This is a genomic window from Haladaptatus litoreus (genome assembly GCF_900156425.1).
Classification (GTDB): domain Archaea; phylum Halobacteriota; class Halobacteria; order Halobacteriales; family Haladaptataceae; genus Haladaptatus; species Haladaptatus litoreus.
In genome coordinates this window covers 1,560,145-1,672,153 of sequence record NZ_FTNO01000001.1, presented here as the reverse complement: position 1 = coordinate 1,672,153, position 112,009 = coordinate 1,560,145, and the positions used below count along the sequence as shown (strand labels likewise).

The window sequence follows — 112,009 nt, the reverse complement described above, 5'->3', positions numbered from 1 at the left end:
TTCCACGGTCCCGACGGTCGTGTCGAGTCCCGTCGTCGCCATCGTGTCCGCCATCGCGTCCGCGATTTTGTCGTCCACGGGAGCGTCCACGATTCGGTGACTGCTGACGGTTGGTTCGGAATCCAGTTCGATTTCGAGGAGAACGTGGCCGTTTACGCCGGGCCGGGTGACGACCGTTCCCTCGATTTGTTCGACTCGCTCGGAGTGGACGTGTCCGCCGAGGATGACGTCGATGTCGAGGTGCTTTGCGAGTTCGCGGTCACCCTGTCCGAGGTGCGAGAGGGCGACGATGTAGTCGGCACCCGAATCGCGGAGCGCCGAAACAGCTTTTCGGGCGATTGGAAGCGGGTCGAGAAAGTCGAGGTCGTTCACGTTCGGATTCAGTGCTGGTGTTTTCGGCGTCGTCAGGCCGAAAAAACCAATCCGTTTCGCGCCGAGTTCACGAATCTCGTGTGAGGCGGTTCCGGCATCGACCGCGAATCGGTCACCGTTTTCGCGGATGTTCGCCGTGAGCCACGTCTGCGGAGAGTTTCGAACCAGTTCGCGGGCACGGTCGGCGCCGTAGTCGAAATCGTGATTTCCGAAGGTGTCGAAATCCGGGGAGACTGCGTCGAAGAAATCGAGTGCCTGCCCACCCTCGGTCACGAGCGAGAGGACGCCCGGTGCAGTGTTGTCACCCGTCCCGACGACGAGAGTTTTGTCATCGCGTAGAGAGTTGATACAGCCCGCGAGTCTGCCGATATGGTCGGGGTCGTCGTAGGCGTTTTCGACGTCAGAGTAGTGAAGCAGACGGAGCGCCATCGACGGGGAATCTCAGCCAGGGGACATGACTCCTTCGATGGACACTCATAAATCGGTGGGCCGATAACCCGTTGTCGATGGACGAAACGACGACAGCGAACGGTGAAACGGTCTACATCAGTCGGTCGGAGGGAACTCGCGGGTCGAACGGGCCGTTTTTCGTCGTCTATCGCACGCCCGAGGGTGAGCGACGATACGGCTACTTCTGTGGCAACTGCGAGACGCTTGATAACGCGATGGATTCCATGGGTCGAATCGAATGCAACCAGTGCGGAAACCTCCGGAAGGCGACGGAGTGGGACGCGGCTCACGAATAGGTTGGGCAGTCTTTTTAGGCACGCTCGAATCCGAGTGCGGGTATGAGTTCGACCGACAGGGAAATTGTCGCCGAGTTGAGAGACAGAATGCAGACACTGCTGTTGCCGGATGCGGTGCGACTCATCGAGATGAATCAGGCTGAGGTTGACGATACGTCGGGCGTCGAACGCGACGCATTGGAAACCTATCTCGACGAAGCCGGGTACGGGATGGATGCGTTTCCGTCGGCGTTCGACGAGTCGTTAACTGAGTCCGATTCGTGGCAAAGTGGCCGGACGGTGTACGAACTGGCCGAGGGACGAGTCAGTGCCTTTCCGCCGCGGTGGCACGAAGAACTTCGTGACACGACAGACTTACATGAATATCTCCGCGTTATCTGTGCAGATATGCCGGACAGTGACGGAGATGGAACCAACGAAGACAGCGAAATCACGGAAAACGGCGTGGCCGAGCAGTTGCTCTTAGACGCCGTCGTCGCAATCGGCGGGATGGAGCGCGACGATGCTCGGATACAACTCAAAGAACTCCGGGACGAGGGCAAGATAGAGGAATATCCGTCCCAGCACGCGAACCCGTGGGTACAGCTTTCCTAACGGTTTGTGACATATTTCTGCCCACGTCTCTCGCCAGCGATTCGTTTGTTCCCGAACGGGATTCGTTTCGAATTTTCCAAATGTCAATCTATCTGCGTCCAAATCCGCAAGAACATTTATTATGCGGTGTGTGTTACATCCAATTGGATGGCCCCTGTTAGCACACCACCCATGAAGGAGGCCAGGTCGATTTTCAACAACCTCGGTTACGAGGTCGTTGATGATGGTGACGAATTCCGGGCCAAACGGAAGTGGCGAGAAGTACGGGTTACGGCATGCGCGGACTCCACGACAGCGCCGAAACGCGGGGAACTCCGCTGTTTCGTCGCGTGGGAGGAGAACGCAGCACGGCTTAGCCAGCAGTTGCGCGAATCGAACCCCGAGTACGAATGGGCAGTTATCGCAGTTCGGGAAGGCGGCGACTACGAGGTCGCGAGAGTACCGCCGAGTAAGATAGCAGTGTAACCGTCGCGCCTCGCGCGAGCGATGTGATTTTTCTCCAATTTTTCGCCCGACGAACCGTCGTCGGACACCGAACGATGACTCCCTGTACAGCCACGACACCGGGGGAATTACACCACTTCGAACGGAATGAGTGGGTATGGACGACCACACGCGCGACCCGACCGCAGACCCGCCACCTGCCCACCTGACTCCGGCAGGGTGGCTCCCCGAAAAGAATCTCTGGGAGCACGGAACCCTTCGCCGGGCGGTGATTCACGGCGTTCGTCTGTTCAACTCCGGGGAGTTCCACGAGAGCCACGACTGTTTCGAGGACGAGTGGTACAACTACGGAAACGGGAGCACGGAGAGCGCGTTCTTACACGGAATGGTGCAGGTCGCGGCAGGCGCGTACAAACACTTCGATTTCGAGGACGACGACGGCATGCGCTCGCTCTTTCGAACCGCACTCCAGTACCTCCACGGCGTGCCACGGGATTTCTACGGCGTGGACGTGACCGACGTTCGGACGAAGATGACGAACGCACTGTCCGACCCGACGGTACTTCACGGGTGGAAAATCCCTCTCGACGGGGAGTTTCCGACGGCGAACGAGGAAGATTTCATCTACGCGGAATCGCTGGAATAGTAGGGAACATACGAACCCTGCCGGAAATTATTGACTGCTGTAGATGGAGACCCACCCACTGCTTGCAACTTCGACGCGATACTCTCCGTACTGAAACTCGGCGGTGCCGATGCTGTCTCGTTTCTCGCCCCTGGCTTTCGGGCCGAAGAAGGCGTCTTCGAGGGCGGCGATATCGACACAATCGTACAGGACCGGTTGGGTTATTTCGGTCGGTGAAACGTCTTCGTGGTCGGCAATCGCGGCGATGATTGTTGTCGTGAGGTCGTGGTCACCGTCACGGTCGTAGTTCGCCTGCGTGACCAAGTTCCACGTGGTGTTTTCGCCGAGTTCGGAGTCACCATCATCAGTCGTTTTGGTCATCCATCTCACTCCGTGCATGATGTTCCTGATTGGTGTCGAGACTTGCGCCCGCCCCCGCCAGTGCGGCCACCACTTGTTCTGCGTTCGTGCCGGGCGAAATCGTTTCGGTCTTGTCGTCGTATTCGATGACCTCGTGGTCGACCAATTTCGGAATGTGTGCGTGATGGAGTGAGGCATACGTCAGTTCGACTTCCCGTTCCGGAACCTCGGATTTCGGAACCTCCAGTTCCCACGCCCGTACTTTCGTCGCAAGTTCGGTGAGCGTCCATGCCTCGTCCGCACCCATCGCATACAGCAGGTACCGGCGTCGAGATTCGGCAATCGACTCGAAAACGTACTCTAACTCCAATACTGCTTCCGGTATCGACTCTCAGGAGTCGATACCGACTCCAATCCCAAATTCGGTTTCGTCTTTGTCGCTCCCATTCATAGTAGCCGATTAACACTCATTCATGATTAGCATTTGGGCGTCGCATAGTCGCACCCTCATTTAAATGAACCTACAGTCTGGCCATAATAATGATATAGTCGAAAACCCCCGGACAGCACCGTGAAAGAAGTTTATTTACAGACCATTATAAAAAAATACTATACGTTTCGGATATTATCTATTTGTTCGGCCAATAACCATTATCCAGTTAGTCAGTTTACACTGAAGTGGACACGGCCTGTGTCCAAGGTGTTTCAATGACGTTTGGAAGACGAAGCGTCGTACTCATGACGGTGTTCCTGCTAACAGCAGGGGTTGGCGTTGCATTCGCAACGACAGGCAGTCATGTCCAAGACACAGATGGCGCAGTATCGGGCGTTTCTGATGATGTGGAAGACACCGACGCTCACGGGGACGACGGTGGCGAGATGACGGCGGATGAGGTTGTCCAGGAGGCGACCGAATCCTACGAGAATATCAACTCGTTCAAAGCGACACTAACGACACAGACCTCGGCGGGCGAAGTCTCGACCGAGACGAAAGCAACGCTCTGGTACGCGAAAGACGGCAAGTACCGTATCGAGTACCAAGAGTCGGAATACTTGGACGAAACCACGATGGTTTGGGACGGTTCGGAGTACACGGTTTACAACGAATCTTCCAACACCGTCTACAAGATGGATTCGTCGGACGACCGAGACACGGGCATGGATATGAACTTCCTCGAATCCCTCGGCACGGGACTTGAGGAGGCCAACCTGACCTACGAGGGCACGGCGACCGTGGACGGCCACGAGACTCACGTCCTCGAAGTTCACGGTGAAACCGAGGACAACACGACCTCGATGATTTACCTCGACGCGGACAACTATCTTCCGCGAAAATCCGTAAGTGAAACCTCCTACGACGGCGAAACCATGAGTTCGTCCACCACCTTCTCGAACATCGGCATCAACTGCGTTTCGGACGACAAGTTCACGTTCGAAGCACCCGAGGACGCGGAAGTCGTTGACCTGACCGAGAACGAATCGGACAGCGACGACAACAGCTCCGACGACTCCGACAACTGGGAGGACGGCGAATCCGAACAGTCTGACGAGTGGGACGACTGTGAAGAGGAGATGAACGACGATGACGCGAAAGAGGGCGACGACGATAGCGACCGGAGTGACGGCGACTCCGACAGCGGCGGTGACGACAGCAGTAGCGACGACAGCGGGAGCAGCGGCGACGACAGCAACAGCGACTGGAGCGACGGCGATTCCGACAGCGACGGCGCATAAACGTCACACTCCATCCGCGTTCGACCGCTGAATCTGTCAGCCGAACGTGTCACACTTTTTTGCCGGGCGCACGAGTGTAAAGCGCTTTCAGGCTCCGACACCTGCCTCCGTTAAATGCGAATCGAGCAGTTAGGTGACGGAACGCCGGAAGTCGCCGTCGTCGCCGGAATTCACGGCGACGAACCATGCGGCCCGCGCGCTGTCGAGCGATTGTTGCGAGAAAATCCGAACGTAGAGCGACCGGTAAAGCTCGTTATCGTGAACGAACGCGCGCTCGAACGTGGCGTTCGGTACATCAACGAGGATTTGAACCGGGTGTTCCCGGGCGACCCAGACGCGGCGAACTACGAACGACGATTGGCCCACGAACTGCTGGGCGAACTCAACGACTGTACCGTTCTCTCGCTTCACTCTACACAGTCCTACGCGCGCCCGTTCGCGCTCGTGGACAAAGTAAACGCTGTCGCGCGCTCCATCTGTCCGTATCTCCCCGTCTCGGAACTGGTCGAAACCGACCGCTTCACCAAGGGGAAACTCATCTCGCACCCGCACACGCTGGAAGTCGAGTGTGGGCTACAGGGAACGGACGAGGCCGCCGAAAACGCCTACGACCTAATTCGTGGGTTCCTCGCCGGAACCGGCACGCTTCCGCTTCCCGAGGCGGAAAATCCCGTGGAGGCAGGCAAACGCGACGAAGTTAGGGTCTACCGAATGGACCAACCCGTGCTCAAAAACGGCGGGTCGGAGTTCGAGGTGTTGGTCGATAATTTCGCACCAGTTGAGGAAGGCGAGGAGTTCGCCACAACGGACGGAAAGGAGTTAGTCGCAGAAGAGTCGTTCATCCCGGTGTTGATGTCGGCGTACGGCTACGAGGGCATCTTCGGGTACACCGCGGAACACGTCGGCGTTCTCGGAAACTGATTACTTCTCTTTGTTTGCGAACTCGACCAACGTCAGGTCGCGGTCTAACATACAGTAGTCATGTGGCGGGTCGCCGACGATGTTGGCGATTTGGTACTCTTCGTCGAAGTCGGCCCCAGCGGGTTCACAGAACTCGTGGCTTGGGCATTCGACGTGGGGACACGGCCCTTCGAGTTTCGACTTGCTTCCGGCGTAGGCGTTCCTCGCAGAGACGTTCGCCGTGACCGTCGTGGGTTCGACTTCGACGGCTGTGACGCCGTCGTCGTGGACGCCGCAAGGAAGCGTCTGTGCGCCCGAGCGGACATCCGTCACCTCGTATTTGATTCCCTCCGTGAGGTTGAGACACTGGTTTCTGTATGGACAGCCTTCGCAGGCGCTCGCCTCTCCCTCGTAGACGAACTCCTGACCGGGTTCGGCGAGTCGGGTTCCGATGAGCGTGATGGTGGACATGGGTGAGCGTAGGAAGGGGTGTCGGTTAAGCCCCTCGCCCGGCAGTCCGTCTACTCGTCCTGCCGACTCGTCTACTCCCGACGAGTCGACTCGGCTACTCACTCCCAGTCAACTCGTCTAGCTTGTCGAGATACTCTTCACGAGGGAGCTGATAGGCGTCCCGGTAGTCGATTTCGCCGCGGTCGAACTCGTCCGCGAGTTCGACCGCCGCCTCAAGCGCCTCGTGACGAGTTGGAAATCGGGGTGTCTTCGGGAGGGAAACGTCCGGTTCGAGATAGAACGTGAAGTACCACGAGTCGGTCGCCCTGCGTTCCTGTGCGGGGCGGTTCGGCGTTCCTTGGGTGACGTAAATCGTGGGGAGACAGGACGGCGGGAACTGTTTCGTGTCGAATACGTCCGGACGATAGGCGAGAATGCACCGACCGTTGGGTTCATTATTCCAGACGACCCACGACTCCGGAAGGGTTTCGAGCGACATATTCGGCAGTTAGTGGTGGACGTGGGTAAGGCTTCTCAGTCCGATAAAAATAGGACATTATATAAAGGGAGTTTAAATGCTATATTTGTGAAACAGCCGATTCCGACTTTGTAGGGCCTCTATCGTGCATAATTGGTTATTTCGATTCGTTAATCCAAATCAAAAGAATCTTGTCTATGGGCAACAGTTATATATCTCCTCGTCCTATCTATTAAACAGTATCGGGTGGTAGTTGCCCACACGATGCATGGTCTAGAATCACACACCTCTCACGACGAGATGAGATGGCGACGCCGACTGGTTCATAGAGGTGGTGGATGGCACGCACATGATTACCCGACAGAGGCAGGAGTCTCTCTGGGCACGCTCGTCGTTGCCCGGTTCGCCCCCTGTAAGTGCCATCTGGGTGTTCCGACCGACACTACTTTGTGAGTGTATGCCGACTACGTATTTCCCGCCGGTATCGGGCCGCCCGGTCGGTTTCTCTCACTTCCCCGGTCCATCTCATAGCCCCAAACAATGCGTGATACAATGAAAGGTGACATGGAAACGCTGGACGACCTCAGTCGAAGCTACCAGGAATCGATGCCGGAAGACCTCCGTGAAACGAAATCGTTCGACTGGTACCTAAAAGAGGTGTACGAGCATCCGAAAGTCGCTCGAAACGCCCACCAGCGAGTCGCCGATATGTTCGATTACTACGGCACGGAGTACGACGAAGACTCCGGCGTCGTGGAGTACCGACTCGCGTCCGAAGACCCCCTACACGACGGGGAGAACACGTTCTACGGACGCGAGATTCACCGCGCGATGCACGAGTTCGTCAACAAGGTGAAAAGCGGTGCCCGCGGACTCGGCCCGGAAAAACGCATCAAACTGCTGCTCGGGCCGGTCGGGTCGGGTAAATCCGACTTCGACCGACAGGTTCGCAAATATTTCGAAGATTACACTCTGCGAGACGAAGGGAGACTGTACACCTTCCGGTGGACGAACCTCTGCGACGTCATCGTTGACCAAGACCCGGCGGACGACGTGGTTCGTTCCCCGATGAACCAAGACCCACTCGTCTTGGTTCCGTACGAACAGCGCCAGACCGTCATCGACGACATCAACGAGGAGCTGGACGCGCCGTACTCCATCAAAAACGAACAGGCGCTAGACCCCGCGAGCGAGTTCTACATGGACGAACTGCTCGCGTACTACGACGACGACATCAAGCAGGTGCTCGAAAACCACATCGAAATCATCCGCCTCGTCGCCGACGAGAACAAGCGCCAAGCAGTCGAGACGTTCGAGCCGAAAGACAAGAAAAATCAGGACGAAACCGAACTCACGGGCGACGTCAACTACTCGAAAATCGCCATCTACGGTGAGTCCGACCCACGGGCGTTCGACTACTCCGGCGCGTTCTGTAACGCGAACCGGGGAATCTTCAGCGGCGAGGAACTGCTGAAACTCCAACGAGAGTTCCTCTACGACTTCCTGCACGCGACGCAGGAACAGACCATCAAGCCGAAAAACAACCCGCGAATCGACATCGACCAGGTCATCGTCGGCCGGACGAACATGCCCGAATACCGGGACAAGAAGGGCGACGAGAAGATGGAGGCGTTCAACGACCGAACGAAACGCATCGACTTCCCGTACGTCCTCGAATACGAATCCGAGGCCGACATCTACCGGAAGATGCTCCGGAACGCCGACGTGCCGGACGTGCACATCGAACCGCACACCCTCGAAATGGCGGGCCTCTTCGGCGTGCTGACGCGCATCGAAGAACCCGACACCGAGATGGTTGACCTGCTCCAGAAGGCGAAAGCCTACAACGGCGAAACCGAGGACGGAGACGACATCGACGTGAAGAAACTCCGCGAGGAGGCAGAAGAGAAAGCCGACATCGGCGAGGGCATGGAGGGCGTCTCGGCCCGGTTCATCGGCGACGAAATCGCCGAGGCCATCATGAACTCCACCCACCGAAGCCGCGGCTTCTTGAGTCCGCTGTCGGTGTTCAACCACTTCGAGGAGAACCTCGAAAATCACGGCTCGATTCCCGAGGAGAACTTCGAGACGTACTACCGCTACCTCGAAAGCGTTCGCGGTGAGTACCGCGAACGCGCCATCGAAGACGTGCGCCACGCGCTGGCCTACGACATCGACGAAATCCAGCGACAGGGCGAGAAGTACATGGACCACGTCATGGCCTACATCGACAACGCCACCGTCGAGGACGAACTGACGGGCCGCGAGCAGGAACCCGACGAGAGTTTCCTCCGCGCCGTCGAGGAGAAGTTGGAGGTTCCCCGCGACCGCAAGGACGACTTCCGACAGGAAGTGTCCAACTGGGTGTCGCGGCGCGCCCGCGAAGGCTCGCCGTTCAACCCGCAGGACAACGAGCGCCTGCGCCGCGCGTTGGAGCGCAAACTGTGGGAGGACAAGAAACACAACATCAACTTCTCGGCGTTGGTGTCGGCCAACGAAATGGACAACGACGAACAGAACGCGTGGGTCGATGCGCTGATCGAACAGGGCTACTCGCGCGAAGGTGCGAAGGAGGTGCTCGAATTTGCCGGGGCGGAAGTCGCCCGCGCGGAAATGGAGGAGTAACACAGTGTCCGAAGGAAGCGACTACATCACGGATGCCGACCACGAACTCCGCGAAACCTACGAGGAGCCGATGAGCCTCGCTGAGTACGTGGACTCGGCGTTCGAGAACCCGACCATCGCCTCGCACGCGAGCAAGTACCTCTTGGAGGCCATCGAGTCGATGGGCACTCGCACGGTCATCGAAGAGGGCGACGAAAAAGAACGCTACAAGTTCTTCGACGACCCGCACAACGACGGCGAACACGCCATCCTCGGCAACACGGAGGTGTTGAACGCCTTCGTTGACGACCTGCGCTCGATTGCCGCGCGACGCGGTAAAGAGGAGAAGATTATCTGGTTCGCCGGGCCGACCGCGACCGGAAAATCCGAACTCAAACGCTGTCTGGTCAACGGCCTGCGCGAGTACTCGAAAACGCCGGATGGCCGTCGGTACACCATCGAGTGGAACATCGCCACCGCGACGGAGTCGCCGGGACTCAGCTACGGCGACGACGTGACGGCGACGAGCGAGGAGAACTGGTACGCGAGTCCCGTCCAGTCGCATCCACTCCTCGTCTTTCCGCCAGCGGTGCGCGAGGAACTGCTCTCCCAACTGAACGCTAACTTGGACGACCACATCGACGTGCTGGTGGAGGGGAAACTCGACCCGTTCAGTCGGGAGGCGTACAACTACCTCGAAGAGCAGTACCGACGCAACGGCGAGGAAGAACTGTTTTCGGCCATCACCGACCCGGCACATCTCCGGGTGAAAAACTACGTCGTGGACATCGGCGAGGGAATCGGCGTCCTCCACTCGGAGGACAGCGGCAGGCCGAAACAGCGACTCGTCGGCAGTTGGATGCAGGGCATGTTACAGGAACTCGACTCCCGCGGGCGCAAGAACCCACAGGCGTTCAGCTACGACGGCGTCCTCTCGCAGGGTAACGGCCTGCTGACCATCGTGGAGGATGCGGCCCAGCACGCCGATTTGCTCCAAAAACTGCTCAACGTCCCTGATGAAAAGTCGGTGAAGCTGGACAAAGGGATTCAGATGGACATTGACACGCAGTTGGTCATCATCTCGAATCCCGACCTCGAAGCGCAGTTGAACCAGCACGCGGACGCGGGCGGGGCCGACCCCCTTCGTGCACTGAAGCGCCGACTCGACCGGCGCGAGTTCGGGTATCTGACCAACCTCAGTTTGGAGGCCGAACTCATCCGGCGGGAACTCACGAACGAGACGCCCGTTTGGGAGGCGGACGTGTACGACGAACTCGAAGCGTGGATTCGCGAGCCGATTTCGGTTCGCGTTCGTGACGGCGACGGCGTCGGCGAGCGAGAACTGTCTCCACACGCAATCGAGGCCGCCGCGCTCTACAGCGTCGTGTCGCGCCTCGACGGGAGCGACGTGCCTGCCGGACTCGACCTCGTGGACAAAGCCGTGCTGTTCGACCGAGGCTACCTGTTGGACGGCGACGAGCGAATCGACAAGGACGATTTCGATTTCGACGACGACGCGGCGGACGGGTCGGGCGGAATCCCGGTGACGTACACGCGGGACATTATCGCCGGACTGCTTCACGAAGTCCGCGACCGCCACCACCCCGACTACCCCGTCGAACAGGTTATCATGCCGCGGGACATTCTGAACGCGATGGCCGAAGGAATCGGGGACGCACCCGTGTTCTCCACGGCGGAGCGAACCGAGTACGAAAACCGACTCGTGCCGGTGAAAAACTACATCTTCCAGCAACAGGAGAGCGACGTGCTGGACGCCATCATGCGCGACCGTCGGGTTGACGAGGGGACGGTCGCCGAGTACATCGAACACGTCTACGCGTGGGCGACGGGCGAGGATGTCGAAAACGACCGCGGCGAGCGCATCGAACCCGACGCGCTGAAGATGAAGGTGTTCGAGACGGAACACCTCGGTCGGTTCGGGCCGGACGCATACGAAGTCAACCACGAACCCGGTCCCGCGGTGGCTGAGTTCCGCCGGAACAAGGTCATCACCGCGCTGAATCGCCACGCGTGGGAGAGCCGAAACGAGGACTTCGAGGTGAGCGACATCGACCCGAAGGAGGTGCCGATAATCAAGACGGTGCTCGCGAGCAACGACTGGGAGGACGTGCGGCGAGTGTACGAGGATTTCAACCCGAGCCAGTGGGAAAATCCACCGACGAACACCGAGACGGCCGAGGTGAAATCAGAGACGATAGAAAACCTACAGGAGTTGTTCGGCTACTCCGCGGCCTCCGCAGAACTGACCAGCCAACACGTCATGAATCAGGTGAGCTATAAATGGGACTGAGAGACGACCTCGAACGCTACCGTGAAGTCGGCGAGGAGCGCAGAGAAGACCTCGCTGAGTTCATCCAATACGGCGACCTCGGACAGAGTCTCCCCGACGAGATTCACATTCCCATCAAAATCGTGGATTTGCCGGAGTTCCGCTACGACCAGCGCGACAGAGGTGGCGTCGGACAGGGCAACCCAGACGTGGGCGATCCGGTCGGTCAGCCACAGCCACAACCCGGTGACGACGGCGAAGAGGGCGACCCTGGCGACGAATCGGGTGACCACGACTACTACGAGATGGACCCAGAGGAGTTCGCCCAAGAGTTGGACGACGAACTCGGACTGGAACTCGAACCGAAAGGAAAAGAGGTCATCGAGGAAACCGAGGGCGATTTCACCGACGTGACGAAAACCGGCCCCGACAGCACGCTCGACTTCGAGCGGATGTTCAAAGAAGGGCTAAAGCGCAAACTAGCGATGGACTTCGACCCGAACTACGTCCGCGAGGCGATGGGCGTCGAAGGCTGGGGGCCTGACGAGGTGTTCCAGTGGGCACGTAAAAAGAGCCTCACCGTGTCGAAACGCTGGGTCGAGGAGAACTACGACGCGCTTTCCGCGGACGAACGAACCAAGTGGGAGAGCATCGAGGAGATGGAAAGTCGGGTGACGCCGATGAGTACGGCCCAGAAGATTCGGGAAGAAGGGATTCGCCACGTCCCGTTCCGACGCGAGGACGAACGCTATCGCTACCCCGAAATTATCGAAGAGCGAGAGAAGAACGTCGTCGTCGTCAACATCCGCGACGTGTCCGGGTCGATGCGGGAAAAGAAGCGCGAACTGGTCGAGCGCACCTTCACGCCGCTCGACTGGTATCTGACGGGCAAGTACGACAACGCGGAGTTCGTCTACATCGCCCACGATGCGGAGGCGTGGCGAGTCGAGCAAAGCGAGTTCTTCGGCATTCGTTCCGGCGGCGGGACGAAAATCTCGTCCGCTTACGAACTCGCCGCCGCGATTCTCGAAGAGGAGTTCCCGTGGGCCGACTGGAACCGCTACGTGTTCGCGGCGGGCGACAGCGAGAACAGTCGGAACGACACCGAGGAGAACGTCGTCCCGATGATGGAGAAAATTCCAGCGAACCTCCACGCCTACGTGGAGACGCAACCGGAAGGCAAGGCCATCAACGCGACCCACGCAGAGGAAGTGGAGCGTCACTTCGCCGAGGCGGACAACGTCGCGGTCAGTTACGTCAACGGGCCTGAGGACGTGACGAAGGCGATTTACGAAATCCTGAGCACGGAGGCAGAATGAACGAACGAATCGAAACCAAGCGCGAGGCAGAACGGGTGCGAGAACCGGTCGTGGAAGCGCGAAAACTCGCGAAAAAACTCGGTCTCGACCCGTATCCCGTCAAGTATTGGATAATCGACTACGACGAGATGAACGAACTCATCGCCTACGACGGGTTCCAAGAGCGGTATCCACACTGGCGATGGGGGATGAAGTACGACCGCCAGCAGAAACAGACCCAGTACGCGGGCGGGAAAGCGTTCGAAATCGTCATCAACGACGACCCGGCCCACGCCTTCTTACAGCAATCGAACAGCCTCGCCGACCAGAAGGCGGTCATCACGCACGTCGAGGCGCACTCGGATTTCTTCGCCAACAACCGCTGGTACCGGATGTTCGCAGACGAACTCGATGCGGCGGCCCTCCTTTCCCGCCACGCGGACCGCGTTCGCTCCATCATGGCCGACTCGGAAATCGACCGGGAGGCGGTCGAAAAGTGGATAGACAACGTTCTCTGCCTACAGGATAACATCGACCAGCATCAGGCGTTCAAAAACCAACACCGGGTTCGGGACGACGAAGATGACCACGACACGGACGAAATTTCCGACCAACTCGCGGATATGAACCTAAGCGACGAGGTGCGCGACGAGGTGTTCGACGACGAATGGCTGGAAGCACAGCGCGAGAAACAGGCCGGAAAACTCGAAGAACCCGAGAAGGACTTACTCGCGTTCTTCCGCGACCACGGTCGGGCCTACGACCCGGAGGAGGGCAAAGCCGTCGAGATGGAAGACTGGCAGAAAGAAGTCCTCGAAATGCTCAGAACCGAGTCGTACTACTTTGCGGCGCAGAAGACGACGAAAGTGATGAACGAGGGGTGGGCCGCCTACTGGGAATCCATGATGATGGGCGAGGAGTCCTTCGCCGGGACGGACGAATTCATTGAGTACGCAGACCACCAAGCGCGTGTTCTCGGGTCGCCGGGACTGAACCCATACAAACTCGGCAAGCAGTTGTGGGAGTACATCGAGAACACCGAAAATCGCCGGGAAGTCGTGCGAAAACTCATGCGCGTGAAAGGAATCACGTGGCGGAACTTCCACGACGTGGTCGATTTCGACGAGGTGAACGAACTCATCGAACCGCATCCGGCACTCGAATCGGTGACCTCGGAGACGCTCTCCGACCTCGAATCCTTACCGTCCGAGAAAGTCGATTCGGAGGGCTTGGAACGAGCGAAGGCGGGAGAAATCGACGTTGACCGCCATCCGTGGAAGGTGCTCTCCTACGAAGGCCTCGCGGAGCGTCATTTCTCGCTCAACAAACTCCAAAATCGCGGGTTCTTAGAATCCATCGGCCAGCAGACCTTGGAGCAGTACGCTCGCTATCTGATGGACGACGAACGCTACGAAACCGTCGCGGAGGCGATGGCGGACGTGGACTTCGCCGTCGGGTGGAACCGGATGTACGAGGTTCGGGCGAGCCACAACGACGTGACGTTCTTAGACGGCTTCCTGACGAAGGAGTTCGTCACCGACAACAACTACTTCACCTACGAGTTCAGCCAGACGACCGGCGACTACCGCGTGACCAGTTCGGAGTACGAGGACGTAAAGAAGAAATTGATGCTCCAGTTCACCAACTTCGGCAAGCCCACTATCGCGGTGTACGATGGCAACTACGACAACCGCAACGAACTGCTGTTGGGCCACCACTACAATGGCGTCATGCTCGACATCGGACAGGCCACGCGAACCTTGGAGCGCATCTACGACCTGTGGGGTCGCCCGGTGAACCTGAAAACCATCGTGAAAGAAATCGACGAACGGGACGCGGAAATCGCTCGACGGCGCGACCGCGAACCGGAACCGGAGGAGAAAGGAAAGCTCCTGCGCTACGACGGCAATGAGTTCGAGATGCACGACCTCCCGTGGAGCGAAGTGGAAGACATCACGGCCACGGAAGTCGATTACGACACGAAACCGGACGAGTGGCTCGCCTGAGAGTCGTTATTCCGATTCGTACAGGCGAATCTCACCGCCGTCCACGACCACTTCGTACTCTCCGTAGTTGAACGTCGCGTAGACGGAGGTTTCTTCGCGCTCGGCGAGTCGCTGAAGGGCGTCGATGTCCACGACATCGTAGAGGACGGGGCGAAGTTCCGTCGGATGCACATCCGAGACGGTTCCGAGTGCCCGTGCTAGCATTACGACGACCGAATCCCGGTCGGTGCCATACACCGTCCAGTAGGCTTCGTCCGATTTGTCCTTCAAGCGGGTTCTCCCCGACAATCCGTCGCCGTCCGAGATGGTCGGTTCCGTCTCGGAATTCGATTCTCCTTGCCCTGCGATTCGGCAGTACCGCTCCAGTTCGTCGGTACCGATTTTCGATGCGACTGTTCCGCTGTCGAGTTCGACCACACCTGTTTCGGCCAGTTTCGGGAGGTGGACGTGTCGAAGCGTGATGTGAACTCGCTCCCGTGTTTCCTCGTTCGGCGTGGCCTCGGATTCCCATCTCGCGATTTGGTCGGCGATGGCGGACACGTCCGCAGTGTCCCCGATTTCGGCGAGGTATCGGCAGACGAAACGCCGACGAGGTGAATCGAGAAGCACCGAAAGCGCCGCTGGTGAGATTTCTGGGCCGGTTTCCGGTGGGCCGTCGATGACCGTGTCGAACAGTGGGCGGAGCATGGCAACCGTCTCCGCGTCGTGCGCTTCGGGGTGCATGTGAAAATGCGCGGTTACGTCGATTCTGCGAAGCGACTCGGTCAACGAGCGAACGAACCGAAAGGCGGTCGTTCGGTTGACGTGGCGGAGCATCGCCGTAATCGAATCGAAACAGAGCACCGACTGCCCATCCGTCGCCGACCACTGGTCGAGATAGAGATACATCGCGGTTTGAAGCCGTCCGAGACAGTCGGGGCGGGCGAGCGAGACGACGTTCTGGTCGTTCTCCGTCTGACTCGCCGAACTCTGCGTTCCGACGGCGATGATGCCGAACGACGCCGGGTCGTCGCCGAATCGCTCGCGCCAGCGTTCGAGTAGTTCTTCGGGCGACCGTTTGTAAGAGACGAACAGGGCGTTCGTTTCGCTCGGGTCGGCTGTGGACAGTCGAGAAACGCATTCCTCGTCAGTTCGGTTTCCGATTGCGGGGCTAAAAACGAGAACGTTCCCGGGAGATGGGGTTGAATCGGCGGCAGTCTTCATAGCATTTGAATCTATATTTTGTTTCGTTTACACTGACGAGTAGCTATCGTCAGACAACACCAAATAGAAGCGTTCCAGAATAATAAAGATATTCACTAGGCGAACTGAACTGTCGAACTCCGCACTTTTCCTTTCGGGCGTCTTTGTCCAATTTTCAACGTTTTTAGCTCTATGAATTAATGTCATAACAGTGATATTTTCGGCAGGTCTCGGCTGATAGAACGACCCTACTTTGTAGATTTAATGAGTATTTCACCGTCACGTTCGACGAACATAACTCTATCCCCCTCTTCGAGTTCGACGTCCTGTTCTTCGAACACTTCTCGCACGTCTTTGATGAGGCTAATTCGCCATCGTCGGGCGATTTTCGTCGTCCCCAAGATTTCTTCGTCAGTCATGGGAAAGGCTTCGAAAGTGACGGTGTTATGGATTTGTAGCTATATTGGCGATGGTGACGATAGTAGCGCATATTTGGCTGTTCCCCTCGTTATTTCGTTCATTTCGGTCGTGGGTCTGTGATTGGTGGCTCGAATCATCGAACACGACGATATTCTCGTTCAGTCTGTCGCTCGGAGAAGCATCCACAACTATCCGTGGAACCAGTGTTGACCTGTTGCCTCTGTCGCGGGCGACCGTGATGCGGTCGCCCGCGAGGGCTTTGCCCGATTGGGTGTCGAGTTCGAAATGGCTCACGTTCGCCTCCGCGTACTGTCCTTTTTTGTCCGTCTGCTCCGCCGCGACAGTACCGGAGAAAACCACACTCGCAACTGTGACTGCCAAGAGCAGTTTTGCACCCCGGTTCATCGCTATCCGAAGCGCAACGAGGAGTGGCTTTAATCGCGGGTATCGTTCGTGCGGTTCAAACGTGGGTAATCGTCGTCACTCGGATGAAATCGAAGGAGGAAAGGAAAGCCGTCGCTGATTGGTATTGAAATCGTAGAAATGCTCGGTAGGGGATTCGAACCCCTGTCCTCGGCTCGAAAGGCCAAGATGATTGGCCGGACTACACCAACCGAGCGTGTTGCGCTTCCTGCGCACTCATTGCTTTCTGCCGTACTAGTTTAAGCCTTGCGTTATCGACCGACAGCGGCAGTGTTTCACGGGGTAGTCGATGTCACCCCGGAGGCCGATTTCGATTCTCGTCGCGTTCGCTTACTTCCCTTCGAACTCGGGGTCGCGCTTGCTCATGAAGGCCGTAATGCCCTCCATCAGGTCGTCCGTGCTCATGAGGTGGCCGAAGGCTTGGGCTTCGATTTCGAGGCCTGCGTCGGTGCTCTCCCAGCCCTTGAGCATGGCGCGTTTCGTGTACTCCTGTGCGATTGGCGGGCCGCCAGCGAGTTTGCTGGCGAGTTCGAAGGCTTTGTCTTCGAACTCGTCGTTCGAGACGACTTCGTTCACGAAACCGTAGTCCGCCATCGTCTCGGGGTCGAAGCGGTCTGCGGTGAAGATAATCTCCTTCGCGCGACCCTCGCCGACGATGTGCTGGAGGCGCTGGGTGCCGCCCCAACCGGGGAGCAGTCCGAGGTCGTGTTCGGGTTGACCGAGTTCCGAGCGCTCGCTGGCGATTCGGAGGTCGGCACAGGTTGCGAGTTCCATTCCGCCGCCGAGACAGTAGCCGTCGATTCCGGCGACCACGGGCATCGGGCAGGATTCGAGTTTGCCGAACGTCTCTTGACCCTTGCGCGAGAGGTCGATGGCCTGAATCGGGTCTGCTCCGCCCGCGGCCATGCTCTGTACGTCGGCCCCGGCGGAGAAGGCTTTGTCACCCTCGCCCGTGAGGAGGATTGCGCGAACCTCGTCGTCCTCGACGACTTGGTCGATTGCCACCGAAAGCTCATCGAGCAGTTGCGCGCTGATGGTGTTCATCCGATGTGGCCGGTCGATGACGATGTTGGCCACCATGTCGCCGGGTTTTTCGATGCGAACGGTTTCGAACTCGACGCTGTCCTCGTCGCTCTGGTCGTAGAATCCAACGTCAGCACGCTCTGCGAGGTAGTCCGCCGGTTCGTAGCGTTCCGCACCAGTCTCCGAGTAGAGGTCTTCTAAGGTTTCGAGGAGCACGTCCAGTCCTGCGTCATCGGCCATTCGTGCTGGGCCTTCCGGGAAGCCTGCGCCGAGCATGACTGCTTCGTCGATTTCGTCCGCGGGCGCGACCTCGTTGCCGACGAGTTTCGCCACTTCGTTGGCCATCACGGCTTGGAGTCGGTGGACGACCGCCTCGCTTCCGGCGTCGGTCGGCACGTCCACGCCGCCGTTTTCGTAGTCGTAGAAGCCTTCGCCGGTTTTCTTGCCGAGGTTACCCTCTTCGACCTTTTCGGCGAGAAGTGGGCACGGTTCGTAGGCGTCACCGAGCACATCGTGCATGTATTCTAAGACGTGGTAGCCCACGTCGATGCCGACTTGGTCTGCGAGTTCGAAACTTCCCATCGGCAGGCCGATGTCGAACTTCGTCGCGCTGTCCACTTCTTCGACGGTCGCATCGCCGGATTCGACCATCCACGCCGCCTCGTTCATCAGGGGGACGAGGACGCGGTTGACGATGAAACCGGGACTGTCCTTGCGCACGCGAACGGGCGTCTTGCCCATCTCCTCGGCTAACTCCTCGGTCACGTCGAGGACGCTGTCGTCCGTGTGCGCGCCCGTGATGACTTCGACCAACTGCATTCGAACAGGTGGGTTGAAAAAGTGCATTCCACAGAACTGCTCGGGGCGGTTTGTCACCTCGGAGAGTTCCGTAATCGAGAGGCTGGAGGTGTTCGTGGCGAAGATGGTGTGGTCTGGCGCGTGCTTTTCCATCTCGGAGTACACGTCCTTTTTGATGTCCATCTTTTCGGGGACTGCTTCGATGACGAAGTCCGCATCCGAGACAGCCTCGCCGAAATCAACGAGTGGGGTGACGCGCTCCAGCGCGGCGTCGGCTTCCGCCTCGCTGAGTTGGTCTTTTTCGGCGAGTTTGCCGAGGCTCCATTCGATTTGGTCGTAGCCGTTCTGGACGAACTCCTCTTTGATGTCGCGCAGGTTCACGTCATACCCCGCGAGCGCGGCGACTTCCGCGATTCCGTGGCCCATGTTTCCGGCACCGAGAACCGCGATAGTGTTGATTTCTTCTAACTCCATGCAAATACCCTCTACATGAGGGTGTTTTAACGTTTCTCTCTCTGAGTCAATAAACGTTGAATCAGTTTATATCCGGTTACAAAACGATTTATCCATGGCCCCGTAACTCGTTGCCATGGACTTCGAACTGACAAAAGAACAGCAAGCCATTCGAGACGAAGTGCGCAAGTTCGCGGAAAACGAGGTCGCCCCGATTGCCAAGGAGTACGACCAGAAGGAGGAGTATCCGTGGGAAATCATCGACAAAGCGGCCGAGATGGGACTAACCGGCGCGAACATCCCAATCGAGTACGGTGGCGCGGGCTACTCGCCGCTCGAAGTCGCAATCATCGTCGAAGAACTGTTCGCCGTCGATGCAGGTATCGGCCTCTGTATCACCAGCACCGCGTTCGGTGGCGACGCCATCCGCGAGTTCGGGACGGAAGAGCAGAAAAACGAGTACCTCACACCGGTCGCGGAGGGTGAGGCCGTCATGGGTACCGCCATCAGCGAACCCGACACCGGTTCCGACGTTTCGTCCGTCTCCACGACCGCCGAGAAAGACGGCGACGAGTGGGTCGTAAACGGCAACAAGATGTGGATTACGAACGGCACCGTCGGCGACTTCTTCGTCGTGATGTGCAAGACCAACCCGGAGGCCGAAGACCGCTACTCTGGTTTCTCCCAAATTATCGTGGAATCCGACCGCGACGGCTTCGAAGCCGACAAGATTACGGGCAAACTCGGTATCCGCGCGAGCGACACCGCTGAACTCATCTTTGACGACGTGCGCGTTCCCGAGGAAAACCTCGTCGGCACGCGCGGTATGGGCTTCCTTCAGCTCATGCAGTTCTTCGACGAAACCCGAACCGCAGTCGCGGCGCAGGGCGTCGGTATCGCCAAAGGTGCCTGCGAGCAGGCGCTTTCCTACGCGGAAGAGCGCGAGCAGTTCGGTCGCTCCATCAGCGACTTCCAAGCGATTCAGCACAAACTCGCCGACATGCACACGAAGACGGAGGCGGCGCGCAACCTCACGTACAAGTCCGCGTGGAGTGTTGCGAACGAGGACGGCCAACTGACACAGCTCGCGTCGATGGCGAAAGAGTTCTCCTCGCGCATCGCGGTCGAATGTGCCGACGAAGCGGTACAGATTCACGGCGGGTCGGGCTACGTCAACGACTTCGACGCGGAGCGATTCTACCGCGACGCGAAGATTACCCAGATTTACGAGGGAACGACGGAAATCCAGAAAAACATCATCGCGCGCGAACTCCTCGGCAAAGGGTTCTAACTTCGCCCGGCGACTGCCTAAGTGCTTAGGCGTTGCTCTTTTTATGGTATGTGACGACTGCGCAGACGATGAGCTCTGACTCGACAGACCTGCCGAGGACAGGCACGAACAGCATTGGGTCAGACGACCTTGACACCCTCATGGAACTGCTCGCGGACCACCGCCGTCGGTACGCGCTCTACTACCTTCGAAAGCAGGAGTCCGAAGTCGAGATAGACGAACTCGCCAGTCGAATCGCGGAGTGGGATTCGGACGACAGAGAGCGTATCCTGACCGAACTACGGCACAAGCATCTGCCGAAGATGGAAGAAGTCGGCATTATCGAACGAGACGGCGACGAGGTGCGGCGTGAGGACACGAACGACCCAATCGACAGATACCTCGACATCGCTGGCGAGGTCGAAAAACTCCCGTAATTTTTCTATCGCGTGGTGTGGGTAACCGAAAACTGGTTAGTAAGACGAATATTCCAATGAAATTATGACTATTTCGTTATAAACTCCTCCAAACGTTATTTTATATTAATTATTCAACATGTTAAAACTGATATACGGTCGGACAAATCTGCAAGTGAATGTCAAAAGATACCACACGACGTTCTTTCTTGAAATCTGCAGGGGTGGCACTGAGCGGTCTCGCACTGACGACGCAGTCGGTTTCAGCGAGTTCGTCCGAAGACAGGTATATCGTCGACTTAGAAAGCGCGTCGGAAGACGTGCTTTCGGGGCTCACCGTGGTTCATCGACTCGACCAATTCGGCATCGCGGTTGTCGAGGGCGATGAGAGTCAGGTACAGGGCACGCGTTACTCGACAGACGTCGAGATGGAACTCAATCAGGCCGAGATAGAAGACAACGGGGATGGCGACGAACCCGGCCCGCACAAACTATCGCAACTCCAGTGGGACAAACAGGCGCAGGGAATTTCAGGCATTCACGGTACCACGCGCGGTGAGGGAACCCGTGTGTCAGTCATCGACTCCGGTGCCTTGGAAACGCATCCAGACCTCGCTGGGGTTCTCAACACCGACCTCTCGAAGAACTTCACGGGTGACGGCGGCGACTACAACCCGATTATCAGCGACCACGGTACCCACGTCTCCGGAATCATCGCAGGAGACGACACCAACGGGAGCGGAATCTTCGGCACCGCACCCGGAACCGACCTCGTCGCGCTTCGGGTCTTTACCGGTCCGTTCGCCACCTTCGGCGACATCATCGCGGCGATGGTGTTCAGCGCCGACATCGAATCCGACGTGGCCAACATGAGTCTCGGTGCGTACCCACTGCCAGACAACGCAGACACCGAACTGCTTCGAGAGTCCATCGAACGCGCGACGGACTACGCGAACGAACAGGGGACGCTCATGGTCGCGGCGGCAGGCAACGACGGCATCAACCTCGACACCGACGGCGACGTGATTAGCTTGCCGAACGAGGCGGACAACGTCATGAGCATCAGCGCAACCGGCCCAATCGGTTACCGCTGGAACGACCCCGGTAACGGGCGACGGATTCGGAACTACCACGCCGCGTTCAACCACATCGACGAACCGACGACGACGCCAGCACCCTACACGAACTACGGCGAGGAGGCTATCGACATCAGCGCGCCCGGCGGCAACGCCATCCCGTCCGAACCAGAGGGTGAAAATTGGCAGTACGACATGGTTCTCAGCACGATTTTTGAGTGGGGCGACGACGGAATGGTTCCAGCCCACGGGTGGAAAGCAGGAACCAGTATGGCCGCACCGCAGGTTTCAGCAACCGCCGCACTCGTCAAGAGCGTCAATCCCGACGCGACACCGGCCCAACTCCGCGACCACCTCGAAGCGACCGCCGAGGATGTCGGCCAACCGACCTACAGCGGCAAGGGTCACCTCGACACCCGCGCGGCAGTCGAGACGGACATCGACAACTAACCGGTCACTCGGGTAATCAACTCTTTTGTTCGGTTGAATCGATTGCGTGCGTCTGAACTAGTAACCCTGTACAAAACTTTTATTCACATCCTTCGCATCTGTCCAAAAGACACAGTATGGCACAAAATACAGAGAGAGTTGTACGGGAAGAATTCGGCCGAACAGCGATATGGCTCTTCTTTAGTCTTCTTGGCTGGAGTTTGATTATCCAGTACACTCCCGATTTTGAACCACAACTGATGAATTATATTGGAATAGTGATTGCCACAGCTATCGCTATGTCCATTGTTGTCGTTGTTATCCGACTAGTGACAGGTGAGGAACTCAAAGGTGGGACCGAATCGAAGGATTTGATTCTCATAACGACCTCGTTTATCGTCTCCTTCTATCTCTTCTGGACCTCCCTTACGGAAACCTGGACAATCGTGACGACGGCACTGGTCGCAGTCTTAGTAACAACTGTCGCTGTTCGTCTGTTCTTCCCCGGAGTTGTCGGTATCGGTTCCAAATCGTAGTGGACAAAGGGGAATCAACTACTTACGACCGAGCCGTTTCGATGTAGTGGTGAAAGTGAGAATGACTGTTCCAATGCTACTATGAACATCTTGTTTCGGAACACATTATCGCTACATTCCCAGAAATGTGACCAATGCACACAGAAGAGAACCCAATGACAGCAAAACGGCCCGTTACAACACAGAAGTGGCGCGCCCTCCTGCTAATCGCAGTCGCCGAACTGCTCGTGATGTCGCTCTGGTTCAGCGTGACGGCATCCGCGCCGGAACTTGCGATGGCGTGGAATCTCACGCCGACCGAAACCGCGTGGTTGACCATCGCGGTTCAATTGGGATTCGTCGTCGGTGCACTTCTTTCCGCCGTGCTGACGCTTCCCGACCTCGTCCGGCCACGGTATCTCGTTGCCGGGTCGGCAATGCTGGGCGCGGGTGCGACCGCTACTATCGCCGGAGTCGTCACAACACCCATTCCAGCAATCGCACTCCGGTTCGTGACTGGAATGGCGCTGGCGGGTGTCTACCCACCGGGAATGAAAATGATGTCCGGGTGGTTCCGGACGAATCGCGGGTTCGCAATCGGCGTTCTCGTCGGTGCGCTGACGGTCGGTTCCGCGCTTCCACACCTGATTCGAGGAATCGGCGGTGTCGGCCAACCAGCAGTCGTGCTGTATGGGTCGGCGGGACTCGCAGTGCTTGGCGGATTGCTCGTCTTGCTGGTCGGCGACGGTCCGTATCAGTCGCCGACTGCTCCGTTCGACCCCCGTGCCGTCAGGCGACTGCTGGCCGACCGCGCGTCGTTGCTGGCGAATGGCGGCTACTTCGGCCACATGTGGGAGTTGTACGCCGTCTGGACGTGGATTCCGACGTACCTCCTCGCCAGCTTTGCAGTGAACGGAACCGCAGTCTCGTCGGAACTCACCTCCATTCTCGCGTTTTGCACCATCGCAATCGGCGGGGTCGGCGCGATGGCTGCTGGCGTCCTCGCCGACCGACTCGGGCGCACGGCGGTCACGAGCGCGAGTATGGCGGTCAGCGGTTTCGCGTGCATTTCGGCGGGAGTCGTTTTCGGGTCGTCCCTTTTCGTAATAGTTCCGTTTCTCCTCGTCTGGGGATTTGCCATCGTCGCGGATTCGGCCCAGTTTTCGACCTGCATCACGGAGTTAGCCGAACCAAGTTACGTCGGAACCGCGCTGACTCTCCAAACTGCAATCGGATTTTTGCTCACGACTGTCTCGATTCAATCGATTCCACTCGTCGCCTCCTTCGTCGGCTGGCGGTGGGCCTTTGCGTCGCTCGCAATCGGCCCCACGCTCGGAACGCTGGCGATGCTCCGACTTCGAGTACTTCCAGATGCCGAAAAGCTCGCGGGCGGGAACCGCTGATTTTTGTCCCGATTCTAGCTCAGTCCGTCTCGTACTCCGCCCAGATGTATCGCGTCGCCAGCGACCGATACGGTCGCCACGCCTCCGCGATTTCGCGCATTTCCGCGCGAGTCATCTCCTCGCCGTCGCCGTACAGTTGTTCGATACCGCGCCGGACGGCGAGGTCGCCGAGGGGAAGCACGTCCTCGCGTTCGAGGACGAACAGGAGATACATCCGGGCAGTCCAGTCGCCAACGCCCTTGATTTCGGTGAGTCGGGAAATGACCTCCTCGTCTGAGCAGTCGGCCAATCCGGATTTCGTGTAGTCGTCGCGCTGGAAGGCGCGGGCCGAGTTTTTGATGTATTCGACTTTCGTGCGCGAGAGACCCGCATCCCGAAGTTTTTCCTCGCTCGCGGCCAGCACGGTTTCGGGCGTCACTTCGTGGTCGAGTACGTCGAACACCCGTTCTTTCACGGCTTTCGCGCTCGCCGTCGAGAGCTGCTGGTTGATAATCGAAATACAGAGTCGTTCGAACTCGCTCCAACTGCGCTCTGTGTGCGGGTCGTGTCTGTCGAGCAGGCTGGCCATCACCGGGTCAGTTCGGAGCGTGGAGAGGGCATCGTCGTTCATGGATAGGTGTCACTCGTCGCGTTCGACAGTCGGTAGGGACGAGTCGAGAAAAGGTGTTTCTATCCTTCTTTGCCTATCCGCTACCCATTCCGACTAGTTCGTCTTCTGTCGCTCGTTACTCCAATCGCTCTTCTTCTTCCTCTTCCATCTCGACTTCGTCGTCGCCGTCCACGCGGCGGCGCACGTCCACCTGATAATGTTTCAGGATGTCGCGGCCCAGCAGCACTGGGTAGTCCATGTGGCTCCGGTCTTCGATACTCGCGGTGACCGTGTGGCGGTTGCCGCCGACGCCGACGACGACGTCCACGACGGGGCGCGACTTGCTGGATTTTCGGCTTCCGGATTTGACTCGTGTCATGCTCTTGATTGGCCCTGCGCCGATTTGGGCCGCGAGCTTCGTGTCGATGCTCGTCCGGGTTGCGCCCGTGTCGGATTTTGCGAGAACGGTTTCGGAACCGCTGGTTCCGCTCACCAGCACGTCCTCGGTGTAGCCGATGACGATGGTTTCCGTCGGGTCGGGACTAGTGCTGACGGGCTTGCACGAGGGAACCGAATCGTCCAGTGTGGCGGACAGTTCGTTGACCCGGTCGTCGTCGACTTCGCCGCCTGCGGCTTCGATAGCGGCCTTCGCGATGTACGGTGCCGCGCTTCGGCCAGTGGCTTTGTACAGTCCCTTGAAGCCCGCCGTCGGGTTCACTTCGAGGACGTACCAGCCGGCGCTGCCTTCGATGAGGTCAACGCCGGCGTAGTCGAGTCCGATGACGTCGGTCGCTCGGCGAGCAATATCGACGACTTCGTCCGGCAGTTCGTGGGTCATGTCCTCCACGTCGCCGCCGAGCGCGACGTTCGTTCGCCAGTCGTTTTCCGGCGCGTAGCGGTTCATCGCCCCGATGATTTGGTCACCGACGACGTAGACGCGGAGGTCGCGGTGTCGCTCCCCGTCTCGCTCGATGAGTTTCTGCAAGAACGCTTGTCGTTCTCCGACTCGTGGATTGACCATCTCGTCCGCACCGACCTTCCACGTTCCGCCCCCGTGGGTTCCGATTGCGGTTTTGTACACCGCCTCGTCGCCGAAATCCGGGCGACCGTTGTTCAGTCGGTCGGTGTCGAGCGCGAGAAGTGCGTCCGGAACGGCGATACCGGCGTCGGCGAGCCGCGAGGCAGTCGAGAACTTGTGAATCGCCGTCATGACTGCACACGGGCGATTGAGAACCGGGACGAGAGAGTCGTAGATATTCGCTAACCCGAGAGCCTCTGATGGCTGTTCGGTGTTCGAGAGGAGAAGACGGTTGGCAACGATGTCTATATCGGGTTCGAGCGTGACCGCTCCGTCGTTGATGTCCACCGCCGTATTTTCGTGTCGAAGCCACTCCGGCTTGTGACCGAGATCTTCGACAGCGTTGCAGATTGCTTTCGTTTCCTTGCTGTTGTGTAGACTAAGTACCCCAACGCGAACAGGTGAGCCGTCGGCAGGCATGGATAGTACATTTCGGGGGTCCCGTCTTAAATCGTTCCCAGTCGATTTGAAGTGCCAACTAACCCCACAATAATAGTTTCGGCAATGGACATGTGTTGTAGTATGTTTTTATACGGTGACCCCCGAGTGCTGTACATGACTGGGGACGAGGCTGAACCGTTTACGTACAATGGCGGTATCGTAGAGCCGGGCGAGACGCAAAATATCCGGTACGGAATTAGTGAGACGTATCTCGGCGACCCGGTACGCATTCCCGTAACCATCATCAACGGTGAACATCCCGGCCCGACGATTTTTCTCTCGGCGGCGGCCCACGGCGACGAACTCAACGGCATCGAAGTCGTCCGCGAAGTCGCCCACGACTGGAATCACGACGACCTGCACGGAACTATCGTCTGTCTCCCCGTGTTGAACGTCCCCGGATTTCTCGCCCAACAGCGATACCTCCCGATTTACGACCGCGACCTGAATCGCTCGTTCCCGGGGCGCGAGGACTCCACCAGCGCGAAGCGGATGGCCGACCAGATTTATCGCAACTTCCTCGAACCGTGTGACCTCGGTATCGACTTCCACACGTCTACGCGCGGACGAACGAACATGCTCCACGTTCGGGCGGACATGCAAGACCCGGAGGCCGCCCGCCTCGCACGAGCGTTCGGTTCGAACGTCATCATCTCCTCCACCGGCCCGTCCGGAACGCTTCGCCGAGAAGTTTCGGAGGGCGGTGCGCCGACCATCACCATCGAGATGGGCGAAGCCCACCGCTTCCAACGCCATTTCATCGACCGCGCGCTCGAAGGCGTGATGAGCGTCTTCGCGGAGTACAACATCCACCCAGACGACCCGGTGAAATGGCCCGGTTGGCGAACCGTCATCGACGACGAGAAGGAAAAGACGTGGCTCCGCGCGGACGCGGGCGGACTGGTCGAGATGCACTACGACAGGGGGTCGCTCGTCTACGAGGGAACACCCATCTGTACCATCACGAACCCGTTCAAAACCGAAAACGAACACGTCGAAGCTCCCTTCACCGGTCTGCTCGTGGGTGTCCTCGAAAATCCCGTGGTCTACCCCGGCAATCCGCTGTGTCACATCGTGGAACTGAACGCCGACACCCGCCGGGCGCTCAAACGCGATCGCGCGCACGCAGAATCCGAGGCTGACGTGCAACCGCCGGGCTACGTCGGAACGCCGGAATCGGTGGAGCAGTAAAGGGAAACAAAACGAGAAGGGCGATTGTAACCGGATATATTTACGATATGTCTTCTTTCGGAACAGTGTGAACAGAGAACGACTCGGACGGTTTCTGTCGGCTTCGCTGGTTCCACTCGGCATTCTCCTGCTCGCGCTCGGCGTGATGTCTGACGATGTCGTCAGTGTCGGACTCGGCGGCGGAACCGTGATTCTCGGTGGCCTCTTCTTTTGGGCAATCGGTCGTTTTCCGGACGCCGAATTCGATTTGACGGAAGCTCCTTCGTTCGTCGTAAATCTCATCGAGTTGGGCGGGATTCTCATTGTCTTCGCTCTACTAATCTATCTTCTGGGCGACTTAGAGAGCGTCACACGGCTTTTCCGCACCGGAATCCCGTCTCCGCAATACGTTGCGTATGCCGGACTCTCGATGGGTCTGTTCCTCGGTGGCGGTGTTGCTTATTTCATGCAGAGATGGGACACCGTCGGCGAAACGATGGCTAATTCGGCCCTTGCCAGAACAATCGGCTTTTCGTTCACGTTCGGAACGTTCCTACTTCTGCTCCTCTACCAACCGCCGTCGAGCGTGCTGTATGCTGGCGCGTACTCGCTCAGCCGGATTGGGATTCTCGGTTGGTTCTATATTGCCGAATAGTAATCCGCTTAAAATTGGTTTCGAACGGGCAACTCTCCTGTATTCGGATCCGACGACGTTCGCTTATGTGGCAATATAATATCACCTTCGGACTGCAGAGAAGGCAGTCCGATTGGTTGTCGGCGACTGAAGCGCCAAGAGTCGGGAGAACACGAGAATTGGGTCTGCAGTCGAAGCAGTCCGGAGCAGTTTTCGAATCTTTCAATATACCGGCGAGAACGGCGGCAGGTAGTAACTTCTATTTGCCCCCGGTACCGACCATCCGACTGGAATGAGTCAATCGTACAACCGGGGCCTCGTCGAGGACTTCGGCCGATGGCGGGAATTTTCGGCCGGGATGTGGGCCTGGATTTTCCACAAATTTACCGGGTGGGTGCTTATCGGCTACCTGTTTACGCATATCGCCGTGCTAAGCACGTCCACTGCGGGTCCAGAAACCTACACCGCGACGATTCAAGGTCTCGAAGAACTGTTCCTCGTCCGAATCGGTGAAGTCGGACTGCTCGCCGTTGCCGTGTTCCATATTCTGAACGGCGTCAGACTCCTCTTCGTCGACCTCGGCATGGGACTCGAATCGCAAGACAAGAGCTTCTACGCTTCACTCGTGGTGACCGCAGTCATCGTGCTAGCGAGCGTGCCGACCTTCATGGAGGGCGTGTTCTAATGGCGGAACGATATTCGTCGTTCCAGAGCGGGAGCATGACGTGGTTCCTCCAGCGCGTCACGGCGGCGTTCCTCGTCGTGGTGCTGGCGTTCCACTTCTTCCTGCTCCACTTCGTTCACCATCCAGCAGAGGTTACGTTCGCGGGTACGCAGGGACGGATGTCCGACTGGGGCTACTTCCTCACGATGACGCTGTTCCTCATCACGGCGACGTTCCACGGCGTGAACGGCGTCTACGCGGCCCTCGTGAACCAAGGACTGTCCGGCAGTCAGCAGACCGCCGTGAAGTGGGTGCTGGTCGTCGCTGGCGTCCTCCTCGCGGGACAGGGAACTTACGTCGCACTCGTCATGAACGGGATGATTTAAATGAGTACGCAAGTACCAGAAAAAGCCGAATCCGAAGCAGAGGCCGACTCCGATACGGAGCGCATAGAAACCCCCGGTGACCGAAGACGGGCCGAAAAACGTGCCCGACAGCAGGAATCAACCGAGGCGCAGGAGACGACCGAGACGGAAGAAGAGTCGATTCACCTCAAAGTGTTCCGCTACGACCCCGAAATCGAGGGGAAGATGGAACCCCGATTCGACGACTTCCATGTCCCGTTCACGAAGGGAATGACCGTCTTGGACGCGCTAATGCTGGCCCGTGACCGATTTGACACGACGCTGACGTTCCGCCACTCGTGCCGACAGGCCATCTGTGGCAGTGACGCGCTGTTCATCAACGGCACCCAGCGACTGGGTTGCAAGACCCAGATTTCCGACCTGGAAGAGCCGGTTCGCGTGGAACCGCTCCCGCACGCCGAGGTCGTGAAAGACCTCGTCGTAGACATGGAGCACTTCTACGACCAGATGCATGCGGTCGAGCCGTACTTCCAGACGAACGAAGCTCCGAGCGACGAACTCCAAGAACAGCATCAGACGCGCGAAAACCGCGAGAAAGTGAAGATGTCCACACGCTGTATCTGGTGTGGCGCGTGTATGTCTTCGTGTAACATCGCGGCGGGGGACAACGAATATCTTGGCCCGGCGGCGCTGAACAAGGCGTTCCGGTTCGCCATGGACGAGCGCGAAGGCGAGGACATGCGCGAACACCGCTTTGCGATTCTCGACCAAGAACACGGCGTCTGGCGCTGTCAGACGCAGTTTTCTTGCACGAACGTCTGTCCGAAAGACATCCCGCTGACCCAGCACATTCAGGAACTCAAACGCTCGGCAGTGAAGAACAACCTCAAGTTCTGGTAAGCCTAATTTAGCAACAATGTACGAACACGACGTAATCGTCGTCGGTGCGGGCGGTGCGGGACTTCGCGCGGCCATCGCGGCCCACGAGGAGGGCGCGGACGTTGCCCTCGTCACGAAGCTTCACCCCGTGCGAAGTCACACCGGCGCGGCGGAAGGCGGTATCAACGCGGCGATTCGAGACGGCGACTCGTGGGAAGACCACGCCTACGACACGATGAAGGGGTCTGACTATCTCGGTGACGCCCCAGCAATCGAAACGCTGTGTCAGGACAGTCCAAAAGAAACCATCCAACTCGAACACTGGGGAATGGCGTTCTCGCGCGAAGAGGACGGAAGCGTCTCCCAGCGACCGTTCGGCGGCCTCTCGTTCCCGCGAACGACCTACGCGGGGGCGGAGACGGGACACCACCTGCTCCACACGATGTACGAGCAGGTCGTCAAACGAGGCATTCAGGTGTACGACGAGTGGTACGTCACCCGGCTTGCCGTCACGAACGAAGAAGACCCGAGCGAGCGCGACTGTCACGGCGTCGTTGCCTACGACATCAAGTCGGGTGAGGTACAGGGCTTCACGGCCAAAAACGGCGTCATCCTGACGACCGGAGGCCTCGGGCAGGTTTTCGACCACACGACCAACGCAGTGGCAAACACTGGCGACGGGGCCGCGATGGCCTACCGCGCTGGCGTCCCGCTGGAGGACATGGAGTTCATCCAGTTCCATCCAACGACGCTTCCTTCGACTGGGGTGCTGATTTCCGAAGGTGTGCGTGGTGAGGGTGGTATCCTCTACAACAGCGAGGGAGAACGGTTCATGTTCGAACACGGCTACGCGAACAACGAAGGGGAACTCGCATCCCGTGACGTTGTCGCCCGTGCCGAACTGACCGAAGTGAACAACGGGCGCGGCATCAACGACGAGTACGTCCACCTCGACATGCGCCACCTCGGCGAGGAGCGCATCATCGACCGCCTCGAAAACATCCTCCACCTTGCAGAGGACTTCGAGGGCGTCAACGCGCTCGAAGAACCGATGCCTGTCAAACCCGGCCAGCACTACGCCATGGGTGGCATCGAAACGGACGAACACGGCGAAACCTGTATCTCGGGACTGTACGCCGCAGGCGAATGTGCTTGTGTGTCGGTTCACGGTGCGAACCGACTCGGCGGAAACGCCCTGCCCGAACTCATCGTCTTCGGTGCCCGCGCGGGTCGCCACGCCGCAGGTACAGACCTCGGCGAACCGGAAATCACGACCGGCAAGACCGACGACAGCGAAATGGGCGACCTCGATACGCCCGTCGAACCCGGTGCGGTTGGTACGCCGGAGGATGCAGTGGCAGACGGTGGGGCCACGATGGCGAAGCCATCCCAGACCGTCGAAACCGCGCTCGAAGCCGAGCGCTCCCGCGTCGAGAACCTCATCGAGAAGGACGAGGGCGTCCAGCAGGCTGAACTCCGCGCCAAACTCCAGAAGTCGATGACACAGAACGTCAACGTCTTCCGGAACGAGGAGGGCCTCAAACAGGCTCTGCGCGACATCCGCGAAGTGCGTGAGGAGTTCGAGAACGTCTATGTCAACGACCCGTCGCGGACGTTCAACACCGACCTCATCCACACCATCGAGATGCGCAACCTCATCGACCTCGCAGAGGCCATCACGCTCGGCGCGCTGGTTCGTGACGAGTTCCGTGGTGCCCACTGGCGACAGGAGAATCAGGAGCGCAGAGACGACGTGTGGCTGAAACACACGCTTCTCTCGTGGAACAACGGCACGCCGGAACTCTGGTTCAAGCCAACCATCCTCGAAGGCGAGGATGGAGAGTACGAACCGAAGATTCGAAGCTACTGAGTTCGACTTTTTCGGTGTTTTTGGGTTTTGGTGTTTCTGACGGAGGTTGACCGCAACTACCGACTTCACATTTGCGAGATTTGGCAGGATTACAGGCGAGGAATTTTGGTTAGGATGACTACCGAAGAAGTCACGGCTCCGCACACGCCCTCACTCGTCACTCGCTCCTTCCAGTCGCTCATTCCTCGTTCGCCCGTATCCACCCTTGGAAGAACGGCCGGTCAAAGTAGGCTTGGCCGGGCGCGATGGCGCGCCCGGCCACTCGCGGCCTGGTGTCTCAAAATCGCGGAGCGATTTTGATGGCTCGGAAGAGCGAAGTTCTTCCGGTGGCAACGGGCGAGCGCAGGAATTCTCGTGAGCGACGGTGGAGCGAGCGAGAGCACGGAAGAGCTTCGCTCTCCCGGTGGGAACGAGTGGCAAAGCCACGAGTGACCGTATGAGCGAGGGCGTGGCTTGGAATCTGGATTTATAACCTTAGCGACAGCTCCCGTTCTAGTATCAGTTCTTTTAACGACAGAAAACTCTGAAATAAAAACTCACGAACCACGTCGTAGTCGTTAGCCCGAGATTCCGAGTTTGGTGAGCAAATTGACCGTCCAGCCCATCGTTTCGACAATGAGGTATCCGAGGTAGATGCCGATAATACCCATGATGCCGGGGAGTTTCGGCGGGGCGGGAATCGGCACGCCGAGGGAGTGAAACAGTCCTCCGGTTATGACGCCGGTCAGCAGTGCGAGCACCGTCAGTGTGAGATTCATCGTGCACCCTCTGCGGACAGCGCGGTAAAAAGTAGTTCGGAGTTAGCGCCACTGCGAGATGACCTGCGATTCCGAGGCTGGCATCGAAATCCACGCTTCGTCACGCGTCACGTCCGCGATGACGGCGAGTTCATCCCCATTCTCGTCTTCGTCTATGGCGAACATGACTTCGTCGTCGGGAACCTGTGCCTCGAAATCGTCGGCGGAGCGTGTCCAATTCAGAGTAAATCACCATCGTTCGACTCGACCTTCGGCAGGCAAGCAGGCGACTATGGTGCCGTATCGTACTTTGTTATGTTCCGCCTTCGCCTCCACAGGGAGTGATTGTAACCCGGTGAGAGCGGGATATTTCCGAAGAAGCGAGGTACTCCGGAACATCGAACCGATAGCGGTGGTTCGAACCGTCGTCGTGGGAGTACGCGCAGGATAACAAAGTGCCATCGAGGAATATACGAGTCACGGACTGATTTCGATGGTGTTTGGAGAACGAAAGACAGGACAGCACCGCGCGAAGACCGACTGCCATTTGGGAACGACATGAGCCACGGAGCGAACGATTCGTGGTGGGCGAAACTCGCGCGCCCGGTACTGGAATTTCCCCTCGACCTCGCGTTTCTCGGAATCGCAGTCGCGCTGGCCGCATTCCCGCTCTATCAATCCGAAATTCACGGGACGCCGCTCGCGCTCGCGCTGGGACTTCCGGTCGCGCTGTTCGCGCCGGGCTACGCCGTCGTTTCGCTCCTGTTTCCCGGGAACGGGCCGTCACGTTGTTCGGCCCGTTCCCTTCCGAATCGGCTTCGGCGCGGTGGAATCACCGTGGGCGAGCGACTCGCGCTTTCGTTCGGCGTCAGTCTGAGCCTCCTCCCGCTGTTCGGTCTGGCACTTACACTCGCCGGATTTTCCTTCACGCTGTTCACTGTCCTCTTCGGCCTCGTTTCACTCACGCTCGGTGCGACGCTTCTCGCGGTGATTCGCCGCCTCACAATCCCCGCTGACGACCGGTTTTCCATCTCGATTCGCGGCGGCGCTTCTCGACTCAATAGCGCCCTTTTCGACGCCGAAACCGGTGCGGATGTCGCCCTCAACCTCGTCCTCGCGCTGTCGGTGGTCGTCGCATTGTCGGCGGTTGGCTACGCGTTCGTCGCGCCGCAGGACGGCGAGCAGTTCTCCCAGCTTTCCCTACTCACACAAACCGACGACGGCGAGTTCGTCGCGGAGAACTATCCGGAATCGTTCACGCCGGGTGAGACGCAACCGGTGTACGTCTCGGTGACGAACCACGAAGAAGCGCAAACGAAGTACACCGTCGTCGCGGAACTCCAGCGCGTCGAACAGCGACCGGACGGGAGCGCGCGCATCGTCGAAGAGGAGGGCTTGGAGCGATTCGACCAGCGCGTTCGCGCGGGCGAATCGTGGCGAACCCAACACGACATCGCGCCGACGATGGCCGGGGAGAATCTCCGGGTGGTGTACCTACTCTACAAAGGCGACCCGCCGACCGATCCGACCATCGAAAACGCGGACGAACACGCCTACATCTGGATAACCGTCGGAATGAACGAGACGGAAACCACCACCGAGGCGGAATAATGTGGCCGTGGGAACACCTCGCGTTCGGCTATCTGGCCTACTCGGCTTCACGGCGACTCGTCACCGGAAAGCCGCCGCGAAGCGATGCGGTCGTCGTCCTCGGGCTTGCGACACAACTGCCAGACCTCGTTGACAAACCGCTCGCGTGGACGCTTTCGATTCTTCCGAGCGGGCACTCGCTGGCCCATTCACTGCTGACCGCGCTCCCGCTTTCGGCGGTCGCGCTCGTGTTGGCCCATCGCGCGCGTCGAACCGACATCGGTGTGGCGTTTACGGTGGGCTACCTCTCGCACCTCGCTGGCGACATCATCTACCCGATTGCGGTGGGCAAAGACCCCGCACCCGGATTCCTGCTGTGGCCCGTCGTTTCGGTTCCGCCAGACCAGTCGAGTCTCGGCTTTCTGGCTCGGTTCCGTAGCTACTTCGGTGATTACCTCACCTATCTAAACAACCCCGAAATCCAGAGCTATCTCGCGCTCGAACTCGGCCTACTGTCCGTCGTCTTCTTCCTGTGGTTGGTCGATGGGATGCCCGGCGTCCCGCGAAAAATCGTTCGTTACGCGCCGGTAATCGGTCGTTGAAGACTGGTTATTTAAGAGAAGTCGCGCTATGCTTCTGGAAGTTTCGTCCCGCAGTGCTGACAGATACCACTGTCGTGCTTGATTCTTTTACCGCACGTGGGACAGCCGCCCCACGATACTCCCTCGATCTGTGCCGATGACAGTCCGAGAGCGACGAGAAGAAATCCGGCGACGAAAACGCCGACCGGCCCGAACGAGATGCCAATCGACCACGCAATCAGTGCGAGGCCTGCCGCCACGAGTGGGTTTTCCATACGCAATCGCAGTGACGGCTGAACAAAAAAATTTGTCAGTTTATCTAAACCGCTTGTACACGTCCGTCAGGAGGTTCATCATCCGAGTTCCGCGCTCCAAACTGTAGTAGCGCACGAGTTCGGGGTTGAACTTCGCCTTGTAGCCACAGAGTCGGCGCTCGTTCGCGCCGACGAGATCGTAGCGCGGGATTCCCTCGTCCATCGCATCTCGCATAATTTCCCAGTCCACGAGGTCGTTGACGGGCACGTCGTGGTCGTGTTTCGCGCCGCCCTGCCAGCGATAGATTCGCTCGTCGTCCGCCAGCGCGACCATCCCGCCCGCGAACTCGCCATCGACTTCGCAGACGTAGGGCCGAACCGCACCCTCGGGAAGACTCTGGTAGAGGTCGGCGACGAAGTTTGCAGAGAGGCGGTAGGGTTCGTCCTGCGCGTCGTGGCGGTCTTTGACCTGCCGGATGATTCGTCGGATGGCGTCCACGCCGCCGACGTAGATTTCGTACTGACTCTCGTCGGTTCGGGTGTTGCTCCGGGCGTCGCTGCTGAAACTCGAAAGCACGTCATCCTCGCCCGGAGTGAGGTCTACTTCGTAGGTGTGTCGCGGAAGCACCTCGAACTCGTTCCACTCGAACGGGCGAATGTCCTCGTATCGCCCGCCGGTTCGGACGTGGACGTACTTCGGACTGTACTGGCTGTCCAACCAGTCGAGACAGCCGTCGATGAATCGGCGGTGTCTGCGTTCGGCCTTTCGTCGTTTCAACTTCTCCATGTTCAGCAGCACCGGGCCGAGGTGCGGAAGCCAGAGGTTCGGCGGCGGCGAGAAAGCGGTCGTGACGCCCCCCTTCGAAATCGTAAAGGCCGGAAACAGACCGACCGGCTCCTGTCCTTTGTAGCCGACCAGCGGGTGAAGCGTGGCCCCCGTGTGCTCCGCCTGCGCTCGGAGCGCGTCGAGTCGATGGAACACGTCACCATGTGGCGACCGTTCTACGTAGTCGTCCCAGCGGTCTACGTCGTCTGCGCGCTCTACTCTGATGCCGTTTTTTTCGATAGTTACACTCATTCGAGATACCCGAGGTCTGCGAGTCGCGCTTCCACGCGCTCGTCGTCGGTTTCGACCGTCTCACCCGCATCGTAGGCGGGGTAGCTCTGCTCGCCGACCGATTCCACGACGGGGAGGACGCGCCCGTCCATCCGGTCGCTCGCGGGGACGCCGAGGCTCGCCAAAATCGTCGGAGCCACGTCGAACAGATGGGCGTCCGCGAGGGACGCCTCGGTATCGATGGTTGCGCCCGACGCCGCGAAAATCCCGTTCAGTTTGTGGTTCCACGGTTCGCGTGGCGGGCCGAACTGCTGGTCGCGGAGTTGTGCCGAGAGGAACTGGTCGAAGTCGGCAGGGACACAAACCACGTCGACCGCTTTGTCGCTGTACGGCCCGGTGAAAAACGCCTCGCGGGGCGCGACTGTCTCGAACACTGGCGTACCGTCGGGCGTTCTAACGCCGCCCAACTTCTCGACGAGTTCGGAACGAACCTCGTCGTACTTTTCCGGTGGGACGACGCCGTCGGGGTCGCGCCCTTCGAGATTGATTCGAACCCCGCATTCGATTCTGTCGCGCATGAATGCGGCGGAGTTCGAGAAATCGACCTGCTCGGTTGCGGCCCGGATGAAATCCTCCGGGACTCGTTTTGCGACGAACTCGTCCAGTCCCGCGCGGGACAGGACGGTTTCGATTCGTTGGCTCGTGATGCCGACTTTCGCGGCGAGCGCGAGGCCGCGTTCCACGGTTCCCTGTTTCCGGGGCGAACTCTCCTCGCCCTGCTGTAACTGGTTGCCCGCGATGGTTGACCACGAGGGCATCCCCTCGCCGCCGCGAACCGTTTTCACGTAGCCCTCGTCGCGGAGGAAATCGTTGACGCGGAACTCGTAGCCGGTGTATTCGCCGATTCCGTGGTCGCTGGCGACGATGACCGTGTCCGGGTCGCAGTCGTCGAGAATTTTTCCGATTTGGTCGTCCACTGCTTCGTAGACGGCCCGGACGATGTCCTCCTCGCCGGGATACTCGTGAAAGACGGAGTCGGTGCTCTGAAACTGCACGAAACCGAACTCCGGGTCGAAGCGGTCCGTGAGGTATCGAAAGGCGTCCCCGCGCATGCGCGCGAGACGCCGGTACCATTCGACCGATTTGTCTTTCGGCAGGTTTCGCGGGGCATACACCCGATAGCCGCCGATTTCGTTTCGCACGTCCTCCAGCAGTCCCTCGGGATGACAGCGAGGATTTTCCGGAGCGGTGTAGCCCGGGAGAACCGCCCCGTCGATTGCTCGCGGCGGATGTGTCACGGGAGCGTTGACGACGACGCTCGAACGGTCGTGGTGGTCTAAGAGTTCCCAGAGCGTGTGTTCGCGAACTCGACTCGCGTTCACGACGTCCCAGTCGTAGCCGTCGAAGTCGAGGAAGCCGAAAACGCCGTGTTTGCCGGGGTTGACCCCGGTGTACAGCGAGGGCCACGCACTGGGTGTCCACGGCGGAATCTGCGATTCCAGTGGCCCTGACAGCCCCTCGGCGAAAATCGACTGGAGGTGCGGAAGCGCGTCGTCCTCGAACAGTGGGTCGAGGACGGAGCGACACCCGGCGTCGATGCCGACGAGGAGCGTCTGTAGTTGACAGTCCATGCTATCTGCGAGAAATCCTCCTGCGTCCTTTGTTATGCGCCGGTTTCTCCCGGTGTAGACCGGTCGTACCGGCAAAGTTCGTCCGAACATTCGAATCAGCGATTGCGTGTGATTCAATAGCACGTTTCCGCGGATTTCGAGGTTTGAACCCCGTTTTGCTATTTAGTATGGCTCGGTGGTGGTCGAGAAATCGCGCCCTGAGCAGGTCGCGAGCGTCTACTGTGGAATCGGCCACTACATTTAAATTCGTAAGATAGCATTGAGACTGAATCAGAGGATACTTAAATCAGTAAGATAGCATTGAACCTGCAATGGCACGCGACCAAAAGAGAAGTGAGAAACTCAATCGACGTTCGTTCCTGAAGACGGCTGGCGCTGCGGTAACCGCCACTGCCGGACTCGGTGTAGCGAGCAAGGGCGTTGCGGCAAACGAGTATGAGACGATTACTGTCGGTGCAGGCGAGACGAAGAACATCACCGTCGGTTCCGGCGAAACGTTCGAGAACAAACTCATCGACCAGAGCGCGTCGGGCGCGTCGGTGATGATACAGGCGGAAGGTAGCGACTGGACGATTCGAAACGTCGGCTTCAAGGGCGGTTGCAGTGCGAAGAATTTCGGTTCGTTCAGCATGATTCCGAGCGTTTCCTCGGGCAGCAAAGGTCTCATAGAGAACGTCTACATGGGCGACGGCGTGGAGACGAACAGCGCGAACGAAGCGGAACCCGGTGCGGTCTGGGTTAACGCGAACACGCCCCACGAGGGTGAACTGACGTTCCGCCACGTCAACATCCAGAAGTACGCAAACAACGGTCTGTACGCGAGTGGTCCCGGTGCGGCACAGGGTGCGGGCGCGGGCGGCCCGGTCAAAGTCGAGGAATGTTACTGCGCGAACAACGACATCGCCAACGTTCGACTCGGCACGCCGGGTTCCTACGTCAAGGACTCCGTCATCGAGAACACGGATTCCCCAGTCCACCACCCGAACGGACCGAACAAGCGCGGAATCTGGGGCTGGTACGTTCCCATTACCGTCGAGAACTGCGACGTGAGCGTCACCGACTACGAGGCCGTCAACGGTGGCTTCCACGGTGGCGAAGTCGTCGTCAAAAATTCACAGGTCGAAGGCCCGACCAGCGGCTCCGTCAAGACTCAAAGCGTCGGAAGCAATCCGAAGACGAAGATTCCGAAGAAGGTTCCCCAGAGCGCGGAGCAGGCCGCGAAGGGCAACTAACTCTGCGGTAACGCGACGTTTCCGGGCGTAAGCCCACCTTTTTCTGCCGTCAACGCGACAGCAATAGCATTTAAATAATCCCTTTTGCATTGAGACTGAATCGGAACCTACTTAAATCAGTAATGTGGCATTGAATTCATGGCACGCGACGAAACGGCACGCGGTTCCAAGAGAAAGGGCCTTCTGAATCGACGCTCGTACCTGAAGTTTGCAGGTGCAACGGCAGCAACGTTCGCGGCGACCGGTTCCACGGTCGGCGCGAACGAGTACGAGACGATTACCGTCCCCGCAGGTGAGACAAAATCCATCGCGGTCGGCGACGGAGAAACGTTCGAGAACAAACTCATCGACATGAGCGCGAGCGGCGCATCGGTGCTCATCACGACGAGCGGTTCCGGATGGACGATTCGGAACGTCGGATTCAAGGGCGAACACCCTGGCGGCCACTACCTCATGACGCCCGGCGTCTCCGACCCGGAGGGTACCGCTCTCATCGAGAACGTCTACATGGGCGACGGACAGGCACCACGAACCAAGAGTGGCGGCATCTGGGTCGATGCGAACCTGCCCCATCAAGGCACCATCACCTTCCGAAACGTCCACATCGCAGGCATGATAGACAACGGCCTGTACGGCTCTGGCCCCGGCGCGCAGGGCTACGGCGGTAACCTCCACGTCGAATCTTCGTACTTCAAGGGCAACACCATCTCGAACGTTCGACTCAACTCGAAAACGCGACCCTGCAACGTGACGAACACGGTCATCGACACGACCGGCGCGCAACCCTGCGGCGTCGGCTGTTCTGCCCCCGGTTCCACCAACACGCGCGCAATCTGGTCGTGGTACGGCGAAACCCACCTTCGAAACTGCGACATCGTCGGCGACATCGCCACCATCGACGGCGGCACCGTCACCGAAACGAACACCCGGACAGGAGAAGCCGCTGACCTGACCCCGCCGAAGGGCGTCCCGATGTCCGCAGAACAGGCCGCGAGCGGCGCTGGCGGCAGTTCTGGCAACCGCAAACAGGCGGCTCAGCAGAAACAGGCCAAAGCACAGGGGCTTCCGAACGTCCTGAGTATTTCGAGTTCCGACGCCTCGACCGAAGCGAACTACGAGTTCGAGGTCACTGGAAAGGTCAAGAAATCGACCGAGAGAGGCGGGTCGAAGAGCAAAGAGGACACGATTGAGAACGGCACCGTCTCCGGTGCGGTCGCTGGCGGTACCGACAGCTATCAGTTCGCCGGAACCCTCACGAAATTCAGCCTCGACGGTAATGCGACGCTTTTCCTGAACGGAAAGCGCGTCACGCCCGGCAAACTCGGCCTGCCGAAAACGCTCGTCATCGACGGAAGCAAGGGCGACGGAGTCAGTACTTACTCCTTCGACGTTGGCGGTTCGGTCGCGAAAGACGACGACCTCGGTTCTATCAACGACTTCGATACGATTTCCGGCAAGCGGGTAAAAGGCCGCGTCATCGACGGTACGGACGCCTACCGGTTCTCCGGCGACTTAAAGCGCATCGAAATCGACGGCGGCGCGAAAGCGTGGGTCAGCGTGGAGCAGAACCAATGAGTAGCGTTCAGTGGAAACGTCTTCCCGCCGACCCCGACCTCGAAGGCGACCTCGGCTACGAAATCGACGAGTGGGACGTGATTCGCGCCAGCGACAACGACAAGGGACGGCTCATGTTCCTCCCGAAAGACGAGGAGATGCTCCGCGACGACGCCTTCATCCTCGCGGAAGCGAGTTCGGTCTGCAACGTCGAAGACAGGGTGTAGGAAATCTCGGTTCCTCGCGGGCGTTTTTCTTGTTTTGAAACTGGAGTAGCTACAGCGAGAATGATTCGTCGCGTTCGACTACTTTGTAGCCCTGTGCCGAGAGCGCATCGGTGCGGTAGTAGCTAGCGACCAACCACTGCGGAAGTCGTCGGAGTCCGAACCGGCGTTCTGGTATCAGTTCGACATCCACGACTGTCTCCGTTTCGGGCTCGTGTATCGTGATTCTGTACGTTGCCCACGGTTGGCCATTCGTGGTGATGTCCAGCGTTAGTTCCGTCGCTGAACCGTTGTCAACAGGCGTGACCGAACTGATTTTCGTTTCCATGCTCACCGACCGCAGCCCGAACAGATACGAGAAGTCGTAGGTTGCACCGTCCGGCGTCGGGTGGATGCTGTCCGCGATTCCCCACTGCAAGACGAGGACAGGTGGTGTTGCACTCTCGAACTCGGCGACAACTGTCGCGGGGGCAGCGTTGGACGTTAGTTGGATTTTCCCACTGCTTCGGAATAGCGGAATCCGAAACATTGCGATGACGACGAGTGCAACGAGGAGTCCAATGAGTAGGGGGAAGAACAAAATCGCCAATCCAACCACACTGGCGACAAGTACGGCCATGGCACTGCTGCTTGCACGTTCGAGACGGTGATACCGCCGTGCCACGGCAGCTGCTTCCGATGGAATCTCGACGTCACTGCCAGTCGTGGACATGAAGATATTTCATCGAAGGAACAATTTACCCGTTTCGATGTCTGTAGGCGGTAGATTTAGCGAAGTTCTGCGGACTGAAACAGAATCAACCGTAAAAACGCGGCTACTGCCCTTCTGCCCGCCGAAGTTCCGGCGGCGTCCCCCGCACGGTTCGCCGCCGGTAGTATATATACTGGCCGATGGCGGAGAGCGCGTAGGCGACCAGAATAATTATCGCGGTTGCGATTCCCGAAAGGAGGACGAACGGGTAGATTTCGAACCAGACGCCGAGAACGAGCAGAATGCTTCCCGCAGAAAGCGCCAGATAGTATCTATCCCACGGGATTTCGGGCCGGGAGACGTCGCCGAGGTAGGTGTCGAGTTCCCGTGCGCGACGCGAGAGACTTACTTTCCCGTCTTCGCGGTCGTACTCGATGATTTTGGCATCGTCCAGCTTCGGGAGATGCGTCTGGTAGAGCGAGATGTACACTCGTTTTCGCTGGTCGCTCGTGATTTCGGCGGTCGTCGTATCGTTTTCCCACGCTGCGACTTGCTCGGTCAGACCAGACAGTTCGACAGTTCCCCCCTCCCTTCGTAGGTAGTAGAGCGCGTACCGCCGTCGCGGACTCTTGAGAACTTCGAACACTTGGTCCTGTGAGAGTCCGGAACTAGCCATCGTGTGAAGATAGACTTTGGCGACCACTCATCGGAAACAGTACACCTCCTTCGCTTCGTGACCACCCCGCAGTCACGGATGCCACCACCGCATACACCGGCTATCGCCACTGCTACACTTTGTTACCACGGTGCTGTTCGGGGGTAGCGTCGCCATACAGACGGCCAGTCGGCGTATATCCCGTCATTTCGACCTCGAAACGGAGATTACGGCGATTCAACTGCCCGTGTCGGGGCTAGTCTCGAACTACCACCCGCCAAGGAGCGTATAACAAAGAGGACTGGTAGGCATGGAGAGAATAACGCCCGTCCGCCGTTCTCACGGCCGAAACGGGCTATCCACGACCCAACCTATGAACTCACTACTAACCACTGACACGCCCTGCGACCCGTGTCCCGACAGGGGTGGTCACCGGTGACCGAACCGCAGAGTCAAGACCGAAGCGTCCATGCAGACGCGACAGTCGGCTACGCCTACTCCGAGGACTCCACCGACCCCATCATCGGCGACGATGCGACCATCCGGTCGGGAACAGTCATCTACGACGACGTAACGATTGGTGACGGATTTTCGACCGGCCACGGTGCGCTCGTCCGGGAAGAGACCAGTATCGGCGACGAAGTCGTCGTCGGAACGAACGCAGTCATTGACGGACAGACGACCATCGGCTCTCACGTGAGTATGCAGACGAACGTCTACGTGCCGACGAACACCACCATCGGAGAACGCGTGTTCATCGGGCCGTCGGCGACGTTCACGAACGACCGATACCCGATTCGGCGCTCGTTCGAACTCGAAGGTCCGACAATCGAGGACGACGTTTCGATCGGCGCAAATGCGACGCTCCTGCCCGGCGTTACGGTCGGCGAAGGCTCCTTCGTCGCGGCAGGTGCCGTCGTGATAGACGACGTTCCGCCCGGAACCCTCGCGGTCGGCGCACCCGCCGAACACCGTCCGCTCCCCGAGTCGCTGAAGGGAGGAAACGACATTTGATTCCCATCGCCGACCCTGAATTGGGAGCAGAAGAAATCGAGTCGGCAGTCGCCTGCCTCGAAGGTGGGCAGTTGGCGGACGGCCCAGAAGTCAGAAAGTTCGAATCAGAGTTCGCCGACTTTTGCGGAGCGGAGTTCGGTGTCGCCGCGAGCAACGGGACGACTGCCCTCCACGCCGCGTTCGCCGCATTGGAAATCGGAGAGGGTGATACGGTCGTCACCTCGCCATTCTCCTTCGTCGCCAGCGCGAACGCAATTCGACTGGCAGGGGCGGAACCCGTCTTCGCCGACATCGACCCGGCGACGTACACGCTAGACCCCTATGCCACGGAGGAAGCGGTTCGGGAGCACGAGGCGGACGCCATTCTCCCGGTTCACCTCTACGGCTTGCCAGCGAACATGGGCCATCTCGAAGACATCGCCGAAACGCACGACATCCCGCTCGTCGAGGATGCCGCCCAAGCGCACGGCGCGGCGTTCGACGGGCAACCCGTCGGGTCGTTCGGCGACGCGGCCTGTTTCTCCTTCTATCCGACGAAGAACATGACGACGGGGGAAGGAGGGATGGTGACGACGTGTCGCAGAGACGTGGCCGAGCGCGCGGCGAGTTTTATCAACCACGGTCGAACCGCGGGAGGTGGCTACGACCACGTTCGCCTCGGCCACAACTTCCGCATGACGAGCATGGCCGCGGCAATCGGTCGCGTGCAGTTGTCGCGCCTGCCGGAGTACAACGAAACCCGGCGCGCGAACGCGGCGTACCTCTCCGACAGACTTCAGGGGTCGTCCGTAACGACCCCCGTCGAACCGGACGACCGTCGGCACGTCTACCATCAGTACACCGTGCGCACGGACGACCGCGAGGGTCTGAAGCAGTATCTCGAATCGGAGGGCGTCGGAACCGGCGTCTACTATCCGACGCCAATCCACGAACAGCCAGCGTACCGACACGTCGAACACGATGCCCCGATTTCGGAGCAGGCCGCGGAGGAAGTGCTTTCGCTCCCGATTCATCCGGGGCTGTCGAACGACGACGTGCGAACCATTGCATCCGTGATTACGAGTTATGAGTGAATCAGTCAACGCGGTCGTTATCGGCGTCGGAAGTATGGGTCGCCATCACGCCCGCGTCTACAGCGAACTGCCGGAAGTCAACCTCGTCGGTATTCACGACGTGGACGAGAATCGAGCATCCGAGGCCGCCCGCGACCACGGGTCGCAGGCGGTGAGTATGGAGGAAGCAATCCGCGAGGCGGACATCGCCTCTATCGCTGTGCCGACGCCCTACCACTACGAAACGGCGAAACGGTGCATCGAGGGTGGCGTTCACATCCTCGTCGAAAAACCGTTCGTCGCGGAACCGGAGGAAGGCCGAGGCCTAATCGCACGCGCAGAAGACGCGGGTGTCACGATACAGGTCGGTCACATCGAACGGTTCAACCCGGCGATTCGAACCCTCTCGGAAATCGTCTCCGAGCTGGACATCATCGCCATCGACGCACAGCGACTCGGCCCGCCACCGGAGGGGCGGGCCGTGGACGTGAGCGCGGTGATGGACCTGATGATTCACGATTTGGACGTTCTGCTCTCCATCGTGGACGACGACATTACCTCGGTGACCGCGGTCGGAACGCAGGACAACCGCTACGCCAGCGCGAACATCGAGTTCGATGGGGGCGTCGTCGCCGGATTGACGGCGAGTCGCGTGACGCAGGAAAAGGTTCGAAAGCTCTCGATTACGGCGGAAGAGTGCCGGGTGAACGTCGATTACACGAATCAATCGGTGGAGATTCACCGTCATTCCATGCCGGAATATATCGAGGACAACGGCGACCTGCGCTACCGCCACGAGAGCATCGTGGAACGGCCAACTGTCGAAAACGGCGAACCGTTGAAGAACGAACTTCGGTCGTTCGTTCGCAGTGTGACCACGGGTTCGACGCCGGTCGTGACCGGCGAGGACGGCCTTCGAGTCCTCGAAGTCGCGCAGGAAATCGACGAGTTGGCGTCTGGGTTGCCCGAACAGGAGGTGCATCTCGGGTGAGCCTGCGAGAAGCAAAAACGCTCTACGGAAGCGACGCTGACGCCGCCGACCAGCGCGAAGCGTTCCGCTCGGGAAACGTCCCAGTGGCGGTGTACGGACTGGGCAAGATGGGTCTGCCGCTCGCAGCGGTGTACGCCGAAACATGCGGAAACGTCGTCGGCGCGGATATCGACCCGGAAGTCGTTTCGGCCATCAATCGCGGCGACTGCCACGTCAAGCGCGAACCCAAACTCCCGGAACTCGTTTCCGAGTCGGTCGAATCGGGGGCGCTTCGGGCAGTCGAATCGCCGACGAAGGCGGCGCACGAGGCCGCGATTCACGTCGTCATCGTGCCGACGCCGATTACGGACGAAAACCAACCGGACCTCGCCATCCTCCAGTCGGTGGCCGAATCCATCGCGGAAGGACTCGAACCCGGCGACCTCGTCGTCATCGAATGCACGGTTCCACCGGGAACGACCCGGGACGAACTGCTCCCACTGTTGGAGCGCGAAAGCGGGCTTTCGCGCGAGGAGTTCGGGGTCGCGGTCTGTCCGGAGCGAACCGCAAGCGGGCGCGCCTTGGAGGACATCCGCGGAGCCTACCCGAAGGTCGTCGGCGGAGTGGACGACGAAAGCACCCGAGTCGCGGAACTCGTTTACGGCGAACTCACCGACAACGACGTGATTTCCGTGCCGAACGCGACGACCGCGGAGGCGGTGAAAGTGTTCGAGGGCGTCTACCGCGACGTGAACATCGCACTGGCGAACGAACTCGCCACAATCGCCGACGACGCCGGAATCGGCGTCAACGGGGCGATAGAAACGGCGAACACCCAACCGTTCTGTGACATCCACAAACCGGGGGCGGGCGTCGGAGGCCATTGCATTCCGTACTATCCGTACTTCCTCATCGGGCAGTTCGACGCGGAGTTCCCGCTTTTGCGAACTGCTCGTGAGGTGAACGATTCCATGCCCGCCTTCACGGTCGAAAAAACTGCGGAACTGCTCGCAGAAGAAGGAAAATCGGTGTCGGACTCGCGGGTGCTCGTCCTCGGACTGACGTATCGTCCGGGTGTGGAGGAAACGCGAGCAACTCCCGCAAAGCCGATTTGCGCAGACCTCACGGAGCGCGGTGCGGCAGTGTTCGCGGTTGACCCGATGTTGGACGACATCTCGGGATTCGACGCGACGAAGGTCGCGCTCGAATCCCTCGGCGAGTACGAGTTCGACGCCACAATCCTCGTCACCGACCACGACGAGTTCGCGGGCATCGACTGGGCCGGGTTCGACCCGATGGTGGTCGTGGACGGCCGGGACGCCCTCGACTTGTCGTGGACGAATCATCGGGTCTACACCATCGGAGGTGACTGAATGTACGAGGGACACACCGTCGCCGTCGTGATTCCGGCGTACAACGAGGAAGGGTTGGTCGGACGCGTCATCGACACCGTGCCGGAGTTCGTCGATAGGGTGTACGCGATAGACGACCGTTCGACCGACGAAACGTGGGACGAAATCCGCGCCCACGCCGGGCGAACAGTTCCGATTACCGACGGTGGTGACGCCGATTCCCCGTTCGACCAGCGCGTCGTCCCGATTCGACATTCGAAGAATCGGGGCGTCGGCGCGGCCATCAAAACCGGCTACTGTCGCGCTCGGGAGGACGGAATCGACGTGACCGCGGTGATGGCCGGGGACGGACAGATGGAGCCCGACATGCTGGCCCGCGTTATCCAACCGATTGTCGATGGGCGCGCCGACTACGCCAAAGGGAACCGGCTTTCGACGCCCGGATTCCGCGAAGGAATGTCGGCGTGGCGCAGTTTCGGCAACTGGCTCCTCACCTTCCTCACGAAGGTCGCCAGTGGCTACTGGGGGATGGCTGACCCGCAGAACGGCTACACAGCGATTTCAGGACGCGCGCTCTCCGAATTGGACATCGAAGCCGTCTACGACGATTACGGCTTCGCAAATGCGTTGCTGGTCAGATTGAACGTCCACGACATGCGGGTCGCCGACGTGACCATGCCTGCGGTGTACGGTAATGAACAGAGCACGATTCGGTACTCGACGTTCGTGCCGAAACTGTCCGCACTGCTGTTGTGGGGATTCCTCTGGCGACTCAAGGCGAAATACCTCGTCAGGGATTTCCACCCGCTCGCGTTTCTGTACGGCCTCGGAGCGCTGGGGACGGGTGCGGGCTTGCTCACCCTGCTTCGAAATCGGCGCGAAACGAGCGACGGCCTTTCGGCGACGCTCCTCGGCGGCCTCTGTCTCGTGCTCGCGATGACGTTCGACAGGCACGCGAACGAGGGGCTGGAAGAACGCGACGAGTTGGAAGTTCACGGCGAGATGGAAGACGACTGGAAAGAACAAGACGAGTGGAAACCACGGGACGACGGGGAGGTGCACGACGAATGAAAGTGCTAACCGTCGTCGGTGCTCGCCCGCAGTTCGTGAAGGCCGCCGTCGTTTCGCGCGAACTTCGGAAGGAACGGAACGACCACGAGGAAGTTCTCGTTCACACCGGTCAACACTACGACGAAGAACTGTCCGAAGTGTTTTTCGAAGAGCTGTCGATTCCACGCCCGGACTACAATCTCGGCGTCGGGTCGAAATCGCACGGAGAGCAAACCGCCGAAATGCTCGCCGGACTGGAAGCGCGAATCGAGGACGAGAACCCCGACGCGGTGCTCGTCTACGGCGACACCAATTCGACGCTCGCGGCCGCAATCGCGGCGTCGAAGATGGAACCGCTGTTGGCCCACGTCGAGGCCGGAATGCGCAGCGGAAGCGACATTCCGGAGGAGACGAACCGCGTCCTCACCGACCACGGCGGCGACCTCCTGCTCGCGCCGTCCCCCGATGCGCTCGACAACCTCGAACGCGAGGGAATCACGGAGGGCGTCCACTTCACGGGCGACGTGGGGTACGACGCCCTGCTGTGGGCGCGAGAGCGAGCGGACGAAAGCATCCTCTCCGATTTCCGAATCGCAGAGGAGGAGTTCGTCCTCGCGACGGTTCACCGGGATACGAACACCGACGACCCGGAGCGGTTGGAAACCATCCTCTCCGCGCTGGCTGACGACCCAAGACGGGTCGTCCTGCCAGCGCATCCGCGAACGGTGGGCCGTCTCGAAGAGTTCGGCTTGTACGAACAGGCCGAGCGCGAACTGACGCTCACCGACCCCGTCGGCTACCGCCAGTTCGTCGCCCTGCTGGATTCGGCGGCGGTCGTGGCGACCGACTCCGGCGGGGTGCAAAAAGAGGCGTTCTTCCTCGACACGCCTTGTGTCACTTTCCGCGAAGAGACGGAGTGGGTCGAAACGGTCGAAAGCGGATGGAACACGCTGGTCGGTGCCGACGGAGAAGCGATTCGGCGTGCGATGCGCGATGCGACGAAACCGGACGAGAAGCCCGCGCCCTACGGCGACGGGAGCGCTGCTGAACGAATCGTGGAGGTGCTTACCAATGCTACCGGGATATGAGTTCGAGCTGTGTTTAACGCACGACGTGGATAGGCCGTACAAGGGGATACAGGCCCCCTATTACGCACTTTCGGATAGAAACCCTCGCCATCTCAAGGGGCTGTTGCCGGGTGTCAACCCGTGGTGGCAGTTCGAGGAAATCATGGAGTTAGAGGATTCGTTGGGCGTTCGCTCGGCGTTTTACTTCCTCCAAGAGGAGTCGATTTTCAACAAATCGCCAGATGAGTGGCTCACGCCGCGCTACTGGATAGAACATCTGGGCCGGTACGACCTGTTCGACACCGACATTCTGGACGTGCTTCACGAACTGGACGACGGCGGCTGGGAAATCGGACTTCACGGCTCCTACGATTCCTACGACGACCCAGACGCGCTCCGCGAGCAGAAAACCGCGCTCGAAGCCGCGCTGGGTCACACGGTTCGCGGCGGTCGCCAGCACCACCTGAATCGGGGCGAATCGACGTGGAATCACCACCGCGAAATCGGGTTGAAATACGATGCAACGCTCGGGTCGAGCAGTGAATGTGGCTTCCAGCACGGCTACGAGGTGAAACGACCCTTCGACGACGATTTCCTCGTCTTCCCGCTGACGATGATGGACATCGCGGTGGCCGACCCCGGAACGAAGTTCGAGACGGCGTGGGACACCTGCGAACAACTGCTTGACGAAGCCGCGGAAAACGATGCGGTGATGACGATTCTGTGGCACCCTCGAATGTTCGCGGACGAGTTCCCCGGTCACCGCCGACTGTATCGGAAACTCATCGAGGGGGCGCTGGAACGCGGTGCGTGGGTCGGCCCACCGGGCGACCTCTGTGACAGGCTCTCTCCCCTAACTACGAAGCCAACCGGCACGGCGAACCTACACGGGCCGTAGCCATCACCTGACGCGAGTTCTGGGCACCCTTTTTCGAAGCAGGTGGAGGATAACAAAGTGAAAACCGGCGCTATCGACTGGCGAGACGAATGAGAGTCGAACGTTTAGACCTCGATGAATGGGAAGACCATCTCCCCAAAAGCGGGTTTGAGGTGTTTCACCTCCCCGACGCGCTCGCCGCAGTCGAGCGTCACACGGCGGGTGAACTTCGCCTGTACGGGGGATTCAAAGGACAGCAAGCGATTGCCCTGCTTCCGGTTGTCGTCAGAAACGGGCCGCTCGGAACCGCCGCGCTCTCGCCGCCGCCGGGGCTGGCGATACCGCGACTCGGGCCGATTCTGATGCCGACGAGTCCGAAGCGACGGAAGCAAGAGAAAGTAAACCGCGAGTTCACCGAGACGGTGCTCGACCGGATTCGAACCGACTACACGGGACAACTCGCCCGCGTCGGCTTCGATTCCCCGGTTGCACAGCGCGTGGGCGAGCAGATGGAATCCGGGCTGACCCTGTTCCGGATGCTCTGTGGAACCGCCTACGGCGACCCGCGCCCTTACGTCTGGGGCGATTTGGACGTGGAACCGTACTTCACGTACCATCTCGACCTCGAATCGACGACGGCGGAGGCGGTGAAAAAATCGTTCAGCAAGAGCCTTCGGCGCGAGATTCGGGACGCGAAGGAGTTGGAGGTGAGCGTCGAGAAGGAGGGACTCGAAGGTGCACACGAGGTGTACACGGATACGGTTGACCGATACGACGAGCAGGGCGAAACCCTCGGTCTGTCGTGGGAATACGTCCGCGACCTGTGGGAGGGGCTGGACGACCACGCCCAGACCTACGTGGCCCGCGATTCGTCGGGCAACTACCGGAGCGGGATTACTGCTCTGTACTCCAACGACGCGGCGTACTTCTGGCAGGGCGGCGCGAGAGCAGTTTACGAGGGAACCAGCGTGAACAGCCTCGTCCACTGGCACATCATCGAGGACATCGTGTCGGGGTCGCCGGTCGAGTCGGTCACCACCTACGACCTGATGGGAGCGAACACGGAACGGCTCTGTCGGTACAAAGCGAAGTTCGGGGCCGACCTCGTTCCGTACTACCTCGTGGAATCGAGCGGGAGAACGATGGACGCGGCAAAACGAGCCTACCAGTTCGTCAGGGGATGAGATACCTGTTTTTCACCAACACGCCCGCGCACGTCCACCTGTATCGCCACGCGGTGGAAACCCTGCGCGAGCGTGGACACGACGTACTCGTCCTCGGGCGCGATTACGGCTGTACCCGCGCCCTGCTTTCGTATCACAACCTGCCCCACGAAATCTACGGCGAGTGTGGCACGACGAAGTTCTCCCTGTTCCGCGAACTGCCGGAACATTACTTCGAAATCTTCCGGCGCGCTCGGCAGTACGACCCCGACCTCATCTTCGGTGTCGGGTCGTATGCGGCCCACGCAGGGGCATTAACGCGAACGCCGGTCGTGGTCGTCGCGGATTCGGAACCGACGACCATCGACCACGCCGTCGCCCGTCCGTTCGTGAACACGTTCCTGACGCCGCACACGTTCGGGAAGGACCTCGGGGGGAAACATTACGAGTTTCGCGGCTTCAAGGAACTCGCCTATCTGCACCCCGACGTGTACGAACCCGACCCGACCATTCGGAAGCAGTTGGGCGTCGAACCGGACGAGGAGTTCGCAATCGTCCGATTCAACGCTTTCGGGTCGCACCACGATGTCGGCCACTCGGGATTCACGCCGGAAAAGCGACGAAAACTCGTCTCCGCCCTGTCGGAACACGCCACAGTGTTCGTTTCTGACGAGGGAGGCAATCCGGCCCCCGGCGATTCCCGGTCGTTCGACCTCCACCCGGCACGACTACACGACGCGCTGGCGGAGGCGTCCTTGCTGGTCGCAGATACGCAAACGATGGTGACGGAGGCCGCACTGCTCGGAACGCCCGCGATTCGGTCGAACTCCTTCGTCGGCGAGTCCGATATGGGCAACTTCCTCGAACTCGAACGCGAGGGACTCATCGACAACTTCCGCAATTTCGAGGACGTGCTGGCCCGGTCGCTCGCCATCCTCGCCGACGATTCCGCGAAGGAACGCCTCCGTGAGCGACGCGATTCGTATCTCGCGGACAAGGTGAACCTGACCGACGTTATCGTGGACGTTGCGACGAACGCCGTTCCGACGACGGAATCGATAGGACGAACCGCGGCGGTGTCCAGACGATGACGGGAGACGGGTTTTCAGGGTACGAGTTTCCGCGGTGCGGGTACGACCGCCCTGTCGCGCTGGACGAGTCGATAAAGCGGCGGATAACAAAACAGTTCTCCGGCGACATTTCGACCACTGTGACGAGGGGAGCTATGCAATCGCGTACCGGCACGGAATCTTCGCTTCGAGTGCTAAACCTCGTGACGAACGCGGATGCACGCTTTTTCAACGAACAGGTTCGGGTGCTCCGCGAGTTCGGCGTCCGTGGGGAAACGCTCTCCCCGACAGGTATTCACCGCGCCCGCGACGATTCCGTGACTCGACGGTCGCCGACGGATTACCTGCGGTTTTTTCCGACCGTCATGCGCAACTCGCTCGGCGAGTACGACCTGATTCACGCGAACTACGGACTCACCGCGCCGATGGCGCTGGCGCAACCGCGATTGCCGGTCGTCCTCTCGCTGTGGGGGTCAGACCTCCTCGGCGAGTACGGGTGGCTAAGCAAACGCTGTGCTCGCCACTGCGATGCGGTTATCGTGATGTCCGAAGGGATGGCCGAGGAACTCGACAGCGATTGTCACGTCATCCCCCACGGTATCAACCTCTCGCGGTTCGCGCCGATGCCGAAGGCGGAGGCGCGCGAGGAGGTCGGCTGGAGCGAGCAGAAAAAGCAAGTTCTCTTTCCGTATCCGCCGACCCGCGAGGTGAAGGATTTCCCGCGGGCAGAGCGAGTCGTCGCCGAAACCGCGGAACGGGTGGACGGACAGGTCGAACTCCAGAGCGTGTTCGGTGTGCCACACGACGAGATGGCGAACTACTACAACGCCGCGGACGTGCTGTTACTTCCCTCGAAAAGCGAAGGGTCGCCGAACTCGGTGAAGGAGGCGATGGCCTGTAACCTGCCGGTCGTGACGACGGACGTGGGGGACGTGCGCGACCGATTGTCGGATGTATCGCCCTCACACGTCTGTTCTTCGGACGGCGAACTCGTCGCGGGATTGGTGGACGTACTCGCCGACCCCCGGCGGTCGAACGGGCGCGAACACGTCCGCGACATCAGCCTCGAACGGATGGGAGAACGAATCCACAGCGTCTACGAGACAGTTGTACAATGAAGGTCATCATCACTATTCAGCATCCGGCGCACGTCCACTTCTATCGCCACGTCATCACGTCGCTGTCGGAAGACGGACACGACGTTCACGTCTTCGCCCGCGACAAGGACATCGCGCTCGACCTGCTCGACTACTACGACATCGAACATACGGTACTCGCCGGGAAGGCGGACTCGCTCACAGGATTGGCTCGCGTGCAAGCGACCTACGAGGCGCGACTGCTCCACGAAGCCATGCGGATTCGCCCCGACGTGATGACCGCAATCGGGGGCGTGGCAGTGTCGCACGTCGCCCCGCTGGTCGGCGCGCGGAGTGTAGTCTGGATAGACAACGAAGGCGCGCAGTCGCACAAACTGACGACGCCGCTGGCGCACGTCATCTGCACGCCGCGGAAGTTCCGGGACGACTTCGGCGCGAACCACGTTCGCTACGACGGCTATCACGAACTCGCGTATCTCCATCCGAAGCGGTTCACGCCGAATCCGGATCGCCTGCGAGAGCACGGTGTGAATCCGGAAGAACCGTTCTTCCTCGTCCGGTTTCGCCAATGGTCTGCCCTGCACGATGTGGGACAGAACGGCTTTTCGCACGACGCGAAATGCGACCTCGTGTCGTTTCTCGCCGACCACGGCGAGGTGTACGTCACGAGCGAATCGCCGCTTCCGGCGGAGTTCGCGGAGTACGAACTGCCGGTTCCGCCGCATCTCGTTCACGACTTGCTCGCCTTCGCCGACCTCTACGTGGGCGATTCGGCGACGATGGCGACAGAAGCGGCGGTTCTCGGAACGCCCGCCGTCAGAGCGCAGTCGTTCGCCGGGGCGGACGACATGACGAACTTCCTCGAACTGGCAGAGTACGGCCTGCTCTACTCGACGGCGGACGATCGAGACGCCGTGACGAAGGCGAAATCGCTGGTTCGTGACGCAGACCGTGAGACGTTCGAGCAGCGGCGAGAACGGCTCATCGAGGATAAAATCGACGTGGCTGGTTACGCGACCGAACTGCTCGTCCAATCCGGTCGCGGCCAGCGGTCGAGTTGGTTCGGACAGGCTGTCCATAACAAAGGGTGAAACCGCCGACGCGGGAGACGAGCGAATGGCACGAACTGCTACACACAGACTGGAGAAAAGCGCCCTCGTTCTCGGTTTTTTGGCCCTTAGCGCGGGCGTTCTCGTGGCACATACATCACCTGCGCGAGCCTACGAACTGTCGATTTACCGGGGGACGCCCCCGCTCTTTTGGGGCGGAATCGGCGTCGCCCTCCTGACTGGAATCGCGGTTGCGGTTTCGGCACCCGACTGGTATCGCTCGCTCGCGCTCGCTTTGGGTGGGATGAGCGTCTTGTCCATCGTCTCGCTCCCCGTGATTCGAGGCTACCATTTCTACGGCGCGGGCGACTCGCTAACCCATCTCGGGTGGGCGAGGGATATCGTCACGGGGTCGATGGCACCCTACGAACTGCTGTATCCCGGCACGCACACCGTCGGCGTCGTCATCAGCGAACTGACCGGACTACCGCTTCGACGGGCACTGTTGGTGATGGTGTCGGCGTTCGTCCTCGTCTTTTTGCTCTTCATTCCACTGACGGCGCGGGTCATCGCGGACGATGACCGCGCCGTGACGTTCGCCGCGCTGGCCGGATTCCTGCTTCTGCCCATCAACGCCATCAGCGTCTTCGCCATGCCGCACCCGACCTCGCAGGCGATTATGTTCCTGCCGCTCGTCCTCTACCTACTGGCGAAGTACGTCACGGTAACCGACGGGAGTCGATTGCCCCTGCTCGGTTCGTCGGCGGGAATACTGCTCGCGCTGGCGTCGATTGCCATCGTCTTCGTCCATCCACAGCAGGCAGCGAACGCGATTTTGCTGTTCGGCGGCGTCGTCGTCGTCCAGTTCGTCTACCGACTGTTCCGGAACGGCCACGCAATCGCTCGCCACCGCACGCTGTACGGCCAGACCGTGTTTCTCGCGCTGGCGTTTCTGGCGTGGACGCCCCTCCACGAGCGGTCGGGCGGGACAGTGTCGGCGCTCGTCACGAGCCTCCTCGAAAATCCGGCGGCTGCGACCGACACCACGAACGCCGCGGCGAGTCTCTCGCAACTCGGCGGGAGCATCCGACTGCTGTTCTTGAAACTGTTTCTCGTCGGGGTGCTGTTCAGCCTCTTCGCGGGATTTTTCATGCTCGGCGGGTTGCTCGACCGAGTTCGCGGGACGAACGCGAGCGCCTTCAGCAAGTACGTTGCCGTCGGCATGGTACCTCTCACGCTGTTGTTCGGGGTATTTTTCGTGGCGAGTTTGGGGCAGTTCCACTTTCGAATACTAGGATTCATGATGGTTCCCGTGACGATTCTCGGCGGCATCGCGCTCGCCCGCGGCGTCGATGCCCTCGAAACGAGGGTTCCGAACGACAGTGTGGTCGGAGCGTTCGCGGCCGGACTGTTCGCTCTTTTGCTCGTTCTCTCGCTACTGACGGTGTTTCACTCGCCGTACATGTACCAAGCTTCAGGGCACGTTTCGGAGTCACAGATGACGGGCTACGAAACCGCGTTCGACAACCGCGGGGACGCGCTGTTCACCGGACTTCGGTCGCCCGGAGAGCGCTACTCGGACGGGATTTTGGGGTACGAAGAAAGTAGAGAGGCAAGCTGGCGCGGGCAGGCGATTTACGGGAGCGATTTGAACGCCACCGAGGAGAACTTCACCGCGAGTCGGCTCACGACGGCGTTCGAAGAGCCGCGGTACCTGCCGGTCACTGATGCGGCGAAACAGAGAGAGCTCGACGTTTTCGGCGGACTTCGATTCCCGAGAGACGGCTTTCGAACACTCGACAGCCACCCCGGAGTCTCGCGAGTGCAGTCGGGTGGCGGCTTCGACCTCTACTACATCGAATAACGACGAGATATTCATCAAATAATGGATGTGAAAGGCTTCGCGCAAGGTTTCAAGGCGATGCTCGGTGCTCGAACAGTACACATCGCCGCGAACGGCGTACTGGTGGTCATCCTCACCCGGTTTCTGCTGACGCCGAAGGAGTACGGCTTGCTCGGCAGTGCCCTCGCGGTGTTCGGCGTCGCGGGCCTGTTCGCAGACCTCGGCACGTCGAAATCGGCGGCTAGATACGTCACGGAGTACCGGGAACGCGACCCCGGACAGGTTCCCCACGTCCTGCGCTCCGCCCTAAAGTATCGACTCGTCGCAATCGCGCTAGTGTTCGTCGCCTTCACGGTGTTCACCGGGACGATTGCCCGAATCGCAAACCAACCCGAACTCTCGCCGCTGTTGGTGTTCGGCGGGGCCTACATCGCGGTGTACTCGCTCTCGACGTTCGCCGTCGTCGTGTTTCAGGGCTACAACCGGGTGCTGTGGAGTGCGGTAACGCGGGCGGCGGGGAGCGTCAGCCTCGTCGTCTTCGTCGTTCTCGGCGTGATTTTCGTCGGCGGCGCTGTCGGCGCGGTGGTCGGCTACGTCGCGAGCTACGCACTGGCCACAGTCGTCGGACTGGGCGTTCTCTACCGGCGATTTTACTCGACGCACGCGGTGGGCCAGCGGGAAGACGGACTGAATCGGCGGGTACTGCGATACAGCGTTCCCCTCACCGCGACGCAGGGCGCGAACGTTTTGGACAAGTACATCGACACGATTCTGGTCGGCGGCATCGCCGGAGCGACCGCGGCGGGCTACTACCACCTCGCCAAAACCATCTCGGCGTTCGTCGAGGCTCCGGCATCCTCGCTCGGATTCACCATCTCGCCGACCTACGGCGAGCAGAAGGCCGGGAACGAACGCGAATCTGCGGCCCGACTGTACGAAACGACGTTTCAGCACGTCCTCCTGCTCTACGTCCCCGCCGCCGCCGGGTTGATTCTCGTGGCCGACCCCGTCGTGACGCAGGTGTTCGGGTCGGGGTACGCCGAAGCGATTCCCGTCGTGCAGGTGTTCGCGGTGTACACCGTGTTGCAGGCGATAACCCTCATCACCAGCGATGCGCTGGATTACCTCGGCAGGGCGCGAGAGCGCGCGATTGCCAAGGGTGGAACCTCCGCGGCGAACTTCGGCCTCAACCTCCTGCTGATTCCCTCCCTCGGCGCGGTCGGGGCGGCCCTCGCAACCGTCGCAACCCACTCCGTCTACGTGCTGGTCAACCTCGCCGTGGTGCACCACGAACTGTCGCTTTCGATTCCCAGATTGCTCCGCCACGTCGGATTCGTCTGCGCCATCGCGCTCGTCATGTCGGCGGTCGTCTTCGCCTCGCTCCAGTTCGTCTCCGGCTTGGTTTCGTTGGTCGCGGTGGTGCTGCTGGGCGGGGCTGTCTGGGCGGGATTGGCGACTGCGAGTGGGCTGTTGGACGTGAGGCGTGTTTTGAACGTGTTCGCGTAGAGGACTAGGAAGGGTGAGTTGTGGCTTCGTCTAGTGATTTTCGTTGGGACTGATTTTGTGGTCGTGAGAGTAAAATCGACTGCAACCGCAGAAGTCACGACTCCACACACACCCTTACTCGTCACTCGCTCTTTCCAGTCGCTCGTTCCTCGTTCGCCCGGAATCCGCCAGCGACAGCAGGGCGGGCAGGCCAGCGCCTGCCCGCCCAATCTAAATTCAGTCAGCCGATTTTCACGGACATTTGTCCTGCGGAAAACCGTGGCAAGGTCGAGCAGTCGAGAATTGCAACCGACACTCCATCACGAGAAACTGTTTTCGCAGGCGTGACTTGGAGTCGTCAGTTGCAGGCTTCTCTTCATCAGAACAAACCCCTTTCCGCAGAGGGCAAACGGCCGGCTACACATCGAACACCGACTCTAACATCCGCGTGAGGGTATCGTAGAGAGTGCCTACACCGAGCAGTCGTAACCACACCACCAGTCGCACCACAACCATCACAGAAAGGCGCAACCCGCGCATAGCGACCCTATCAGTCCAGACCTACTTCCGGTAAAAACGCCCACGAAAACCGCAGTCGGCCCATAACAAAGCGAACCCCGGTGGTGCGAAGGGACAGAGCCACGGGCAGGTCAGCTGTCCCGGTGACTTTAGTTATGTCGAAGGAAACAGCGAACCCGGAACGGGCGTTCGTCCTCGGACTGGACGGCGTCCCATGGGACTTGATTCGCCGATGGACAGAGGAAGGAAAGCTACCGAATTTCGCACGAGTGGTCGAAGAGGGCGCCTCCGGCCCGCTTTCGAGTACGACACCGGACGCCACGCCCCTCGCGTGGCCGACGATTGCGACGGGGGTGTGGCCCGACAAACACGGCCTGTACGGCTTCCAGCATCTGGAGCGAGAGTACACCCACCGGATGAACACCAGTGCAGACGTGCGACGGCCCGAACTTTGGGACATCCTCTCGCCCGCCGTCGTGGGCAACGTGCCGATGACCTACCCGGCCAGCGAAATTGACGGGACGCTCGTCACGGGGATGATGACGCCGGAGATGGACGAGCGGTTCACCCACCCGACGGAGTTCGGAAAAGAGTTGAAAGAGACGATTCCAGACTACCGAATCGGCCTCTCGTGGGACGAGTTTCGCAACCGACCGGACGAATTTCGAGAGGAACTGTCTACCCTGCTCGAGACCCGCAGGAAGCTGATGGGTCGGCTGATGGACGAGGAGTGGCGACTGTTCTTTTTCGTCTACACCGCACCGGACAGACTTCAGCATCTCATCTGGGAGGAAGACGCGCTGCTCGATCATTACCGCGAACTGGACGACATTCTCGGCGAGGTGATGGAGTACACGGAATCCCGGGATTCCGCGCTGTTCATCGTCTCCGACCACGGCTTCGGCCCGATTTCGCGGTTCGTCTTCCTCAACACCCTGCTGGAGCGCGAAGGACACCTCCAGCGGAAAGGTGGAGACGGAACCCGCGGCGCGCTCGCTCGCGTCGGACTGACGAAAAACCGCGTTCAAGGGCTTCTCTCCCGACTCGGCGTGAGCGAAAAGTCGCTGGTCGAACACCTGCCGAAATCCGTCGTCGATACCGTCGCCGCGCAGGTTCCCGGCGAGCACAACCTGTACGACGTGGAGTTCGAGGAAACAGTTGCGTTCGCCCACGGGTCGGGCAACGTCTACGTCAACGATACGATTCGGTTCGACCCCGGCGTCGTCGCGCCCGAAGACGTCCCCGCAATCAAAAGCGAACTTCGTTCCCTGTTCGAGGGGCTGACCGACCCCGAAACCGAAAACCGTGCCCTCGACGTTCACGACGGCGACGAACTGTTTCCGACCGATCCGCATTCGCCCGACCTCGTCGTCAAAGGAAAAGAGGAGTACGAAACCGCGGTGTCGCTGACGCGGGACGTATTTCGGGATAGCGGGAGCAAAGTCGCCAGCCATAGACCGGAAGGAATTTTCCTCGCGTGGGGGCCGAGCGTCGAACAGGGTGCGAGTGCCACCGACGCGAACGTAACCGACGTTGCCCCGACTATTCTTCACGCGCTCGACGAGGCGGTTCCCTCTGACGCGGACGGTCGCGTGCTGAAAGAAATTTTCCACGATGGGTCGAAACCGGGACGCCGGGCGGTTTCACAGCGCGAATACGGGCAGGCGGGGAGCGCGACTGCGGTCGAAGCCGACTTCGACGACGTGGAAGACCGACTCCGCGGACTCGGGTATATGGAATGAGCGGTGACATCGACGATTCGGAGCGACCCGACAGTTTCGCCCGAACCGGCGATTCGCTCAACATCGCCGGTTCGGATTCGGCCACGATTCCGTCTCCGACAGACCAGACGATTCTCGTCACGGGCGGCGCGGGATTCGTCGGTAGTCACCTCGTGGATGCCCTCACTTCCGAGAACGAGGTTCGCGTTCTCGATGACTTCTCGTCCGGCAATCGCGGGAACGTTCCCGAAAACGCCGACATCGTGGAGGGCGACGTGCGCGACCCGAAAGCCGTGCGAAACGCGATGGCGGGCGTCGATACGGTCTTTCATCAGGCCGCGATGGTCAGCGTCGAGCAGTCGGTCGAACACCCGCTTCGAAGCCACGCCGTCACCGGCAACGGGTCGCTAGTCGTCCTCGATTGCGCCCGGCGGGAGGACGCCCGGGTCGTCCTCGCCTCCAGTGCGGCGGTGTACGGTCACCCCGAGTCGGTGCCGATTTCGGAATCGGCGCGGAAGTCGCCGACCTCGCCTTACGGCATCGACAAACTCGTCGCCGACCAGTACACACGGCGATTTTCCGACCTTTACGGGCTTGAGACAGTCGTGCTGCGATATTTTAACATCTACGGACCGCGACAGAATCCGGAGTACAGTGCGGTCGTTCGGGTGTTCATGGAGCAGGCTCGCAGGGGTGACGACATTACGATTGAAGGAGACGGCACCCAAACGCGAGATTTCGTCCACATCTCCGACGTGGTGCAGGCGAATCTCCGCGCGGCAGTCACCGACCGAACCGGCGAGGCGTTCAACGTCGGAACTGGGGAGAGCGTGACGATTCGGGAACTCGCGGAGGCGGTTCGGGACGCGAGCGATTCGGATTCCGACATCGTCCACGTCGAACCCAGACAGGGTGACATCGACCACAGTAGGGCAGACGTGCAAAGGGCACGTGACGAACTGGGCTACGAGCCGACGGTTTCGCTCTCCGTGGGGCTTCGCTCGCTCGTCGGGGAACTGACGGTCTAAACTTCTATCGCCCACAATCGGTTTGTTTGTGGGCGTCGAAGCCGTAGATGAACTGTCTTCAGCCCGCCCATAACAAAGATAGTTCCTCCCAATGTGTAAATCGTGGAAGGGTGGCTCAGTGGTAGAGCACCACCGATTTGTCGGTGGGAGCTTGACAGGCTTCGCGTGGTTCGAATCCCGCCCCTTCCGTTTCTGCGACGAGCGAAGGCGAGGAGTGAAACCAAAATAGCGATTCGAAGTAGATCGGGCACGCGCAACGTAGTGAGCATGTCCGGGCGTAGTTCGAATCCCGCCCCTTCCGTTTCTGCGACGAGCGAAGACGAGGAGTGAAACCGAAATAGCGATTCGCATCCTGCCAGTGGCACGCCCACGGAGTCGAACGACAGTGAGACGAGTAGGAACCTCTGGCTCTGGTTCGAATCCCGCCCCTTCCGCTTTTACGAGAACGGACGTGCCGAGGAAAAGTGAGAAAGGGAGTCAGCGAGACGGTTGGAGGTGATTTTTCGGAGTTCAGTTTCAATGACAGACCGGTACAACACACGTAACCGCAGAAGTCACGACTTTAGGTCACGCCCTCGCTCTTGCGGTCACTCGTGGCAGAGCCACTCATTCCCTTGTTCGCTCGCCCGTTACCACCAGGCCACCAAAGGCCGGGCGCGCTCGCGCGCCCGGCCAACCCAAATTTAGTCAGCTGTTTTTCGGAAATTCGTCCTGCCGAAATCGAGGGCAAACGAGGGACGAGCGACTGCAAGGAGCGAGTGACGAGTGAGCGTGTGTGGAGTCGTGACTTCTGCGGTCGCTGTCGGTCTGTGTTTTACAGTTGTGATGCTATCCGAAGACCAGTGTCGAAGAAGTCCAACTCGTCCACGACTACAAACCTCAAAAACTCTTTTTCGCCGTCATCGAGGGCCGATTGGGGTTCGCGTCGTCGTCGGGTCTTCCTCCCGGAGGTGCCCCGCGATTTGTCCCATGGTCAGCACCTTCACTCGGGCCTCGTCCCGGCGCATGGCGAGGTGTTCGAGGACGACGCGCAGGCGCTCGAAATCGCGCTCTTCGGTGAAGTTTCCGGGGCGCATCCAGAGATGAAAGACGCCATCGTCGGCCTCCGCGGCGCGGTCGATGCCGCGCTTCGCCGAGCGAATACCGGGGTCGTCCCAGACGTTCTTCGTGAGGGTGCGAACGCGACCGTCGTCGCCGAACAGGAACATCGAAGCCGGGATGTTCACCAGTCCGTAGTCGTCCGTTTCCGGAGTCACGAGGGGTGGCCCCGTCCTGCTCACGGTTCGGTCGATGAGTTTGGCCAACGACCGAAATCGGGTTTTGTCGCACCAGAGTTCGGGTCTGGTGCCGCGGTAGCAAGTAAAGCCGTAGGCCGCGAGCACGTCCCGGTGGCCGACGCTATTCCGCGGGAAGACGAACGATTCCACATCGTAGCCGCTGTCGTCCGCGATTTCGAGGCTGGTTCGCGTCTCGGCGACGGCGATTTCCCGACTGGTTCGAACGTCGCCGTATTCGACGTGCGAAAACGAGTGACAGGCGATTTCGTGGTTCGCGCTCGCGTCGGCGATGTCTTCGATGAGGCCGTCCGCGAACCACTGCGGATGGCACTCGGCAACGCCACCCGGGTCGCGGCCGAACCAGTCGTCCGTCGGCGTCGCGTGGTCTGCGTGGGTTCCGTCACACGAGTCGAGAAAGAGATGGCCGACGACGGCCCATGTAGCCGGGACGTTGAACTCGTCGAAGAGTGCGAGGAGTCGTGACCACGAGGTGCGCGCGCTCTCGACGTGGTCAGGAATCTCGGAGAGGTCGTGGTACCCCCACGCGAGTTCGGCGTCCAGAGAGAGTACGACGGCGTTCATTCGTGGAGAAAATGGGGCCGGTGAGCGATTAAACCGCGCCGACCGTTCAGGTAGGTTCGGGCGGGTAATCGAAGCTTACCCGCCCGATTCATTCGACTGTCACGCTCTTCGCCAGATTACGCGGTTTGTCGATGGGTCGGTCGAGTTGCGCCGCGGCGTGGTACGAGAGCAGTTGCAGTTGCACGTTCGCCAGAATCCCCGCAACGTCGGGATGCGTGTCCGGTATGGTCAGTACGTCGTCCGCATACTGGACGATTTCCTCGTTGGTTTCGCTGGCAACCGCGACGACCGGTGCGCCGCGGGCTTCGACTTCCTTCATATTACTCAACGTCTTTCGATCGTGACGACCGGTAAACACCGCGAACACGGGAGTTGCGGGCGTTACCAACGCCAACGGCCCGTGTTTCAGTTCCCCTGCCGCGAAGCCTTCGGCGTGTTCGTAGGAAATCTCCTTGAACTTGAGCGCGCCTTCCAGCGCGACCGGGAACACCGACCCCCGACCGATGAAGAAGTACGAGTCGGAGTCGCGGTACCGCTTTGCGACTCGGTGGGCCTTCGTGTAGTCGAGAATCCGCTGGACGTGGTCGGGGAGGTCTGCCAGTGCGGACAGCACGTCCTGTGTGTCGTCGCTCCGTCGTCCGACCACGTCTCGGACGAGTCGTTCCCCGAGGAGGGAGAGCGACACCACCTGCGAGGAGAACGTCTTCGTCGCCGCAACGCCGATTTCCGGCCCGGCCCGGATGAACATCGCGTCGTCACATTCTCGCGCCGCCGTCGAACCGACGACGTTCGTGACGGCGAGCGTCCGCGCGCCACCTGCTTCGGCGCGCCGCAGTGCGGAAAGCGTATCCGCAGTTTCCCCGCTCTGGGTGACGCCGACGACGAGTGTGTTCTCGTCCACGGGCGGCGCGGAGACGGCGTACTCGCTCGCGAGGAACGTCTGCGCTGGCAGGCCGCGACTGCCGATGAAGTGGCTGCCGACGAGTCCCGCGTGGTAGGACGTTCCGCAGGCAACGAACTGGACGCGACTGATTTCCTCGAACGTTCCCGGCGGGAAATCTTCGAGAGCGATGTCCCCGGTTGCGGGGTCTGCGCGGCCACGAAGCGTCTGCCGAAGCGAGGTCGGCTGCTCGTGAATCTCCTTTAGCATGTAGTGGTCGTAGCCGCCTTTTCCGGCGTCTTCCGGGTCCCATTCGATAATCTGGGTCGGGCGTTCGACCGCTTCCCCGTCGAGCGTCGTGATTTCGTGCTGTCCCGGTTCGATGACGACCATGTCGCCGTCGTCGAGGAAAATGACCTCGTCGGTGAAATCCAAAAATGCGGGCACGTCGCTGGCGAGGAAGTATTTCCCCTCTCGAACACCCAACACGAGGGGAGAGCCGGAACGAGTTGCGTAGATTGCGTCGCTCTCGTCTACCAGCATTGCGACGGCGTAGCTCCCCGAAAGCCGACGAATCGTCCGTCTGAAGGCTTGTTCAGGGGTGGCACCGTCCGCGAGGTGTTCTTCCACCAGATGCGGAATGACCTCGGTGTCCGTGTCGCTCTGGAACGTGTGACCGCGTTCTTGCAGTTCTTTTCGGAGGTCGTCGTGGTTCTCGATGATACCGTTGTGAACGACCGCGACGCGGTCGGAACACCCCGTATGTGGATGTGCGTTCGCGTCGGTCGGCGGGCCGTGCGTGCTCCAGCGGGTGTGGCCGATGCCGAGTCCTCCGGCAGGAACCTCGGTCGCAAGCGAATCTTTGAGGTTCGAAATCTGGCCTTCTCGCTTGAACACTGCCGGGCCACGCCCGTTTTTCACCGCCAATCCCGCCGAATCGTATCCTCGATATTCCAAGTTCTCGAGGCCGACGAGCAGTTCTTCCACGGCGTCGTCTGTTTCGCCGACGCGACCGATGATTCCACACATTAGCGTGACACCCCCAAACTGTCGTTCATACTCATTGCTGACCGAATGAAAGATGGCGTTTGTTCTGCTGTGCGTTGCGACCCCGACCTACCGTTTGCCTAGCGTTCGGAAATCTCATAGGTAATTCGCCTCTGTCGTGTCCTGAGCGCCGCGACAGGACTGCTGTCGAGGGCTGAACAGTATTTACGAATACCCGGATTCCACCTTTGTTATACACTCGCTGAAAGGAACGAAGGGCGGTCTTAGCACACCCTAAGACCGCCGTACTCTCCGCCGCAAAAGCCCCGGGTACTACTCCACCCGCCTCAGACATTGATTTCCGAGGGCTTGACCCAGATGACGAACTCGTCGTCTTGTCGAATGACGCCGTGAACCGACTTGCTTTCCACAGAATCGTCTACGTCCGTTTCGTCCACGCTCACGACCTGGTTCACCTCGTCGATGACCCAGCCGATACTTCGTTCGTCTTCCGTCTCGAAAACGACGACGCGGTCGCCCGTACCGGAGTCGGGAAGACCCAGCACTGTTTTCGGATTGACGATGGTGGTCGTCGTGCCGCGGAGATCCATCACGCCCTCGATGGAGTCGGACGTGCGCGGAATCCGCGTGACCCGTTTCACTTCGACGATGCTGTCCACTTGGTCGATATTTATCGCACAGATGTCGTCGCCGAGTCGAAATTCGACGACCTGCGTCTCCGCAACCGGTTCGTCCTCGTCCACAGGTTCCTGTTCCGTTGCGCTCATAGTCAGCTAGTCTATATATCGAAGTCCGGAACATAAAACCCTCCCCCTACTATCACGACGGATAATTTACCGGTCGGTTTCCGGCGGGAACACGACACCGTTCGCGTCCCGAATCGCCTCGAACAGGTCGGCGATGCTGTCGTCCGGCGAGAGGTCGTGTGTTTCGAGGACGCCGCGGAAACAGCGCGGCGAATAGCGTACCCTGGCGTTCGACTCCATCAGGAGGATCCCGAGAACGTCCTCCACCGCCGTGCTCCTATCGACCTGCTGGGCGTACCACATGAGCAGGCTGTCGAAGACGGTTCCCACGTCGTCGGAGAATATCTGCTGGTGGCTGATTGCCCCTTCGGATTTAGTCGAGATATGAAATCCGTAGCGAGAGTCCACGTCGTCTAGATCTTCTCTATCTGTACCTCACGACAGCGCGAAGCGCGACGATGGACGAACTGCAAAACGGGCTGGGTCTGCCGAAGATGTCACTGTACACTATCGTCCGAACCCTGCGAGAGCGCGAACTGGTAAAACAGGACGGTGAAACGGTTACGCTATCGAACTAGTCGGATTGGTCGTCATCCCCGCTTGGACAGAGCAACTCCGGATTTCGCTCGTGGCGGGGTGTTTCGATAAATCGTTTAATTCTCTCTCGGTCATCGTTGGACAATGTTCCATCCACTGGAAGATAGTTCATCTTGAATCCTAAAAAATTGGTGGCTCTTCTTTGTAAAAAAGGTGACGACAGTACAGAACGACACGCAAACACCTGTGACTCCCGCTCACTTCGAACTATTTTCACTTTCACTCCGCTATGCTCGCCTTCAATAGTTGACCGGACAAAGGGCAGACATGAACTCCGAAACGCGAACCCCACAATCGGAGCGGCGACCGTGGAATTCCGCAGACGTGTCCGGACTCTCTGCCAGTGAAGTCGCGGCGTATGTCCAAACGTCAACCGAAGAAGGTGCGGTTCACCTCGAACGGAAAGGCGGGCGTACCTTTCTCGTCGCTGGCAACTGACTCCGTAACGCAGTTCGTCGCTCGCTTCGAAGCGACTGCCATGCTCGAACCCGGCCAGCAGGCACCATCGTTCGAACTTCCGAATCATGCGGGTGAAACAGTTTCACTCGACAACTTCGACGGCAGAGTGGTCGTCTACTTCTATCCGCGCGCCGACACCGCCGGTTGCACCACGGAGGCGTGTGGCTTCCGCGATTCGTGGGAAGCGTTCGAAAAACGCGGCGTTCCCGTCCTCGGAATCAGCGACGACCCGATTTCCGACCTCGACAAATTCCGCGAGAAACACGACCTCCCCTTCGAACTGCTCAGCGACGAATCCGGCGAGGTCGCGAACGCCTACGACTCCTACGGCGAGAAAAACATGTTCGGCAACACCTTCGACGGCGTTTTCCGAAACACGTTCGTCGTCGGTTCCGACGGAACAATCGAACACGTCTTCGAAGATGTCTCGCCCGACGGTCACGCCACGGAAATCCTTTCGACGCTCGAATGACGTACCTTTCACACCCCGTTCGGAGAATGCGCGACGACCCGAGAGACGAATCGGTGACGCTCGTGCTTCGATTGGATGATGCGGACCCCGAAGGGGTCGAATCGCGCGTCGAAGCACTCGACGGCGAAGTCGATGCCGAACTCGCGTTCGAGTCCCTTCGCGTCGTCGTTCCGCAGGAATCCGTCGCCGACCTCTGTGAAATCGACGGCTTGGATGCCATCGAAACCGCCGCCACGCTCGGCATCGGGTCGGGCGATGCGGAAGAGGATATGGAGTTAGACGATGTCTAAGGCGACTCAAGAACTGTCGAAAATGTCAATCTAAACGAGGCGGCCGTTTCTGACACCCACGATATTTCCTCGAACGACAGTAAATTCCATGCCTGCCGGAACACCGTCGAGGGTCAAAATTTTCGGGTTGCTCTAATCGCCTCTCACGTGCGTCACTTCGACCATCAGGTCGGGGTGGTCGGCCTCGGGATAGCGCAGGGTCCACGACCGGTCGAACTCGATACCTCGGTGGTGGCCCTTCAACAGCAGGTCGCCGAGCACGTCGCGGAAATCCTTGACGACGGCCTGCTCCGGCGGTTTCGTCGGCTGTGGTGGGTTCATCAGCACTTCCGTTCCACCTTTTTCCAAATGCGTAATCTCGACCATCAGGTCAGACAGGTCGTCGTCTGGATAGCTAAACGTCCACGAGCGGTCGAACCGGCGGTCGTTTTTGTACGCCGTACTCAACACCATTTTCAGCGTACTCCGGAACTCCTCGGGGGAGGCCATCCAGAGGGGGACGCTCTGGGTGCGGCTCATGAAAAACGGACAAGCACCGTATCGGTATAAAACCGGCCGATAGTTGTGGACGGTCGGTCGGCCAACAACAGTTCACAAAGCGGGACGCGACGTTAAGAGCAGATTAATTCTGTCCTCCAATGGTTGTGTCGCCTGAATTAGTCATTTTTGCAGTGAAACATATCCCGCTCCCGTCCGGTGAATCAACAATAAATGGTTTGGAAGACATCATCAGAGTTTGCGGTTTTAGTTGACCTTCGTGAAGGTTAGCACCGGCATGATGTCGGCCGAGAAACTGTCCCAATACTAGAGGAATGGGGTGTGGGTTCGTTTCGCATAAAACTGCCGAAAGGCCGGGTCGTAAACAAAAACACCACTAGATACGGCATTCCAGTTCCTTGTGAATGGCGTGTCCCTCGGGTAGGTTGGCGAGTCGAATCTGCCGACCGTCTTTCGCTTCGAGTTCTATCGTCTGCGTTCCGAGTCGGCGGTCGATACGCCCTTGCTGAACCGAAATATTCGCAACGTCCCGAAATCCGAGTCGCCACTGCACTTCGGCCAACAATTCGTCGTACCCGGCGATTTCGTCGTCGTACATGCGGTACATCATGTGATCGTATTCGGCGACGTACTCCGCGGTTTTCACCGGAACGAACGCGACAACGAGAACAACCGTCGTAATCGCCATCACCTCGGCCATCCACCACAGGTCGCTTCCGACCGCGAGAATCCCCGCGATACTGACGGCCCACAGCGGCCCGAGCAGGCCGTAGTACCAGTATTTCATCAAATCGGACAGGAATGCGTGTGCGACACCCGCACGGGCGACGGTTTCACGATTTGCGGAAGCTTCGATACTCGGTTTTCCCTCCGGCAATTCGATGTGAGTGGGTTCTATCCAGTTCGGTTCGTCTCGAAAATACCGCGTCACTCGGTTCTAGTGTTTCGGGATTCGACCGGGGCGGTGGCGAAGCAGTTCGTAGCCGAGTTTCACCAGCACGAACAGCACGAATATCGTCGGTGGGGAGGCCCTGTCGGCGGCCATCAACAGCACTAATCCGCCGACGAAGGGGAAATACTGTCCCGCCTGCTGGTACAGACCGAGGTCGGAAACCCTTTCGAACTGTCGCCGTCCGGGGGAGGCGTCCCGAACCACGATTCCACGACTGACGAAACAACAGCCAGCGACGAACAGCATCGTCACCGTCGAAAGTTTCGTGAGAGCGCGGAAACTGAGCCATCCGAGTGGGTCGAGCGCGAGTGAGAGAATCACCAGCGGCACTCCGCCGCCGAGGAGGAGGCGAAGTGCTGTCGAAACGTTCCGCGGGTACACTGGCGGATAGCTCCACGAGATTTCGAATCCCCCGATTTTCCGTCGGAATCCCTCGAACTGAAGCACTTCGTCTTCGAGTGCCATCGCTTTCGTAGGGTCGTGCGTTCGTTCTGCGAACAGGATTTCCACCGCAGACCAAAAGAGGACTATCCAGATTTCCAGCCAGTACAGCAGTTGGAGCGTCCCGAAATTCCAGTTCAAAAACGCGAGGCCCACCAGCGGGAGAACTGTCGTGATGATGAGCGCGAGAAGCGGTTGCGCGGTGGACGGCTTTGCCTTCAGAACCCGGTTCATGGACTGTACTCGATGTAGCATCGAGTTACTGATAGTTAGTCTGATTTCGAGATGACACTCGACGAAATGGATTCTGAGGAATGAAGTCGAAGCCAAGGGTGGGATTTGAACCTCGGCCAGACATTCCTGCTCGTTCGCTCACGGCTTCGCCGTTCATATCAAGGTGCTTCGCACCTCGCCCTCACTGCGCGGGTTGTGTCTGGTCTGATTCAAATCGCCACGTCGGTGTTTCTCCGCGCCGAGATTGGCGCGGACAAAACAGCCAAGGGTGGGATTTGAACCCACGTATTCTCGATTACAAATCGAGTGCTTGAACCACCCAAGCTCCCTTGGCGCAGATGGTGATTGTGGCTACTCCTTTGAGTGGTTATCGTTTTCGACCGATTTTTCCAGCTCGATTCGATGCGGTTCGTACCCCCGATTTCGGTACAGTCTCCGGGCGTTTTCGTTCTTCGCCATCACTTCCAAAGCCAACCGTTCGGCCCCGCGTTCGACGAGCGCCGTTTCGGCGGCATCCAACAGCATCGAACCGATTCCCGAATCGCGGTGTCCGGGTTCGACGTAGACGTTCTGGATGATGCCACGAGTCGTCGCCTGTTCGTACATTCCCGACTGCAGGTCGAACATCACGAATCCGACGATGCCTCCATCGCGGGCGACGAGAAGGGTGTTTTCGATGATATGCCGGGCGACACTGTCACGAATCGTACTACGGTTCTCGTCCGGAAGGAGATGAGAACCGTGTGCGCGTTGGTCGCGCGCGAGTTCGACCCAGAGGTCGGTGACGGTGTCCATATCCGCGCTCGTCGCCGCCTCTATCGTGACCATCTATCGTGTGCTAGCTATCGTGAGAGTGCTTCCACCGCAGGGAGCGGGTCGCCGGTCAACATCCGGAGACACGCGCCGCCACCAGTGCTGACGTGGTCGAATCCGGACAGGCCGAACTTCCGAATCGCGGCCGCGGTGTCGCCACCGCCGACGATGCTGTACTCGGCGTTCACGGCCTCGGTGTACAGTTCGCGGGTTCCGTCTGCGAACGTGTCGTCCTCGAAGACACCCGCTGGCCCGTTGAGGATGACGGTTCCCGCGTTCCGGAGAATCTTCGAGTAGGCGGTGATGGTTGCGTCGCCGATGTCCATCGCACCCTCGTCCTCTTTCGGCGGGAAGTCGCCGCGCGTGATTTCCGCACGTTCGCCGTCGCGTTCGACTGCCGCGTCTTTCGGCAGGTGAATCTTATCGCTGTAAGCTTCGAGGAGGTCTGCGGCGTCGTCGATGTAGTCCCAGTAGCCTTGGTCGTGGATGAAGTCTGCGCTGGCGTCGCCGAGGTCAGCACCGTCGGCGAACAGGAAGACGTTGCCGACGACGCCCGCCGTCAGGACGTGGTCTGCGAGGTCGCGCTCCAGTACGTTCTTTGCGACGGCGATGGAGTCGGACACCTTCGCACCGCCTACGACGTACACCCGCGGGCGCGGTGTCGCGTCGATGTCGCCGAGCACGTCGAGTTCGTTTTCCATGACTCTGCCGACGTAGCCCGGAAGTCGCGTCGGAAAGCCGACGAGCGAGGGCTGAGAGCGGTGGGCTGCCGCGAACGCGTCGTTAACGTAGGCGTCGAGTTCTGGGACGAGACGGTCAACGAGATGGGTTTCAGCGGCCTCTTCTGCCGGAAATTCCATGTACTCCTCGCTGTAAAAACGGGTGTTTTCGAGGACGACCGCTTCGCTCTCGCGGAGGTTTTCGACCGCCATTCGCGCGTCTCCCGAAAACGTCGCATCGCAGTGGGAGACGGGATAGGATAGTAGTTCGTCCAGTCGCTCCGCGTGCGGGGAGAGGCTTGCGAAATCGTCGCTACCGGGCCGCCCTTGGTGAGCGAGAATCGCCACCTTTCCGCCGCGTTCCAACAGTTCCGAGAGGGTATCGACGTGCGCCCGGAGTCGCGCGTCGTCGGCGAGGTCACCAGACTCGGTCAACGGACTGTTGATGTCGATGCGCACGCCGAGGGTCGTCCCTTGGACGGCGAGGTCGTCCAGGGTCTGAATAGGCATACCTGTGCCTCCAACACCGCTCGGCATATGTGTGTCGGTAGCCGGTAATGAAAATAAACACGCTTTCGAGTAAACAGTGGGAAAACAAAAGAATCGGACACAATTGTCGAACAATCGGAAGTATGCCGCCGTTACCGAAATTCGCCCGGTGACTCTGTCGGAAAGGTTTAATAGTTTGACCGGAACCGATTATCGTGTGGAGAGTTACCAATGGACGGCGTAAATGAAACCTATTCACGTGGACGACGCCTCGTGGTCGAACGACCACTGCTCGTGGTCGTCGGCCTCTTTGCGACGCTTCTCGTCGTGGATTTCGTTAGCCGCCTGTTATCCGGCGACCTACTCGTGTCCGACGTCGGTTCGCTCGTCTGGAGCGGACTCATGCGCGGACTTATCATCGGTCTTGCCGGAATCGGGCTATCGATGACGTACAGTATTCTGAACTTCGCCAACTTCTCTCACGGCGATTACATCACGAGCGGTGCGTTCACCGGTTGGGCGGTGACGTACCTCGTATCCGGATTCAGCCAATCCAGCCTTCCGGGCTTGCTGTTGGTCGGGGCTGGCGGTACCGTGTACGCGAGCGACCTCAACATCACGATTGCGACGACGCCAATCGCAGTCATTTTGGGACTCGTTCTCGCCGGACTGGGAACGATTGCACTCGCACTGTTCATCGACCGCGTGGTGTACAGACCGATGCGCGATGCGGGCGGTATCGCACTGCTCATCACCAGCGTCGGCGTCGCGTTCATGCTTCGCTACCTCATCGTGTTCGTCTTCTCGACGCAGAACCGCGGCACGACGGCGTCACAGGAGATTCCCTCGTGGCGGCTTCTGCTCTGGGACGGAACCGTTCCCGTGACGGCACACGACCTCACGCTGCTCGTTTCGACGGTAGGGCTGATGGTTGGCGTTCACGTCCTGCTTCAGCGAACGAAGCTCGGCAAGGCGATGCGCGCCATGGCCGACAACGAAGACCTCGCGCGAATCACCGGGATTCCGACCGAGCGCGTCATTCGCTGGACGTGGATAATCGGCGGCGGCCTGACCGGGGTCGCTGGCTACCTGATGGTTCTCTGGACGGGAACCATCGATTTCCAGTTCGGCTGGCTCCTCTTGCTCCCGATTTTCGCCGCGGTCATCCTCGGCGGCATCGGGTCGATTTACGGTGCGATTCTCGGCGGGTTGGTCATCGGACTGACGTGGGACTTGGCCATCATCTGGATTCCGGGTGAGTTCGGCCGGGCGGCCGCGTTCGGCATGATGATTCTCATCCTGCTGTTCAAGCCGCAGGGACTGTTCGCAGGGAGGACGACCGCATGAGCGCGAGTTTCCGCGACTTCGAAGTCAACGACACGATGCTCATCATCGGCGCGCTTCTCGGTCTATACGCGCTGTATCTCCTCGCCGGGTCGGCGCTCGGCTACTCGTTCCGCGGCCAGTTGAACTCCCTCGCGCGTCTCACGTTCCTCATCGCAGTGTACGGAATGCTGGCGCTCGCGCTGAACTTGCAATGGGGATACACCGGGCTGTTCAACATCGGTATCGCGGGATTCATGGCTGTCGGATTGTACACGATGGCCATCGTCTCGAAACCACCAGCAAGCGCGACTGCGGGGGCCGCGACCGTTTCCGGACTCGGCCTGCCGCTCTGGGTCGGCATCATCGCCGGAATGCTCGCGGCGGCGCTTCTCGGCTTACTCATCGCGCTTCCGGCGTTGCGGTTACGGGCCGACTATCTCGCCATCGTAACCATCGCGATGTCCGAAATCGTCCGGTTCACCGTGATGTCGAATCAGTTCCAAAACGTCGTGATATTCGGCAGAAATCTCGGAACCGGCGGCGGTCGCGGTCTGCTGTTGAACTACGACGACCCACTGCAACCGCTGTTCGACAGCGCTCCTTACGCGGCGGTGGAAGACGTGTTGAATCCACTCGTAGGCGGCAGTGTCGGGCCGGTGCTCGATTCGCTGACCTACGCAATCATCCTGATGGGCTTCGTCGCCGGGTTCTACTGGTTGCTCAAGCGAACCGGCGAATCGCCGTTTGGTCGAGTTCTCAAAGCCATCCGGGAGGACGAGGAGGTTGCGAACGCCCTCGGCAAGGACACCGACCGGTTCAAAATCAAGTCGTTCATGCTCGGTTGTGCGCTGATGGGACTGGCGGGCATCCTCTGGCAACTCCGGCAGGGTGCCATCACGCCGACATCGTTCAGGCCGCAGGTGACGTTTTTCGTTTGGTTGGCCCTCATCATCGGCGGTGCGGGGTCTAACACTGGCAGCGTTCTCGGTGCGGCGGTGTTCGCCGGATTGCTGTTCCAAGGGCCGCTGTACCTGAAAAACATCATCCGGCAGGTGTACGACGTTTCCGCGTCGCCGAACACGTTCGCCGACGCAATCGGCCCGATATTCGCGGGCAACGTCTCGCCGTTCGTCGCGTACACCATCAACAACATCAACGCGTTGCAATTGGTCATCATGGGCGTCGTGCTCATCTTGATAATGCAACGTCGACCGGAGGGCGTGCTCGGCCACCGGAAAGAGGAGGCCGCGAGCATCCCGCTCTCGCGTCCGCGCAGTGGCGGTGGCACGGCAGAACCGAAGCCAGCGACCGACGGCGGACGAGGAGGTGACGAGCAATGACTGCGAGCGAATCCGAACAGAAAGAAACGCTCGACATCGGGCGCGAGACGGTGGATTTGAGCGAAACGCCGCTTCGAGTCGAAAATCTCCGCAAGACGTTCGGCGGGATTACCGCGGTTGACGGTGCGACGTTCTCCGTCGAACAGGGGTCGTTCACTGGCCTCATCGGGCCGAACGGGGCCGGAAAGTCCACTACGTTCAACCTCATCACCGGGGTTCACCGACCGGACAGCGGCGCGGTGTACTTCGACGACGAGGACATCACCGGACAGCGCCCGTACCAAATCGCCAATCGCGGACTAGTGCGGACGTTCCAAATCGCCCGCGAACTCGCGGAGATGACTGTGCTCGAAAACATGATGCTCGCGCCGAAAGCGCAGGAAGGCGAGAAACTCTGGCGGTCGGTGACGCCGGGGCTTCGCGGCACCGTCGAACAACAGGAAGAGGAAGTTCTCGCCCGAGCGTGGGAGATGCTCGATTTCTTCGAAATCGACCATCTCGCGGGGGAGTACGCAGGTAACCTCTCCGGCGGCCAGCGTAAACTGCTGGAGATGGCGCGGGCGCTCATGACCGACCCGCAGATGGTGCTGTTGGACGAACCGCTGGCGGGCGTCAACCCGTCGCTGGAGAAGAAACTACTGAAACACGTCCACGAACTGCGCGAACGTGGCTACACGTTCCTGCTCGTGGAACACGACATGGACGTTATCATGAACAACTGCGAACACGTTATCGTCATGCACCAAGGGAAGGTGCTCGCCGAGGGCGAACCGGCGGACATTCGCTCGAACGAGCAGGTCATCGACGCCTATCTGGGGGACGAAGTTTAATGGCACTGCTCGAAATCGACAGCCTCGACGCGGGGTACGGCGAAGACTTACAAATCCTCGACGACGTGGATATGCGCGTCGAAGATGGCGAGTACGTCACCATCGTCGGCCCGAACGGAGCCGGGAAATCGACCGTGATGAAATCCGTCTTCGGGCTGACGACCTACATGGGTGGGACGGTCACCTTCGAGGGAACCGAAATTCAGCAAAAAACGCCGGAGGACATCATTCATTTGGGACTCGGCTACGTCCCGCAGAACGACAACATCTTCGGGTCGCTCTCCGTGCAGGAGAACTTGGAGATGGGCGCGTACATTCTGGACGAAGTGCCGGACGACGCGCTTTCCGAAGTGTTCGAACGCTTCCCGATTCTGGACGAACGTAGGGAGCAGAAGGCCGGAACGATGTCCGGCGGCCAACAGCAGATGCTCGCCATGGGGCGGGCGCTGATGCTCGACCCTGACCTACTGATGCTGGACGAACCCAGTGCGGGATTGGCCCCCGACCTCGTGGCCGAGATGTTCGACAAGGTGGACGAAATCAACGACTCCGGAACCGCGATTCTGATGGTCGAACAGAACGCGAAGGAGGCTCTGCGACGCTGTGACCGCGGCTACGTCCTCGTGCAGGGTGGGAACCGGTTCATGGACACAGGAGACGCCCTGCTGGCGGACGACGAGGTTAGACAGGAGTTCCTCGGCGGCTAACGCCGATTTTTTACCAAACTGGTGTTTTTGCCCGGTCGTTCAACTCAGTACAGTCCAGGCGTATCTATCTCCGAACGTCCGTATTTTATCGTCAAAACTCCCATTCCTGCTAGAAACAAACCGGTGATGCTTACGATGAGTTGTACGATTGGCATGCTCACGAATGACTGGTCGAGCACGACTCCAAAATTGCTTATAAATGACGCTCTCGCGGTCAATCCAAGCAGAAACAGTACCGTCGGCGAAATACCGAACGTAATCATGAGTATCCCCAAGACAGTGCCGGTAAAGTCCGAATCACCGGTGGCCATTTGCGGACAGTACAACGCGCAGTCACTTCTTCGTTTTGTCAGTAGGTTTTTATCAACTCCGTCGTGGATGCTACCTCTCGAATCCCGAGAATTCAGACCGAAAAAACAGCGTAGTGAATCCGACTTTTGTTACCCGCCCAACGCCTGATTGATGACCGACGTGTACGACGATTCGCCGATGTTGAACGCGACTTGATTGTTGACCTGTCCGTTGTGGTCTTGCTGGAACGACTGCGAGAACTGTTCGGACAACTGTTGGCCGTAGTCGTTGTTCACGAACAGGGTGGAAGCGGATTGCGCGCCGAGTCGTTCGGCGGCGACTTGTGCCATCACTTGGCCCTGAAGCAGGTCGCTCGGTGCGGTTCGGAAGACGTAGTCGTTGTCCTGCAAGCGCGAGACGGTAATCGCCGTACTAGACGGTGAACAGCCGACGATTTCGTTCGGGATGTACACCTCGCTCGCAACCGGGATGTTGTTGCCTGACGACGCCGGGCCGGAGATGGCAGGGTATCCCGCGTTGATGAGCGCGTTCGCACCCGACAACGCCGCCTGTCTGTCGGTTTGCGTGTCTTCGACCTGCGTTTCGACTTGCAGGTCTACATCGGCCTGATTCACCTGCTGAATCGGGATTCTGGACGCTTGAATCATGGGCGTCCCGACAGAGCCGAGGTCGCCGGTTTCCGGAAGCAGGATACCGACCCGGATGGTTCGCCCGGTTCCGCCGGGTGCGCTGTTCGCACTCGGCCCGCCCGCGTTGCTCTCGAATCGGCGCGTGTTCACGGTTCTGATGCCGTCTTCGGTCTGTGGCGCGAACTTCCATACGTCGTAGGAGGCCGCGGCGGGGTCGCCGTTCTGGTCGAAGTCGGTCGTGCTCGATGCTCCTTGGTAGTTGATGTCGTCGCCGTTCGCGGCGGCTTGAACCGCCTCAACGAAGTTCTGTGGTCCGTACTCCTGTCCGCCGGGGTTGGCGATTCGGCGCATCTGTTCGCGGATGGCCGACCCGGTGTTCTCGCCTGCCGCGGCGTTCGCCAGAATCAGGATTGCGACTGAATCGTAGGACTGTGAAGTGAACACGCCCGGCGGTTGGTTGTACTGGTCTTGGAACAGTTGATTGAACGCATCTTGGTTCGGCCCGGCGGCGGCGGGTGCGGTTCCTGTGACGTTCTGCATGTCGTTGCCGACTTCCTGCGGAAGCGTCGAAGATTGCAGGCCGTCCGGGACGAGAACGTCGAGGTTCTGTCCGGTTGCGTACAGGTCTCGGAACAACTGAATGCCGCTTTGCGGATAGCCGATAATAGTGAGCATATCCGGGCCGCCGTCCTGTTGGAGCGTCCCCATCAGGCCAGCGGTCGTCGCGACACCTACGCCACCCATCCCCCGAAGGTAGGTGCGACGGTCGATTTTGTGTCTCATACCCGGGGGAACTGTCGTCGTTCTGCAGGAAAAATCTATTTTAAACTATCGTTACAAATAGTGGTCGATTCATCCCTCTCTTGCCGATACAACAGGTGTCAGAATCGATGACCGTTTTTGCGGAACGACTTCGAGCGGGGAAATGGGACTAGTTCGAATTTGTCGCTTTGTTGATGACGGAGGTGTACGAGCTTTCGCCCTTGTTGAACGACACTTTGTTCAGGATTTCGCCGTTCTGTTCTTCCGTGAACGACGAGGAGAACTTCTCGGACAACTGCTGGCCGTAGCTGTTGTTCACGAACAGCGTCGATGCGGTTTTTCCACTCAGTCGTTCCGCGGCGACTTGCGCCATAACTTGGCCCTGAAGCAAGTCGCTCGGAGCCGTGCGGAAGACGTAATCGTTGTCCTCCAAATTCGTCACCGTGAGCGCCGTACTCGACGGCGAACAGCCGACGATGCTCTGTTTGGTGAACACCTGCTTGCTCACTGGGATGTAGTTCCCGGACGAAGCAGGGCCACAGATGGCCGGGTAGCCCGCACTGACGAGTGCGTTCGCACCGGAGAGTGAGGCCTGTTTCGTCGTTTGTGAGTCCTCGACTTGCGAATCGACCGTCACGCTGATTCCCGCGTCGTTCACCTGCTGAACCGGCAGTTTCGCCGCCTGAATCATCTCGCTCCCGACGGAACCGAGGTCACCGGTTTCGGGGAGCAAGATTCCGACTTTGACTTCCCGGTTCTGTCCTCCGGGTGAACTGTCCGCCATGTCCCCGCCAGCATCGCCCTCGAAGTTGATGGTATCGACGGTTTCCGAACCCGCGTCCGTGTCCGGAGCGAACTTCCACACATTGTAAGCCGCGGAGGCCGGGTCGCCTTTCTCGTTGAAATCGACCACGCTGGATGCGCCCTGATAGTTGATGTCCTCACCGCGCGCTGCAGCCTCAACAGCTTCGACGAAGTTTTCGGGGCCGAACTTCTGCCCGCCGGGGTTGGCGACTCGGCGCATCTGGTCGCGTATCTTTTCGCCATCGTTCGCACCCGCCGCCGCGTTGGCGAGAATGAGGATGGCGACTGCGTCGTAGGAGTGTGCGGTAAACACACCCGGTGCGCTGTCGTATTCGTCGCGGTACATCTCGGTAAACGCCTCTTGATTCGGCCCGGAGGCCGCCGGAGCGGTTCCGGTGACGTTCTGCATGTCGTTGCTGACCTCCTTCGGGAGGTCGGCGTCGAGCAGTCCGTCGGGAACGATGATGTCGTGGCTCCCGTCGGTGTTTTTGTAGTAGTCGCGGAACAGTTGGATACCACTTTGCGGGTAGCCGATAACGTTGATAACGTCCGGGCCACCACCGTTTCCGCCGCCGTTGCCACCGCCATCTCCGTCTCCATTGCCGCCACCGTCTCCAGCGCCGCCACCGCCGATACAGCCCGCAAGCCCGGCTATTCCAGCGGTTCCGACACCTTTCAAAACGTCACGTCGTTCGATACCATATCTCATGGATAGCAATGGGTATCGACTCATGGTACATAAAACTACCTTTCGAGATTTTTAAAATTCGGCTCAATCGATGCTATTTGCAGAAGATGTCGCTTAGCTATCTAATACTCGCGGCAGTCGGTACAAACCAGTTGGCCATTGACGTTCGCGAGTTCCCGCGTGAGTTTTCCACAAACCTCACAGATGCTTTGGCCTTCGTATTCGGTGTCGCCGCCGTTCGTTTCCATCGTTCCGACGAGTTCGGCGTCGCCCACCTCCGGTTCGGGGGAAGACGTAATGCTCGACGGCGATGCCGAGGCGGAAATCACGTCCCGTTCGGTGAGTAGGCCGACCATCTCGTCGTCGCGGGTGACGACGAGCCGTCTGATTCCCTGCTGTGCCATTACTCCCGCGGCGTCCGCGAGACTGCGGTCTGCCCGCATCGAGACGACCGGACTCGTCATCACGTCGGCGACGGTGATTTCGGTAGCATCCTTTTCGTCCGCGACGAGGCCGACGACGTCCGATTCGGTCATGATTCCCACCGGTTCGCGTCCCCGAAGGACGACGACGCTCCCCACGCCTTCCGTCTGCATGAGTTGTACTGCGCCGAGCACGGAGTCGGATTCACTGACCCCCACGTATTCGCGGGTCATCATATCCCGGATTGTGACTTCAGCGTCCATATGTGAACGTTTGACACAACCATGCTAAAAGCTATCCCCGGCACCTTTATTCCTGTCTCCTGCGAATACCTATGGTCTGCTGTCGGAGTCCAGTTCGTTACTGGAACTCCACGTTACTGCCGTCCGCGCGACACGTTTCCAGCGCGTGCTTTGCCGCCATTCCGGCGTCCTGTGGAACGCGACCGTTTCCGACGCCGACTTTCAGTTCGACTTCTACCGTCTCCCGAACGTGTCGAATGGCGTCCTCGTATTCGGCCTCGTCAAGTTCCGGGCAAACCGCGATGACGTTGTCGCCGCCGACGAAGAAGGAGAGCGAGTCGTGGGCTTCGCGCATGTACTTCATCAGTTCCGCATAGCCCTGTTCGATGTGGATGAACGAGTCGAAGGCGTTCACTTCGTCGGTGAAGTTGCCAGTCATGTCGTTCACGTCGAAATGTGCGATTTGGATGTCGTCGTCGGTTCGGAACTCCTCGTCGATGGTTCGTCCGCGGAGGATTTCGCGCCGCGATTTGTCCTGCGCGCTTCCCGCATCCTGCAACTGTTCGGTTGCGTCCGCGAGCGCCTGCACCGGGCTGGTTCCGGTGGCGACCCCGAGACTGACCGTCACCGGGTAGCGGTTTGCGACCGATTCCTGTACGAGCGCGTGGTCGTCCATCGACAGGCCGTTCGTCACCGCGACCATGTTGTCGAACCGGGTGAAAAAGACGTAGCCCTGCCGATTGCCGATGAGTTGTGAGAGATCGGCGTACAGACGCGATTGGAGCGTCTGGAGGTCTACTTCCCGGCGCGGTTCCGGCGTCACGGTCCACGGGCCGTAGTTGTCGATTTGAACCAACGTAATCTGGGCGTTCGTCACTGTTGGCAGTGGGTTTGACGTACTGGCCTATAAGTTGTCCTAATCGTGATTTGCGTCTCAGAAATGAGAACCCATGAAAACGCCGATTCAGAAGTGAACTTCGCACATAACTATCTTCTCAGTTACCAATTTTCGTTCCGAGCAATTGAAGCGACTCCCCGATAGTGACCCGATAATGACCATTCCGTCGTTCGTTATCGGCATCGCAGGGGGAACCGGTGCGGGAAAAACCACCGTTGCCCGCGAGGTAACCGAGGACGTGAGCGACTCCGTCACTCGCATTCCGATGGACAACTACTACGAAGACCTCTCACACCTCGATTTCGAGGAGCGCGAAGAAGTCAACTACGACCATCCGTCCGCATTCGAATGGGAACTGCTCCGAGACCATCTCGATGAACTCCTCTCCGGCCAGACCATCGAGATGCCCCAATACGATTTTACGATGCACAACCGGAAAGACGAGCACGTTACGGTCGAACCGACCGACGTAGTGGTTCTCGAAGGGATTCTCGCCCTCTACGATTCGGAAATCAACGAGATGCTGGACTTGCAGGTCTACGTCGAAACCGACGCCGACGTTCGCATCCTCCGGCGAATCGAGCGCGACGTGGTGGACCGTGAACGCGACCTCGAAGGCGTCATGGACCAGTATCTCTCCACGGTGAAACCGATGCACGAGCAGTTCGTCGAACCGACGAAAAAGCACGCCAACCTCATCATTCCGGAAGGTGCGAATCGGGTCGCCGTCAATCTCTTGGAGGAGAAAGTGCAGGCGGAAGCCAGAAGCCATCCGACGTGGAATGTGGACGAGGAACTGAACCTTTCCGACGACCACGCAGACAGGGATAGCCGACGCGCGCCACCTGCCGCAACACCCGGCGGTGACGGGGAGCGATGGCACTCCGCAGAAAATGGGGAATAAGTAGAGTTAGTACGCAAATTCGACGTTCTCAGGCTCGTTTCTTTTCCGGATTTTCGCCGACCGGGTGGTAGTCCCAGAAGCCACCGGAACGCATTGCGGCACCGACGCCGCGGTGGAAATCCACGATCGTCTCGTACTCTGCCGGTTCGACGTGCTCGAAGATGTCGGCGACGCTTACGACTTTCTTGTAGTTGATGCGAATCGGTTCGTTTGCGTGTTTCTCGGCGAACTCCTCGCTGGAAAGCGGGAAATCCTCGTCTTCGTCCAGTTTCTTCGCGAGGATTGCGAGTCCGTACTTCCGTCCGCCCTCGCTCCCTTCCTCGCCGTCTGGGTCGTGGGGCCAGTCCATGTTCGCACGTCAGTCCGGGGGGACGAAAAGGATTCCCTTCCGTCGTCAGCGCGCGGGTATCTACACACGACCGTCGCCCGACGACGACAGACCGCTCTTTACGAGACTGCGATGGCCACGGCGGAGTCGCTCCGAGATGGCCTGATGAGACACCCCCAGTTCGTCCGCGAGGTCTTCCGTGGTTGCGTTCCGTGGTATGTCGTAGTAACCGCGGTCGATTGCGGTTCGGAGCGTTTCGTACTGCTGTGTCGTGAGTCCCCGCGAATCTTTGGCCAGCGTCGTCTGTTCGTGAACGTTTTGGATTTCGACTGGAAACCCCGCATCACGGCACGATTCGTAGACGGAAGAAAGCGCGTCTCGGTTTCCCGATTGGATTCGAAACCGCCACTCGCTGTTCGCCGCGCGCGCGGCGAGAACGGTCGTGTCGCTTTTCGCTAGCAGATGAACGATTTCTCGAACGGTTTCACACCAGCTCATCCAGAACAGTCCGCGATTGTCACGAGTCGTAAGAAGAGTAAAATCGATAACAGACGGGTCGGTTTCCAACACCGACTGGAGAACCGCAATATCCGACGTGGTCGCCCGCATCTGCGGCATAACGTGTTCGGCATCGTGTGCGACGACTCCTACGATTTCGAATCTGGCTCCGGGGATTCGGGAGAACGCTTCGCGGAGCGCAAATTCGCTCGCTGGGAGTGCAATTTCGGCAATCGTACTCACTTGAGGGAGATGCGAGAGCACCCAGTTCGTCTTTCTGCTTGCTGAATCATGCATGTTTAAATAGAACAGGCAATTTCGGTCGAAATAGTTCGAGAGAATTGCACTTTAGCAGGTGTATAATTAACTCCGTAGAACGGTGAGAACGGGTCATGGTGCCGCACGCGAGGGGGATTTGAGAAACATGTCAGGCGCGTCATCGGGTGGATTTATTCACGGTGCACTCATCGGTGGTGGACTGGTCTTTTTCGTCGCCGGGATGATTATCGTTGCGGGGATTCCCGGAATCCTCGGGTCGTCACCGGGCGGAATGGACGACGGAACGACGACGGTGGAACCGACACCGACCAGCACACAGGCGACTGAAACCACCGAAAAGCAGTCAACGACTGACTCGGCACAGTCCACGACCCAGCAACCGCAAACGACGCAAACGACGACACCGCCAACGACACAGACGACCACAGCACAGCCATCCGAGGAAACCGTGCGTTACCGCGTCAACGTGGGTGGCCAGCGCATTGCGATGTCGGATGGCGGCCCCGACTGGGAACAGGACTCCGAACAGCGCCCATCGCGGTTCGGAAACGCACGCCAAAGCGGCAGTCACACGAACACGACGAGCGACCAAATCGCAACGACGCCGTCCGTTCCCAGCGGAACGCCCGAAGCGGTCTTCCAAAGCAGGCGATACGACGCCGACAATCCAAACGACTTCAGCGACAACACAGAGATGCAGTATCGCTTCCCGGTCGAAGATGGCAGATACGTCGTCCGACTCTACTTCGTGGAGTCGTACTTCGGTAACTCCGGTTGGAACGACTACGACGAGAAAGGGCCGCGAAAATTCGATGTCGAAATCGAAGGACAGCGAGTCCTCGACGATTACGACATGTACGAGGAACTGGGTCACGACAGAGGAACCGTGAAATCGTTCGCCGTGGAACCGCAAGACGGCGCGATTGACGTGCGCTTCATCCACGAAATCGAAGACCCGATGCTTTCGGGTATCGAGGTCGTTCGCGTGGATGGGAACGGAAACGCACAGAACGACAGAACTGGCAACGGCGATGGTGACTGGAACAACGGGAACGACGAAAACGATGGCTGGGACGATGGAGATTGGCAAGATGGCGACGACGAAGACGAGGAAGGCGACTGGTGGAATGGCGCGAACGACGACGAAGACGATTCTGCGTGGGACGGCTCGAGCGAGATTTCGAGTCCGGATTCGACGCCCGCGCTCTCGCTCACCGATTCCACTCTCGAAACACCGACTCGCGATGTTCGTCCAGTAGTGGCGCACGAGTTCCGGGTTCCGGCGGCGTCTCAGTCATCTTAATCGGCGTCCCCGCAATCGTCACGGTTTCGCCGCTTCCGGGTTGTTCGACGGAAACCAGCATATCTCGGAATCCAGCACGCGGAGGTCGGAAAGTGCGCCCATGTGTTCGCGGGAGGTCTGTCGGCGCGAAAAAGGTTGGTGTGAGGGCAGTGTGGGGTAGGATTTTGTGGAGCATGGCTCAAGGACTCAGATCACGAGCAGTTGCTATTCTGGGGGTACGGTTCGTCGTCTCTCCAGTCGTTTTTTGCTCTCGATAGGAATCGCATTCGTCAGTCCACACGCCGCAATCGTGAGTTGGTTCTTACTACGCCCACTGCACGCGGTTTTCGAATCACGACTATTCGCAGAAGTCGAAGAAGGGAATCAGTAGACTGTACTGTGACTGAAATTTGAACAACGCCCGAGAACCTGCGTGAAACGCAGAACCTCGGTCTAATTCAAATCCAGACGCCGTTTTCCCAACTCCTGACTGGCGAGCGAACGCTCCGCGGAGCGTTCGCTCGCCGAATAGTCGTGTGAAAAACGGTGGGAATGGGATTTGAACCCATGAGGCATGACGCCACCTGCTTTCAAGGCAGGCGCAATAGGCCGCTCTGCCATCCCACCACACCCCACAGTACTGGATACCGGGTTTAAGAACTGTCGGTCTGGTTCCACCGACGTGTCGGGACGAATAGATTATTCGCCTAACGATTACCCACAGACATTGAACCATAACCGTTTAATTCCCTTGGTGCATCGAAACGGGTACGATGGCGTCACTGGATTTCGAACCCCTCACATACGCAGAGCTACCGGAGAACCGGCGGCCGTCGCTGAGACTGGCGCTCCTGCCAGTTCTCGCAACGGTCGTATTCTTAGGTGTCGGCTCGGCTTGGCTGAAGATGGACCCACACATTCCTCTGCTGTGGGCCATCGCATTCACCGGACTGGTCGGCTACTACGGACTGGGTATGTCGTGGGACGACCTGTACGGCGGCGTTGCGGACAGCCTTCTGATGGGCTTGCAGGCCGTTCTCATCCTGTTCACGATTTACGCGCTCATCGCGACGTGGATTAGCTCCGGCACGATTCCGGGACTGATGTACTACGGCCTCCAACTCCTCTCGCCGACCATCTTCCTTCCGGTCACCGCGGTGCTGTCGGGCCTCGTCGCGTTCTCCATCGGTTCCTCGTGGACGACGGTGGGAACGCTCGGTGTGGCCTTCATCGGCATCGGTTCCGGACTAGGCGTTCCCGCCCCGATGACGGCGGGTGCCATCCTCTCGGGAGCTTACGCCGGTGACAAACAGTCGCCGCTTTCCGACACCACGAATCTCGCAGCAGCAGTCACGAACACCAATCTCTACGACCACATCCGGGGAATGCGAACCGGAACTATCCTCGCGTTCGGAATCGGCGTCCTCGGTTACGCCTTCCTCGGCGTGCAGTCAGTTAGCGGCGGTTCGACCGGAAGCGTCGGCCAGATTCAGACCGCGCTGACGGGCACGTACTCGCTTTCACTGCTCGTCTTCCTCCCGCTGGTCGTCACCTTCGGACTCGCACTGCGCGGCTACCCCGCGCTTCCGTCGCTCCTCGCAGGCGTCTTCTCCGGCGCGATAGTGACCATTCTGGTGCAAGGGCAGTCGTTCACCGAGAGCTGGCAGGTGCTTCTCGGCGGCACCAGCCCGGAGACGGGGATGGACATGGTGAACAACCTCTTGGCGAGCGGCGGCATCGAAGGCTCCGCGTGGACGATTAGCGTCGTCGTCGCGGCGCTCACCCTCGGTGGCCTGCTGGAGACGACTGGCACGCTGGCGGTGCTCGCCCACCACCTCTCGAAGAGGGTCAGCAGTGTCGGGGGACTGGTCGCCGGAACCGGCGCGTCGGCCACACTCACCAACGTTCTCACGGCCCAGCAGTACATGAGCATCGTCGTTCCCGGAATGACGCTCCGAAACCTCTACGAGGAGTACGGACTGGAGAGCAAAGACCTCTCGCGGGCGGTCGAGGCCGCCGGAACTCCGACCGGCGCGCTCATTCCGTGGCACGCCGGAGCAGTGTACATGGCCACAGCGCTGGGCGTTCCGACGCTTCAGTACGCGCCGTACTACTTCTTCGGCTTCCTCTCGCCGCTCATCCTGTTCGCGATGGCCGCAACAGGGCTAGGAATCGGAACGCCGTCGGAAAAGAAAAAATCCGCCACGACCGCAGACTGACGGCCGCAGTACCGTATTTCGGCGATTCGGCTACCGAACGATTTCGCGTTTTCCGTCCACTTCTTCGACGCGCAGACCGAGTTCGTGGAGATACGTCGCCGTGTTGACCGGAACGATTCGACCGGCGGCGATTCGAGCGTTCAACAGGGGAACCAGCGAGCGCAAATCCTCGCCCGTCCGCACGTTCGTCATCGTCGGCATGAAATCGACTTCGTGGCCCGCGTCAACGCCTTTCTTGGTCAGTGTTTCCAGTTCGGGTGTCGCGTAGGCTTCCGTGAAGTCGATGGTATCTTTCAGACCGACGAAGTACGCTCGGCCGTCCTCGGCGGGGCCGAGGACGACCTCGCTCCGGCGGAGTTTCATCGCCGCGCTGTCGAGGTCTTTGCGCGTCAGCATCGGCGCGGTTCCGTCCACGATTGCGACGGAATCCACGCTTTCTTGTTCCAGTAAGTGGGTCGCGGTGTTTCCGGCGCGACCCGCGAACGTTTCTCCGACTTGCACCTCGAAGCGAATCTCCTCGTCTTCGCCGAGTGTCACGTCCTCCAGTGCTTCCTCCGCCAGTTCCCGGAGTTCTTCCTCCGAACTCATTTCACCCGCGAACTCGTCCGGAATCGCGTCGTCGGGGCGGTAGTTGACCAGCAGGTCGCCGCCGCTTTTCGCGGCGGCGACGAACGTGTCTTTCAGCATTTCGGCGTACAGTTCCGCTACCTCGGCCTCCGAGAGCGGCGATGAGTTTGCGAGTTCCGGCAGAACGAATCCCTCGCGCGGCGGGTCGGCCAGCACGGCGATGGTAGTCATACTCGGCAATCGGCGCGGGACGGCCTTGAAAGCCACCATTTTATGCCCCGTCTGTTCTCAGTTTCCCTATGAAACGAACGAAACCCCTCGCCTTGTTCGGCGTTGTTACCCTCGCAGTGCTCGTGCTCGGCGCACTCGCACTGCTCGTGGCGACCCTCCTTTCGGACGTTGCGGCCGTCGCCACCCTCGCGCTCTGTATCGTGTTTATCGTCGCACTCTCCGTTCTCGGCGCGAAATCGAAGCAGTGGCGGCAGAATCCGTACTGGTAATTTACCTCGTTTTTATCGTCCCTGTCGGCCTTTCGTCTGGCGATAGTCGGTCCCCATCAACTCGGAGAATGCTTTCACGAATGCCTCTGTCTGCTCGTCGGTCTGTTTTCCCGGATGCACCATCGGCACGAGTTCGAATCCCCGGCCGCGAATCGTCGTCGCGTGGTCGTCCGTGATGTCGAGGTCGCTCGCGCGCGTCGTCGTGTACTCCGTGGCGATTTCAGTCAGGGCACGCTCCCCGACGGGGACGAGGATTTCCGGATTTATCATCCGAACTTCGGCGTTCAGATACGGCTCGCAGGTCATGATTTCGCCGTCGTTCGGGCCGCGTTCGGGATGGTAGCATCGCGTCAGATACGTCAAAAACGCGTTTTCGATCTCCGGCTCGTCCGCGTCGGGCGGGGATTCGCTCAGGCCCAGTCTGCCGAGGATGTCCTGCAATCGCTCTCCCGCAGAATCCCCGGTAAACGGAATCCCTGTTTCGTCCGCCCCTGCGCTCGGCATCTCGCCGACGAAGAGGAACTCAGCACCCACGTCCCCGTACCCGTGAACGACGTTCGTGCGGGTTTCGCACAAATCGCAGTTCGTGCAGGCCTCGTCCATGCTGAACGGGTTCGAGCGCGTTTCCTGATTCGCGTCCATACCCGTCGTTGTAGCGCGACGCTAAAAGGGGCTACTCCTCGGCGAGGGCGAGAAACGGTGCGACCAAATCCGCCATCTCCCGAATCGAGACTCGATGATTCGCGGTATCGTGGTCGATGAGGCCCGCGTCGTCCAATTTCGGCAGATGTAGTTGATACAGCGTCGTGTAGTATCTGCGATGTTGGTTCCTCGTCGCGCAGTCGTCTTCCTCGAAGTCTGCGACTGCGGTGGCCAGTTCTTTGACATCCACTGGGCCGCGGTTCGAAAGCAGATACCGAAGCGTCTCGCGTCGTCGTTTCGAGCGAAGCACGTCGAACACCACGTCGAGCGACGGAGTGTCCGGAGTGGGTGGGTTCCGCCGATGAACCGACCACTCGGCTCCGTCGTCGGTGAGTTCGGCCGTCGCGTTCGTCAATGCGCGAAGCGTCGCAACCGTCGTGCGGTCGTGAGCGCAACGGTCGAGGTAGAAGTAGCCGGTCGCACCGAAATCCGCGAGCAGTTCGGTGAGCTGTCTGAAAAACGGCACCATTTCGGCGAGCGAGACGTGTTCGAGTGACGATGTGAGAGAATCGAACACGAGCGTCGTTTTGCCGGTCGCGGACGCCAGCGCCGATTCGATGGCGGTTTCGACCCCACTGAGGTCGTCGGGTCGTTGAACGGTTTGGACGACGGTACCGCGGGTACCGCTCGCACCGCTCGTCGGTTCGGTCGCCGTAGACCGAATCGTCTGTTCAACATCGACGATTTGGGCGTACTTCGGCACCGTTCCGACGCTGTCGCGCCACGTTCGGAGAAACGTGTCTGCCGAGCGGTCGTACAGCACTGCGACGACGGACTCCGTTTCGGCGTCGAAAAGTTGGTGTCCATCGTCACAGACAGCATTGGAGAGGGCCGGGACGGAGACGAGGATGCTACGTTCCACGTCGAAATCGAATGTTGGTTCGGTCATGGTCGCTTGCTCGTGATTCGGTCGTTTGAAGTCATGGTGGAGGATTCTCCGTTGCAGGTTGTCATCGTCAAATAGTGGTTAGAGTACATCGCCGACTCCGTCGAGTTCGGGTCGTTCGCGGATGAAGACGTGTCCGTTGGCGTGCGCGAACACTTCGAGTCCCGAGATGGTGAACACGATGTGTCCTTGCCTCCGCTCTCGGCCGTCGTGTGTGTTGGCAAACAGAGCGTCGAGCGCGTCCGAGTCAACTGTGTTCATCAACGGAATCGGTGTTTTAGTCGGGTCTATATTCCGAATTACGGCGATTGCACTGAGCAGAGTTTCGCTGAGTTCCCAATCGGTCGTCGCGTCGTGGTAGACGTGATAGCCGGTTTCGTTCGCAACAGGCGTCGGTTTCGGGTCGTTTCCATCGAGGCCCGTGTTCACCCTACTCATCAGAATAAACTATGCGATTGACTGGCGTAAAAAATTTGTGTCAGTCAAATGAGTGTGGTTATGGGCGACGTACCGAAACCGAAAGCCGTGCGTATCCGACGTAGCTCTCGCCTGTCGTCCGCGTAGGGTTCGTTAATCGCGTTCTACGCGGCTCATACCGAAGTGAGTCGAGGTTGGTATCCATCTCGTACCGATGACCGACCAGACGTTCAAATCGTACCTTAGCGAGAACCCGCGAATGATAGGCGTGCTGTTCATGGCGGCGTGCCTGCTTTCACAAGCAGGCACCGCCGCGGCGGGCGTCGGCACGCTGGCGGTGTACGGGCCGTAATTGAGGGGGCCGAACAGTAGCGATTTAGTCAGCCGTTACAGTGAGAGTTCATCCCACACCAAATCGCCGTCTTTTCGCACGGGAGACTGATGCCAGACGAGATACTGGCGTAACTCGTCCGCAGTCAGTCGGAACGTCCGGGTCGCCCCCGGTACGAGAAAATGCTGGTCGTTCGATTCGACCAGCGGGAATGCCATCGTCCCGACTTTCCCCTCCCGCGAGGGGTAGGTTCGCGGCGTCACGTCGTACTCGCCGTCGTCGCGGGTGACGATGTCACAGAGGGTCGGAACGCCGTCCTCGACCTGCACCACGTCCGCGCTCCCATCGCCGACGACGAGGTAGTGACTCCCCACGATGCTCTCGGCGCGAGCGAGCGCGAGCGCCGAGCGAAGGGGAAATCCGAGGTTCAGCAATCTCGCCATCGCGTACCCGATTTTCGCGGCACCGTCGTTCACCACCTCGTGAAACGTGACGACGCCGCCGACCGCGCCCGCGTCGATGAGCGCGACACCCTGTTCGTACGATTGGCAGGCGTTGAGGAGGAAGGTCGCTACCCCCACAGTCGTCAGCGTCGTCGCGTCGAGCGCGCCGTCCCGACAGCGAAAGCCCTCGTCGTCGATGTGCCCGACGTAGTGGAGGAAATCCACGTCGGATTCGAGGACGGAACGCAGTTCGTCCATCGAACAGTCGTCGTGAAACGTCACGTCGAAGGATACCTCAGACCGACGGCCGTAGGCGGTTTCGACGCCCTCGTCCACTGCCATCGCCGAGTCGTTGCAGACGACGGCGATGTCGATGGTATCGGCGCTCGGTTCCCGGTCGAGTTTGTTCCGAAACGCCTGCGGCATCGCTTTCGTCGCACGAAGCGGAATGTCGTCGGCGAACCACGCCTGTTCGAGCGATTCGTCCGCGTGCACGCGGACGAATCGCGAATCATTTTCCCGCAATCCACGCGTCGTACCCTCATTCCGCGTCGTACCCTCATCCCGTGTTGTCCGAAGAAACGAATCCAACGCGGACGATAGCATGTCGTCTACAGATGCCGGTGTCGCCCGCGGCGTTTTGACGATGCCGAGGTCGTTCACCACGAACGGAAGGGCCTCGATTCGCTCCGGCGTCGGCGCGACGTGCGCAGTCAGGGGCCAGCGCGGCATCCACGGGGCGAGTCGGTCGAACGGAACGGAGAGATACTCTGACAACTGCTCGGCGATGGGTCGATCGTACAGGTCTGCGAAATCGAAAGTGAGGTCTGCGGTGCGTTCGACCTGCTCGCGTTCGTAGAGATTCACTCGGTAGTAGCCCTCCGTCCGCGTAAGACAGTCGAGGAAAAACACCTGTTTCAACACGCGCTCGACTTCGGTTTCGAAATTCGTCTCCGACAGCGGATATTCGAATCCGCCCGCGACCAGTTTCGGGTCGTCGCCGGGAACCACCTCCGCACCGAGGTAGTACGCGAGCGGGGCCGAAACGTATGCCGAGCGAAGCGTCGGCGGCAGTTCGAGGCGGATGCCCGTATTCGGTCGTTCCAGTTCGTCGGGAACGTGCAGTTCGTCACCCAGTTCGACGCTCGGTGGATGGCCACGAAGGGTCGGATACGAGCGTTCGCAGGTCGTCGTTTTCAGGGCGGACGACAACGACGAGAGGGCGAAAAACACGTCTTTCGGGTCGTCCGTCGTCGTCACCGTGACCGCCGGACGCTTGTGATACGAGCGCGCACCGATGCGTACTTCCGCGGGGTCGAACCGGAAAACGATGCTGTCCATAGTCGCCCGAACCGAGAGTTCCCCATCGACTCGAAGGTAGAGTTTGACGGGCGCATTCAGTTCGACGGTGTAGATTCCCGCAGGCAACTGTTCGTTAGTGTCGGAACTCACCTCGAACAGCGGTTCTCCCTGCGCCCCACGGACGAAGGTATCGACGCGCTGGTCGAGGCGGAGTTCGTCGGTCGAAATCTGAACTGCCCGGTCAATCGGAAAGTGAAACTGCGTTTCGTCCGCTGGTTCAGGATTTACTGCGGACGAAACGCCGAGGACGTACCGTCGCCGCTCGATGGAGTCGATGACGGCGAGTTCGGCGTCCGTGAGTGGTTCAAACCTAAGCACTGGTATGCGACCCCCACACCGTTAGATAGCGTTCTGTGTCGTATTAAATTTCGACCTAATATATTAAAACAGTTGTAGAGTACCCAGAATCCGCGACCGCACCCTTCGGAAGCCGACGTTAGGTGTCGGCCGATTGTTCGCGGATGAAGATATGGTCGTTGGCGTGGACGAACACCTCCAGTCCATCGACCAAAAACACGACGTGCCCCCCGCTTCGTTCCGACCCGCGATGTGTGTTAGCGAACAGCGAATCGAGTGCGTCCGGGTCGATGATGCTCGCCAACGGAATCGGGTCGTCGGTCGGGTCGCGGTTTCGAATGGTCGCAACCGCTTCGATAACGGTTTCGCTGAGCGAGTACGTGTCACGCGAATCGTGATACACGTGGTATCCACGGGGTTCGCTCGCTACGACCGTCGGCCCACTCGCGTCCATCCCTCCGTCAGAGTGCATGGTCGGAGTACTATCCTATGAGATGCGACGGAGAGCAATAAAATTACGTCTCGGGCCGAGTCGGGTGGTAGTCCGTGTCGTACTCTCCCAGTTTATCATCCATCCTGTCGGGGTTGATTCGCCCTCCCAGAAGCATGAAATCGACGAGCGTCAGCGCCAGCATTGCTTCGACGACCGGAACCCCGCGAGGCGGCAGAACCGGGTCGTGTCGCCCGACGACCTGCACCTCCTTTTCCTCGCCCGTCTCCCAGTCCACCGTGGTCTGCGTTTTCGGAATCGAAGTCGGCGCGTGGAGAGTCACTTCACCGTAAATCGGCTCTCCGGTCGTGATTCCGCCTTGGAGTCCCCCGTGGCGGTTCGAACTCGGCTTCGGAACCTGTCGTGGTTCGCCATCCTTCCCGCTCGCATCCGAGTCGCGCGGCGACTCGGATGCGAACTCCCACTCGTCGTTTCTGTCGTGTCCGGCCCATTCGCGGGCTTCCCTGCCGAGTCCGAACTCGAAGGCAGTGCTGGCCGGAACCGCCATCATCGCTTGTCCGAGCCGCGCTTCGACGCTGTCGAAGCGCGGCGCACCGAGTCCGCGTGGGACGCCGCGCGCCTCGAAGTAAATCGACCCACCGATAGAGTCGCCTTCTTTCTGGTACTCATCTATCAGTTCGAGCATCTCCTCGGCCACTTCCGGGTCGGCACATCGAACTTCATTTTCCTCGCTGTGTTCTTTGATGTCCTCGAACGTCACGTCGTCCGCCTGAACGTCGCCGATTTGGTTGACGTGTGCTTTCAGTTCGACGCCGTGTTCGGCGAGGATTTTCTTCGCGATTGCGCCGCCAGCGACCCAGTTCACCGTCTCGCGCGCGGACGACCGACCGCCACCGCCCCAGTTTCGGGTTCCGAACTTCGCGGAGTAGGTAAAATCGCCGTGGCTCGGCCGCGGGGCTGTGATGAACGGTTCGTACTTGCCCGACCGGGCGTCCTTGTTCTGAATGACCATTCCGATTGGGGTTCCGGTGGTGTAGCCGTCCTGCACCCCGCTGTTGATGGTGACTTCGTCCGGTTCGCCCCGACTAGTCGTTATCATGGACTGCCCGGGTTTTCGCCGGTCTAAATCGCGCTGTACGTCGTCTTCGGTGAGTTCGAGTCCCGCTGGACAACCGCTGATGGTGACGCCCATCGCCTCGCCGTGGCTTTCGCCGTAGGTCGTGACCTGAAACAGGCGTCCGAACCGATTTCCGTTCATACACCCTGTTCTGCGTGCAGGCCATTTAGATGTTGTAGGAGGCGGTACGTTTCGCCACGCATCGCAAAAGAAAATTTATACCCCGGCAGTGAAAGGCAATCCGATGAAACGGCGTCGTTTCGCCGCCCTGCTTGGTCTTGCAGGCCTTCCCGGCTGTGTCGGAGTTCTCCCCTCCGATAGCCCGCCCGCGAACCCGGTTAGCATCCGTGTTCGCAACTACTTCGATAGCAGACACGCTATTTTCGTCTCGGTTCACGGTCTGGACTCCGACGAGGCGTACGAGTCGGAGTTCTCCCTCTGGCCCGGGTGGGTCGGAACCCGCAAAAACGTGCTGGAAGCAGGCGAATACGAGGTACGAGTCGAGGTCGACAACGGCATGTGGCGCGTCGCGGAGTGGGATATGTGGGGCTGTGAGACGAACACGATTTTAGTCGATGTCGGAATGGACGGCATCGGCATCACCGCGACGTGCCAAAATTCGGACGAAGGGTACGGGACGACCAGTTAGCGAAACCGCCCGACTCCCAATTTCACACCGGGATTCCGGTTCCGACTAACGCTATCGCTCTATCTTCGCGCCGAGGTCGTACAGCACTTCGAAAAAATTCGGGAAGGAAACATCGACGTGTTCCGCACCTGCAATCGTCGTGGTTCCATCGGCGACGAGTCCGGCGACGGCGAGTGACATGACGATTCGGTGGTCACCGTGGCCCGCCACGTCCGTTCCCGACAAATCGGATTCTTCTCCCCGAATCGTGAGTTCGTCTTCTTCCTCCTCGACGACTGCGCCGAGGGCGTCGAGTTCGCTCGCCATCACGGCCACGCGGTCGGTTTCCTTGTACCGGACGTGTTCGCAGTTGACGATTGTCGTCTCGCCGTCGGCAATCGCGCCGAGGACGGCGACGGTGGGAAGCAAGTCCGGAGTATCGCCCACATCGACTTCAACGCCCGAAAGCGACGAGCGTTTCACCGTGAGAATACCGTCGTTCCGATTCCAGTTCACGTCCGCGCCCATCCTGTCTAACACGTCCACGATGAACGTGTCACCCTGCGCGCTCGGGTACGCACCTCTGATTCGAAGTTCTTCGTCCTCCTTCGCCGCGACTGCGCCCGCCGCGAGCAGATAGGAGATTGACGAGAAATCGCCGGGGACGTGGTATTCGCCGTCGGTCGGTTCGTAGAACTGCCCGCCCGGAACTGAAAATGTTCGGCCGTCTTTTTCGGCTTCGACGCCGAAATCGGCCAGCAGTTCGAGCGTGATGTCAACGTAGGGTGCCGATTTGAGTTCTGTTTCGAGTTCGATGTCGATACCGTCCTCGGTCAGCGCGCCCGCCATCAGCAGAGCGGAAATGTACTGCGACGAAACGTCCCCCGGAATCGACACCGTGTCGCCCGACACCGGCCCCTTCATGACGAGCGGAGCTTTGCCGTTTCCGCGACTGCTCTCGGCCCGGCCGTCGAGTTGCTCGATAGCCGACAGCATCGGCCCTTGCGGGCGCGAGCGAAGCGACGAATCGCCGGTCAGCACCGTGATGCCGTCCACCAGTGCGGTCGTTCCGGAAACTAGTCGCATCGTCGTCCCGCTGTTCGCACAGTCGATAACGTCCGCCGGAATTTGCGGTTCCCCGTCGAAGCCGTCTATTTCGAGGGCCTCTCCGGTGTCGGTTACGTCGCCGCCGAAGGCGTCCACGGCCCGCATCGTGGCTTTGGTGTCGGCACTCACGAGTGGGTCGTACACCAGCGCGCCGCCGGAGTAGCCCGCGGCGAGAATCGCTCTGTGGGTGTAGCTCTTCGACGACGGTGCCCGCGCCGTTCCCGAGAGTGACGATTGGGAGAGTTCGACGTTCATGTGCGAGTCGTCGTGTGGGAGGGGTAATAGCATACCGCCTCCCGTCAATATCGCCGCCGATGCGAACCCTCCGGTCGGAGGGTTCGCATAGCAGAGCGGTTACCTCACAATCGTCACCGGAACGGTCGCTCGTCCCGCGACGTTCTTCGCAGTACTTCCGAACAGGCCTTCGTAGCGTTCCGACGTTCCACGGTGGCCGAGAAAGATGGCCTCGAACTCGTTCTCGTCGGCGTACTCCGTGATTCGTTCGACCGGTTCGCCGTACAGCAGTCCGGTTTCTATCTCCAACCCTTCCTGTTTCGCGACTGCCGACGCTTCGTCCAACAGTTCCTGCCCGCGCGTTTCGGCATCTTCGATGTTCGACAGCAGGATGTCGCGCTCGGCCTCCGCGAAACTCGTCGGCGCGGTGTCACCCGCCGTGAACTGCTGATTCGGAACGACGATGTGAATCGCCGTGATGTTCGCACCCGTGTCGCGTGCGAGGCCGATTGCGTAACGAAGCGCATCCATGCTTTCCTGTGACCCGTCGATTGCGACTACGTATCCCCCCATGACCACGAGATATAGGGTTCGTAACCGAATGTGAATTTCGGCTACAATGTGAGGGCTCACTCAGGATTCGGCGGACTGTTCATGCGCTCGTTGAATTGTTGGCTCGTCGACCCGTGTAAAATGCGAGTAACCTGTCGAAAACCGAGTAGTCTGTCGAAAAACGACCGACTGTTCAGTCCAGCATCTGCGCAGCGATAGTGTTCCGGAGTACTTCGCTCGTCCCCTCGTAGATTTCGTTCAGTTTGGCGTCGCGGTAGTAGCGTTCCGCGTCGAAATCCGTGGTGTAGCCGTAGCCGCCGTGAATCTGGATGCCTTCGTTTGCGACTTCGCGGCTGATTTCGCTGGCGAACAGTTTGGCCTGCGCAGCCTGCTTGATGTAATCTTCGCCGCGAATCTTGCGGTCTGCAGCCTGATGCATCAGGAGTTTCGCGGCGCTAACCTTCGTGTCCATGTCCGCGAGTTTGTGCTGGATGGTCTGGAAGTCGCTGATCGGCCGGTCGAACTGCTCTCGCTGTTGGGCGTATTCGAGCGCGTCGTCCTTCGCGGCGCGGGCCAGTCCGATACTGCGTGCGGCGATGGTGATTCGACCGCCGTTCAGCGTCTTCAGCGCGTGAACGAAGCCGCGGCCTTCCTTCCCGAGCAGGCGGTCTTCCGGAATCCGCATGTCGTCGAATCGGAGTTCTGCGGTCGGACAGCCCTTATCGCCGAGTTTGTGCTCTGTCCCCTCGACGAAGAAGCCGTCATCTTCCTCGGGTCGGACGACGAACGAGGAGATGCCCTTGTTGCCCGCGTCCTCGTCGGTTTTGGCGAAGACGGTAACGGTTTCAGCAACCGAGCCGTTCGAAATCCAGAGTTTGCCGCCGTTCAGGACGTACTCGTCGCCGTCCTTTTCCGCGGTGGTGTCCATCGCCGGAACGTCGCTTCCTGCGCCGGGTTCCGAGAGCGCGAACGCGCCGATGTCGGTGCCCTCGTTGAGTGGCGTGAGGTACTCCTGTTTCTGTTCTTCGTTGCCGAACTCGTAGAGCATGTTGCCCGCGAGACTGGTGTGGGCCGCGACGATGGTGCCGAGGCCGCCCGAACCGCGCGATATTTCTTCGAGTCCGATTGCGTAGGAGTGGTAGTCGAGTCCGGCCCCGCCGTACTCCTCGGGGAACGGCATTCCCATCAGGCCGAGGTCGGCCATCTCGTCCACGAGGTCTGCGGGGAACTCGTCGGTTTCGTCGATTTCTGCGGCGCGAGGTTTGATTTCCTCGTCTACGAACTCCGCGACCATGTCCCGAATCTGTTTCTGCTCTGCGGAGAGACTGAAGTCCATACCTGAAAATGCGGGCAGTCAATCCTTTACTTTTCCCATCGCCGTTCGGTTCGCGGTGGGCGCGAACCGAACGGTCGGTTAGCGGTCGGACGTTACTTGAACCGCTTTCGAATGTTGTCCGCCGTGACCACGCCCTGCACGAGGTACGACAGCTTTCGGTTTTTCGGCGCGATGGTCGCCGCGCCGATTAAAATCGCGCCTTTCATCGGCTCTCCTTTCCGGAATGCGTTTCCGGCCTGCACGAGCAGGGAGATGACGTTCAGTTTGTCCAAGGAATTACCTCCCGAGGGTGCGGGAGCAGTGGAAGTTAGCAGTCCAATTCCGGATTTTACGACGCGAAAGAGCGTTTGAAGCATGGATAGATAACAGCACCTACAGCCCCCTAAAGATGCCGGGCGCACTCGAAAGTGGTTGAAAAGACGACGGTGGTCGAAAGGAACGCGAGTTGGGTCGGCCGACCCAACTCGCGTCCGAAACCGATTACCCGGACGAACACAACTATCGAATCATGTACGGCGTGGTGACTCGAAATCCGGAGGAACTCGACTGGCCCGAGTTCGAATGGGGCTTCTACGAGATGAAAGACGTGACGGGACGCGCGACCGAACCGGTTGAGTCTGGCGTGAACATGATTTCTTGTTTCGGCGACAGCAACGCCGCCGAAAACGACCCCTCGCTGGTTCCGGTGAGCGACGAGGGCGAACTGGCGACCCGCGAGCGAACGTACTTCGATTGGGGCTACATCTGTCCAACCCGTGAATCCTACCGCGAAGGATTGTTAGAGATGATTTCCGACGCCGCGGAGGCAAACCCCGACGTTCGACTGGACGACATCGGATTCCCGCGCGCGGAGTACTGTCACTGCGACCAGTGTGAATCCCAGTTCGAAGAAAGCGACTACGACGACTGGCAGGAATGGCGCGCCAACGTCATCACAGAGTTCGTCGCCGACGCGACGGAACGCATTCCCGGGAAGACCTATCTCACGCTCTATCCCGACCCCTATCCCGGCCACCTCTACGAACGCGCCGGACTGGATTTGGACGCCCTCTCGGAGTACGTAGACGAGTTCGTCGTCCCGCTGTACGACATGGCCTACTCCACGACCTACTGGTTGGAAGTCATCGCAACCGGGTTCGAGGACGCCCTCGACATTCCGTTCAGCATCGAACTCTACGCGGTTGACATCGACATCGACAACCTCATTCACGCCACGGAAGTCGCGGATGCATACGCGAACGACGTGTTCTTCGGCTACGAATCCAGCAACGCTCGCGGTGCGATTCGGCGAATAGACGCCGACTCGCGCGAGGGCGTTTCGCACGGAAAATGAATTCAAAATTTAAAATCGGTCGTCTCGCCACGCACACAACTGCTCGCGGTCGCGGGTGTTTTCGGGCAGTTCCGCGAACCACTTCGCATCGGTAATCTCGCCATCGGGGTCGTTGACCATCAGCGCGGTCGTCTCAGCTTTCGCCTCGAACACCGGGAGGACGCCCCACGTCGAATATTCGCCGCACTGTATCGCGGTTCGGGTCGCAATTCCCAGTCCCTCGTACTCGGCCTCGATTCCCGCCTCTTCGCCCAACTCCCGCTCTGCCGTTTCGCGGAAGGATTCCCCGTCGCGGACGCCGCCGCCGGGAAGCACCCACATATCCACGCCTTCGTGCCAGACGAGGAGCAGTTCGCCTGACGGTCGATAGACGGCAGTATGCGCGCCGTAAGGTGCGCCGCTCTCTGACACCCTGCGAGCGAGCGTCCGAAACCGTCGACGAGAAACGTCGTAGGTTCGCGAGAACTCCAAGAACTGCGTATGGGCGTCCGTCAGTCCGTGGTAGGCCTGCTCGGCGCGCTGTTCCGCCTCGGTGGCGAGAAACCACAGGTCATCGAGCGTCATCGTTGGTCGCGTGGGGTCGTGACCGTGGTGCTGTGGAGCGCGACCGACGATGCAACCGACGAGACGGGAGAGGAGATGGAGCGAGTGTAATCATGTGCCACGGTATTCCGGCAGGCAGAATAAGCCTTCGGTCGCCGACACTCCGGAATCGGTCGCTTTTTACCATCGGGCGGGCTATTCGGCGGTATGAGCTTCGAGGAAGACGACCACGTCATCCTGCACGACCAGCACAGCGACTACGACGGCGAAGAGGGCAAAATCACGCAGGTCATGGAGAGCATGTTCGGCGACGCCACGTACACGATTAGCTTCGAGGACGGACAGGAAACGGGCATCCCCGAGGATTCGCTCGAAGCCGTCGAAGACGAAGAGTAACTTTTCTTTTTTCCACTCGTACATCCATCATGGCCAGCGTTCCCTTCCACTACATCGACCTGCGGACGTTCTGCTACGCGACCGAGGACGACCAGCGCGTCGAAACCGCCCTCGAAACGTATCTCCCCGAGGAAGTCGAAATCGACCGAATGAAGAGCGAAGGACACCACGGCGATAGAATCATCGTCCTCTCGGCGCGCGTCGAAAACGCCGACGAGATGCGCCACGTCCTCGGCAAACTCCGCGAACTCGCCGATATCGACCAAGTACGCGACGAACTGGACGAGCGCGTGGACGACAACTGTTCGTTTTTCGTCTCGCTCGACAAGCAGTCGGCGTACCGCGACACGATTGAACTCGGCGAGGGAATCACCCTCCGCGCAAAGGTCGAGGCCTATCCCGCGAAGAAAGACGCCGCGGTCGAAAACGCCCGCGACGCACTCGCCTGACGACGACCCTTGTTGATTTTCGTTGGCTTTCACGTCGTTCCAAACTGATTGCCACGATTCCCTACTGAATCGTCTCTTCGGCACAAAGTATATCAAGGTACATCGTGTGTTGCCGGATGTTACCACGTATCGAACGTGAGTGAGTATCATGCAAGAGTGCCCATACTGTAGTTCTGAACTGCTCGGCGGAAGTACCTCGAAGACAACTCGCAACGGAAACCCAACTGGACACAAAAGCACCGGCACAGAAATGGTGTCGTGCCCGGACTGCGGCGGCGTTATCGACGGTTTCAGCGATCACTAAAGTTGTGCTGAGCGGCGAGTGATGACCTTTCATATTTTTCGGAGGTAGTCCAACTTTGCCACTCGTGGAGTTGCTCGTGGTAAAATGTGCGGGACCGGATTCGAACCACGCCAAGACGTTCCGGGTCGCTTCGCTTCCCGGGCGTGCGTCTCGTCTACTTTGAATCTGCTCGGCACAGTTTTACCACTCGCGAGATTGCTCGTGGCAAAATGTGCGGGACCGGATTCGAACCGGCGGACCCCTACGGGACAGCGTCCTAAGCGCTGCGCCGTTGGCCTAGCTTGGCTACCCGCACGCAACATCAACTTCCGAACTCTGCGATAAGAACCTGTCGCTCTCGTCGGACGAGCGTTTATAACGGATGGCGCACTACCTCGTGTCGTGTATCGGGCACGTGACCAAGTCGAAAACGAAGCGTGGCTCGCCGAACTCCAACAGGCCGCCGACCGCCTGGAACTCGAAACCGGCGCTCGCTCGCGCGCGGCCGATCTCTTTCTCACGACGATCTCCGACGTGGACGACCCTGAAGACCGGTCGAAGCGCGCCGTCGCGGCGGCCAGCCTCTACGCCGGGTCGCTCATCGAAGGTGACCAGCGTTCACAGCAAGCGGTGGCGGATGCAATTGGTGTCGCTCGACTGACGATTCAACAGCGGTGGAAGACGATTCTGGAAGAAGCAGGATTACAACCGCCGTCGTGGTAGACGGCGGAGAAAATCTCAGTCGCGTCCGCTCTGGGCCGGGGTGAGGTTGCCGTGTTCGTCGATTTCGCCCTTGACGATTCGCGTGCTGGAGATTATATCGCCGTCCTCGGCTTCGACGTGCGGGACGACGACGATTTCGAGCGAGTCGAATCCCTGCTCTTCCCGGATTTCGTTGATTCGCTCGCCGCCGTGTTTCGTTTCGGGGGAAACGATGAGAACGTCGAACTTTTCCTCGGTGGCGATACCGGTCGGTTCGGTGAGTTTTCGAACGTCGAACTCGCGGTCTTTCTGGTCGGCGAACGGTCGAAGTTCGGCTTCGAGGTCGGCCTTTCGCTTCGCGAACGACCGAACGTTCCGGTCTTCGTTGCGCGTTTTCGGCGCGAGGTCGTCGCTCGTCAGTCCAACTGTCACGTCGCCGAGTTCGAACGCTCGCTCGAACAACGCCCGGTGACCATCGTGTACCGGGTCAAACGTCCCACCCAACGCCACGTCCATACACCGGCGAATGGTTCCGCGTGGTTTATCACCTTCGGAACTCCCCGCCGTCAGCGAATGGGGGACGAACGATTTCGATACTGCTGATAGAGAGTTTCAGCCCAGTCGAAAAAATTCGGGTCGTCGTATTCGAGCAGTGCACGGAGTTGACCGTCATCGTCGTACGCGCCCGCAAACGCCCAATCGTCGCCGAGCGTGAGGCCAAAGTCAATCGGGCCGTCGTGTTCGTAGATGTCGATGGCGCGACTGACGAGTCGAAATTCGAGCGGGTTGGAAGACCGAGCGGTTTCGATTCGGTCCGGGGGCATGATTAGTTCCGTTTCGACGCCAGACAGCACGAGTTCCGCGTGCGCGTCGTGATACAATCTGCTCAGGACGGGAGCGAGTATTCGAACTGTTTCTGTTTCTCGCGCGCGCAGTCGCTTCACGTAGTGGTTCACCGGGGCCTGTGGCTGGTCGGCGGTGGCAGTAACGAGCGTTGCGTCGGCCAACCATCCGGGGTCTGGTGCGTGGTCTGCATCCGGAAGATGTCGATAGAAAGAATCGTATGCCGAAATCGTACCGAGCGTCTCGACGTATTTTGTGTGGGTTCGCGCGACGAGTTCGCCACTGGTGGTGAGTTCGTAAACACCATTTTTCTTTTCGACCCAGCCACGGTCTGCGAACTCCGAGAGATTTCGCTGAACGCTCCGGCGGGAAACGTCCGTCGCGTCGGCTACGTCCCGCGGGGAACCGGACTGCTCGCGGAGATGGGTAAGCAAGCGCAGTCGCTCCGGCGACCCGGCGAGGAACGTGACGGCCTCTGGCGCATCCATCGGCGAAAACTACACGAAGGAGGGATGTAAACGTCCCTCTTCGACGATGCACTCTCTCGCGGGCGAAACGTGATTCTTAAGGGGCGAACGAGTGTCGTTTCGTGTATGAGTGACGAACAAGAAGCAGAAGTGACCGAAGAAGAAACCGAACAGCAGGATGGACTGCAAGAAGGCGACTTCATCAGTCTCGATTACACCGCGCGAACCGTCGAAGAGGGCGACCTCGTGGACACGACCAGCGAAGAGGTTGCGGAAGAAGAAGGCGTCGAAGCCGAAGGCCGAGAGTTCGGCCCGCGCACCATCGTTCTCGGTGCGGGTCACATCTTCGAGGATGTCGAAGAGGACATTTACGGCAAGGAAGCGGGCGCGGAAGGCGACGTGACGGTCGAACTCGCGTTCGGCGAGTACGACAACGAAGAAGTACGAACCGTCAGCGCCGACAAGATTCAGGAAGACGACCGATACCCCGGCGCGCGCGTCAACGTTGACGGCCAGCAGGGCTACGTCGAAACCATCATCGGCGGCCGCGCGCGTGTGGACTTCAACCACCCGCTCGCAGGCGAGGATATCGAATACGAGTACGAAGTGCTCGAAGAAGTCGATGACCAAGACGAGAAGGCAAAAGGCCTGTTCTCGATGTACATCGACGCCGACCTCGACATGTGGATTGAGACGGACGAAGTCGAGGAAGAGGACGAGGACGGCGAAACCGAGACGGTCGAAAAGGAGACACTGTACATCGAGGCGACGCCACAGCTCTCGATGAACCAGCAGTGGATGTTCCAGAAACAGCAGATCGCACAGGACGTTATCGACCGACTCGACCTCGACCGCGTCATCGTGCAGGAAACCATCGACGGCTCCGCCGGTGGCATGATGGGCGGTATGGGTGGAATGGGCGGCATGGGCGGTGCCGACCTCGAAGAAGCACTCGAAGATGCCGACATCGACGAGGACGAAATCGTCGAAGAACTCGAAGCGGAAGGCGAGGACGACGAAGCGGAAGACGTCGAAGAGTAAAGCCGTAACCGAACCGTTTTTTCGGACGTGAACGACTATCGGGGTATGCACACCCCGACGAGACTCTTTCATCTCCACTTCAACACGCAGGACGTGAGCGGTGCGGAGCGACGACTTGCGGAGTTCGGTTTGCCACTGAACCACCGATTCGGCCACGTCGATGGCGAATCTCACGCGTTGGATGCAGACGACTCGATTCCGGAGGACTTTCGCCTACGTCTTCAGGACGCAGAGCGAGGCTACGCGAACGTCACGCTCGCACCCGGACGAGAGTCGCATTTCGACCACCTCGGACTCTGTACGAGCGAGTTCGACGCGATTTGTGACCGGGCGGAGAACGCGGGGTGGTCGGTGCGCGACCGGGATGGAAGACGAACGTTCGTCATGACCCCGTGGGGGTTCCGGGTCGAACTGCATCCTGACGGAAGCGACGTGGAAAACTCCCTTGGGTCGTGGGACGACGCGCATTTCGAGGCCGTCGAACTCACGATTTCGGCTACTGATGGAGACGAAACCGCATCTCAAACGTTTGGGTCGGTTTTCGGGGTCGTTCCGGGGCTCGAAATCCGAGACGGCGAGGACGTTTGGATTCCGCGATTTCGACTGGTTGGCGATGCGTTTTCGAATGGGTCGCAAACCGAAACAGTAGAAATAGACACGAAAAGTCTGTTTTAGTTGTCAGAGTCGTTTCGGGTGTTGGAGTCGTTTCGGGTGTTGGAGTCGTTCCCGTTGCCGGAATCATTCCCGTTATCGGAGCCGTTTCCGGGCGAACTCGTCGCGTTTTCCTGTCCTTCGCTGCCTCTATTGATTTCCTCCGCCGACCACTCCCCGGCGGTCGCGTTTCGAACGATTGCCGATTCCGCGGTTCCGTTTTGAATTACGACGTCTGGGCGCGGTGTTGATGAGGGGTCTGTCGCGGCAGGTGGAACTGGCGACTCGGCGGAACGTTCCGGCACGTCCGCATTTCGGACGGTCATATTTTGTACGACCAGCGTGTCGAGATTCGCGCCTTCTACGGTCACGTCGGCGAGGACGGTACGCTCGATGACACGGTCTCTTACGCCCGGGTCGAAGATATCGCCGCCCGGAATGTCGAGAATGGACCGATTTCTGACGACGATTCGCTGTGCGGTCACGTTGCGCAGTTCGCCTTCTTCGATTTCAACCTCGGCGACATCCACGTTGCGCAGTGTGACGTTTCGACGGACTTCATCGTCCGTTTGGAGTCTGCGAACGCGAACGGTATCTACCGTCGCGTTCTGTAGCGTCGCGTTTCGCAGTACCCACGTTCGAATCGTCGCGTTGTCGATGGAGACCTTGTACTGGCCGAGTTGACCGAACTGTCCGAATTGATTGAACTGGCCATTCGCTTCGGAACTGTCGCCGATGGTCGGGTTCGCGTTCGGAGTCGAGTTCGCGTTCGGAGTCGAACCGACGCCGCCAGCGAGCGGTGTTACTCCCGAGAGTGCGAGGAGAACCGATAAAACGAGTGCAGACACGACTGTAGTCCGCTGGCCGATTGGGATTCTCATACCTCCACGAGTCCGAGGGACGGCATAAACTAAACCGACCGTTTTGGCCAGTTTGGCGGGTTAAGCCGCCGTTTATCACTTGACGCTGATATGTGCGGCGAGGTCGGTTCGGATGATGGTGTCGCAGTATTCGCATCGGACGCCGTCCGCAAGCACCTCGAATTTCGACTCGACTGGTTCGTCTTTCGTCGTGATACAGTTGCTGTTTGGACAGGAGAGAATACCGACGACTTCCTCGGGACGCACTAACCGATGTTTTTCTGCCACTTCGTACTCGCGGATAATGTTGATGCTCGCGTCGGGAGCGATGAGCGACAGCACGTCCACCTCGTTCTGGCTCAACTCTTTGCCCTCCACTTTTACGATGTCTTTCTGCCCCATTCGGTCGCTGGGGACATTCATTCCGACGCTTACTGCCTCACCGTCGGTGCCGTCGATGCCGAGGATGGCGAGGACGTTCAGCGCCTGTCCGGCGCGGATGTGGTCGATTACGGTGCCGTTTCGAATCTTACTGACGCGAAGTTCGTGGTCGCTCATTGTTCCTCCAGCAGTGAATCCAAAATCGCCATCCGCACCGGAACGCCGTTGTGCGCCTGTTCGAAGTAGGTCGCGTACTCCGTGTCGTCCACCTCCGGTGCGATTTCATCGACGCGGGGAAGCGGGTGCATGATGGTCAAATCGTCCGTCGCATTTTCGAGTGTCTCCATGTCGATACGGTATTCGCCAGCAATCTCCCGGTATTCGTTCTCGTCGGGGAAGCGTTCGCGCTGAATGCGCGTCACGTAGAGCACGTCCAAATTCGGAAGCACGTCCTCGATGTCGGTGTGCTCGCGAACGCTCGCACCCGCTTCGTGCAGGTCGTACCGGACGCTCCGTGGGAGTTGCAGACTGCCGGGACTGATGAAGTGCTGACGAACGTCGAAGTTCGTCAGCGCGTGCGCGAGGGAGTGAACCGTCCGTCCGTACTTCAAATCGCCCATGATGCCGATGGTGATGTCGTCCAGTCCGGCGTTTTCCCGAATCGTATAGAGGTCGAGCAAGGTCTGCGTCGGATGATGGCCCGCGCCGTCGCCCGCGTTGAGCAGGGGAACGTCCACGAAGTCACCCACCATCTTCGCCGCGCCCTGACTCGGGTGGCGAAGCACGAGCGCGTCGGCGTAGCCCTCGATGACGCGCGTCGTGTCGGCGAGGGTTTCTCCCTTCTTCACGCTGGACGATTCGACGGAACCCATATCGACGATGTCTCCGCCGAGGCGCTTGATGGCGGTTTCGAAGCTCATCTTCGTGCGAGTGCTCGGTTCGTAAAACAGCAGGCCGAGCAGTTTCCCCGCGTGTCGGTCGGCGAACGCCGACGGGTCGGCGTCGATTTCGGCGGCGCGGTCGAGGACGGCTTCGATGTCCTCGCGCGCGAGTTGTTTCGTATCAATGAGGTGGTCGTCCCGCATCGTTTGAACAGGCGTCACCACCAGTCTTGAAAGCCACGGGTCGCCCCGAATTTTAAATCGGATGACGGAACCAATCACGGTATGCTCGCCATCGCAGGGGGAAAGGGAGGCTGTGGAAAAACGACGACGACGTTCGGTCTTGCGGGTGCACTCGGCAGAACTCGCCGGTTGGTGCTCGCGGTTGACACCGACCTCGACATGCCGAATCTCCACCTGCTCGCCGAAGTAGACGGCGAACCGGGACTCGCGGCGGTCGCAAACGGCGGCAGTATCGAGGACGTTTCACACCCACCACCCGAACCATCCGGACTTTCCGGAGTTAGAGTGGTTCCTGCTCCGCAATCCGGAAGCCGAGGGATTCATCTCCCTGCCGCACTCTCTCGACTCGAAAACGGTGCAGACCACGTCCTCGTGGACTGTCCCGCCGGGGCAGGGCCGGACGCCGTCACGCCACTCCGCGCCGCAGACCAAGCTCTGCTGGTGACGACGACAGACCCCGCCTGTCTCCGCGATACGGCCAAAACCGCGGCGATGGCGCGCGCTGAACACGCCCACCGTGGGGTGTGTCGTGACCCAAACGGAACGGCCGCCGCCCGGCATCGAGCAACTGCTCGACAGCCCGGTCTTGGCGACGATTCCCGACGTTGCCCCGCCCGTCCTTCCCGACGAATCCGTCGCTCGGGCATACGATGCTCTCGCGTCGGCTATCCTGTCCAAACACTTATGAACGCTGTCGGAGTTGTCGTATTTATGGGAGAGCGACTTTCGACCGGCGTTCCGGTTCTCGGCCGGAAACTTGAGGGGGGACTGCCACCGGGGAGCAGCGTCGCTCTCTGTGCACCCCCCGCGAGCCAAGCCGAACTCCTCCTGTCGGAGTTCACGTCGAGTCGCCCCACGCTCTATCTCACGACCGACCGCACCGAGGAATCCGTGAGCGCGGAGTTTCGGCGCGCATCCGACAGACGGACACCTGAAGTTCGCTACATACCCGGCGATGCGCCGCTCGACCACGCCCGGCGACTGTTTCAGCGACTGCCGAGCGATTCGACGCTCGTCGTAGACCCGGTTGACCTGCTCGAACGCGAAGACCCGACCAGATACCGGAACTTCCTGCACGACCTGCAGAGTCACGTTCGCGGCACCGACAGCCTCGCTGTGCTTCACTGCCTCGACGGCCGGAGCGTCCCCGACCAGCGCGACATCACGGAACACGCCGTCGATGTGGTGTTCCAACTGCGCACCGAGATTTCCGGAGATAGGGTCGAAAACCGGTTGGCGGTGCCGAAGTTCCGCGGCGGGCGTGCACTCCCGGAAACCATCAAACTCGAACTCACCGAATCGGTCGCTATCGACACCAGTCGGGATATTGCCTGACACCGCGAAAAACGGGAAAGAGAAAACAAGAAATCGGAAACGAGAACGGCGATTTTATCGCCGTTCGTCCATCCGCCGCATCTGTTCTCGGTGAAGCGTGACTATCATATCCGACAGCACGCCGAACATGAGCAGTTGTACGCCGAAAATGATGGCGACTCCGGAGACGACGGCGAGGACTTCGTGCGAGACGCGCGGCGGAATGAACCACTCCACGCCGACGTAGATGCCGATGATGACCCCCATAAGGCCGCTCAACATTCCCACGCTTCCGAAATAGAAGAGCGGGTTGTTCGTCTTGGCCAACTGATAGAGCGTCATGATAATGTCCCCGCCGTCCCAGATTGGGTGGAGGTTTGTCTCCGATTCGTCGGGGCGCTCTTCGTAGGTAATCGGAACCACTGTCGTCGGAACGCTGTGTTTTACGCATTCGACGGCCAGTTCGGTTTCGACACCGAACCCGTCGGACGTGAGATAGGCGCGCTCCGCTGACTTTCGGGAGAAAGCTCGATAGCCGCTGAGAATGTCGCCGAAATCCCGGCCGTGAATGACCGAAAACGCCTGATTGATGATTCGGTTGCCGAACCGATTCAGTTTAGTCATCGACCCGTTTTCCATGTTGGCGAATCGGTTCCCGATGACGTGTTCGTAGCCATCGTCTAACGGTTTAAGCATCACGTCGGCATCATCCGGGTTGTACGTCCCGTCGCCGTCTAACATCAGGAAATACTCGGTTTCGACGTTCTCGATGCCTTCACGGACCGCCTGGCCCTTTCCGACCCCTGACTGTACGATGACACGAGCGTCGCGGTTCCGCGCGATTTCCTGCGTCTCGTCGTCGGAGTTACCGTCTACGACGAGAACGTTCGAAAAGCCCTGCTCCTGAAACCCGTCGATAACCTCACCGATAGTTTCGGCTTCGTTCAGCGTCGGGATGAGCACGCACACGTCCTCGGAGTCGGGCATTGTCGGGGAGATAGACACCGGGGGCTAAAAGCCCAACCTTTTCCTCTCGGATTTCCGACCGGGACAATCCATAGATGTTTAAAACAAACCGCCCAACCACCGAATATGAACCGGCTTGCGAAGGCTGCCGCGGTCGTCGTCGCGGTCGCCGCAATCCCCTATCTCGCCTTTCTCGCGCTGTACGGGCTGATTCGTCCTGACGGGTCGCCCGCAGAAAAACAAGCGACGGAGCCAACTGTCAGTATCATTCTGCCGACGTACAACGAGGCAGACATTATCCAGAAAAAACTGGACGACCTTTTCGAACTCGACTACCCCATGGAGAAAGTCGAACTCGTGGTCGTCGATTCGAGCGACGACGAGACGCCCGACCTGATTCGTGAGTACCTCGCCGACCACGAGGCTCCCTCGCTGAATCTCATCAAGGAGAAAGAGCGCCGCGGCCTCGCCCCGGCGCTCAACGACGCATACGCCGCCGCGAAACACGAAATGGTCGTGAAGACCGACTGCGATTCGTTCGTCGCAAACGACGCCCTCCGCGTTGCCGCAGCGAATCTTGCCGACCCCGAGGTCGCGGCAGTTACCGGACAGAACGCGGACGTTCTCGGCGGGAGCGAAGTCGAGGAAGGCTACCGCGGCGTGCAGGCGCACGTCCAGACGCTCGAATCCCATCTCGATTCGACGCTCATCTTCCACGGGCCGTTTTCGGCGTTCGAAAACGATGCCATCGTTCCCCTCGACCCGAACTCGCTGGCGGACGACACCGAACTCGCGTTGAAGATTCGCCGAAACGGAAAGCGCGTCGTCTTCGACCCAGAGATTCGGTACAGCGAGGCCTCACACTCCGATTTCAAAAAGCGTAGATTGCAGAAAGACCGGCGCGGAATGGGTCTGATTCGACTGCTGTTCCAGCACCGTGACGCCCTCGGAAAGTATGGCAACTACGGCGGATTCGTGCTTCCGTTCAACTGGTGGTTCATGATCGTCTCTCCGTGGTTGGTCGCGCTGGGAATTGGATTGCTGACCGGTGCTGCGCTGGTTGCGACGGGGCCGTTCGGATTGGCCGTCCCCGGCGCGCTGGCGGCCTTCGTTCGATTGGGCGGAAACGACCGACTCGGACCGCTGCAACCGCTGTACGCGATTTTCGACGCGCAGGTGTCGCTGTTCCGTGCGAGTTTGGAACTACTGCGTGGTGAGGGCGACGGAACGTGGGAGATTGATGAGGAACTGCGGGAGGCGTTCGAATGAGCGAGACGGATTCGGGTTCGCACGATTCAGAGTCCGATACCTCTCCCTCCGTCGCCATTCTCCACGACCGATTCCCACAGATCGGTGGCGGGGAAAAGTTCGCCATCGAAGCTGCTCGGACACTCGACGCGCCGATTTATACGATGTACGTCTATCCCGGAACGGAGATTCCGGACGACGTACGTGTCATCCCAATCAAGCAAAAAAAGTACGCACGTGGTCTGTCGAAACATCTCCTCGCATGGAAAAACGAAGGTTCGAACCCGTTTGAAACGCTGTCCGTGGCGATGGACATGACCGATGCGCATCCCGACCTCACGCGATACGATGTGATTCTGGAGAGCGCCCCGCTGTCCAAACACTACGTTCCGACCGTTGATCAGACGATTATCCACTATCCACACAGTCCGCCGCGATGGCTGTACGACCTCTATCGTGACCGGATGAGTTCGTTCGACTATCCCGGCGTTCGGTTCGCGCTGAAGACATACGCGAAGTGGTGGCGCGCGTTGGACAAGGAAGCGAACGACTACGTCGATACGTTCGTCGCCAATAGTGAACTCATCCGCGACCGTATTCGCCGATATTATCATCGCGACGCGGAGGTCATCTACCCCCCGGTAACCGGCGGCTGGCGCAACGATGGCGACAATGGCTACTTTATCACGTGGTCACGACTCGCGCCCGAAAAACGAATGCCACTGCTCGCGGAGGCGTTTACGGAACTGGACGAGCGACTCGTCATTGCTGGAGATGGTGCCGATAAGGAAAAACTCGAACGGATTGCACGAGGTCACGACAACATCGAAGTCCGAGGGTTCGTAGGCGATATTGAATCGCTGGTCGCTCGTTCGACCGGTGTGATTTACGCACCAGTGCAGGAGGACTTCGGCCTCGTCGGTGCGGAAGCATTGATGGCCGGAAAGCCACTCCTCGGCGTGAACGAGGGGTTCACGAAGTACCAAGTTGAGGAGGGTGTGAGCGGCGAACTGTTTGAACCGAACGTGGAATCGATTCGTGATACGGTTCGAAGCTTCGACCCGAGTACGTACAATTGCGACGTGATTCAGGAGCACGCCGAAAAATACCGATATGAAGCGTTTCAGCACGGATTACGGAGTGTTGTCAAACGAATGCCTCTGGAGGACTAACGGATGACAATAGAGCGCGTTATCACCGCGTCACAACCGAAGCTCTCGGTCGTGATTCCAACGATACCGTCGAACAGTCACGAAGAAGTCATTTCGCATCTCGAATTACAGAACATCAATAGCTTTGAAGCTATCGTCGTAAACGACGCGAATCTCGACATATGTGAGGCGAGAAATGCGGGGATAGAGGCCGCAAATTCTGACATCGTCGCACTAACCGACGATGACTGCCGCCCCGAGAAGGAATGGCTCTCGAACGTCCTAGCCGAGTTCGACTCGCATCCGAACCTCGTTTGCCTCGAAGGAGGAGTCGGAGGAGGTCGAACGTACGGCGGCGTTCGAAAGTACGTCGGTTGTAACTTATCATTCAAACGGGATACAGCGCTGGCAGTAGATGGCTTCAACAGCGACTACGCTGGATGGCGTGACGATACAGAATTTGGTTGGCGAATGGAGCGTGATGCCGACGGAGACTGTCGGTACAGCGACAGCGTTCGGATGGTACATCCCAAACTGCCACGAGCGACTATTGACTGCGAAATGGAATCTAAACTGCGAACGGAGTTCCCCACTCGATACGAAAACGTTATTATACCAGATACAACGATAGGCCGAATAAATGATTGGCTGTGGCGGAAAGGAATCTGGGAATCCGTAGACGCCATTCGTTACCGGAAATAAATAATGACAAACATTGCACTCATCGTTTTAGATACACTGCGTAAAGACAAATTCGACGAACATTTCGATTGGCTTCCTGGTCGCAGATACGAGAATGCGTGGAGTACGAGTCACTGGACAGTTCCCGCACACGCATCCCTGTTTACGGGTAAATACGCGAGTGAGGTTGGAATTCATGCAGGTTCACAGAGCTTTGACTGTGAGGAACCATTACTTGCGGAGACATTATCAAACAACGATTACACAACGCGAGCGTTCAGTGCGAATCCGAATATTTCTCCAGCGTTCGAAGCTCACCGAGGATTCGATGATTTCAAAGGTAATTTCCGCCTTGAAGGCCTCGAAGAGGGGATGTTTGATTGGGAGAAATTCATTGCGGAAAGTCGAGACATGGGATATGAACGCTTTGCTATCGCACTAAAGCGATGTGTCTTTGGCGACTATCGAACGTTACCTTCGGTTAAACATGGTGTCAAATTGAAACTTCGTGATATGGGTATTGGCAGTAAAGTCGTCTCCGGAGGTGCAGAGATGGCACTTGACTTGATTCAAAACGCGGAGTTTGGCGAGAAAGAATTTCTCTTTGTCAATCTCATGGAGGCACATGCTCCATACGATCCTCCGAAGCCTTTCAAATCGGTTGACGTAAATATCGATACTCTGTATGCGAGCATGGATCGTCCGAGTGACCCACCGAAGGATATCAAAACTGCATATGATGATAGTGTTCGATATCTTTCTCACATCTATAGACAGGTTTTCGACAGTCTACGCGCGGATTTTGATACCATCATAACTGTTGGTGATCACGGAGAACTCCTTGGAGAGCATGATGCTTGGGGGCATCTGTATGGCTTGCATCCAGAGTTGACAAATGTCCCACTATCGATATATACTGGGAATGGTTCCAATGTCGAGATTAGCGAATCGGTAAATCTCTGCGATGTCTATCAAACAACTCTCCACTCCGCAGGTATAGAAACAAACTCTCGCGGAAGGGACCTACTTAGCATTACGGATGATGGGGAATTCGTAGTTGAGTACCACGGACTTTGTGAGCGAAATTATCTTGCATTACAGAACAAAGGTTTTGATGATTTGTCGCATATGGATGATGAATTAGGCGGTCTTGTTA

117 protein-coding genes, 5 tRNA genes and 2 pseudogenes (2 of these 124 running past the window's edge) are annotated in these 112,009 nt (G+C 59.3%); 67 read left to right on the top strand and 57 right to left on the bottom strand.

Annotation, left to right across the window (positions count from 1 at the left end; all coding sequences use genetic code 11):
• Positions 1–801: the 5' portion of a bifunctional metallophosphatase/5'-nucleotidase gene (locus BW974_RS08810; RefSeq protein ID WP_076429770.1), read on the bottom strand. Its footprint begins 555 nt before the window's first position; 801 of the gene's 1,356 nt are visible here — the first part of the coding sequence; its start codon is at positions 799–801; its stop codon lies off the left edge, out of view.
• 77 nt (positions 802–878) lie between these two features.
• Here BW974_RS08810 and BW974_RS08805 point away from each other — a divergent pair, with 77 nt between their 5' ends.
• The 4 genes from BW974_RS08805 (at position 879) to BW974_RS08790 (ending at position 2,802) form a co-directional block, all read left to right on the top strand.
• A complete protein-coding gene (locus BW974_RS08805) occupies positions 879–1,118 on the top strand; it encodes a DUF5816 domain-containing protein (RefSeq protein WP_076429769.1) in 240 nt (79 codons plus the stop codon).
• 42 nt (positions 1,119–1,160) lie between these two features.
• A complete protein-coding gene (locus BW974_RS08800; protein WP_076429768.1) occupies positions 1,161–1,712 on the top strand; it encodes a hypothetical protein in 552 nt (183 codons plus the stop codon).
• Between the two features lie 147 nt (positions 1,713–1,859).
• Positions 1,860–2,177 carry a DUF7116 family protein gene (locus tag BW974_RS08795; RefSeq protein WP_049970180.1) on the top strand — a complete coding sequence of 106 codons (318 nt, stop codon included), beginning with the start codon at positions 1,860–1,862 and terminating at the stop codon, positions 2,175–2,177.
• A 136-nt stretch (positions 2,178–2,313) separates the two neighbouring features.
• On the top strand, positions 2,314–2,802 hold the full coding sequence (locus BW974_RS08790; RefSeq protein WP_076429767.1) for a DUF309 domain-containing protein: 489 nt from the start codon (positions 2,314–2,316) through the stop codon (positions 2,800–2,802).
• 27 nt (positions 2,803–2,829) lie between these two features.
• On the opposite strand, the gene BW974_RS08785 is transcribed toward BW974_RS08790, so the two are convergent.
• Together BW974_RS08785 and BW974_RS08780 are read right to left on the bottom strand one after the other, a co-directional pair.
• The gene (locus BW974_RS08785; protein ID WP_084186219.1) at positions 2,830–3,162 is read right to left on the bottom strand and encodes a HalOD1 output domain-containing protein; all 333 of its coding nucleotides are present in this window, start codon (positions 3,160–3,162) and stop codon (positions 2,830–2,832) included.
• Positions 3,146–3,511 carry a DUF7344 domain-containing protein gene (locus tag BW974_RS08780; protein WP_076429766.1) on the bottom strand — a complete coding sequence of 122 codons (366 nt, stop codon included), beginning with the start codon at positions 3,509–3,511 and terminating at the stop codon, positions 3,146–3,148. Before BW974_RS08780 ends, BW974_RS08785 begins: the two co-directional genes overlap by 17 nt.
• Before the next feature lie 338 nt (positions 3,512–3,849).
• Here BW974_RS08780 and BW974_RS08775 point away from each other — a divergent pair, with 338 nt between their 5' ends.
• Entirely contained in the window at positions 3,850–4,875 is a 1,026-nt protein-coding gene (locus BW974_RS08775) for a LolA family protein (protein ID WP_076429765.1), read from the top strand.
• A gap of 114 nt (positions 4,876–4,989) precedes the next feature.
• Complete coding sequence (locus BW974_RS08770) at positions 4,990–5,796, top strand: M14 family metallopeptidase (protein WP_076429764.1); 807 nt, start codon at positions 4,990–4,992, stop codon at positions 5,794–5,796.
• Here BW974_RS08770 and BW974_RS08765 read toward each other — a convergent pair whose 3' ends face one another.
• Together BW974_RS08765 and BW974_RS08760 are read right to left on the bottom strand one after the other, a co-directional pair.
• Complete coding sequence (locus BW974_RS08765; protein ID WP_076429763.1) at positions 5,797–6,246, bottom strand: UPF0179 family protein; 450 nt, start codon at positions 6,244–6,246, stop codon at positions 5,797–5,799.
• Between the two features lie 94 nt (positions 6,247–6,340).
• The gene (locus tag BW974_RS08760) at positions 6,341–6,724 is read right to left on the bottom strand and encodes a DUF5820 family protein (protein WP_076429762.1); all 384 of its coding nucleotides are present in this window, start codon (positions 6,722–6,724) and stop codon (positions 6,341–6,343) included.
• Positions 6,725–7,255: 531 nt separating this feature from the next.
• Here BW974_RS08760 and BW974_RS08755 point away from each other — a divergent pair.
• The 4 genes from BW974_RS08755 to BW974_RS08740 are packed head-to-tail and all read left to right on the top strand — an operon-like array spanning position 7,256 to position 14,901.
• The gene (locus BW974_RS08755; RefSeq protein WP_076429761.1) at positions 7,256–9,328 is read left to right on the top strand and encodes a PrkA family serine protein kinase; all 2,073 of its coding nucleotides are present in this window, start codon (positions 7,256–7,258) and stop codon (positions 9,326–9,328) included.
• Positions 9,329–9,332: 4 nt separating this feature from the next.
• The gene (locus BW974_RS08750; protein ID WP_076429760.1) at positions 9,333–11,618 is read left to right on the top strand and encodes a PrkA family serine protein kinase; all 2,286 of its coding nucleotides are present in this window, start codon (positions 9,333–9,335) and stop codon (positions 11,616–11,618) included.
• A complete protein-coding gene (locus BW974_RS08745; protein WP_076429759.1) occupies positions 11,609–12,916 on the top strand; it encodes a YeaH/YhbH family protein in 1,308 nt (435 codons plus the stop codon). The genes BW974_RS08750 and BW974_RS08745 overlap by 10 nt, the downstream gene beginning before the upstream one ends.
• On the top strand, positions 12,913–14,901 hold the full coding sequence (locus BW974_RS08740) for a SpoVR family protein (RefSeq protein ID WP_076429758.1): 1,989 nt from the start codon (positions 12,913–12,915) through the stop codon (positions 14,899–14,901). Before BW974_RS08745 ends, BW974_RS08740 begins: the two co-directional genes overlap by 4 nt.
• Before the next feature lie 6 nt (positions 14,902–14,907).
• Here BW974_RS08740 and BW974_RS08735 read toward each other — a convergent pair whose 3' ends face one another.
• The 5 genes from BW974_RS08735 to BW974_RS08720 form a co-directional block, all read right to left on the bottom strand.
• On the bottom strand, positions 14,908–16,104 hold the full coding sequence (locus BW974_RS08735) for a DUF7504 family protein (RefSeq protein ID WP_076429757.1): 1,197 nt from the start codon (positions 16,102–16,104) through the stop codon (positions 14,908–14,910).
• A 227-nt stretch (positions 16,105–16,331) separates the two neighbouring features.
• Positions 16,332–16,502: a hypothetical protein gene (locus tag BW974_RS25515; protein ID WP_175609647.1), complete on the bottom strand. Its 171-nt coding sequence runs from the start codon at positions 16,500–16,502 to the stop codon at positions 16,332–16,334.
• 25 nt (positions 16,503–16,527) lie between these two features.
• Positions 16,528–16,908: a hypothetical protein gene (locus tag BW974_RS08730; protein WP_076429756.1), complete on the bottom strand. Its 381-nt coding sequence runs from the start codon at positions 16,906–16,908 to the stop codon at positions 16,528–16,530.
• Positions 16,909–17,047: 139 nt separating this feature from the next.
• Positions 17,048–17,122 (bottom strand) — tRNA-Glu (locus BW974_RS08725).
• Positions 17,123–17,256: 134 nt separating this feature from the next.
• A complete protein-coding gene (locus BW974_RS08720; protein WP_076429755.1) occupies positions 17,257–19,221 on the bottom strand; it encodes a 3-hydroxyacyl-CoA dehydrogenase/enoyl-CoA hydratase family protein in 1,965 nt (654 codons plus the stop codon).
• A gap of 115 nt (positions 19,222–19,336) precedes the next feature.
• Here BW974_RS08720 and BW974_RS08715 point away from each other — a divergent pair, with 115 nt between their 5' ends.
• From BW974_RS08715 to BW974_RS08695, 5 genes are all read left to right on the top strand, one after another.
• Positions 19,337–20,491: an acyl-CoA dehydrogenase family protein gene (locus BW974_RS08715; protein ID WP_076429754.1), complete on the top strand. Its 1,155-nt coding sequence runs from the start codon at positions 19,337–19,339 to the stop codon at positions 20,489–20,491.
• Between the two features lie 68 nt (positions 20,492–20,559).
• Positions 20,560–20,907: a DUF7344 domain-containing protein gene (locus BW974_RS08710; protein WP_245799971.1), complete on the top strand. Its 348-nt coding sequence runs from the start codon at positions 20,560–20,562 to the stop codon at positions 20,905–20,907.
• A gap of 188 nt (positions 20,908–21,095) precedes the next feature.
• On the top strand, positions 21,096–22,412 hold the full coding sequence (locus BW974_RS08705) for a S8 family peptidase (protein WP_245799969.1): 1,317 nt from the start codon (positions 21,096–21,098) through the stop codon (positions 22,410–22,412).
• Positions 22,413–22,528: 116 nt separating this feature from the next.
• Entirely contained in the window at positions 22,529–22,927 is a 399-nt protein-coding gene (locus tag BW974_RS08700; protein ID WP_076429752.1) for a hypothetical protein, read from the top strand.
• 134 nt (positions 22,928–23,061) lie between these two features.
• Entirely contained in the window at positions 23,062–24,309 is a 1,248-nt protein-coding gene (locus BW974_RS08695; protein WP_076429751.1) for an MFS transporter, read from the top strand.
• 19 nt (positions 24,310–24,328) lie between these two features.
• On the opposite strand, the gene BW974_RS08690 is transcribed toward BW974_RS08695, so the two are convergent.
• Positions 24,329–24,919 carry a DNA-3-methyladenine glycosylase family protein gene (locus BW974_RS08690; protein WP_076429750.1) on the bottom strand — a complete coding sequence of 197 codons (591 nt, stop codon included), beginning with the start codon at positions 24,917–24,919 and terminating at the stop codon, positions 24,329–24,331.
• A 115-nt stretch (positions 24,920–25,034) separates the two neighbouring features.
• On the bottom strand, positions 25,035–26,396 hold the full coding sequence (locus BW974_RS08685) for an ATP-grasp domain-containing protein (RefSeq protein WP_076429749.1): 1,362 nt from the start codon (positions 26,394–26,396) through the stop codon (positions 25,035–25,037).
• 135 nt (positions 26,397–26,531) lie between these two features.
• Here BW974_RS08685 and BW974_RS08680 point away from each other — a divergent pair, with 135 nt between their 5' ends.
• The 7 genes from BW974_RS08680 to BW974_RS24615 all read left to right on the top strand — a co-directional run bounded on the left by BW974_RS08680 (position 26,532) and on the right by BW974_RS24615 (position 32,299).
• Positions 26,532–27,608: a succinylglutamate desuccinylase/aspartoacylase family protein gene (locus BW974_RS08680; protein ID WP_076429748.1), complete on the top strand. Its 1,077-nt coding sequence runs from the start codon at positions 26,532–26,534 to the stop codon at positions 27,606–27,608.
• A gap of 67 nt (positions 27,609–27,675) precedes the next feature.
• Positions 27,676–28,242: a DUF8100 family protein gene (locus BW974_RS08675; protein ID WP_076429747.1), complete on the top strand. Its 567-nt coding sequence runs from the start codon at positions 27,676–27,678 to the stop codon at positions 28,240–28,242.
• A 271-nt stretch (positions 28,243–28,513) separates the two neighbouring features.
• Complete coding sequence (gene sdhC, locus BW974_RS08670; RefSeq protein WP_076429746.1) at positions 28,514–28,906, top strand: succinate dehydrogenase, cytochrome b556 subunit; 393 nt, start codon at positions 28,514–28,516, stop codon at positions 28,904–28,906.
• Positions 28,906–29,271, top strand: coding sequence for a succinate dehydrogenase hydrophobic membrane anchor subunit (locus BW974_RS08665; protein WP_076429745.1), 366 nt, complete (start codon positions 28,906–28,908; stop codon positions 29,269–29,271). The genes sdhC and BW974_RS08665 overlap by 1 nt, the downstream gene beginning before the upstream one ends.
• Entirely contained in the window at positions 29,272–30,150 is an 879-nt protein-coding gene (locus BW974_RS08660) for a succinate dehydrogenase/fumarate reductase iron-sulfur subunit (protein WP_076429744.1), read from the top strand.
• A 16-nt stretch (positions 30,151–30,166) separates the two neighbouring features.
• On the top strand, positions 30,167–31,999 hold the full coding sequence (locus BW974_RS08655; RefSeq protein WP_076429743.1) for an FAD-binding protein: 1,833 nt from the start codon (positions 30,167–30,169) through the stop codon (positions 31,997–31,999).
• Between the two features lie 114 nt (positions 32,000–32,113).
• On the top strand, positions 32,114–32,299 hold the full coding sequence (locus BW974_RS24615; protein ID WP_139328842.1) for a hypothetical protein: 186 nt from the start codon (positions 32,114–32,116) through the stop codon (positions 32,297–32,299).
• A 257-nt stretch (positions 32,300–32,556) separates the two neighbouring features.
• Here BW974_RS24615 and BW974_RS08650 read toward each other — a convergent pair whose 3' ends face one another.
• Complete coding sequence (locus tag BW974_RS08650) at positions 32,557–32,757, bottom strand: XapX domain-containing protein (RefSeq protein ID WP_076429742.1); 201 nt, start codon at positions 32,755–32,757, stop codon at positions 32,557–32,559.
• A 42-nt stretch (positions 32,758–32,799) separates the two neighbouring features.
• Positions 32,800–32,979 (bottom strand): DUF7556 family protein, encoded by a 180-nt coding sequence (locus BW974_RS26950; RefSeq protein WP_449267254.1) that lies wholly within the window; start codon positions 32,977–32,979, stop codon positions 32,800–32,802.
• Between the two features lie 315 nt (positions 32,980–33,294).
• Between BW974_RS26950 and BW974_RS08645 the strand changes: the two genes are divergently transcribed.
• Both BW974_RS08645 and BW974_RS08640 read left to right on the top strand, forming a co-directional pair.
• Positions 33,295–34,347 carry a DUF1616 domain-containing protein gene (locus BW974_RS08645; protein WP_076429741.1) on the top strand — a complete coding sequence of 351 codons (1,053 nt, stop codon included), beginning with the start codon at positions 33,295–33,297 and terminating at the stop codon, positions 34,345–34,347.
• The gene (locus BW974_RS08640) at positions 34,347–34,928 is read left to right on the top strand and encodes a metal-dependent hydrolase (RefSeq protein WP_076429740.1); all 582 of its coding nucleotides are present in this window, start codon (positions 34,347–34,349) and stop codon (positions 34,926–34,928) included. Before BW974_RS08645 ends, BW974_RS08640 begins: the two co-directional genes overlap by 1 nt.
• 26 nt (positions 34,929–34,954) lie before the next feature.
• Here BW974_RS08640 and BW974_RS08635 read toward each other — a convergent pair whose 3' ends face one another.
• From BW974_RS08635 to BW974_RS08625, 3 genes are read right to left on the bottom strand one after another with little or no spacing between them, the layout of a single operon-like run.
• A complete protein-coding gene (locus BW974_RS08635) occupies positions 34,955–35,182 on the bottom strand; it encodes a zinc ribbon domain-containing protein (RefSeq protein WP_076429739.1) in 228 nt (75 codons plus the stop codon).
• A gap of 40 nt (positions 35,183–35,222) precedes the next feature.
• Complete coding sequence (locus BW974_RS08630; protein WP_076429738.1) at positions 35,223–36,239, bottom strand: lipid II:glycine glycyltransferase FemX; 1,017 nt, start codon at positions 36,237–36,239, stop codon at positions 35,223–35,225.
• Complete coding sequence (locus tag BW974_RS08625; protein ID WP_076429737.1) at positions 36,236–37,849, bottom strand: alkaline phosphatase family protein; 1,614 nt, start codon at positions 37,847–37,849, stop codon at positions 36,236–36,238. The genes BW974_RS08630 and BW974_RS08625 overlap by 4 nt, the downstream gene beginning before the upstream one ends.
• A gap of 311 nt (positions 37,850–38,160) precedes the next feature.
• Between BW974_RS08625 and BW974_RS08620 the strand changes: the two genes are divergently transcribed.
• The 3 genes from BW974_RS08620 (at position 38,161) to BW974_RS08610 (ending at position 40,862) form a co-directional block, all read left to right on the top strand.
• Positions 38,161–39,081 carry a twin-arginine translocation signal domain-containing protein gene (locus BW974_RS08620; RefSeq protein WP_076429736.1) on the top strand — a complete coding sequence of 307 codons (921 nt, stop codon included), beginning with the start codon at positions 38,161–38,163 and terminating at the stop codon, positions 39,079–39,081.
• Between the two features lie 138 nt (positions 39,082–39,219).
• Positions 39,220–40,656 (top strand): hypothetical protein, encoded by a 1,437-nt coding sequence (locus BW974_RS08615; RefSeq protein ID WP_076429735.1) that lies wholly within the window; start codon positions 39,220–39,222, stop codon positions 40,654–40,656.
• Complete coding sequence (locus tag BW974_RS08610) at positions 40,653–40,862, top strand: hypothetical protein (protein WP_076429734.1); 210 nt, start codon at positions 40,653–40,655, stop codon at positions 40,860–40,862. The genes BW974_RS08615 and BW974_RS08610 overlap by 4 nt, the downstream gene beginning before the upstream one ends.
• 49 nt (positions 40,863–40,911) lie before the next feature.
• On the opposite strand, the gene BW974_RS08605 is transcribed toward BW974_RS08610, so the two are convergent.
• Both BW974_RS08605 and BW974_RS08600 read right to left on the bottom strand, forming a co-directional pair.
• On the bottom strand, positions 40,912–41,571 hold the full coding sequence (locus BW974_RS08605) for a hypothetical protein (protein ID WP_076429733.1): 660 nt from the start codon (positions 41,569–41,571) through the stop codon (positions 40,912–40,914).
• Between the two features lie 103 nt (positions 41,572–41,674).
• Positions 41,675–42,226: a DUF7344 domain-containing protein gene (locus BW974_RS08600; RefSeq protein ID WP_076429732.1), complete on the bottom strand. Its 552-nt coding sequence runs from the start codon at positions 42,224–42,226 to the stop codon at positions 41,675–41,677.
• 414 nt (positions 42,227–42,640) lie between these two features.
• Here BW974_RS08600 and BW974_RS08595 point away from each other — a divergent pair, with 414 nt between their 5' ends.
• The 16 genes from BW974_RS08595 to BW974_RS08520 all read left to right on the top strand — a co-directional run bounded on the left by BW974_RS08595 (position 42,641) and on the right by BW974_RS08520 (position 60,751).
• Positions 42,641–43,219: an acyltransferase gene (locus BW974_RS08595; protein WP_076430314.1), complete on the top strand. Its 579-nt coding sequence runs from the start codon at positions 42,641–42,643 to the stop codon at positions 43,217–43,219.
• Positions 43,216–44,292, top strand: a complete 1,077-nt coding sequence (locus BW974_RS08590) for a DegT/DnrJ/EryC1/StrS family aminotransferase (RefSeq protein ID WP_076429731.1) — start codon at positions 43,216–43,218, stop codon at positions 44,290–44,292. The genes BW974_RS08595 and BW974_RS08590 overlap by 4 nt, the downstream gene beginning before the upstream one ends.
• Positions 44,285–45,262: a Gfo/Idh/MocA family protein gene (locus tag BW974_RS08585; protein ID WP_076429730.1), complete on the top strand. Its 978-nt coding sequence runs from the start codon at positions 44,285–44,287 to the stop codon at positions 45,260–45,262. Before BW974_RS08590 ends, BW974_RS08585 begins: the two co-directional genes overlap by 8 nt.
• On the top strand, positions 45,259–46,614 hold the full coding sequence (locus BW974_RS08580; protein ID WP_076429729.1) for a nucleotide sugar dehydrogenase: 1,356 nt from the start codon (positions 45,259–45,261) through the stop codon (positions 46,612–46,614). Before BW974_RS08585 ends, BW974_RS08580 begins: the two co-directional genes overlap by 4 nt.
• Positions 46,615–47,664: a glycosyltransferase family 2 protein gene (locus BW974_RS08575; protein WP_084186218.1), complete on the top strand. Its 1,050-nt coding sequence runs from the start codon at positions 46,615–46,617 to the stop codon at positions 47,662–47,664.
• Entirely contained in the window at positions 47,661–48,731 is a 1,071-nt protein-coding gene (wecB, locus tag BW974_RS08570) for a non-hydrolyzing UDP-N-acetylglucosamine 2-epimerase (protein ID WP_076429728.1), read from the top strand. The genes BW974_RS08575 and wecB overlap by 4 nt, the downstream gene beginning before the upstream one ends.
• Positions 48,715–49,608, top strand: a complete 894-nt coding sequence (locus tag BW974_RS08565) for a polysaccharide deacetylase family protein (protein WP_076429727.1) — start codon at positions 48,715–48,717, stop codon at positions 49,606–49,608. Before wecB ends, BW974_RS08565 begins: the two co-directional genes overlap by 17 nt.
• An 89-nt stretch (positions 49,609–49,697) precedes the next feature.
• The gene (locus BW974_RS08560; RefSeq protein WP_076429726.1) at positions 49,698–50,771 is read left to right on the top strand and encodes a GNAT family N-acetyltransferase; all 1,074 of its coding nucleotides are present in this window, start codon (positions 49,698–49,700) and stop codon (positions 50,769–50,771) included.
• Positions 50,768–51,841 carry a DUF354 domain-containing protein gene (locus tag BW974_RS08555; protein WP_076429725.1) on the top strand — a complete coding sequence of 358 codons (1,074 nt, stop codon included), beginning with the start codon at positions 50,768–50,770 and terminating at the stop codon, positions 51,839–51,841. The genes BW974_RS08560 and BW974_RS08555 overlap by 4 nt, the downstream gene beginning before the upstream one ends.
• A 170-nt stretch (positions 51,842–52,011) precedes the next feature.
• A complete protein-coding gene (locus BW974_RS08550) occupies positions 52,012–52,938 on the top strand; it encodes a glycosyltransferase (protein WP_076430313.1) in 927 nt (308 codons plus the stop codon).
• The gene (locus BW974_RS08545; protein ID WP_076429724.1) at positions 52,935–54,008 is read left to right on the top strand and encodes a DUF354 domain-containing protein; all 1,074 of its coding nucleotides are present in this window, start codon (positions 52,935–52,937) and stop codon (positions 54,006–54,008) included. The genes BW974_RS08550 and BW974_RS08545 overlap by 4 nt, the downstream gene beginning before the upstream one ends.
• Before the next feature lie 25 nt (positions 54,009–54,033).
• Positions 54,034–55,830 carry a hypothetical protein gene (locus tag BW974_RS08540; protein WP_076429723.1) on the top strand — a complete coding sequence of 599 codons (1,797 nt, stop codon included), beginning with the start codon at positions 54,034–54,036 and terminating at the stop codon, positions 55,828–55,830.
• Between the two features lie 21 nt (positions 55,831–55,851).
• Positions 55,852–57,315 carry a flippase gene (locus BW974_RS08535; RefSeq protein WP_076429722.1) on the top strand — a complete coding sequence of 488 codons (1,464 nt, stop codon included), beginning with the start codon at positions 55,852–55,854 and terminating at the stop codon, positions 57,313–57,315.
• 653 nt (positions 57,316–57,968) lie between these two features.
• Entirely contained in the window at positions 57,969–59,555 is a 1,587-nt protein-coding gene (locus BW974_RS08530; RefSeq protein ID WP_076429721.1) for an alkaline phosphatase family protein, read from the top strand.
• Positions 59,552–60,562 (top strand): NAD-dependent epimerase/dehydratase family protein, encoded by a 1,011-nt coding sequence (locus BW974_RS08525; protein ID WP_084186217.1) that lies wholly within the window; start codon positions 59,552–59,554, stop codon positions 60,560–60,562. Before BW974_RS08530 ends, BW974_RS08525 begins: the two co-directional genes overlap by 4 nt.
• 104 nt (positions 60,563–60,666) lie before the next feature.
• Positions 60,667–60,751: transfer RNA gene (locus tag BW974_RS08520), tRNA-OTHER, on the top strand.
• A gap of 710 nt (positions 60,752–61,461) precedes the next feature.
• On the opposite strand, the gene BW974_RS08515 is transcribed toward BW974_RS08520, so the two are convergent.
• The 4 genes from BW974_RS08515 to BW974_RS08500 form a co-directional block, all read right to left on the bottom strand.
• Complete coding sequence (locus BW974_RS08515; RefSeq protein ID WP_076429720.1) at positions 61,462–62,421, bottom strand: polysaccharide deacetylase family protein; 960 nt, start codon at positions 62,419–62,421, stop codon at positions 61,462–61,464.
• 88 nt (positions 62,422–62,509) lie between these two features.
• A complete protein-coding gene (gene glmS, locus BW974_RS08510) occupies positions 62,510–64,330 on the bottom strand; it encodes a glutamine--fructose-6-phosphate transaminase (isomerizing) (protein WP_076429719.1) in 1,821 nt (606 codons plus the stop codon).
• A 305-nt stretch (positions 64,331–64,635) separates the two neighbouring features.
• Positions 64,636–65,076 (bottom strand): chemotaxis protein CheW, encoded by a 441-nt coding sequence (locus tag BW974_RS08505; protein WP_076429718.1) that lies wholly within the window; start codon positions 65,074–65,076, stop codon positions 64,636–64,638.
• Between the two features lie 66 nt (positions 65,077–65,142).
• Positions 65,143–65,463 (bottom strand): DUF7500 family protein, encoded by a 321-nt coding sequence (locus tag BW974_RS08500; protein WP_245799965.1) that lies wholly within the window; start codon positions 65,461–65,463, stop codon positions 65,143–65,145.
• Here BW974_RS08500 and BW974_RS26460 point away from each other — a divergent pair.
• From BW974_RS26460 to BW974_RS08485, 3 genes are all read left to right on the top strand, one after another.
• Positions 65,445–65,633: a helix-turn-helix domain-containing protein gene (locus BW974_RS26460; protein WP_076429717.1), complete on the top strand. Its 189-nt coding sequence runs from the start codon at positions 65,445–65,447 to the stop codon at positions 65,631–65,633. The two genes, BW974_RS08500 and BW974_RS26460, sit on opposite strands and share 19 nt — an antisense overlap.
• A gap of 497 nt (positions 65,634–66,130) precedes the next feature.
• Positions 66,131–66,583 carry a thioredoxin-dependent thiol peroxidase gene (gene bcp, locus BW974_RS08490; protein ID WP_076429716.1) on the top strand — a complete coding sequence of 151 codons (453 nt, stop codon included), beginning with the start codon at positions 66,131–66,133 and terminating at the stop codon, positions 66,581–66,583.
• Positions 66,580–66,873 (top strand): hypothetical protein, encoded by a 294-nt coding sequence (locus tag BW974_RS08485; RefSeq protein WP_076429715.1) that lies wholly within the window; start codon positions 66,580–66,582, stop codon positions 66,871–66,873. Before bcp ends, BW974_RS08485 begins: the two co-directional genes overlap by 4 nt.
• 132 nt (positions 66,874–67,005) lie before the next feature.
• Here the strand turns inward: BW974_RS08485 and BW974_RS08480 are convergent, their stop codons facing one another.
• The 6 genes from BW974_RS08480 to BW974_RS08455 form a co-directional block, all read right to left on the bottom strand.
• On the bottom strand, positions 67,006–67,392 hold the full coding sequence (locus BW974_RS08480; protein WP_245799961.1) for a hypothetical protein: 387 nt from the start codon (positions 67,390–67,392) through the stop codon (positions 67,006–67,008).
• Between the two features lie 355 nt (positions 67,393–67,747).
• A complete protein-coding gene (locus BW974_RS08475) occupies positions 67,748–68,302 on the bottom strand; it encodes a PH domain-containing protein (RefSeq protein ID WP_076429714.1) in 555 nt (184 codons plus the stop codon).
• A 6-nt stretch (positions 68,303–68,308) separates the two neighbouring features.
• The gene (locus BW974_RS08470) at positions 68,309–68,998 is read right to left on the bottom strand and encodes a DUF6498-containing protein (protein ID WP_076429713.1); all 690 of its coding nucleotides are present in this window, start codon (positions 68,996–68,998) and stop codon (positions 68,309–68,311) included.
• A gap of 260 nt (positions 68,999–69,258) precedes the next feature.
• Positions 69,259–69,332, bottom strand: a tRNA-Thr gene (locus BW974_RS08465).
• A 17-nt stretch (positions 69,333–69,349) separates the two neighbouring features.
• A complete protein-coding gene (locus BW974_RS08460; protein WP_076429712.1) occupies positions 69,350–69,826 on the bottom strand; it encodes a GNAT family N-acetyltransferase in 477 nt (158 codons plus the stop codon).
• A gap of 14 nt (positions 69,827–69,840) precedes the next feature.
• The gene (locus tag BW974_RS08455) at positions 69,841–71,040 is read right to left on the bottom strand and encodes a phosphoglycerate kinase (RefSeq protein ID WP_076430310.1); all 1,200 of its coding nucleotides are present in this window, start codon (positions 71,038–71,040) and stop codon (positions 69,841–69,843) included.
• A 210-nt stretch (positions 71,041–71,250) separates the two neighbouring features.
• On the opposite strand from BW974_RS08455, the gene BW974_RS08450 reads away from it, so the two are divergent.
• From BW974_RS08450 to BW974_RS08435, 4 genes are read left to right on the top strand one after another with little or no spacing between them, the layout of a single operon-like run.
• Positions 71,251–72,366 carry a branched-chain amino acid ABC transporter permease gene (locus tag BW974_RS08450; protein ID WP_076429711.1) on the top strand — a complete coding sequence of 372 codons (1,116 nt, stop codon included), beginning with the start codon at positions 71,251–71,253 and terminating at the stop codon, positions 72,364–72,366.
• On the top strand, positions 72,363–73,685 hold the full coding sequence (locus tag BW974_RS08445) for a branched-chain amino acid ABC transporter permease (protein ID WP_076429710.1): 1,323 nt from the start codon (positions 72,363–72,365) through the stop codon (positions 73,683–73,685). Before BW974_RS08450 ends, BW974_RS08445 begins: the two co-directional genes overlap by 4 nt.
• Complete coding sequence (locus BW974_RS08440; protein WP_076429709.1) at positions 73,682–74,515, top strand: ABC transporter ATP-binding protein; 834 nt, start codon at positions 73,682–73,684, stop codon at positions 74,513–74,515. Before BW974_RS08445 ends, BW974_RS08440 begins: the two co-directional genes overlap by 4 nt.
• Positions 74,515–75,222: an ABC transporter ATP-binding protein gene (locus BW974_RS08435; RefSeq protein WP_076429708.1), complete on the top strand. Its 708-nt coding sequence runs from the start codon at positions 74,515–74,517 to the stop codon at positions 75,220–75,222. The genes BW974_RS08440 and BW974_RS08435 overlap by 1 nt, the downstream gene beginning before the upstream one ends.
• Before the next feature lie 44 nt (positions 75,223–75,266).
• On the opposite strand, the gene BW974_RS08430 is transcribed toward BW974_RS08435, so the two are convergent.
• The 5 genes from BW974_RS08430 to BW974_RS08410 all read right to left on the bottom strand — a co-directional run bounded on the left by BW974_RS08430 (position 75,267) and on the right by BW974_RS08410 (position 79,959).
• Positions 75,267–75,533: a hypothetical protein gene (locus BW974_RS08430; RefSeq protein ID WP_076429707.1), complete on the bottom strand. Its 267-nt coding sequence runs from the start codon at positions 75,531–75,533 to the stop codon at positions 75,267–75,269.
• A gap of 129 nt (positions 75,534–75,662) precedes the next feature.
• Positions 75,663–76,907, bottom strand: a complete 1,245-nt coding sequence (locus BW974_RS08425) for an ABC transporter substrate-binding protein (RefSeq protein WP_368275036.1) — start codon at positions 76,905–76,907, stop codon at positions 75,663–75,665.
• A 187-nt stretch (positions 76,908–77,094) separates the two neighbouring features.
• Positions 77,095–78,438 (bottom strand): ABC transporter substrate-binding protein, encoded by a 1,344-nt coding sequence (locus BW974_RS08420; protein WP_076429704.1) that lies wholly within the window; start codon positions 78,436–78,438, stop codon positions 77,095–77,097.
• A gap of 101 nt (positions 78,439–78,539) precedes the next feature.
• Positions 78,540–79,103, bottom strand: coding sequence for a CBS domain-containing protein (locus BW974_RS08415; RefSeq protein WP_076429702.1), 564 nt, complete (start codon positions 79,101–79,103; stop codon positions 78,540–78,542).
• Between the two features lie 97 nt (positions 79,104–79,200).
• Positions 79,201–79,959, bottom strand: coding sequence for a GTP cyclohydrolase III (locus tag BW974_RS08410; RefSeq protein WP_076429700.1), 759 nt, complete (start codon positions 79,957–79,959; stop codon positions 79,201–79,203).
• A gap of 175 nt (positions 79,960–80,134) precedes the next feature.
• Between BW974_RS08410 and udk the strand changes: the two genes are divergently transcribed.
• Positions 80,135–80,884 (top strand): uridine kinase, encoded by a 750-nt coding sequence (gene udk / locus BW974_RS08405; RefSeq protein WP_076429698.1) that lies wholly within the window; start codon positions 80,135–80,137, stop codon positions 80,882–80,884.
• 28 nt (positions 80,885–80,912) lie between these two features.
• On the opposite strand, the gene BW974_RS08400 is transcribed toward udk, so the two are convergent.
• Together BW974_RS08400 and BW974_RS08395 are read right to left on the bottom strand one after the other, a co-directional pair.
• Entirely contained in the window at positions 80,913–81,233 is a 321-nt protein-coding gene (locus BW974_RS08400) for a DUF5785 family protein (RefSeq protein WP_076429696.1), read from the bottom strand.
• Positions 81,234–81,293: 60 nt separating this feature from the next.
• Entirely contained in the window at positions 81,294–82,007 is a 714-nt protein-coding gene (locus BW974_RS08395) for a helix-turn-helix domain-containing protein (RefSeq protein ID WP_084186216.1), read from the bottom strand.
• Between the two features lie 127 nt (positions 82,008–82,134).
• On the opposite strand from BW974_RS08395, the pseudogene BW974_RS08390 reads away from it, so the two are divergent.
• A pseudogene (locus BW974_RS08390) lies at positions 82,135–82,917 on the top strand (malectin domain-containing carbohydrate-binding protein); the annotation flags it as partial.
• Between the two features lie 283 nt (positions 82,918–83,200).
• Here BW974_RS08390 and BW974_RS27145 read toward each other — a convergent pair.
• Both BW974_RS27145 and BW974_RS08380 read right to left on the bottom strand, forming a co-directional pair.
• Positions 83,201–83,359, bottom strand: a pseudogene (locus BW974_RS27145) (CoA transferase); the annotation flags it as partial.
• Between the two features lie 456 nt (positions 83,360–83,815).
• Positions 83,816–83,898, bottom strand: a tRNA-Ser gene (locus BW974_RS08380).
• Between the two features lie 146 nt (positions 83,899–84,044).
• On the opposite strand from BW974_RS08380, the gene arcD reads away from it, so the two are divergent.
• Positions 84,045–85,490 (top strand): arginine/ornithine antiporter ArcD, encoded by a 1,446-nt coding sequence (gene arcD / locus BW974_RS08375; protein WP_076429690.1) that lies wholly within the window; start codon positions 84,045–84,047, stop codon positions 85,488–85,490.
• 30 nt (positions 85,491–85,520) lie between these two features.
• Here arcD and BW974_RS08370 read toward each other — a convergent pair whose 3' ends face one another.
• Positions 85,521–86,288: a TIGR04282 family arsenosugar biosynthesis glycosyltransferase gene (locus BW974_RS08370; protein WP_076429688.1), complete on the bottom strand. Its 768-nt coding sequence runs from the start codon at positions 86,286–86,288 to the stop codon at positions 85,521–85,523.
• 68 nt (positions 86,289–86,356) lie between these two features.
• Here BW974_RS08370 and BW974_RS08365 point away from each other — a divergent pair, with 68 nt between their 5' ends.
• Entirely contained in the window at positions 86,357–86,557 is a 201-nt protein-coding gene (locus tag BW974_RS08365) for a hypothetical protein (RefSeq protein WP_076429686.1), read from the top strand.
• Positions 86,558–86,569: 12 nt separating this feature from the next.
• Here the strand turns inward: BW974_RS08365 and BW974_RS08360 are convergent, their stop codons facing one another.
• From BW974_RS08360 to BW974_RS08350, 3 genes are all read right to left on the bottom strand, one after another.
• A complete protein-coding gene (locus tag BW974_RS08360) occupies positions 86,570–87,199 on the bottom strand; it encodes a uracil-DNA glycosylase (RefSeq protein ID WP_076429684.1) in 630 nt (209 codons plus the stop codon).
• A 31-nt stretch (positions 87,200–87,230) separates the two neighbouring features.
• Positions 87,231–88,148 carry a DUF7504 family protein gene (locus BW974_RS08355; RefSeq protein WP_076429682.1) on the bottom strand — a complete coding sequence of 306 codons (918 nt, stop codon included), beginning with the start codon at positions 88,146–88,148 and terminating at the stop codon, positions 87,231–87,233.
• A gap of 78 nt (positions 88,149–88,226) precedes the next feature.
• A complete protein-coding gene (locus BW974_RS08350) occupies positions 88,227–88,583 on the bottom strand; it encodes a HalOD1 output domain-containing protein (protein WP_076429680.1) in 357 nt (118 codons plus the stop codon).
• 193 nt (positions 88,584–88,776) lie between these two features.
• Between BW974_RS08350 and BW974_RS25510 the strand changes: the two genes are divergently transcribed.
• Entirely contained in the window at positions 88,777–88,914 is a 138-nt protein-coding gene (locus BW974_RS25510) for a DUF7503 family protein (RefSeq protein ID WP_175609646.1), read from the top strand.
• A gap of 35 nt (positions 88,915–88,949) precedes the next feature.
• Here BW974_RS25510 and BW974_RS08345 read toward each other — a convergent pair whose 3' ends face one another.
• From BW974_RS08345 to aroC, 3 genes are all read right to left on the bottom strand, one after another.
• A complete protein-coding gene (locus tag BW974_RS08345) occupies positions 88,950–91,016 on the bottom strand; it encodes a hypothetical protein (protein ID WP_076429678.1) in 2,067 nt (688 codons plus the stop codon).
• Between the two features lie 118 nt (positions 91,017–91,134).
• Positions 91,135–91,467 carry a HalOD1 output domain-containing protein gene (locus BW974_RS08340; RefSeq protein ID WP_139328841.1) on the bottom strand — a complete coding sequence of 111 codons (333 nt, stop codon included), beginning with the start codon at positions 91,465–91,467 and terminating at the stop codon, positions 91,135–91,137.
• A 43-nt stretch (positions 91,468–91,510) separates the two neighbouring features.
• On the bottom strand, positions 91,511–92,704 hold the full coding sequence (gene aroC / locus BW974_RS08335; protein ID WP_076429673.1) for a chorismate synthase: 1,194 nt from the start codon (positions 92,702–92,704) through the stop codon (positions 91,511–91,513).
• A 103-nt stretch (positions 92,705–92,807) separates the two neighbouring features.
• On the opposite strand from aroC, the gene BW974_RS08330 reads away from it, so the two are divergent.
• The gene (locus BW974_RS08330; protein ID WP_076429672.1) at positions 92,808–93,212 is read left to right on the top strand and encodes an Ig-like domain-containing protein; all 405 of its coding nucleotides are present in this window, start codon (positions 92,808–92,810) and stop codon (positions 93,210–93,212) included.
• Positions 93,213–93,263: 51 nt separating this feature from the next.
• Here the strand turns inward: BW974_RS08330 and aroA are convergent, their stop codons facing one another.
• From aroA to BW974_RS08310, 4 genes are all read right to left on the bottom strand, one after another.
• Complete coding sequence (aroA, locus tag BW974_RS08325) at positions 93,264–94,553, bottom strand: 3-phosphoshikimate 1-carboxyvinyltransferase (protein ID WP_076429666.1); 1,290 nt, start codon at positions 94,551–94,553, stop codon at positions 93,264–93,266.
• Positions 94,554–94,652: 99 nt separating this feature from the next.
• On the bottom strand, positions 94,653–95,105 hold the full coding sequence (locus BW974_RS08320) for a universal stress protein (protein ID WP_076429664.1): 453 nt from the start codon (positions 95,103–95,105) through the stop codon (positions 94,653–94,655).
• 172 nt (positions 95,106–95,277) lie between these two features.
• The gene (locus BW974_RS08315; protein ID WP_076429662.1) at positions 95,278–96,420 is read right to left on the bottom strand and encodes an acyl-CoA dehydrogenase; all 1,143 of its coding nucleotides are present in this window, start codon (positions 96,418–96,420) and stop codon (positions 95,278–95,280) included.
• A 92-nt stretch (positions 96,421–96,512) separates the two neighbouring features.
• On the bottom strand, positions 96,513–96,692 hold the full coding sequence (locus tag BW974_RS08310; protein ID WP_245799959.1) for a hypothetical protein: 180 nt from the start codon (positions 96,690–96,692) through the stop codon (positions 96,513–96,515).
• Positions 96,693–96,928: 236 nt separating this feature from the next.
• On the opposite strand from BW974_RS08310, the gene BW974_RS08305 reads away from it, so the two are divergent.
• Entirely contained in the window at positions 96,929–97,753 is an 825-nt protein-coding gene (locus BW974_RS08305; protein WP_076430308.1) for a hypothetical protein, read from the top strand.
• A 9-nt stretch (positions 97,754–97,762) separates the two neighbouring features.
• Here the strand turns inward: BW974_RS08305 and BW974_RS08300 are convergent, their stop codons facing one another.
• Positions 97,763–98,317 (bottom strand): NUDIX hydrolase, encoded by a 555-nt coding sequence (locus BW974_RS08300; protein WP_076429659.1) that lies wholly within the window; start codon positions 98,315–98,317, stop codon positions 97,763–97,765.
• A gap of 186 nt (positions 98,318–98,503) precedes the next feature.
• Between BW974_RS08300 and BW974_RS08295 the strand changes: the two genes are divergently transcribed.
• Positions 98,504–98,692: a DUF1918 domain-containing protein gene (locus BW974_RS08295; protein WP_076429658.1), complete on the top strand. Its 189-nt coding sequence runs from the start codon at positions 98,504–98,506 to the stop codon at positions 98,690–98,692.
• Between the two features lie 29 nt (positions 98,693–98,721).
• Complete coding sequence (locus BW974_RS08290; RefSeq protein WP_076429656.1) at positions 98,722–99,141, top strand: RNA-binding protein; 420 nt, start codon at positions 98,722–98,724, stop codon at positions 99,139–99,141.
• A 514-nt stretch (positions 99,142–99,655) separates the two neighbouring features.
• On the opposite strand, the gene BW974_RS08285 is transcribed toward BW974_RS08290, so the two are convergent.
• Positions 99,656–99,740 (bottom strand) — tRNA-Leu (locus BW974_RS08285).
• An 86-nt stretch (positions 99,741–99,826) separates the two neighbouring features.
• On the opposite strand from BW974_RS08285, the gene BW974_RS08280 reads away from it, so the two are divergent.
• Positions 99,827–100,147: a transcription initiation factor IIB family protein gene (locus BW974_RS08280; protein WP_076429654.1), complete on the top strand. Its 321-nt coding sequence runs from the start codon at positions 99,827–99,829 to the stop codon at positions 100,145–100,147.
• A 15-nt stretch (positions 100,148–100,162) separates the two neighbouring features.
• On the opposite strand, the gene BW974_RS08275 is transcribed toward BW974_RS08280, so the two are convergent.
• Positions 100,163–100,642, bottom strand: coding sequence for a phosphopantetheine adenylyltransferase (locus BW974_RS08275; RefSeq protein ID WP_076429652.1), 480 nt, complete (start codon positions 100,640–100,642; stop codon positions 100,163–100,165).
• 50 nt (positions 100,643–100,692) lie between these two features.
• Positions 100,693–101,457, bottom strand: coding sequence for a helix-turn-helix transcriptional regulator (locus BW974_RS08270; protein WP_076429650.1), 765 nt, complete (start codon positions 101,455–101,457; stop codon positions 100,693–100,695).
• A 105-nt stretch (positions 101,458–101,562) separates the two neighbouring features.
• On the opposite strand from BW974_RS08270, the gene BW974_RS08265 reads away from it, so the two are divergent.
• Both BW974_RS08265 and BW974_RS08260 read left to right on the top strand, forming a co-directional pair.
• Complete coding sequence (locus tag BW974_RS08265; protein WP_076429648.1) at positions 101,563–102,477, top strand: FKBP-type peptidyl-prolyl cis-trans isomerase; 915 nt, start codon at positions 101,563–101,565, stop codon at positions 102,475–102,477.
• Positions 102,478–102,522: 45 nt separating this feature from the next.
• Entirely contained in the window at positions 102,523–103,152 is a 630-nt protein-coding gene (locus BW974_RS08260; RefSeq protein WP_076429646.1) for a VOC family protein, read from the top strand.
• Here the strand turns inward: BW974_RS08260 and BW974_RS08255 are convergent.
• The 3 genes from BW974_RS08255 to pyrB all read right to left on the bottom strand — a co-directional run bounded on the left by BW974_RS08255 (position 103,149) and on the right by pyrB (position 105,454).
• Positions 103,149–104,009: a hypothetical protein gene (locus BW974_RS08255; RefSeq protein ID WP_076429644.1), complete on the bottom strand. Its 861-nt coding sequence runs from the start codon at positions 104,007–104,009 to the stop codon at positions 103,149–103,151. The genes BW974_RS08260 and BW974_RS08255 overlap by 4 nt on opposite strands.
• A 75-nt stretch (positions 104,010–104,084) precedes the next feature.
• The gene (pyrI, locus tag BW974_RS08250; protein WP_049970300.1) at positions 104,085–104,546 is read right to left on the bottom strand and encodes an aspartate carbamoyltransferase regulatory subunit; all 462 of its coding nucleotides are present in this window, start codon (positions 104,544–104,546) and stop codon (positions 104,085–104,087) included.
• A complete protein-coding gene (pyrB, locus tag BW974_RS08245) occupies positions 104,543–105,454 on the bottom strand; it encodes an aspartate carbamoyltransferase (RefSeq protein ID WP_076429642.1) in 912 nt (303 codons plus the stop codon). The genes pyrI and pyrB overlap by 4 nt, the downstream gene beginning before the upstream one ends.
• Before the next feature lie 81 nt (positions 105,455–105,535).
• On the opposite strand from pyrB, the gene BW974_RS27140 reads away from it, so the two are divergent.
• A complete protein-coding gene (locus BW974_RS27140) occupies positions 105,536–106,828 on the top strand; it encodes a DUF7125 family protein (protein ID WP_368275025.1) in 1,293 nt (430 codons plus the stop codon).
• 54 nt (positions 106,829–106,882) lie between these two features.
• Here the strand turns inward: BW974_RS27140 and aglJ are convergent, their stop codons facing one another.
• Entirely contained in the window at positions 106,883–107,794 is a 912-nt protein-coding gene (gene aglJ / locus BW974_RS08230) for an S-layer glycoprotein N-glycosyltransferase AglJ (protein ID WP_076429638.1), read from the bottom strand.
• Positions 107,795–107,899: 105 nt separating this feature from the next.
• On the opposite strand from aglJ, the gene BW974_RS08225 reads away from it, so the two are divergent.
• The 4 genes in view from BW974_RS08225 to BW974_RS08210 are tightly spaced (at most 3 nt apart) and all read left to right on the top strand, a layout consistent with a single transcriptional unit that may run on beyond the window.
• Entirely contained in the window at positions 107,900–109,042 is a 1,143-nt protein-coding gene (locus BW974_RS08225) for a glycosyltransferase (protein ID WP_076429636.1), read from the top strand.
• Complete coding sequence (locus BW974_RS08220; RefSeq protein WP_076429634.1) at positions 109,039–110,193, top strand: glycosyltransferase; 1,155 nt, start codon at positions 109,039–109,041, stop codon at positions 110,191–110,193. The genes BW974_RS08225 and BW974_RS08220 overlap by 4 nt, the downstream gene beginning before the upstream one ends.
• A gap of 3 nt (positions 110,194–110,196) precedes the next feature.
• Positions 110,197–110,874, top strand: a complete 678-nt coding sequence (locus tag BW974_RS08215) for a glycosyltransferase family 2 protein (RefSeq protein WP_076429632.1) — start codon at positions 110,197–110,199, stop codon at positions 110,872–110,874.
• 3 nt (positions 110,875–110,877) lie between these two features.
• A protein-coding gene (locus tag BW974_RS08210) for a sulfatase-like hydrolase/transferase (RefSeq protein ID WP_076429630.1) crosses the window boundary here: on the top strand, positions 110,878–112,009 show its 5' portion. Its footprint extends 185 nt past the window's final position; 1,132 of the gene's 1,317 nt are visible here — the first part of the coding sequence; the start codon lies at positions 110,878–110,880; the stop codon falls past the right edge of the window.

Coding starts and splice junctions, on each gene's coding strand:
- BW974_RS08710 (WP_245799971.1), top strand. CDS start 20,560: ATGAGCTCTGACTCGACAGACCTGCCGAGGACAGGCACGAACAGCATT.
- BW974_RS08805 (WP_076429769.1), top strand. CDS start 879: ATGGACGAAACGACGACAGCGAACGGTGAAACGGTCTACATCAGTCGG.
- BW974_RS08425 (WP_368275036.1), bottom strand. CDS start 76,907: ATGGGTGGCGTAGGTGTCGCGACGACCGCTGGCCTGATGGGGACGCTC.
- BW974_RS08635 (WP_076429739.1), bottom strand. CDS start 35,182: ATGGAAAACCCACTCGTGGCGGCAGGCCTCGCACTGATTGCGTGGTCG.
- BW974_RS08585 (WP_076429730.1), top strand. CDS start 44,285: ATGAGTGAATCAGTCAACGCGGTCGTTATCGGCGTCGGAAGTATGGGT.
- BW974_RS08525 (WP_084186217.1), top strand. CDS start 59,552: ATGAGCGGTGACATCGACGATTCGGAGCGACCCGACAGTTTCGCCCGA.
- BW974_RS08615 (WP_076429735.1), top strand. CDS start 39,220: ATGGCACGCGACGAAACGGCACGCGGTTCCAAGAGAAAGGGCCTTCTG.
- BW974_RS08575 (WP_084186218.1), top strand. CDS start 46,615: ATGTACGAGGGACACACCGTCGCCGTCGTGATTCCGGCGTACAACGAG.
- pyrI (WP_049970300.1), bottom strand. CDS start 104,546: ATGAGCGACCACGAACTTCGCGTCAGTAAGATTCGAAACGGCACCGTA.
- BW974_RS08320 (WP_076429664.1), bottom strand. CDS start 95,105: ATGGGGGGATACGTAGTCGCAATCGACGGGTCACAGGAAAGCATGGAT.
- BW974_RS08295 (WP_076429658.1), top strand. CDS start 98,504: ATGAGCTTCGAGGAAGACGACCACGTCATCCTGCACGACCAGCACAGC.
- BW974_RS08370 (WP_076429688.1), bottom strand. CDS start 86,288: ATGACTACCATCGCCGTGCTGGCCGACCCGCCGCGCGAGGGATTCGTT.
- BW974_RS08800 (WP_076429768.1), top strand. CDS start 1,161: ATGAGTTCGACCGACAGGGAAATTGTCGCCGAGTTGAGAGACAGAATG.
- pyrB (WP_076429642.1), bottom strand. CDS start 105,454: ATGCGGGACGACCACCTCATTGATACGAAACAACTCGCGCGCGAGGAC.
- BW974_RS08645 (WP_076429741.1), top strand. CDS start 33,295: ATGAGCCACGGAGCGAACGATTCGTGGTGGGCGAAACTCGCGCGCCCG.
- BW974_RS08735 (WP_076429757.1), bottom strand. CDS start 16,104: ATGAAGACTGCCGCCGATTCAACCCCATCTCCCGGGAACGTTCTCGTT.
- BW974_RS08755 (WP_076429761.1), top strand. CDS start 7,256: ATGAAAGGTGACATGGAAACGCTGGACGACCTCAGTCGAAGCTACCAG.
- BW974_RS08540 (WP_076429723.1), top strand. CDS start 54,034: ATGGCACGAACTGCTACACACAGACTGGAGAAAAGCGCCCTCGTTCTC.
- BW974_RS08660 (WP_076429744.1), top strand. CDS start 29,272: ATGAGTACGCAAGTACCAGAAAAAGCCGAATCCGAAGCAGAGGCCGAC.
- BW974_RS08655 (WP_076429743.1), top strand. CDS start 30,167: ATGTACGAACACGACGTAATCGTCGTCGGTGCGGGCGGTGCGGGACTT.
- BW974_RS08620 (WP_076429736.1), top strand. CDS start 38,161: ATGGCACGCGACCAAAAGAGAAGTGAGAAACTCAATCGACGTTCGTTC.
- BW974_RS08640 (WP_076429740.1), top strand. CDS start 34,347: ATGTGGCCGTGGGAACACCTCGCGTTCGGCTATCTGGCCTACTCGGCT.
- BW974_RS08695 (WP_076429751.1), top strand. CDS start 23,062: ATGCACACAGAAGAGAACCCAATGACAGCAAAACGGCCCGTTACAACA.
- BW974_RS08365 (WP_076429686.1), top strand. CDS start 86,357: ATGAAACGAACGAAACCCCTCGCCTTGTTCGGCGTTGTTACCCTCGCA.
- BW974_RS08555 (WP_076429725.1), top strand. CDS start 50,768: ATGAGATACCTGTTTTTCACCAACACGCCCGCGCACGTCCACCTGTAT.
- BW974_RS24615 (WP_139328842.1), top strand. CDS start 32,114: ATGACTACCGAAGAAGTCACGGCTCCGCACACGCCCTCACTCGTCACT.
- BW974_RS08480 (WP_245799961.1), bottom strand. CDS start 67,392: ATGAGCCGCACCCAGAGCGTCCCCCTCTGGATGGCCTCCCCCGAGGAG.
- aroA (WP_076429666.1), bottom strand. CDS start 94,553: ATGAACGTCGAACTCTCCCAATCGTCACTCTCGGGAACGGCGCGGGCA.
- arcD (WP_076429690.1), top strand. CDS start 84,045: ATGGCGTCACTGGATTTCGAACCCCTCACATACGCAGAGCTACCGGAG.
- BW974_RS08430 (WP_076429707.1), bottom strand. CDS start 75,533: ATGGCCACCGGTGATTCGGACTTTACCGGCACTGTCTTGGGGATACTC.
- BW974_RS08560 (WP_076429726.1), top strand. CDS start 49,698: ATGAGAGTCGAACGTTTAGACCTCGATGAATGGGAAGACCATCTCCCC.
- BW974_RS08315 (WP_076429662.1), bottom strand. CDS start 96,420: ATGGACTTCAGTCTCTCCGCAGAGCAGAAACAGATTCGGGACATGGTC.
- BW974_RS08215 (WP_076429632.1), top strand. CDS start 110,197: ATGACAATAGAGCGCGTTATCACCGCGTCACAACCGAAGCTCTCGGTC.
- BW974_RS08650 (WP_076429742.1), bottom strand. CDS start 32,757: ATGAATCTCACACTGACGGTGCTCGCACTGCTGACCGGCGTCATAACC.
- BW974_RS08470 (WP_076429713.1), bottom strand. CDS start 68,998: ATGAACCGGGTTCTGAAGGCAAAGCCGTCCACCGCGCAACCGCTTCTC.
- BW974_RS08545 (WP_076429724.1), top strand. CDS start 52,935: ATGAAGGTCATCATCACTATTCAGCATCCGGCGCACGTCCACTTCTAT.
- udk (WP_076429698.1), top strand. CDS start 80,135: ATGACCATTCCGTCGTTCGTTATCGGCATCGCAGGGGGAACCGGTGCG.
- BW974_RS08795 (WP_049970180.1), top strand. CDS start 1,860: ATGGCCCCTGTTAGCACACCACCCATGAAGGAGGCCAGGTCGATTTTC.
- sdhC (WP_076429746.1), top strand. CDS start 28,514: ATGAGTCAATCGTACAACCGGGGCCTCGTCGAGGACTTCGGCCGATGG.
- BW974_RS08700 (WP_076429752.1), top strand. CDS start 22,529: ATGGCACAAAATACAGAGAGAGTTGTACGGGAAGAATTCGGCCGAACA.
- BW974_RS08445 (WP_076429710.1), top strand. CDS start 72,363: ATGAGCGCGAGTTTCCGCGACTTCGAAGTCAACGACACGATGCTCATC.
- BW974_RS08220 (WP_076429634.1), top strand. CDS start 109,039: ATGAGCGAGACGGATTCGGGTTCGCACGATTCAGAGTCCGATACCTCT.
- BW974_RS08260 (WP_076429646.1), top strand. CDS start 102,523: ATGCACACCCCGACGAGACTCTTTCATCTCCACTTCAACACGCAGGAC.
- BW974_RS08665 (WP_076429745.1), top strand. CDS start 28,906: ATGGCGGAACGATATTCGTCGTTCCAGAGCGGGAGCATGACGTGGTTC.
- BW974_RS08785 (WP_084186219.1), bottom strand. CDS start 3,162: ATGACCAAAACGACTGATGATGGTGACTCCGAACTCGGCGAAAACACC.
- BW974_RS08685 (WP_076429749.1), bottom strand. CDS start 26,396: ATGCCTGCCGACGGCTCACCTGTTCGCGTTGGGGTACTTAGTCTACAC.
- BW974_RS08485 (WP_076429715.1), top strand. CDS start 66,580: ATGACGTACCTTTCACACCCCGTTCGGAGAATGCGCGACGACCCGAGA.
- BW974_RS08745 (WP_076429759.1), top strand. CDS start 11,609: ATGGGACTGAGAGACGACCTCGAACGCTACCGTGAAGTCGGCGAGGAG.
- BW974_RS08610 (WP_076429734.1), top strand. CDS start 40,653: ATGAGTAGCGTTCAGTGGAAACGTCTTCCCGCCGACCCCGACCTCGAA.
- aglJ (WP_076429638.1), bottom strand. CDS start 107,794: ATGCCCGACTCCGAGGACGTGTGCGTGCTCATCCCGACGCTGAACGAA.
- BW974_RS08360 (WP_076429684.1), bottom strand. CDS start 87,199: ATGGACGCGAATCAGGAAACGCGCTCGAACCCGTTCAGCATGGACGAG.
- BW974_RS08330 (WP_076429672.1), top strand. CDS start 92,808: ATGAAACGGCGTCGTTTCGCCGCCCTGCTTGGTCTTGCAGGCCTTCCC.
- BW974_RS08535 (WP_076429722.1), top strand. CDS start 55,852: ATGGATGTGAAAGGCTTCGCGCAAGGTTTCAAGGCGATGCTCGGTGCT.
- BW974_RS08275 (WP_076429652.1), bottom strand. CDS start 100,642: ATGGACGTGGCGTTGGGTGGGACGTTTGACCCGGTACACGATGGTCAC.
- BW974_RS25515 (WP_175609647.1), bottom strand. CDS start 16,502: ATGACTGACGAAGAAATCTTGGGGACGACGAAAATCGCCCGACGATGG.
- BW974_RS08350 (WP_076429680.1), bottom strand. CDS start 88,583: ATGAGTAGGGTGAACACGGGCCTCGATGGAAACGACCCGAAACCGACG.
- BW974_RS08680 (WP_076429748.1), top strand. CDS start 26,532: ATGACTGGGGACGAGGCTGAACCGTTTACGTACAATGGCGGTATCGTA.
- BW974_RS08225 (WP_076429636.1), top strand. CDS start 107,900: ATGAACCGGCTTGCGAAGGCTGCCGCGGTCGTCGTCGCGGTCGCCGCA.
- BW974_RS08790 (WP_076429767.1), top strand. CDS start 2,314: ATGGACGACCACACGCGCGACCCGACCGCAGACCCGCCACCTGCCCAC.
- BW974_RS08415 (WP_076429702.1), bottom strand. CDS start 79,103: ATGGACGCTGAAGTCACAATCCGGGATATGATGACCCGCGAATACGTG.
- BW974_RS08460 (WP_076429712.1), bottom strand. CDS start 69,826: ATGGTCACGATAGAGGCGGCGACGAGCGCGGATATGGACACCGTCACC.
- BW974_RS08450 (WP_076429711.1), top strand. CDS start 71,251: ATGGACGGCGTAAATGAAACCTATTCACGTGGACGACGCCTCGTGGTC.
- BW974_RS25510 (WP_175609646.1), top strand. CDS start 88,777: ATGACCGACCAGACGTTCAAATCGTACCTTAGCGAGAACCCGCGAATG.
- BW974_RS08740 (WP_076429758.1), top strand. CDS start 12,913: ATGAACGAACGAATCGAAACCAAGCGCGAGGCAGAACGGGTGCGAGAA.
- BW974_RS08515 (WP_076429720.1), bottom strand. CDS start 62,421: ATGAACGCCGTCGTACTCTCTCTGGACGCCGAACTCGCGTGGGGGTAC.
- BW974_RS08305 (WP_076430308.1), top strand. CDS start 96,929: ATGTACGGCGTGGTGACTCGAAATCCGGAGGAACTCGACTGGCCCGAG.
- BW974_RS08630 (WP_076429738.1), bottom strand. CDS start 36,239: ATGAGTGTAACTATCGAAAAAAACGGCATCAGAGTAGAGCGCGCAGAC.
- BW974_RS08455 (WP_076430310.1), bottom strand. CDS start 71,040: ATGCCTATTCAGACCCTGGACGACCTCGCCGTCCAAGGGACGACCCTC.
- BW974_RS08530 (WP_076429721.1), top strand. CDS start 57,969: ATGTCGAAGGAAACAGCGAACCCGGAACGGGCGTTCGTCCTCGGACTG.
- BW974_RS08625 (WP_076429737.1), bottom strand. CDS start 37,849: ATGGACTGTCAACTACAGACGCTCCTCGTCGGCATCGACGCCGGGTGT.
- BW974_RS08420 (WP_076429704.1), bottom strand. CDS start 78,438: ATGAGATATGGTATCGAACGACGTGACGTTTTGAAAGGTGTCGGAACC.
- BW974_RS08255 (WP_076429644.1), bottom strand. CDS start 104,009: ATGAGAATCCCAATCGGCCAGCGGACTACAGTCGTGTCTGCACTCGTT.
- aroC (WP_076429673.1), bottom strand. CDS start 92,704: ATGAACGGAAATCGGTTCGGACGCCTGTTTCAGGTCACGACCTACGGC.
- BW974_RS08775 (WP_076429765.1), top strand. CDS start 3,850: ATGACGTTTGGAAGACGAAGCGTCGTACTCATGACGGTGTTCCTGCTA.
- bcp (WP_076429716.1), top strand. CDS start 66,131: ATGCTCGAACCCGGCCAGCAGGCACCATCGTTCGAACTTCCGAATCAT.
- BW974_RS08720 (WP_076429755.1), bottom strand. CDS start 19,221: ATGGAGTTAGAAGAAATCAACACTATCGCGGTTCTCGGTGCCGGAAAC.
- BW974_RS08400 (WP_076429696.1), bottom strand. CDS start 81,233: ATGGACTGGCCCCACGACCCAGACGGCGAGGAAGGGAGCGAGGGCGGA.
- BW974_RS08505 (WP_076429718.1), bottom strand. CDS start 65,076: ATGAGCGCAACGGAACAGGAACCTGTGGACGAGGACGAACCGGTTGCG.
- BW974_RS08765 (WP_076429763.1), bottom strand. CDS start 6,246: ATGTCCACCATCACGCTCATCGGAACCCGACTCGCCGAACCCGGTCAG.
- BW974_RS08715 (WP_076429754.1), top strand. CDS start 19,337: ATGGACTTCGAACTGACAAAAGAACAGCAAGCCATTCGAGACGAAGTG.
- BW974_RS08300 (WP_076429659.1), bottom strand. CDS start 98,317: ATGACGCTCGATGACCTGTGGTTTCTCGCCACCGAGGCGGAACAGCGC.
- BW974_RS08265 (WP_076429648.1), top strand. CDS start 101,563: ATGAGTGACGAACAAGAAGCAGAAGTGACCGAAGAAGAAACCGAACAG.
- BW974_RS08290 (WP_076429656.1), top strand. CDS start 98,722: ATGGCCAGCGTTCCCTTCCACTACATCGACCTGCGGACGTTCTGCTAC.
- glmS (WP_076429719.1), bottom strand. CDS start 64,330: ATGTGTGGAATCATCGGTCGCGTCGGCGAAACAGACGACGCCGTGGAA.
- BW974_RS08605 (WP_076429733.1), bottom strand. CDS start 41,571: ATGTCCACGACTGGCAGTGACGTCGAGATTCCATCGGAAGCAGCTGCC.
- BW974_RS08395 (WP_084186216.1), bottom strand. CDS start 82,007: ATGCATGATTCAGCAAGCAGAAAGACGAACTGGGTGCTCTCGCATCTC.
- BW974_RS08440 (WP_076429709.1), top strand. CDS start 73,682: ATGACTGCGAGCGAATCCGAACAGAAAGAAACGCTCGACATCGGGCGC.
- BW974_RS08690 (WP_076429750.1), bottom strand. CDS start 24,919: ATGAACGACGATGCCCTCTCCACGCTCCGAACTGACCCGGTGATGGCC.
- BW974_RS08270 (WP_076429650.1), bottom strand. CDS start 101,457: ATGGATGCGCCAGAGGCCGTCACGTTCCTCGCCGGGTCGCCGGAGCGA.
- BW974_RS08730 (WP_076429756.1), bottom strand. CDS start 16,908: ATGAACCGGGGTGCAAAACTGCTCTTGGCAGTCACAGTTGCGAGTGTG.
- BW974_RS08565 (WP_076429727.1), top strand. CDS start 48,715: ATGCTACCGGGATATGAGTTCGAGCTGTGTTTAACGCACGACGTGGAT.
- BW974_RS08435 (WP_076429708.1), top strand. CDS start 74,515: ATGGCACTGCTCGAAATCGACAGCCTCGACGCGGGGTACGGCGAAGAC.
- BW974_RS08760 (WP_076429762.1), bottom strand. CDS start 6,724: ATGTCGCTCGAAACCCTTCCGGAGTCGTGGGTCGTCTGGAATAATGAA.
- BW974_RS08355 (WP_076429682.1), bottom strand. CDS start 88,148: ATGACCGAACCAACATTCGATTTCGACGTGGAACGTAGCATCCTCGTC.
- BW974_RS08340 (WP_139328841.1), bottom strand. CDS start 91,467: ATGCACTCTGACGGAGGGATGGACGCGAGTGGGCCGACGGTCGTAGCG.
- BW974_RS08770 (WP_076429764.1), top strand. CDS start 4,990: ATGCGAATCGAGCAGTTAGGTGACGGAACGCCGGAAGTCGCCGTCGTC.
- wecB (WP_076429728.1), top strand. CDS start 47,661: ATGAAAGTGCTAACCGTCGTCGGTGCTCGCCCGCAGTTCGTGAAGGCC.
- BW974_RS27140 (WP_368275025.1), top strand. CDS start 105,536: ATGCTCGCCATCGCAGGGGGAAAGGGAGGCTGTGGAAAAACGACGACG.
- BW974_RS08600 (WP_076429732.1), bottom strand. CDS start 42,226: ATGGCTAGTTCCGGACTCTCACAGGACCAAGTGTTCGAAGTTCTCAAG.